Annotated in this window: 111 protein-coding genes, 1 tRNA gene and 2 riboswitches (1 of these 114 cut by a window edge); of the genes, 49 read left to right on the forward strand and 63 right to left on the reverse strand. The window is 64.7% G+C overall.

What is annotated here, in order from left to right; genetic code table 11:
* Positions 1-120 precede the first annotated feature (120 nt).
* The 3 genes from ACIQT2_RS07290 to xylA form a co-directional block, all read right to left on the reverse strand.
* The gene (locus tag ACIQT2_RS07290; RefSeq protein WP_400337090.1) at positions 121-1104 is read right to left on the reverse strand and encodes a LacI family DNA-binding transcriptional regulator; all 984 of its coding nucleotides are present in this window, start codon (positions 1102-1104) and stop codon (positions 121-123) included.
* 69 nt (positions 1105-1173) lie between these two features.
* Positions 1174-2604 carry a xylulokinase gene (locus ACIQT2_RS07295; RefSeq protein ID WP_402944994.1) on the reverse strand — a complete coding sequence of 477 codons (1431 nt, stop codon included), beginning with the start codon at positions 2602-2604 and terminating at the stop codon, positions 1174-1176.
* Positions 2605-2682: 78 nt separating this feature from the next.
* Complete coding sequence (gene xylA, locus ACIQT2_RS07300) at positions 2683-3870, reverse strand: xylose isomerase (RefSeq protein WP_400337082.1); 1188 nt, start codon at positions 3868-3870, stop codon at positions 2683-2685.
* Positions 3871-4009: 139 nt separating this feature from the next.
* On the opposite strand from xylA, the gene ACIQT2_RS07305 reads away from it, so the two are divergent.
* The 4 genes from ACIQT2_RS07305 (at position 4010) to ACIQT2_RS07320 (ending at position 6884) form a co-directional block, all read left to right on the forward strand.
* The gene (locus ACIQT2_RS07305; RefSeq protein WP_402944997.1) at positions 4010-5227 is read left to right on the forward strand and encodes an ROK family protein; all 1218 of its coding nucleotides are present in this window, start codon (positions 4010-4012) and stop codon (positions 5225-5227) included.
* A gap of 80 nt (positions 5228-5307) precedes the next feature.
* Positions 5308-6387 carry a YihY/virulence factor BrkB family protein gene (locus tag ACIQT2_RS07310; RefSeq protein WP_402944999.1) on the forward strand — a complete coding sequence of 360 codons (1080 nt, stop codon included), beginning with the start codon at positions 5308-5310 and terminating at the stop codon, positions 6385-6387.
* A gap of 47 nt (positions 6388-6434) precedes the next feature.
* Positions 6435-6629, forward strand: coding sequence for a hypothetical protein (locus tag ACIQT2_RS07315; protein WP_402945002.1), 195 nt, complete (start codon positions 6435-6437; stop codon positions 6627-6629).
* Between the two features lie 24 nt (positions 6630-6653).
* Positions 6654-6884, forward strand: coding sequence for a hypothetical protein (locus tag ACIQT2_RS07320; RefSeq protein ID WP_402945005.1), 231 nt, complete (start codon positions 6654-6656; stop codon positions 6882-6884).
* A gap of 224 nt (positions 6885-7108) precedes the next feature.
* Here ACIQT2_RS07320 and ACIQT2_RS07325 read toward each other — a convergent pair whose 3' ends face one another.
* From ACIQT2_RS07325 to ACIQT2_RS07335, 3 genes are read right to left on the reverse strand one after another with little or no spacing between them, the layout of a single operon-like run.
* Positions 7109-7969: a sugar phosphate isomerase/epimerase family protein gene (locus tag ACIQT2_RS07325; RefSeq protein WP_402945008.1), complete on the reverse strand. Its 861-nt coding sequence runs from the start codon at positions 7967-7969 to the stop codon at positions 7109-7111.
* Complete coding sequence (locus ACIQT2_RS07330) at positions 7966-9180, reverse strand: dihydrodipicolinate synthase family protein (protein ID WP_402945011.1); 1215 nt, start codon at positions 9178-9180, stop codon at positions 7966-7968. The genes ACIQT2_RS07325 and ACIQT2_RS07330 overlap by 4 nt, the downstream gene beginning before the upstream one ends.
* Positions 9180-10349, reverse strand: a complete 1170-nt coding sequence (locus ACIQT2_RS07335) for a Gfo/Idh/MocA family protein (protein WP_397325734.1) — start codon at positions 10347-10349, stop codon at positions 9180-9182. Before ACIQT2_RS07335 ends, ACIQT2_RS07330 begins: the two co-directional genes overlap by 1 nt.
* A 197-nt stretch (positions 10350-10546) precedes the next feature.
* Between ACIQT2_RS07335 and ACIQT2_RS07340 the strand changes: the two genes are divergently transcribed.
* The 3 genes from ACIQT2_RS07340 to ACIQT2_RS07350 all read left to right on the forward strand — a co-directional run bounded on the left by ACIQT2_RS07340 (position 10547) and on the right by ACIQT2_RS07350 (position 13276).
* On the forward strand, positions 10547-11584 hold the full coding sequence (locus tag ACIQT2_RS07340; protein ID WP_402945015.1) for a LacI family DNA-binding transcriptional regulator: 1038 nt from the start codon (positions 10547-10549) through the stop codon (positions 11582-11584).
* A gap of 81 nt (positions 11585-11665) precedes the next feature.
* On the forward strand, positions 11666-12394 hold the full coding sequence (locus ACIQT2_RS07345; protein ID WP_402945626.1) for an alpha/beta hydrolase: 729 nt from the start codon (positions 11666-11668) through the stop codon (positions 12392-12394).
* A gap of 219 nt (positions 12395-12613) precedes the next feature.
* Positions 12614-13276, forward strand: a complete 663-nt coding sequence (locus ACIQT2_RS07350) for a hypothetical protein (protein ID WP_402945019.1) — start codon at positions 12614-12616, stop codon at positions 13274-13276.
* A 37-nt stretch (positions 13277-13313) separates the two neighbouring features.
* On the opposite strand, the gene ACIQT2_RS07355 is transcribed toward ACIQT2_RS07350, so the two are convergent.
* Both ACIQT2_RS07355 and ACIQT2_RS07360 read right to left on the reverse strand, forming a co-directional pair.
* Positions 13314-14087, reverse strand: coding sequence for a sugar phosphate isomerase/epimerase family protein (locus tag ACIQT2_RS07355; protein ID WP_402945022.1), 774 nt, complete (start codon positions 14085-14087; stop codon positions 13314-13316).
* A 66-nt stretch (positions 14088-14153) separates the two neighbouring features.
* On the reverse strand, positions 14154-15008 hold the full coding sequence (locus ACIQT2_RS07360; RefSeq protein WP_387438184.1) for a LysR substrate-binding domain-containing protein: 855 nt from the start codon (positions 15006-15008) through the stop codon (positions 14154-14156).
* Positions 15009-15165: 157 nt separating this feature from the next.
* Here ACIQT2_RS07360 and ACIQT2_RS07365 point away from each other — a divergent pair, with 157 nt between their 5' ends.
* Entirely contained in the window at positions 15166-16566 is a 1401-nt protein-coding gene (locus ACIQT2_RS07365; protein WP_402945025.1) for an MFS transporter, read from the forward strand.
* Between the two features lie 31 nt (positions 16567-16597).
* On the opposite strand, the gene ACIQT2_RS07370 is transcribed toward ACIQT2_RS07365, so the two are convergent.
* The 4 genes from ACIQT2_RS07370 to ACIQT2_RS07385 all read right to left on the reverse strand — a co-directional run bounded on the left by ACIQT2_RS07370 (position 16598) and on the right by ACIQT2_RS07385 (position 18838).
* Positions 16598-17071: a nuclear transport factor 2 family protein gene (locus ACIQT2_RS07370; protein WP_400337064.1), complete on the reverse strand. Its 474-nt coding sequence runs from the start codon at positions 17069-17071 to the stop codon at positions 16598-16600.
* A 104-nt stretch (positions 17072-17175) separates the two neighbouring features.
* Positions 17176-17249: transfer RNA gene (locus ACIQT2_RS07375), tRNA-Gly, on the reverse strand.
* Between the two features lie 72 nt (positions 17250-17321).
* The gene (locus ACIQT2_RS07380) at positions 17322-18632 is read right to left on the reverse strand and encodes a D-alanyl-D-alanine carboxypeptidase family protein (RefSeq protein ID WP_402945027.1); all 1311 of its coding nucleotides are present in this window, start codon (positions 18630-18632) and stop codon (positions 17322-17324) included.
* Positions 18572-18838: a pentapeptide repeat-containing protein gene (locus ACIQT2_RS07385; RefSeq protein ID WP_402945628.1), complete on the reverse strand. Its 267-nt coding sequence runs from the start codon at positions 18836-18838 to the stop codon at positions 18572-18574. The genes ACIQT2_RS07380 and ACIQT2_RS07385 overlap by 61 nt, the downstream gene beginning before the upstream one ends.
* A 285-nt stretch (positions 18839-19123) precedes the next feature.
* On the opposite strand from ACIQT2_RS07385, the gene ACIQT2_RS07390 reads away from it, so the two are divergent.
* On the forward strand, positions 19124-19567 hold the full coding sequence (locus tag ACIQT2_RS07390; protein WP_400337060.1) for an SRPBCC family protein: 444 nt from the start codon (positions 19124-19126) through the stop codon (positions 19565-19567).
* A gap of 77 nt (positions 19568-19644) precedes the next feature.
* Here the strand turns inward: ACIQT2_RS07390 and ACIQT2_RS07395 are convergent, their stop codons facing one another.
* The gene (locus ACIQT2_RS07395) at positions 19645-21648 is read right to left on the reverse strand and encodes a CAP domain-containing protein (protein WP_402945030.1); all 2004 of its coding nucleotides are present in this window, start codon (positions 21646-21648) and stop codon (positions 19645-19647) included.
* Positions 21649-21767: 119 nt separating this feature from the next.
* Here ACIQT2_RS07395 and dcd point away from each other — a divergent pair, with 119 nt between their 5' ends.
* The gene (gene dcd / locus ACIQT2_RS07400) at positions 21768-22343 is read left to right on the forward strand and encodes a dCTP deaminase (protein ID WP_402945033.1); all 576 of its coding nucleotides are present in this window, start codon (positions 21768-21770) and stop codon (positions 22341-22343) included.
* Between the two features lie 59 nt (positions 22344-22402).
* Here the strand turns inward: dcd and ACIQT2_RS07405 are convergent, their stop codons facing one another.
* From ACIQT2_RS07405 to ACIQT2_RS07415, 3 genes are all read right to left on the reverse strand, one after another.
* Positions 22403-23602, reverse strand: coding sequence for a cation:proton antiporter (locus ACIQT2_RS07405; RefSeq protein ID WP_402945036.1), 1200 nt, complete (start codon positions 23600-23602; stop codon positions 22403-22405).
* A 3-nt stretch (positions 23603-23605) separates the two neighbouring features.
* On the reverse strand, positions 23606-24088 hold the full coding sequence (locus ACIQT2_RS07410; RefSeq protein WP_397325723.1) for a cation:proton antiporter regulatory subunit: 483 nt from the start codon (positions 24086-24088) through the stop codon (positions 23606-23608).
* 65 nt (positions 24089-24153) lie between these two features.
* A complete protein-coding gene (locus tag ACIQT2_RS07415) occupies positions 24154-25557 on the reverse strand; it encodes an MFS transporter (RefSeq protein ID WP_402945038.1) in 1404 nt (467 codons plus the stop codon).
* Between the two features lie 197 nt (positions 25558-25754).
* On the opposite strand from ACIQT2_RS07415, the gene ACIQT2_RS07420 reads away from it, so the two are divergent.
* Genes ACIQT2_RS07420 through mnhG form a run of 6 tightly spaced genes read left to right on the forward strand, consistent with a single transcriptional unit; the run spans position 25755 to position 32012 of the window.
* Positions 25755-28742, forward strand: coding sequence for a Na+/H+ antiporter subunit A (locus tag ACIQT2_RS07420; RefSeq protein ID WP_402945041.1), 2988 nt, complete (start codon positions 25755-25757; stop codon positions 28740-28742).
* Positions 28739-29239 carry a Na(+)/H(+) antiporter subunit C gene (locus tag ACIQT2_RS07425; RefSeq protein ID WP_402945043.1) on the forward strand — a complete coding sequence of 167 codons (501 nt, stop codon included), beginning with the start codon at positions 28739-28741 and terminating at the stop codon, positions 29237-29239. Before ACIQT2_RS07420 ends, ACIQT2_RS07425 begins: the two co-directional genes overlap by 4 nt.
* Positions 29236-30804, forward strand: a complete 1569-nt coding sequence (locus ACIQT2_RS07430) for a Na+/H+ antiporter subunit D (RefSeq protein ID WP_400337051.1) — start codon at positions 29236-29238, stop codon at positions 30802-30804. The genes ACIQT2_RS07425 and ACIQT2_RS07430 overlap by 4 nt, the downstream gene beginning before the upstream one ends.
* Positions 30801-31364: a Na+/H+ antiporter subunit E gene (locus ACIQT2_RS07435; protein ID WP_402945046.1), complete on the forward strand. Its 564-nt coding sequence runs from the start codon at positions 30801-30803 to the stop codon at positions 31362-31364. The genes ACIQT2_RS07430 and ACIQT2_RS07435 overlap by 4 nt, the downstream gene beginning before the upstream one ends.
* Positions 31361-31639 (forward strand): monovalent cation/H+ antiporter complex subunit F, encoded by a 279-nt coding sequence (locus tag ACIQT2_RS07440; RefSeq protein WP_400337047.1) that lies wholly within the window; start codon positions 31361-31363, stop codon positions 31637-31639. Before ACIQT2_RS07435 ends, ACIQT2_RS07440 begins: the two co-directional genes overlap by 4 nt.
* Entirely contained in the window at positions 31629-32012 is a 384-nt protein-coding gene (mnhG, locus tag ACIQT2_RS07445) for a monovalent cation/H(+) antiporter subunit G (protein ID WP_400337046.1), read from the forward strand. Before ACIQT2_RS07440 ends, mnhG begins: the two co-directional genes overlap by 11 nt.
* A gap of 68 nt (positions 32013-32080) precedes the next feature.
* Here the strand turns inward: mnhG and ACIQT2_RS07450 are convergent, their stop codons facing one another.
* Complete coding sequence (locus ACIQT2_RS07450; RefSeq protein WP_402945050.1) at positions 32081-32341, reverse strand: DUF4235 domain-containing protein; 261 nt, start codon at positions 32339-32341, stop codon at positions 32081-32083.
* 37 nt (positions 32342-32378) lie between these two features.
* A complete protein-coding gene (locus tag ACIQT2_RS07455) occupies positions 32379-33092 on the reverse strand; it encodes an NUDIX hydrolase (protein WP_402945052.1) in 714 nt (237 codons plus the stop codon).
* A 153-nt stretch (positions 33093-33245) separates the two neighbouring features.
* Positions 33246-33381, forward strand: a riboswitch (TPP riboswitch).
* A 77-nt stretch (positions 33382-33458) separates the two neighbouring features.
* Between ACIQT2_RS07455 and ACIQT2_RS07460 the strand changes: the two genes are divergently transcribed.
* From ACIQT2_RS07460 to ACIQT2_RS07470, 3 genes are read left to right on the forward strand one after another with little or no spacing between them, the layout of a single operon-like run.
* Entirely contained in the window at positions 33459-34079 is a 621-nt protein-coding gene (locus ACIQT2_RS07460; protein WP_400337042.1) for an ECF transporter S component, read from the forward strand.
* On the forward strand, positions 34079-35614 hold the full coding sequence (locus ACIQT2_RS07465) for an ABC transporter ATP-binding protein (RefSeq protein WP_402945055.1): 1536 nt from the start codon (positions 34079-34081) through the stop codon (positions 35612-35614). The genes ACIQT2_RS07460 and ACIQT2_RS07465 overlap by 1 nt, the downstream gene beginning before the upstream one ends.
* A complete protein-coding gene (locus ACIQT2_RS07470; RefSeq protein WP_402945058.1) occupies positions 35611-36405 on the forward strand; it encodes an energy-coupling factor transporter transmembrane component T family protein in 795 nt (264 codons plus the stop codon). The genes ACIQT2_RS07465 and ACIQT2_RS07470 overlap by 4 nt, the downstream gene beginning before the upstream one ends.
* A 139-nt stretch (positions 36406-36544) precedes the next feature.
* Here ACIQT2_RS07470 and ACIQT2_RS07475 read toward each other — a convergent pair whose 3' ends face one another.
* Both ACIQT2_RS07475 and ACIQT2_RS07480 read right to left on the reverse strand, forming a co-directional pair.
* Positions 36545-37147: a GNAT family N-acetyltransferase gene (locus ACIQT2_RS07475; RefSeq protein ID WP_400337037.1), complete on the reverse strand. Its 603-nt coding sequence runs from the start codon at positions 37145-37147 to the stop codon at positions 36545-36547.
* 98 nt (positions 37148-37245) lie between these two features.
* Positions 37246-39369 carry a penicillin acylase family protein gene (locus ACIQT2_RS07480; RefSeq protein WP_402945061.1) on the reverse strand — a complete coding sequence of 708 codons (2124 nt, stop codon included), beginning with the start codon at positions 39367-39369 and terminating at the stop codon, positions 37246-37248.
* Between the two features lie 101 nt (positions 39370-39470).
* On the opposite strand from ACIQT2_RS07480, the gene ACIQT2_RS07485 reads away from it, so the two are divergent.
* The 3 genes from ACIQT2_RS07485 (at position 39471) to ACIQT2_RS07495 (ending at position 43169) form a co-directional block, all read left to right on the forward strand.
* Entirely contained in the window at positions 39471-40199 is a 729-nt protein-coding gene (locus tag ACIQT2_RS07485) for a siderophore-interacting protein (protein WP_402945063.1), read from the forward strand.
* A 119-nt stretch (positions 40200-40318) separates the two neighbouring features.
* Complete coding sequence (locus ACIQT2_RS07490) at positions 40319-41842, forward strand: UDP-N-acetylglucosamine 1-carboxyvinyltransferase (protein WP_397325706.1); 1524 nt, start codon at positions 40319-40321, stop codon at positions 41840-41842.
* A 139-nt stretch (positions 41843-41981) separates the two neighbouring features.
* Positions 41982-43169 (forward strand): glutamate--cysteine ligase, encoded by a 1188-nt coding sequence (locus tag ACIQT2_RS07495; RefSeq protein ID WP_402945067.1) that lies wholly within the window; start codon positions 41982-41984, stop codon positions 43167-43169.
* Here ACIQT2_RS07495 and ACIQT2_RS07500 read toward each other — a convergent pair.
* Genes ACIQT2_RS07500 through ACIQT2_RS07515 form a run of 4 tightly spaced genes read right to left on the reverse strand, consistent with a single transcriptional unit; the run spans position 43113 to position 45637 of the window.
* Positions 43113-43748 carry a hypothetical protein gene (locus tag ACIQT2_RS07500; protein WP_402945070.1) on the reverse strand — a complete coding sequence of 212 codons (636 nt, stop codon included), beginning with the start codon at positions 43746-43748 and terminating at the stop codon, positions 43113-43115. The two genes, ACIQT2_RS07495 and ACIQT2_RS07500, sit on opposite strands and share 57 nt — an antisense overlap.
* A 10-nt stretch (positions 43749-43758) precedes the next feature.
* Complete coding sequence (locus ACIQT2_RS07505) at positions 43759-44967, reverse strand: O-succinylhomoserine sulfhydrylase (protein ID WP_400337029.1); 1209 nt, start codon at positions 44965-44967, stop codon at positions 43759-43761.
* A gap of 2 nt (positions 44968-44969) precedes the next feature.
* Positions 44970-45380 carry a rhodanese-like domain-containing protein gene (locus tag ACIQT2_RS07510; RefSeq protein ID WP_397325702.1) on the reverse strand — a complete coding sequence of 137 codons (411 nt, stop codon included), beginning with the start codon at positions 45378-45380 and terminating at the stop codon, positions 44970-44972.
* A complete protein-coding gene (locus tag ACIQT2_RS07515) occupies positions 45377-45637 on the reverse strand; it encodes a DUF1737 domain-containing protein (RefSeq protein ID WP_400337027.1) in 261 nt (86 codons plus the stop codon). The genes ACIQT2_RS07510 and ACIQT2_RS07515 overlap by 4 nt, the downstream gene beginning before the upstream one ends.
* A gap of 13 nt (positions 45638-45650) precedes the next feature.
* Positions 45651-45763, reverse strand: a riboswitch (SAM riboswitch).
* Positions 45764-45938: 175 nt separating this feature from the next.
* Here ACIQT2_RS07515 and ACIQT2_RS07520 point away from each other — a divergent pair.
* The 4 genes from ACIQT2_RS07520 to ACIQT2_RS07535 all read left to right on the forward strand — a co-directional run bounded on the left by ACIQT2_RS07520 (position 45939) and on the right by ACIQT2_RS07535 (position 50556).
* Positions 45939-47267 carry an NtaA/DmoA family FMN-dependent monooxygenase gene (locus ACIQT2_RS07520; protein ID WP_402945074.1) on the forward strand — a complete coding sequence of 443 codons (1329 nt, stop codon included), beginning with the start codon at positions 45939-45941 and terminating at the stop codon, positions 47265-47267.
* A gap of 1 nt (position 47268) precedes the next feature.
* Positions 47269-48882: an aromatic amino acid ammonia-lyase gene (locus ACIQT2_RS07525; RefSeq protein WP_402945077.1), complete on the forward strand. Its 1614-nt coding sequence runs from the start codon at positions 47269-47271 to the stop codon at positions 48880-48882.
* The gene (locus ACIQT2_RS07530) at positions 48876-49940 is read left to right on the forward strand and encodes a PLP-dependent cysteine synthase family protein (RefSeq protein ID WP_402945080.1); all 1065 of its coding nucleotides are present in this window, start codon (positions 48876-48878) and stop codon (positions 49938-49940) included. The genes ACIQT2_RS07525 and ACIQT2_RS07530 overlap by 7 nt, the downstream gene beginning before the upstream one ends.
* Positions 49941-50073: 133 nt before the next feature.
* On the forward strand, positions 50074-50556 hold the full coding sequence (locus tag ACIQT2_RS07535) for a carboxymuconolactone decarboxylase family protein (RefSeq protein WP_402945082.1): 483 nt from the start codon (positions 50074-50076) through the stop codon (positions 50554-50556).
* A gap of 221 nt (positions 50557-50777) precedes the next feature.
* Here the strand turns inward: ACIQT2_RS07535 and ACIQT2_RS07540 are convergent, their stop codons facing one another.
* A complete protein-coding gene (locus ACIQT2_RS07540) occupies positions 50778-52259 on the reverse strand; it encodes an amino acid permease (protein ID WP_402945085.1) in 1482 nt (493 codons plus the stop codon).
* Positions 52260-52497: 238 nt separating this feature from the next.
* On the reverse strand, positions 52498-53439 hold the full coding sequence (locus tag ACIQT2_RS07545) for an aminodeoxychorismate lyase (protein WP_402945087.1): 942 nt from the start codon (positions 53437-53439) through the stop codon (positions 52498-52500).
* An 85-nt stretch (positions 53440-53524) separates the two neighbouring features.
* Here ACIQT2_RS07545 and cls point away from each other — a divergent pair, with 85 nt between their 5' ends.
* A complete protein-coding gene (gene cls / locus ACIQT2_RS07550; RefSeq protein WP_400337013.1) occupies positions 53525-54997 on the forward strand; it encodes a cardiolipin synthase in 1473 nt (490 codons plus the stop codon).
* Between the two features lie 12 nt (positions 54998-55009).
* Here cls and pabB read toward each other — a convergent pair whose 3' ends face one another.
* The 3 genes from pabB to ACIQT2_RS07565 are packed head-to-tail and all read right to left on the reverse strand — an operon-like array spanning position 55010 to position 58370.
* The gene (gene pabB / locus ACIQT2_RS07555) at positions 55010-57109 is read right to left on the reverse strand and encodes an aminodeoxychorismate synthase component I (RefSeq protein WP_402945090.1); all 2100 of its coding nucleotides are present in this window, start codon (positions 57107-57109) and stop codon (positions 55010-55012) included.
* Positions 57106-57654, reverse strand: coding sequence for a low molecular weight protein-tyrosine-phosphatase (locus ACIQT2_RS07560; RefSeq protein WP_397325691.1), 549 nt, complete (start codon positions 57652-57654; stop codon positions 57106-57108). The genes pabB and ACIQT2_RS07560 overlap by 4 nt, the downstream gene beginning before the upstream one ends.
* A gap of 41 nt (positions 57655-57695) precedes the next feature.
* Entirely contained in the window at positions 57696-58370 is a 675-nt protein-coding gene (locus tag ACIQT2_RS07565) for a TetR/AcrR family transcriptional regulator (RefSeq protein WP_402945092.1), read from the reverse strand.
* A gap of 99 nt (positions 58371-58469) precedes the next feature.
* On the opposite strand from ACIQT2_RS07565, the gene ACIQT2_RS07570 reads away from it, so the two are divergent.
* Positions 58470-58769 carry a hypothetical protein gene (locus ACIQT2_RS07570; protein ID WP_402945095.1) on the forward strand — a complete coding sequence of 100 codons (300 nt, stop codon included), beginning with the start codon at positions 58470-58472 and terminating at the stop codon, positions 58767-58769.
* Between the two features lie 95 nt (positions 58770-58864).
* Here ACIQT2_RS07570 and ACIQT2_RS07575 read toward each other — a convergent pair whose 3' ends face one another.
* Genes ACIQT2_RS07575 through ACIQT2_RS07585 form a run of 3 tightly spaced genes read right to left on the reverse strand, consistent with a single transcriptional unit; the run spans position 58865 to position 62258 of the window.
* The gene (locus ACIQT2_RS07575; RefSeq protein ID WP_402945098.1) at positions 58865-59806 is read right to left on the reverse strand and encodes a ribokinase; all 942 of its coding nucleotides are present in this window, start codon (positions 59804-59806) and stop codon (positions 58865-58867) included.
* On the reverse strand, positions 59803-61236 hold the full coding sequence (locus ACIQT2_RS07580; protein WP_402945100.1) for an MFS transporter: 1434 nt from the start codon (positions 61234-61236) through the stop codon (positions 59803-59805). Before ACIQT2_RS07580 ends, ACIQT2_RS07575 begins: the two co-directional genes overlap by 4 nt.
* Positions 61236-62258: a nucleoside hydrolase gene (locus ACIQT2_RS07585; protein ID WP_402945103.1), complete on the reverse strand. Its 1023-nt coding sequence runs from the start codon at positions 62256-62258 to the stop codon at positions 61236-61238. Before ACIQT2_RS07585 ends, ACIQT2_RS07580 begins: the two co-directional genes overlap by 1 nt.
* Positions 62259-62495: 237 nt before the next feature.
* Here ACIQT2_RS07585 and ACIQT2_RS07590 point away from each other — a divergent pair, with 237 nt between their 5' ends.
* Complete coding sequence (locus ACIQT2_RS07590) at positions 62496-63479, forward strand: LacI family DNA-binding transcriptional regulator (RefSeq protein WP_402945631.1); 984 nt, start codon at positions 62496-62498, stop codon at positions 63477-63479.
* 4 nt (positions 63480-63483) lie between these two features.
* On the opposite strand, the gene ACIQT2_RS07595 is transcribed toward ACIQT2_RS07590, so the two are convergent.
* Positions 63484-64110, reverse strand: a complete 627-nt coding sequence (locus ACIQT2_RS07595) for a LysE family transporter (protein WP_400337000.1) — start codon at positions 64108-64110, stop codon at positions 63484-63486.
* A 171-nt stretch (positions 64111-64281) separates the two neighbouring features.
* On the opposite strand from ACIQT2_RS07595, the gene ACIQT2_RS07600 reads away from it, so the two are divergent.
* Together ACIQT2_RS07600 and ACIQT2_RS07605 are read left to right on the forward strand one after the other, a co-directional pair.
* Positions 64282-65373, forward strand: a complete 1092-nt coding sequence (locus ACIQT2_RS07600; protein WP_402945105.1) for a DNA polymerase IV — start codon at positions 64282-64284, stop codon at positions 65371-65373.
* A 79-nt stretch (positions 65374-65452) separates the two neighbouring features.
* Positions 65453-65917 carry a hypothetical protein gene (locus ACIQT2_RS07605; protein ID WP_402945107.1) on the forward strand — a complete coding sequence of 155 codons (465 nt, stop codon included), beginning with the start codon at positions 65453-65455 and terminating at the stop codon, positions 65915-65917.
* Here ACIQT2_RS07605 and ACIQT2_RS07610 read toward each other — a convergent pair.
* The 5 genes from ACIQT2_RS07610 to ACIQT2_RS07630 form a co-directional block, all read right to left on the reverse strand.
* Positions 65884-66867, reverse strand: coding sequence for an aldo/keto reductase (locus ACIQT2_RS07610; protein WP_402945109.1), 984 nt, complete (start codon positions 66865-66867; stop codon positions 65884-65886). The genes ACIQT2_RS07605 and ACIQT2_RS07610 overlap by 34 nt on opposite strands.
* Before the next feature lie 8 nt (positions 66868-66875).
* A complete protein-coding gene (locus ACIQT2_RS07615) occupies positions 66876-68117 on the reverse strand; it encodes an RNA polymerase sigma factor (protein WP_402945111.1) in 1242 nt (413 codons plus the stop codon).
* Positions 68118-68120: 3 nt separating this feature from the next.
* Entirely contained in the window at positions 68121-68480 is a 360-nt protein-coding gene (locus ACIQT2_RS07620; RefSeq protein WP_400336991.1) for a YciI family protein, read from the reverse strand.
* A gap of 92 nt (positions 68481-68572) precedes the next feature.
* Complete coding sequence (locus ACIQT2_RS07625; protein WP_402945114.1) at positions 68573-69388, reverse strand: class I SAM-dependent methyltransferase; 816 nt, start codon at positions 69386-69388, stop codon at positions 68573-68575.
* 81 nt (positions 69389-69469) lie between these two features.
* Positions 69470-69946 carry a MarR family winged helix-turn-helix transcriptional regulator gene (locus ACIQT2_RS07630; protein ID WP_402945634.1) on the reverse strand — a complete coding sequence of 159 codons (477 nt, stop codon included), beginning with the start codon at positions 69944-69946 and terminating at the stop codon, positions 69470-69472.
* 240 nt (positions 69947-70186) lie between these two features.
* Here ACIQT2_RS07630 and ACIQT2_RS07635 point away from each other — a divergent pair, with 240 nt between their 5' ends.
* Together ACIQT2_RS07635 and trxB are read left to right on the forward strand one after the other, a co-directional pair.
* Positions 70187-72352 carry an MMPL family transporter gene (locus tag ACIQT2_RS07635; protein ID WP_402945116.1) on the forward strand — a complete coding sequence of 722 codons (2166 nt, stop codon included), beginning with the start codon at positions 70187-70189 and terminating at the stop codon, positions 72350-72352.
* Between the two features lie 93 nt (positions 72353-72445).
* Positions 72446-73423, forward strand: coding sequence for a thioredoxin-disulfide reductase (gene trxB, locus ACIQT2_RS07640; protein ID WP_402945119.1), 978 nt, complete (start codon positions 72446-72448; stop codon positions 73421-73423).
* 13 nt (positions 73424-73436) lie between these two features.
* Here trxB and ACIQT2_RS07645 read toward each other — a convergent pair whose 3' ends face one another.
* From ACIQT2_RS07645 to ACIQT2_RS07660, 4 genes are all read right to left on the reverse strand, one after another.
* Positions 73437-73778 (reverse strand): hypothetical protein, encoded by a 342-nt coding sequence (locus tag ACIQT2_RS07645; RefSeq protein WP_402945122.1) that lies wholly within the window; start codon positions 73776-73778, stop codon positions 73437-73439.
* Positions 73779-73781: 3 nt separating this feature from the next.
* Positions 73782-74237: a prevent-host-death protein gene (locus ACIQT2_RS07650; RefSeq protein WP_400336983.1), complete on the reverse strand. Its 456-nt coding sequence runs from the start codon at positions 74235-74237 to the stop codon at positions 73782-73784.
* A 50-nt stretch (positions 74238-74287) separates the two neighbouring features.
* Positions 74288-75145, reverse strand: a complete 858-nt coding sequence (locus ACIQT2_RS07655; RefSeq protein WP_397325748.1) for a prephenate dehydratase — start codon at positions 75143-75145, stop codon at positions 74288-74290.
* 146 nt (positions 75146-75291) lie between these two features.
* Entirely contained in the window at positions 75292-76704 is a 1413-nt protein-coding gene (locus ACIQT2_RS07660) for an aldehyde dehydrogenase family protein (protein ID WP_402945124.1), read from the reverse strand.
* 176 nt (positions 76705-76880) lie between these two features.
* On the opposite strand from ACIQT2_RS07660, the gene ACIQT2_RS07665 reads away from it, so the two are divergent.
* On the forward strand, positions 76881-77519 hold the full coding sequence (locus ACIQT2_RS07665; protein ID WP_402945127.1) for a LysE family translocator: 639 nt from the start codon (positions 76881-76883) through the stop codon (positions 77517-77519).
* A gap of 5 nt (positions 77520-77524) precedes the next feature.
* Here ACIQT2_RS07665 and ACIQT2_RS07670 read toward each other — a convergent pair whose 3' ends face one another.
* From ACIQT2_RS07670 to ACIQT2_RS07680, 3 genes are all read right to left on the reverse strand, one after another.
* Positions 77525-78247 (reverse strand): hypothetical protein, encoded by a 723-nt coding sequence (locus ACIQT2_RS07670; RefSeq protein ID WP_402945130.1) that lies wholly within the window; start codon positions 78245-78247, stop codon positions 77525-77527.
* Entirely contained in the window at positions 78237-78923 is a 687-nt protein-coding gene (locus ACIQT2_RS07675) for a helix-turn-helix domain-containing protein (RefSeq protein WP_402945132.1), read from the reverse strand. The genes ACIQT2_RS07670 and ACIQT2_RS07675 overlap by 11 nt, the downstream gene beginning before the upstream one ends.
* A 118-nt stretch (positions 78924-79041) precedes the next feature.
* Positions 79042-79632, reverse strand: coding sequence for a TetR/AcrR family transcriptional regulator (locus ACIQT2_RS07680; protein WP_402945135.1), 591 nt, complete (start codon positions 79630-79632; stop codon positions 79042-79044).
* Between the two features lie 122 nt (positions 79633-79754).
* Between ACIQT2_RS07680 and ACIQT2_RS07685 the strand changes: the two genes are divergently transcribed.
* The 5 genes from ACIQT2_RS07685 (at position 79755) to ACIQT2_RS07705 (ending at position 84390) form a co-directional block, all read left to right on the forward strand.
* Positions 79755-81716, forward strand: a complete 1962-nt coding sequence (locus tag ACIQT2_RS07685) for a primary-amine oxidase (RefSeq protein WP_402945138.1) — start codon at positions 79755-79757, stop codon at positions 81714-81716.
* A gap of 2 nt (positions 81717-81718) precedes the next feature.
* Positions 81719-82156 carry a hypothetical protein gene (locus ACIQT2_RS07690; protein WP_402945141.1) on the forward strand — a complete coding sequence of 146 codons (438 nt, stop codon included), beginning with the start codon at positions 81719-81721 and terminating at the stop codon, positions 82154-82156.
* A gap of 99 nt (positions 82157-82255) precedes the next feature.
* Complete coding sequence (locus tag ACIQT2_RS07695) at positions 82256-82696, forward strand: hypothetical protein (RefSeq protein ID WP_402945144.1); 441 nt, start codon at positions 82256-82258, stop codon at positions 82694-82696.
* Positions 82653-83495: a zeta toxin family protein gene (locus tag ACIQT2_RS07700; RefSeq protein WP_402945147.1), complete on the forward strand. Its 843-nt coding sequence runs from the start codon at positions 82653-82655 to the stop codon at positions 83493-83495. The genes ACIQT2_RS07695 and ACIQT2_RS07700 overlap by 44 nt, the downstream gene beginning before the upstream one ends.
* An 82-nt stretch (positions 83496-83577) precedes the next feature.
* Positions 83578-84390 (forward strand): hypothetical protein, encoded by an 813-nt coding sequence (locus tag ACIQT2_RS07705; protein WP_402945150.1) that lies wholly within the window; start codon positions 83578-83580, stop codon positions 84388-84390.
* 95 nt (positions 84391-84485) lie between these two features.
* On the opposite strand, the gene ACIQT2_RS07710 is transcribed toward ACIQT2_RS07705, so the two are convergent.
* On the reverse strand, positions 84486-85361 hold the full coding sequence (locus tag ACIQT2_RS07710; protein ID WP_402945153.1) for a sigma factor-like helix-turn-helix DNA-binding protein: 876 nt from the start codon (positions 85359-85361) through the stop codon (positions 84486-84488).
* Positions 85362-85377: 16 nt separating this feature from the next.
* The gene (locus ACIQT2_RS07715) at positions 85378-85836 is read right to left on the reverse strand and encodes a carboxymuconolactone decarboxylase family protein (RefSeq protein WP_402945155.1); all 459 of its coding nucleotides are present in this window, start codon (positions 85834-85836) and stop codon (positions 85378-85380) included.
* Positions 85837-85912: 76 nt separating this feature from the next.
* Here ACIQT2_RS07715 and ACIQT2_RS07720 point away from each other — a divergent pair, with 76 nt between their 5' ends.
* Positions 85913-86950 carry a zinc-dependent alcohol dehydrogenase family protein gene (locus tag ACIQT2_RS07720; RefSeq protein ID WP_402945158.1) on the forward strand — a complete coding sequence of 346 codons (1038 nt, stop codon included), beginning with the start codon at positions 85913-85915 and terminating at the stop codon, positions 86948-86950.
* An 82-nt stretch (positions 86951-87032) separates the two neighbouring features.
* Here the strand turns inward: ACIQT2_RS07720 and ACIQT2_RS07725 are convergent, their stop codons facing one another.
* The 14 genes from ACIQT2_RS07725 to ACIQT2_RS07790 form a co-directional block, all read right to left on the reverse strand.
* Positions 87033-88259, reverse strand: a complete 1227-nt coding sequence (locus tag ACIQT2_RS07725) for a pyridoxal phosphate-dependent aminotransferase (protein WP_402945161.1) — start codon at positions 88257-88259, stop codon at positions 87033-87035.
* A 43-nt stretch (positions 88260-88302) separates the two neighbouring features.
* Positions 88303-89238 (reverse strand): PASTA domain-containing protein, encoded by a 936-nt coding sequence (locus ACIQT2_RS07730; RefSeq protein ID WP_402945164.1) that lies wholly within the window; start codon positions 89236-89238, stop codon positions 88303-88305.
* Between the two features lie 105 nt (positions 89239-89343).
* Positions 89344-89817 carry a hypothetical protein gene (locus tag ACIQT2_RS07735; RefSeq protein WP_402945166.1) on the reverse strand — a complete coding sequence of 158 codons (474 nt, stop codon included), beginning with the start codon at positions 89815-89817 and terminating at the stop codon, positions 89344-89346.
* Positions 89810-90337 carry a phage tail protein gene (locus ACIQT2_RS07740; RefSeq protein ID WP_402945169.1) on the reverse strand — a complete coding sequence of 176 codons (528 nt, stop codon included), beginning with the start codon at positions 90335-90337 and terminating at the stop codon, positions 89810-89812. The genes ACIQT2_RS07735 and ACIQT2_RS07740 overlap by 8 nt, the downstream gene beginning before the upstream one ends.
* A complete protein-coding gene (locus tag ACIQT2_RS07745) occupies positions 90330-92951 on the reverse strand; it encodes a baseplate J/gp47 family protein (RefSeq protein WP_402945172.1) in 2622 nt (873 codons plus the stop codon). Before ACIQT2_RS07745 ends, ACIQT2_RS07740 begins: the two co-directional genes overlap by 8 nt.
* The gene (locus ACIQT2_RS07750) at positions 92948-93382 is read right to left on the reverse strand and encodes a GPW/gp25 family protein (RefSeq protein WP_402945175.1); all 435 of its coding nucleotides are present in this window, start codon (positions 93380-93382) and stop codon (positions 92948-92950) included. Before ACIQT2_RS07750 ends, ACIQT2_RS07745 begins: the two co-directional genes overlap by 4 nt.
* A gap of 13 nt (positions 93383-93395) precedes the next feature.
* Positions 93396-93734, reverse strand: coding sequence for a hypothetical protein (locus ACIQT2_RS07755; protein ID WP_402945177.1), 339 nt, complete (start codon positions 93732-93734; stop codon positions 93396-93398).
* A gap of 7 nt (positions 93735-93741) precedes the next feature.
* On the reverse strand, positions 93742-95262 hold the full coding sequence (locus ACIQT2_RS07760; RefSeq protein ID WP_402945179.1) for a phage baseplate assembly protein V: 1521 nt from the start codon (positions 95260-95262) through the stop codon (positions 93742-93744).
* Entirely contained in the window at positions 95259-96017 is a 759-nt protein-coding gene (locus ACIQT2_RS07765; protein WP_402945182.1) for a hypothetical protein, read from the reverse strand. Before ACIQT2_RS07765 ends, ACIQT2_RS07760 begins: the two co-directional genes overlap by 4 nt.
* 1 nt (position 96018) lies before the next feature.
* Complete coding sequence (locus ACIQT2_RS07770; protein WP_402945185.1) at positions 96019-96156, reverse strand: hypothetical protein; 138 nt, start codon at positions 96154-96156, stop codon at positions 96019-96021.
* 1090 nt (positions 96157-97246) lie between these two features.
* On the reverse strand, positions 97247-97726 hold the full coding sequence (locus ACIQT2_RS07775; protein ID WP_397323589.1) for a phage tail protein: 480 nt from the start codon (positions 97724-97726) through the stop codon (positions 97247-97249).
* 1 nt (position 97727) lies between these two features.
* Entirely contained in the window at positions 97728-98969 is a 1242-nt protein-coding gene (locus tag ACIQT2_RS07780) for a phage tail sheath family protein (RefSeq protein WP_402945188.1), read from the reverse strand.
* 32 nt (positions 98970-99001) lie between these two features.
* Positions 99002-99664, reverse strand: a complete 663-nt coding sequence (locus ACIQT2_RS07785; RefSeq protein ID WP_397323587.1) for a hypothetical protein — start codon at positions 99662-99664, stop codon at positions 99002-99004.
* 206 nt (positions 99665-99870) lie between these two features.
* Positions 99871-101451: an alkaline phosphatase D family protein gene (locus ACIQT2_RS07790; protein WP_402945191.1), complete on the reverse strand. Its 1581-nt coding sequence runs from the start codon at positions 101449-101451 to the stop codon at positions 99871-99873.
* A 164-nt stretch (positions 101452-101615) separates the two neighbouring features.
* Here ACIQT2_RS07790 and ACIQT2_RS07795 point away from each other — a divergent pair, with 164 nt between their 5' ends.
* Together ACIQT2_RS07795 and ACIQT2_RS07800 are read left to right on the forward strand one after the other, a co-directional pair.
* Positions 101616-102311: a DUF1016 N-terminal domain-containing protein gene (locus ACIQT2_RS07795; protein ID WP_402945194.1), complete on the forward strand. Its 696-nt coding sequence runs from the start codon at positions 101616-101618 to the stop codon at positions 102309-102311.
* A 45-nt stretch (positions 102312-102356) separates the two neighbouring features.
* Positions 102357-103286: an Abi family protein gene (locus tag ACIQT2_RS07800; RefSeq protein WP_402945636.1), complete on the forward strand. Its 930-nt coding sequence runs from the start codon at positions 102357-102359 to the stop codon at positions 103284-103286.
* 13 nt (positions 103287-103299) lie between these two features.
* Here the strand turns inward: ACIQT2_RS07800 and ACIQT2_RS07805 are convergent, their stop codons facing one another.
* Positions 103300-104232, reverse strand: a complete 933-nt coding sequence (locus ACIQT2_RS07805; RefSeq protein WP_402945197.1) for an NAD-dependent epimerase/dehydratase family protein — start codon at positions 104230-104232, stop codon at positions 103300-103302.
* Positions 104233-104366: 134 nt separating this feature from the next.
* On the opposite strand from ACIQT2_RS07805, the gene ACIQT2_RS07810 reads away from it, so the two are divergent.
* The 7 genes from ACIQT2_RS07810 (at position 104367) to ACIQT2_RS07840 (ending at position 111157) form a co-directional block, all read left to right on the forward strand.
* Positions 104367-105086, forward strand: a complete 720-nt coding sequence (locus ACIQT2_RS07810; protein WP_402945199.1) for a TetR/AcrR family transcriptional regulator — start codon at positions 104367-104369, stop codon at positions 105084-105086.
* Positions 105087-105108: 22 nt separating this feature from the next.
* On the forward strand, positions 105109-105909 hold the full coding sequence (locus ACIQT2_RS07815; protein WP_402945202.1) for an oxygenase MpaB family protein: 801 nt from the start codon (positions 105109-105111) through the stop codon (positions 105907-105909).
* Positions 105902-106798: a DUF817 domain-containing protein gene (locus ACIQT2_RS07820; protein WP_402945205.1), complete on the forward strand. Its 897-nt coding sequence runs from the start codon at positions 105902-105904 to the stop codon at positions 106796-106798. The genes ACIQT2_RS07815 and ACIQT2_RS07820 overlap by 8 nt, the downstream gene beginning before the upstream one ends.
* A 190-nt stretch (positions 106799-106988) precedes the next feature.
* Positions 106989-108857, forward strand: a complete 1869-nt coding sequence (dnaK, locus tag ACIQT2_RS07825; RefSeq protein ID WP_400271150.1) for a molecular chaperone DnaK — start codon at positions 106989-106991, stop codon at positions 108855-108857.
* 2 nt (positions 108858-108859) lie between these two features.
* A complete protein-coding gene (locus ACIQT2_RS07830) occupies positions 108860-109510 on the forward strand; it encodes a nucleotide exchange factor GrpE (RefSeq protein ID WP_402945208.1) in 651 nt (216 codons plus the stop codon).
* Positions 109511-109740: 230 nt separating this feature from the next.
* Positions 109741-110715 (forward strand): DnaJ C-terminal domain-containing protein, encoded by a 975-nt coding sequence (locus ACIQT2_RS07835; RefSeq protein ID WP_397323576.1) that lies wholly within the window; start codon positions 109741-109743, stop codon positions 110713-110715.
* 10 nt (positions 110716-110725) lie between these two features.
* On the forward strand, positions 110726-111157 hold the full coding sequence (locus tag ACIQT2_RS07840) for a heat shock protein transcriptional repressor HspR (RefSeq protein ID WP_402945211.1): 432 nt from the start codon (positions 110726-110728) through the stop codon (positions 111155-111157).
* Positions 111158-111166: 9 nt separating this feature from the next.
* Here the strand turns inward: ACIQT2_RS07840 and ACIQT2_RS07845 are convergent, their stop codons facing one another.
* Positions 111167-111373, reverse strand: partial view of a hypothetical protein gene (locus tag ACIQT2_RS07845; protein ID WP_402945213.1) — the 3' portion only. Its footprint extends 189 nt past the window's final position; 207 of the gene's 396 nt are visible here — the last part of the coding sequence; its start codon lies beyond the right edge, outside the window — the gene reads right to left on this strand; its stop codon occupies positions 111167-111169.

A 111373-nucleotide genomic window follows, 5' to 3' on the forward strand; every position in this document is an offset into this window, starting at 1 on the left:
CTGAACAACCTCAGAAACCAAACGATTCGAGAACTTCACCACGGCAATCGACACCCTTCAATAATCAGGTGTTGCGATCACCGCATGATTCGAAGAGCTCAAAACGGCATCTACTGCGACTTACATGGGTGGGGCGGCCGTGGTGTCGCGGATGACCATGCGGGGCTTGACCGTGACCGGCGCGCCGGGTTCGCCCGTTTCGAGGCGGTCCAGGAGCAGTCCAATGCAGCGCTGCCCCAATTCCTCGAAGTCCTGGGCCACGGTGGTCAGTGGCGGGATGAAGTACGCCGACTCCGGTTGATCGTCAAAGCCCACAATGCTGATGTCCCCGGGAACCTGAACCCCCGCCTCATGGAAGGCCCTAAGAACGCCCAGGGCCATTTGGTCGTTGGCCACAAACAACGCCGTCACGGATCGCTCGGCTGCGATCTTCAACCCTTCGCGATAGCCGCATTCGGCGCTCCAATCGCCCTCGATCAACACCGAAGGGTCCAAACCGGCGTCGGCAACAGCGTCCCGCCAACCGTCGATGCGTGCCGCGGCGTCGATCCAACCCGACGGCCCGGACAAATGCCCTATGCGTTCATGGCCAAGTTTGGTGAGGTGCTCCACCACCAGCCGGGATCCTTCGCGCTGGTCCACCGTCGCGCCGCTCAGTTGTTTGTCTCCGATGGCCCCGACGGCCACCAGCGGTATGTGGGTGGTGATGTCTTTAAGGACCTCGAAGGTTCCGGGGTGCGGTACCGTCACCACGATGCCGTCGACACCTTGGTCCATGAAGTGCGCAATGGCGTCCCTGATGCTCTCCGGCGTAACGTCCCGCAGCCCGGCGACGCTGACAAAGTAGCCAGCATCACGGGCAGCCTGCTGGAGGCCCAGGAGCGTGTGCGATGGACCGTACTGGGCAAGCTCACTGCCGAGCACGCCGATCGTCTGGGACCTGCGGGTCACTAGGCTTCGTGCCGCGGTGTTGCGGCGATACCCGAGCTCGGTGATTGCCTGCTCCACGCGTTCCCGGGTCTTCGCGCTGACGTTCGGATGGTTGTTGAGCACGCGGGACACGGTCTGGTGGGACACGCCGGCCACGCGCGCAACGTCTTCCATGACGGGAGGACGGTTGGGGGCGGAATGTTCGGTGCTCACCCTGACACGATAGAGCACCGGTGCCGGAGATCAGCCGATGGCTGCTTTCGCGGCGTAGCGGCGATACCTGGCCAGGAACCCAGGGACCGCTCCTGGGGTGGGGGCGGCCAGGTTGATTCCCTCAAGGCGCCACTCGGGCAGGGAGCCGGTGAGTACACCTGCTGCCTGCCGTGCGGCGCCGTCCGCTACGTACTCTCCGGGTTCGGGGACGAACACCGGCATGCCAAAGGCGGCTGCGGCCACCTGTTGGACTGCTTCCGATTGGGCGCCTCCGCCCACCAGGATGATCCGCCGCGCCTCCACGCCTTGCGCCTGCAGAGCCGCCAAGCCGTCGGCGAGGGAACAAACCACGCCCTCGACGGCGGCTCGTGCCACGTTAGCGGGGGTGTAGTTGGAGACTGTGATTCCGTGGAGGGATCCGGTGGCGTCGGGAAGGTTGGGTGTCCGTTCGCCTTCGAAGTAGGGGACGAGGGTCAGGCCCTCGGCTCCCTCGGGTGCGCTGAGTGCCAGGGAACCTAGCTCGGAAAGGCTGACCCCAAGCAACGCGGCGGTGGCGTCGAAAATCCGGGTCGCGTTAAGCGTGCACGCCAGCGGCAGGTAGTGTCCGGTGGCATCGGCGAAGCCGGCCACCAGCCCGCTGTCATCCTTTGCTGGCGTCGCTGAGACAGCGAAGACCGTTCCCGACGTTCCGATTGAAACAACAACATCCCCGACGGCGGCGCTGACGCCCAGTCCTGCTGCGGCGTTGTCTCCTGCGCCGGGTCCTATCAAGGCCCCCGCCGGCGTCTTCCCGGCCGCCTCCAAGGGGCCCGCCACAACGGGCAGCACAGGTACGTGGCCGAGGGTGCCCTTGAGTACCTCTGGCAGGTACGTGCCCTGTTCCGCCGCGTAGTACCCGGTACCCGAGGCATCGGAGCGATCAGTGCGCAGCTGGTCCAAAGACGCTGGGCCAGTCCCGGGTCCGTGGCCTGCCAGCCGCCAGGACAACCAGTCATGTGGCAGGCAGACAGCCGCAACGCGTCGGGCGTTTGCGGGCTCGTTCCGGGCGAGCCAGCGAAGCTTGGTGGCCGTGAGCGAAGCTACTGGCACCGTTCCCGTGAGCGAGGCCCAGTGTGCTGCGCCCGTCGGGGTATCTCCGTTGCCGGCCTCTGTGATCAGTTCCTCGGCATCACGCGCCGAACGTGTGTCGTTCCACAGCAGGGCCGGTCGCACCACGTCCCCGGACTCGTCGAGGCACACCATGCCGTGCTGTTGTCCGCCAACAGCCAAGGCCTCGACGTCTTCCAGTCCGCCGGCCTGCGCAATCGCTTCCTGCAGTGCTGTCCACCAGTGGTCCGGATGCACCTCCGTACCAAGGGGGTGGGAGGCGCGTCCCTGGCGTACCAAGGTGCCCGTTTCCGAGTCACGGATGACTACCTTGCAGGACTGGGTGGAGCTGTCGATCCCGGCGACAAGGGGCATGGAACTTTCCTTTGGGGTGCAGCCGCCGGGTCCGGCACATAATGTCCGGACCCGGCGGCGGGCTGCTGTGGGGTTGGTTTAGCGGGCGCCGAGGAGGTGCTCGATGGCCAGTTGGTTGAGCCGGACGAATGCGAACGAGCGCTCGGCGGCCTTATCGGCGTCGAAGCTCTCGAATGCACTGGAGTCGGCAAGCAGGTCTGCGGTGGTTTCACCCGCTGCCAGGGTGGTCTCGCCGAGCTCGAACACGCCCGAGGTGGCCAGCGCTTCCTGGACTTCGGGATCGGCGCGGAAAGCGAGGGCGCGTTCCTTGAGGAGCAGGTACATGGCCATGTTCGCCTTGGCCGATTCCCAGACGCCGTCGTAGCCATCAGTGCGCGAGGGCTTGTAGTCGAAGTGGCGGGGACCGTCGTACGTGGGCCCACCGTTCGGGAATCCGTTCTCCAAGAGGTCCACGGTGAAGAAAGCGCTGGTGAGGTCGCCATGGCCGAACACCAGGTCTTGGTCGTATTTGATGCCGCGCTGGCCGTTGAGGTCGATGTGGAAAAGCTTGCCCGCCCACAGTGCCTGGGCGATGCCATGGGTGAAGTTCAAACCGGCCATCTGCTCGTGGCCCGTCTCCGGGTTCAGGCCCACGATGTCGCCATGCTCCAGTTGCGCAATGAATGCGAGGCCGTGGCCCACGGTGGGAAGGAAGATGTCACCACGGGGTTCGTTCGGTTTGGGTTCCAGCGCGATGCGCAGGCCATAGCCCTTCTCCTTGATGTAGCCGGCGGCGGTGTCAACGCCCTCCTTCATGCGGTCCAGCGCCGCGGAGAGGTCCTTGGAACCGTCGTACTCGCTGCCTTCCCGCCCGCCCCACATGACGAACGTGTCGGCGCCAAGCTCGGCCGCCAGGTCGATGTTCCGGAGCACCTTGCTCAGGGCGAAGCGGCGGATGGAGCGATCGTTGGAGGTGAAGCCGCCGTCCTTGAAAACGGGGTGGCTGAACAGATTGGTGGTGACCATGGGGACCTTGAGTCCCGTTTCGGCAAGTGCTGCCTTGAAGTTCTTCAGGATCAGGTCCCGCTCTGACGCGGAGGCGTCGAAGGGAACCAGGTCATTGTCATGGAACGTCATGCCGTAGGCGCCGAGGTCACTCAACTTGTGCACGGCTTCCACCGGGTCAAGGGCGGCGCGGGTCGCAACACCGAAGGGGTCCGCGCCGGTCCATCCGACGGTCCAGAGGCCGAAGGTGAAACGGTCCTGAGGGGTGGGCTGCGGGGTCATTCCTGCTCCTTTGCAAAGTGCGTCCTGAGGCGCGGAAGGGAAACACCTCAATTAGTTTTCAATCTGAACTATATGGGCCATAATGGATCATGGTCAATGGAAAGCAGCAAGAAAATCTTCCAAGCCGCGAGGATGGTCCATGTCAGTGAATGAGCAAGCCGCGCCGGGCCGCGTTGGCGATGTCCGCCGTCGTAATCTATCCCTGGTCCTCGACTCGATCGCGAAGACCGGAGATGCCAAGCCCAGCAGGGCGCAATTGGCTGCCGGTACGGGACTCACCAAGGCTGCCGTTTCCAGCCTCGTTGCGGACCTTGTGTATTCGGGCCTGGTTTCCGAGGTGGGCCTGTACCGCGATGGAGAACGTGGCCGTCCCGGCCAGGGCCTGGAACTGAACACCCGCCGCGGCGTGGTCGGCATGGAAATCAACGTGGACTATCTGGCTGTTGGCTTGGTGGACCTCGGCGGAGCGCTTCGATTTACCTCAATGGTCGAATCGCATAACAGGGGACTCGCGCCGGATGCTGTCATGGCCAGGCTGGGTGCGCTCGCGGCGGAAGCTGCGGCAGCAGCCACCAAAGAGGGTGTCGAGATCCTGGGCGGAGGACTTGCGGTCCCCGGGTTGGTTGACGAGCGCAACAACCTGGTCATATCTGCCCCCAATCTCCATTGGGAGCAGGAATACCTGGACCCGGGCGCCCTGCTGGAGGGTGCGCCGCTGGGAGTCCGGCTCTCCAATGAGGCCAACAGTGCCGCGCTGGGGGAGCTTTGGTACGGCGGCGGTGGGCAGGCCGACTTCCTGTACGTCTCGGGTGAAGTTGGTGTGGGTGGTGGCGTGATCATCGGCTCGGAACTGTTCACGGGGCCGGGTGGTTCTGCCGGAGAGCTGGGTCACGTCGTGGTGCATCCCGATGGCCCGCCGTGCTCTTGCGGTGGCGCGGGGTGCCTGGAAACCTTCGCCGGGCAGGAAGCCATCTTTCAGGCGGCGCGGATCCCGGAGGGATCCCTGTCGGAGCGGATGGCGGGACTGGTGGCAGCGTTGGTGTCCAAGGAGCCCAAGGCCAGCAGGGCGGTTCACGACGCCGGGCGTTACTTGGGCGTCGCGCTCGCCTCGTCGGCCAGGCTGATGGACCTTGAAGCCGTTGTCCTGGGCGGTCACTTCGCGGAGTTGGGTGACTGGCTCAAGCCGGCGGTGCTGGAGGGGCTGAACCGACATGCTCCGGGTTTGCTGCAGTCGGCGGACCTTCGCGTCTCGGGTTTGAAACACTCCGGAACCCTGCTGGGTGCGGCGGGCCAAGTGATCCGTTATGTCATCGAATCGCCCCTTGAATTGATCCTTGCGCGAAAGCTGGCCACGTGAGGCTTCCCGAATAATCATCAGTATGCTTAGTATTGATGGGTCAGGTGTTCGCGTTTTCGATCCCCACGAACAGGTGCCTCATGAGTACAGACAAATCAGCACACACCAGCACCGCCAAGGCCGCAACGGCTCCTGCCCCTGATGATTCCCGCAAGCCCGATAGTCCCGATGACCTGGTCAAACCCACGTGGATGTACATCCTCAAACGCACTTTGCGCGAGTTCAACAAAGACCAGTGTCCGGATGCCGCCGCCGGGCTGACCTACTACGCCGTCCTTTCCCTCTTCCCGGCACTGCTCGCGTTGGTATCGCTTCTGGGCATCTTCGGAGACGCGGGCAAGACGACTTCCGCCCTCCTGGATATCGTCCAGAAGTTTGCCCCCGGGCCTGGTGTGGACGCGATGCGGCAGCCAATCGAAGACTTGACCAGGTCCAACTCCGCAGGGTTGGTCCTGGTCTTCGGCATCGTTGTGGGCTTGTGGTCCGCTTCGGGATACACCACGGCCTTCGGAAGAGCAATGAACCGGGTTTACGAAGTGGATGAAGGACGAGGTTTCATCAAGCTGCGGGGAACCATGCTCGCAGTCACGGTCGTGGCAGTGCTGGGCGCCGGCCTGGCCGCTGCGATGTTGGTCCTGAGCGGTCCGGTAGCAGAAGCTGTGGGCGGCGCCATCGGCATGTCCGGAGCGTTCCTCACAGTATGGAACATCGCAAAGTGGCCTGTGCTTATCGCGCTGGTAGTGGTCATCATCGCCGTGCTCTACTACTTCACCCCCAACGTGAAGCAGCCCAAATTCCGCTGGATGAGCCTGGGTTCCTTGATCGCCTTGGTGATCTTTGCCCTCGCATCCCTTGGCTTCGGCTTCTATGTGGCCAACTTCAGCAACTACAACAAGACCTATGGGGCGCTGGCCGGCGTGATCATCATGCTGCTCTGGCTCTGGATCCTCAACATGTCCCTGCTGTTCGGCGCCGAGTTCGACGCCGAGATGGAAAGGGGCCGCCAACTGCAGGCCGGCATCGAAGCCGAAAAGAGCCTGCAACTGCCGCCCCGCGACACAAAACGGAGCGATAAGGCCCAGAAGCAGGAGGAAGAAGATATCCAGCGCGGCATCGAACTCCGCGAGAGCCACAGTGATGAGAATGAGCGGAAAGCATAAGGAGCGGCTTCTTCCGGGACGGCGACGCTCGTGCCATGGTTGGCAGCATGCAGACGGTATTTGAAGCGGCCGGCGGGGAGGATTTCTTCATCTCCTTGGCCAATGCGTGGCACGAGAGAGTGCAATCCGATGAGGTGGTGGGGCATGCGTTCCGCCACGGCGTCCACCCCGAGCACACTAAGCGACTCGCCGCCTACTGGGCCGAGGCACTGGGCGGACCGCCTTCCTACTCGGAGCACTAGGGCGACGAGTCGTTGGTGGTCAGGATGCACAGCGGGAACGGCGAGCACCAGGACATGGACGCCAAGGCGATCGCTTGCTTCGATAGGGCCCTGGACGACGTAGGAGTCAGTACCGGCGAGCTGCGCACTGTGCTCCATGACTACTTCGCCTGGGCCACCGCACATTCCATGGCTGCCTACCCGGACTCGGCACGCGACGTCCCTGCCGGACTGCGCATCCCCACATGGGGTTGGGGCGGTCTGCTTTCCCGCTGAGGCTCCTGCGTCGCCGGGGAGCGGTGTGCCGTCGCCACCTCCTTTGCCAACCAAAGACCCACAGTCGCCCGCTGGATGCGGCGTGTCGCCGAATGCTGAAGCCAATATGGGTCGTAGCCGCACACCCCACGAATGGAAAAGCGGGCCCCTGCCGTGACCTTGGCAGGGACCCGCTGGTTTGGATGTGATCCGTCCGGGATTCCCAGCCGAACGGATCACACGTTTCAGGCGTACGGGAGGACGAGCTCCGCGTAGCGCTGCTTCATGGTTTCCAGGACCGAGTCCCCGTCCGCGTCCCAGATCTCCTGGTTGAAGATTTCAACCTCGATGACGCCCGTGTATCCGGCGTCCCTCACCCAGGTTCCGATGGTCGCGAAGTCGATGACGCCGTCGCCCATCATGCCGCGGGAGAGCAGCGCGTCCGCCGCGATCGGCAGGTTGAAGTCGCACACTTGGTAAGAGGCGATGCGGCCCTCCCGGCCGGCGCGTTCGATCTGGGCCTTCAGCTCCGGATCCCACCACACGTGGAAGGTGTCGACGGCGACGCCGACGGCCTTCGCGTCATAGGGCGCGGCGAGATCCAAGGCCTGGCCGAGCGTGGAGATCAGAGCGCGGTCTGCCGCATACATCGGGTGCAGCGGCTCGAGGACCAAGCGGACACCGTTCTCCGAAGCGAACGGGACCAGTTCCTCGAGGCGGTCAGCTACGCGTTGTCGTGCAGCCACCACGTCCTTTTCGCCCGGAGCAAGCCCGCCCACCACCAGGAACAGCTCCTGGGTGTCCAAGGCGACAGCTTCACGGACGGCCTCGAAGTTGTCCGCCAACGCCGCAGCTTGTCCCTCGGCGTCAGCTGCCGTCAGGAACCCGCCCCGGCACAAGGAGGAGACGCGGAGTCCGGCGTCCTTGATCAGCTTGGCGGCCTTGTCCAGTCCGGCTTCGGCCACGCGGTCGCGCCACGGGCCGATGGCAGGGATGCCGGCGCGGGCGCAACCATCCACGGCTTCGGCCAGCGTCCACTTCTTGGTGGTTGCGCTGTTCAATGACAGCCTGGAAAAGTCCGACAGCCGGGAGAAGTCCGCGCTCATGCGCCCACCCCGTTGATCCGCAGGTAGTCGGACATCCGGAAGGCCGCCAGCGACGGATCCTTCAGCAGGCCTGCCTGGTCTGCCAGCTCGAAGGTCTTGGCCAGGTGCAGGACGGAACGGCCGGAGTGCAGCCCGCCCACCATTTGGAAGCCGGGCTGTTTGCCGTTGAGCCAGGACAGGAACGCGATACCGGTCTTGTAGTAGAACGTCGGTGCGCTGAAGATGTGCTTGCCCAGCTCGCGGGTGGAGTCCAGGATGGCACGCGCCTCGGTGCCGTTGCCGGCGTCGTACTTCTGCAAGGCGACCGAAGCGGCAGGGTAGATGGCCGCGAAGATGCCCAGCAGGGCGTCCGAGTGGTGGGTCGCGTCGCCGTCGATCAGTTCCGGGTAGTTGAAATCGTCGCCGGTGTAGAGGCGGACGCCTTCCGGGAGGTTGGCGCGCAAGGCGACCTCGTGCGAGGCGTCCAGCAGCGAAACCTTGACGCCATCCACCTTGTCCGCGTGTTCGCGGATCAGGCTGAGGAAGGTCTCGGTGGCCACCGACACATCGTCCGAGCCCCAGTACCCGGCCAGCGCGGGATCGAACATGGTGCCCAGCCAGTGCAGGATGACTGGCTGGTCCACTTCCTGCAGGAGGGTGGAGTAGACGTGCAGGTAGTCGTCAGCCCCGGAAGCCACCTTGGCGAGGGCGCGTGAGGCCATAAGGATCATCTTGGGGCCGGCTTCGCTCACGACGGCGATCTGCTCCCGGTAGGCGTCGATCACGGCCTGGATGCCGGCTGCGCCGTCAGGGAGGGCTGCGATGTCCAACTGGTCAGTTCCGGCGCCGCATGAAACGAGGTCCTGGACGGACTTACCGGCGATGGCGGCGTTGCCTGCAGCTACGACGGAAGCAGCCTCGGCGCCCGTGCGCTTGATGAGCTGCTGGGTCGCTGCCCAGTCCAGGCCCATGCCGCGCTGGGCGGTGTCCATGGCGTCGGCAACGCCCAGGCCGTAGGACCAGAGCTCGTGGCGGTAGGCCAGGGTGGCGTCCCAATCCAGCTGTGCCGGTGCGCCGGGAGTGTTGTCCGCAGCGACTTCCGGGATGACGTGGGCCGCGGCGTACGCGCGGCGGGCCGTCAGCGGAGCACTCGGCTTGGCCCACGAGGTGGCGGGTTTGAGGCGGTACTCACGGGTTCCGCCGTCGTCGGTGGGAAGGATGAGTGACGTCATTAGAGGGTGATCTCCGGGATGTCGATGGTGCGGCGCTCGGCCGAGGACTGGAGGCCGAGCTCGGCCAGCTGGACGCCGCGGGCTGCGGAGAGCAGGCCGAAGCGGTGCTCGCGGCCGGCGACGACGTCGCGCAGGAATTCTTCCCACTGCAGCTTGAAGCCGTTGTCCAGCTCCGCGTTGGCCGGGACTTCCTGCCACTGGCTGCGGAAGGACTCGGTGACGGGCAGGTCCGGGTTCCAAACCGGCTTGGGGGTGTGGGCGCGCTGCTGCGCAACGCACTTGTTCAAACCGGCGACAGCGGAACCGTGCGTGCCGTCGATCTGGAACTCAACCAATTCGTCGCGGTAGACACGGACGGCCCAGGAGGAGTTGATCTGGCCGATGACGTCATCGCCGCCCGGGGTTTCGAGTTCGAAGATGCCGTAGGAGGCGTCGTCTGCGGTGGCCTTGTATTCCTTGCCGGCCTCGTCCCAGCGTGCGGGGATGTGCGTGGCGGTCTTGGCGTTGACGCTCTTAACCTTGCCGATGATGCCCTCGAGCACGTAGTTCCAGTGGCAGAACATGTCCGTGGTCATTCCGCCGCCGTCTTCCTTGCGGTAGTTCCAGGACGGACGCTGGGCAGCCTGGACGTCGCCTTCGAAGACCCAGTAGCCAAATTCGCCGCGGATGGACAGGATGCGGCCGAAGAAGCCTTCGTCCACGAGGCGGCGGAGCTTGACCAGGCCGGGGAGGTACAGCTTGTCATGCACGACGCCTGCCGTGACGCCGGCTTCCTTGCCGATCTGGGCCAGTTCGATGGCTTCTTCGAGGGTTTCAGCCGTGGGCTTCTCGGTGAAGATGTGCTTGCCGGCGCGCATGGCCTTCTTGAGGGTGGCTGCGCGGAGGCTGGTCATGGAGGCGTCGAAGACGATATCGACAGTGGGGTCGTTGATCACGGCGTCCAGGTCAGTGGTCCATTCGGAGACCTTGTGGAGCTCGGCGAGTTCACGGATCTTGGCTTCGTTGCGGCCCACCAGGATCGGTTCAACCTGGACCTTGGTGCCGTCTTCAAGGGTGAAGCCGCCGGCGTCGCGGATGGGCAGGATGGACCGCAGCAGGTGCTGGCGGTAGCCCATGCGGCCGGTGATGCCGTTCATGGCGATGCGGATCGTCTTTGTTTCGAAGCCCATGTTCTCTCCAGTGCTTTGGTGTGTTGCCCGCGGCGGAGCGGGAAACCAGTGCGAATACTGTGCGGGAAAGCGCATTCCCATTGCTTCGATGATGCACTATGCCTGCTTAGATTGGCAAGCGCTTTCCCAAAATTGGATGAATCCTGACATAATTTCGTTAGCGCCAGCCCCGACGCTTGCAGACAAGGAGGGTCCCCGTGGCCGCCAGCACACTCAGTGAAGTTGCCCGTTTGGCAGGGGTTTCCCTTGCCACCGCCTCGCGGGTCCTCAACGGCTCATCCCGGAAGCCGGCCGAAGGCATCGCCGAGCGCGTCCGTGAAGCCGCGGACAAGCTCGGCTACGTTCCCAACGCCCAGGCGCAGGCTCTCGCTAAATCCAGCTCCGGCCTGATTGGCTTGATTGTGCACGACATCGCCGATCCCTACTTTTCGGCCATTGCCCGCGGAGTCCAGGAAGCCGCGCGTGAGCAGCACCGCATGGTGCTGCTGGCCAGCACATCAGGATCGCCATCTGACGAGAGGGAGGCCGTTGCCGCCTTCGCTGCACGCCGTGCCGACTCCATCGTCATCGCCGGTTCGCGCTCGGCCCGCCCGGAAGACCAGCAGGGCAACGTTGAACTGGCAGCGGAACTCGACCGCTATTGCCGCAACGGCGGTCACGTGGGAGTAGTGGGTCATTCGATCGTCGGTGCCACCACTGCGGAGGGTTACCACGTGGTTGCGGTCCCCAACGAGGAACTGGCCTCAGGCCTTGCGCGCGAATTGGCGGCTTCCCATGAGGGGGAGTTCCTGATCGTGGCGGGCCCCGACGGTCTGTTTACTTCCGACGATCGCGTTCGCGGCTTCCAGCGCGGTCTCGCTGATTCCGGTCGGACCGCTGCCGAAGTCATCCGCACCGGCTTCAACCGTTCCGGAGGCTATGACGCCGGCTTGGCCCTCGCCGAGCGCATCCAAGGGTCCAAGGACCGACTCTGCATCTTCGCAGTGAACGACGTCATGGCCATCGGCGTCACGGCGGCGCTGCGTTCGGAGGGCGTCTGGATCCCGCGCGATGCGACGATAGCCGGCTTCGATGACATTGAAACCCTGCGCGATTTCCGGCCCGCGCTGTCCACGGTCTACTTGCCGCTGGAGGATATTGGGCGGCTCGCTGCGGGCGGGGGGGAAGGCGGCTCGGTCAATGGTTCCGTCAAGCTTCGCCGGAGCACCGAACTGCCGGCTGACAACCCCGCGTAGCCGTCCATGGACCAAGCAATTCACGACGGCGGCACGGCGGCTTCAGCGGCCGGCGCATCGGCGCCCGCCGAACCGGCGCTTGTGGTGCCTTCCGGGCTGACGGTGGTTCCCGCCGTCGGACCTTCACGGGAGCCAGCACCCGCGATGCTGGTGTTGCCCGGCGGAGGCTATGCGCGGCAGGCCGATCACGAAGCTGAGCCCGTGGCTGAGTGGCTTGCTTCCTTGGGGATCCACGCATTCGTGTTGCGTTACAAGGTGGCGCCGCATCGCCATCCGGAGCCCCTGGCCCATGCCAAGGAGGCCATGCTCTGGATCCGGAACGGGACCCATGGACTGGCGGTGGATCCTTCCAGGGTGGGTGTGCTGGGTTTCTCTGCCGGTGGGCATCTGGCGGGGTCCTTGTCCGTGGGGCTGCGCACCGGCGATCCGTGGCTGGACCAACCTGGCGCCAGGCCGGATTTGAGCGTCCTCTGCTATCCCGTGGTCTCGTTCGTGGATTCGGTGCACCAGGGCTCGGTGGACAACCTGGCCGGGGAGGGCGCGGCGCCGGAACTCCTGGGTGGGTTGTCGCTGGAGCGGCAGGTGGACGGTTGCACACCGCCCGCTTTCCTGTGGCACACCGCGGACGACGAAGCGGTCCCGCTCAGCCACAGCCTTGCCTACACAGGCGCGCTCGCGGGCGCTGGGATTCCGGTTGAGCTGCACGTCTTCCCACGCGGTGTGCACGGCATCGGGCTGGCGCAAGGGACGCCCGGAGCAGAGCAGTGGCCGGGCCTGTGCGCCGCGTGGCTGTCCGGGATGTGGGCTTAGTCCTCGCAGCTGCAACGAGGTCGGCGTGCCCTGAATCTGGGGGTTTCCACAAGCGAAGACGCTGTGATTGCTGCAACGCGAGAACGGCGGCTAGCATGAAAAATGCCACTCCGACGGAGTGGCATTTTCCCAATCTCATTTATCTCCGAGCGTAGGCTTGCGCCCTCAAAACCCGAAGCATGTATCCCCGACAGTACCGAGATGGAGCGGGCCGGTCAAATGCAGTACACCGAGATTCGCAGGGCCATCACGCCGGCGCGGCTGACAGCATTTGACCGGGCGGCCCAGCGAAGGGGCGCCAACCACGACGACGCCATCAAGGTGTACGAATGGAATGCCGAGCTGGCTTCGGCCCTGCTGTTGCCAATGCACTTGTTTGAGGTCGTCCTTCGCAACGCGATCCATGAGGCCCTGACCCTGACGTACCGTGAACGGTGGCCTTGGGACAGCCGTTTTCTGTACAGCGTCCCCCTGAAGCACGGGCGATATGAACCTCGTAAGGATGTCCAGCAAAAGGCCTCTTGGTACCCAACAACCGGCAAAGTTATTCCAGAACTCAAGTTCGTTTTCTGGGAGCAGATGCTTTCCCGCCGCTATGACGTGGCGATTTGGAACCCATTACTAACAACGGTCTTCCCCAATGTGCCCACAGGGGCAGGAACGTCGGCTGCTGCACGAGGGCTTGCAAGGGACGTGGGTGTTGTCAGGGGCATACGGAATCGCGTTGCACACCATGAGCCCATCTTTTCGCAGAACATTACAGAGGTCATCGATGCTATTCACAGGGTCTCAACGTACCGATCCCTGGATGTCGGTGATTGGGTGAAGGCTGCTCACCGCGTGATCCTCGTGCAAGGCCAGTGTCCATCGTGGTACGTCTAGGCCCTCGTCCAAGCCTCGTTCAGACTCACGGTGGGGGCTAGTCCTCGCCCAGCGTGATGCCGTGCAGGAACTCGGCGTCGCTGAGGACATTCCCGGGGAGGTCGTCCGTGACGAACTCCATCATGATGTCCAGGTCCTTGCCGTTGCCGCGGAGCACATCGGACACCGTCTGCCACAGCAGCTTCCGCGCGCGCAACGGATGGCGTTCGGCTTGCGGGCCCCACGAGAAGCAGTGGACGCCAACCACATGCGACAGGACCTGGTGCAGTGACTCCAGCGCCTGCTGGTCGGAAAGCCCGACGGCGGGCTGCCAGTAGGTGCCGACGTTGCCATGGCCGACGCGCTCCAGGAGGCGCAGCGTTGTGGCGGGGGAGTCGGTGAGGGTGTTGCCGTGGTACTCGAAGGCAATGGCAATACCTCGCTCCTCGGCGAGGTCCGCGATGCGGCGCGTGTCGCGGGCCACCGCGTCCCAGTGCTCTTCATTCGCTTCCGCTGAGCCGAGTTCGCCGGCCCAGATGCGGATGCGCGGGGCGCCCAACGCGGAAGCGAGGTCCAGATCCCGTGCAAAGTCTCCGAAGGATCCCGCCCGGTAGTACGAACCCAAGGACAAGACCACGAGGCCCGCTTCTTCGGTGACCGCCTTGGCATGGGCGGCAGAGGCAGCATCGCTGACATGCACATCCGTGCCCCATTCGATCCCGGCGAGTCCGGCCTCCGAGGCGATACTGACCACCTCATCGATGCCCTTGGCCCGGAGGGTGACAGAACAAATACCGGGCGTGAGGTCCGCCAGCAAGGTGAGGTCGATCATTGGTTCAGGATACCGGGAATGCGCTTACCCAAACAGTCTTGGAGTCCATCCGCACACATTCGAACGCTACGTGGACTTGTTCAGCGTCCTGCCCATGATCGCCTGCGTAAGGGCATCGATGACTTCGGCGTTCGCCAGCGGGTTTCGGATCAGTGTGAAGTCAACGTCTCCAACCGGCGGCAGGTCGAAACGCTGCGTGATCACCTTGAGGTCCTCCGGCACCAAGGACGCGGGCATCACGGCCACGCCGATGCCCGCACGAACCGCTGCCAGGACTCCGCTGATCTGCTTGGTGCTGCAGGTGATCCGCCAGGTGCGGCCGGCGGCTTCCAGGGCATCGATAGCCAGTTTGCGGCTGAGGCTGGGTGCGGGGTAGGCAATGAGCGGCACGGGTGCGCCCGGCTCGAGGACGGTCTGTTCCAGGCCAACCCAAGCGAAGTTGTCGTGGCGGACCACGGTGCCGTCCTTGGCTCCGGCCACCCACTTCACGAAGACCAGGTCCAGTTGCCCGGCGTTGAGCCGCTTGTACAGCTGGTCGCTCTGGCTGACGGTCAGTTCGAGGTTGATCTGCGGGTAGAGCTGCCTGAATTCACGAAGGATCCGGGGCAGGCCCGTGATGGCGAGGTCGTCCGCGGTGCCGAAGCGAAGCCGGCCGCGCATGGCAGATCCGGAGAAGTAGCGCGCCGCGGAATCGTGGGCTGCGAGGATGCTGCGGGCAAAGCCGGCCATGGCATCTCCGTTGTCAGTGAGCCGGACTTCGCGGGTGTCGCGGGCCACCAGGATGCGCTTCGCAGCGGTCTCAAGCTTGCGGACGTGCTGGCTCACGGTGGGTTGGGCAAGGCCCAGGCGCTCGGCGGCCTTGGTGAAGCTCAGCGTCTCTGCCACGGCCAAAAAGGAGCGGAGCTGGACTGGTTCAAACAACGGAACTCCTCTGGCATTGGGCGGAATTTCGGCGTCGCGTAGAAGGCATCATTGCATTTCGCAATCCTAGTTATCATCCCGATACGCTTCCACAATTGCTGCTGGCAACCATAGCGTTAAGTCCATCCCACCGAAACTCTCGATCCGAGGACTACTTTTGGCACCCCCACCGCCTTCAGCGGCAAACGTCAGCCAGCCCGTCATCGATTCCCTGTCCGCAGGTCCTTCACCGGAGATCAACCAGCCGGACACCGTCACCCAGCAACTCGCCGTCGTCAGCGAAAAGCTGCCCTGGCGGCACACCTTCATCTCGTTGAAGGTCCCGAACTTCAGGATCTTCGCCATCGGCCACTTCATTGCCGTGATCGCCATCTGGATGCAGCGCATCGCGCAGGACTGGATGGTGCTCCAACTGTCCGGTTCGGTCACCGCCGTCGGAATCACGGTGGCCCTGCAGTTCATGCCTTCGCTGTTCCTTGGCCCCTGGGGCGGCATGATGGCCGACCGCTTCGCCAAGCGGAAAATCCTCATCATCTGCCAGTCGGCCGCAGCGGTCCTGGCCGCAGCCCTGGCGGCGCTTTCCCTCACCCACACGGTCCAGGTGTGGCACGTGTACGTGATCGCACTGGTCCTGGGCTTCGTCACGGTGCTTGACCAGCCTGCACGCCAGGTCTTCGTCAACGAACTCGTCGGCCCCACGTACCTGCGCAACGCCATCAGCGTGAACTCCACTACCTTCCAGTTGGGCGGCCTGATCGGTCCGGCGTTGGCCGGCTGGCTGCTCACTGCCGTGGGTGCGGGCTGGGCCTTCGCCGCGAACGCAGTGGCCTGCTGCTCAACGGTGACCATGCTGATGATCCTCCGCAAGGACCAACTCCACCTCAGCCAGCCGACGCCCCGCAAGAAGGGAATGCTGCGTGAGGGCCTGCAGTACGCCCTCAGCAAGCGCACTATTTACTGGCCATGGCTGATGGCAGGCTTCGTGGCGGTTTTCGCCATGAGCCTGCCGGTGCTTTTGGCGGCTTTCGCGGACCACGTGTACGACGCCGGTGCCGGAGGCTACGGCCTGCTGAACGCCATGGTTGCGCTCGGTGCGCTGACGGGCGCCGTGGCGTCCACCCGGCGCAGGCAGTTGCAGTTGCGGTCGGTGGTCCTTTCGGCAGGACTGTACGGACTGATGCTGGTGCTCTCTTCGATGATGCCCTCCATGGTCTGGTTCAGCGTGGCAATGGTCCTGGCAGGGTTCTGGTGCCTCATGTTCCTGACAGCGGCGAACCAGATGGTCCAGACGAGTTCCAACATGAGTATCCGGGGCCGTGTCATGAGTCTGTACTTGGTGGTCCTCATCGGTGGGCAGGCGATCGGCGGCCCGGTGATGGGCTGGCTTGCCGAACACCTCGGACCCCAGATCGGCATCTTGATCGCCGGCGGTGTTCCGGCGACGGCGGCTGCCGTTGTCGCCGTCGTACTGGCCCGCAAATCATCGCTGCAACTCAAGGTAGACCTGCGCGATCGACGCCGGGTGGTGCGCATCGTGGCGAGGACCCAGCCGGCCTGACGCCCCGCCGCGGCGCCCCGTCCAAGCGGTGTTACTGCGAAGCCGCCTGGACGGGAGCCTCCTGGGGACGTCCGTGGGTGACCCGGTGGCTGACGCGGTCTGCTGTGTCATCGATGCGGACCAAATGTTCCACGGGCTCCATGTAGAAGCGGGCGTTGTTGATGGCGCCCTCTTCCACACCGAAGATGACCACTCCGGTCAGCTCGTGCGGTGTGCCGTCCCGCCACGACCCCTGCATGTGCAGTTCGGTCCACACCTGGCCTGTGGTCACGCTGTGGGACACCATCCGTACCTTGATGTCCGGGACACCGGTGAAGAGCTGTTCCCAATTGGTGCGGATGGTCTCCCGGCCCGTGAACCCCCGGGTGGGGTGGGCCGGAGTTTCATTGACGTAACCCGGCGAGAAGCACTCCGCCAAGGTTTCAAGATCGTGCTTGTTCGTGGCTTCCAGCAGGCGGTGGATGACGGCGAGCGGACCCGCCCCAGCATCGTCGGTGAGAGTCATTGGAGGACCTCCCGGATAGGTGATGTACCTACGATTTTAGGCTCGGGGCTCCACAAGAAAAGACCCTTGGCCGTGCGAAGTGTTCGCATGGCCAAGGGTCTTGCTGGAGCGGGCGACGGGAATCGAACCCGCGTATCGAGCTTGGGAAGCTAGCGCTCTACCATTGAGCTACGCCCGCGTTGCTTCCGCATGAGCCGAAGCGAATCCCAGCTTAGCGCAGTTCCTGGATTGTTCAGGACAAGGCACGCTGCTACTTGAAGAGCTTCAGGCTGTTCCACCCCGAGCCCACCTGGGAGTACGTGGTCCACTGGCCGCGGCCCAGCCCGTAGTTATAGAGGTTGCCCTCCATGGTCTGGGCGGTAACTCCCCGAGTGCCCGCGCCGGTCAGGCCGAAGCTGGGGAGCAGGTTGCGCATGTACTGCCAGCCCGTTCCCACCGTCATGGCCGGCCCGTAGAAGCCCGCCCAGCCATCGCCGCGGTAGTTGATGAGCTTGCCGGAACCGGTGCGGGCCAGGATGTCGTTGGCGCCGTCGCCTTCCCAATCCGCCATGGTCAGCTCCATGCCGTTCCAGCCCTTGCCGATGATCTGCGGACCGCTGAGGGCCCCGCCGAAGGTATTGGGGTAGTAGCGAAGCACGCCGTCCGGGAAGTACCCCACCACGCTGGGCCGCGGGTGCGCGTGGGACCATTTGCCTACCGTGATGGTCATCTGGTCCCAACCACCGTTGCCCACCACGACCTGCCCGGCGAAGCCTCCACCAGGAAGTCCGCGGTAAACGCCGAGGACGCCGTTGTTCCACTGGGCAAGGATGTCGTAGACGCCATCGATGTCCCAGTCCACCACGAAGCCCTGTTTCAGGCCGGTCCAGCCCGAACCGATCTGTACGGGCGCCGCGTAGTTGCCCACCGCCGTCGCCGGGTAGCGCAGGAGCCTTCCGGCGGAGTCGGCGGCGACCAGGTCCGCACCGGACTTGATGCTCGCGCCGGCCGCCGTGTTGCCGGCGAAGTACTGCTCCATGGTGGGGTAGCCGCGCCGGTTCATATCCGTGGCCAACGCGACGCCGACATACCGGAGGTGCCACGGCTCGTAGCTGTAGCCCGTAGTGCCCGTGTAGCCGTTGGGGTACCTGACAATGAAGCCGTACTTGTGGGCGTTCGCGGCCACCCACTTGCCGGCCGCCGTGTCACCGAAGCACGTGCTCAGCCCGCAGGAACCGTTCTGGTTGCCCACGTCCACGGCCAGGCCGGTCTGGTGCTCGCTGTAGCCGGGCCGGGCGGAGATGGTATCTGCGTACGCTTGCCCGTAAATGCTGACGTAGTAGGCGTACACCTGCTGCTGCTGGGCGTAGGATCGGTAGCCGCTCACGATCGAAAGGCCGCCCGTACCGGCATCCGCGGCGCCCTGGAACAGGCCGTTGAGCCACGCAGCGGCCTCAGCACGCAGGAACTGTCCCGAGCCGCGGGCGTTGATGAGGTCTCCGGGCGCATAACTGGCAGGATTCAGGGGCCTGGATTTGTTGACCAGCACCGAGAAGCTGGCGGGATCGCCCACCGGGTCCACGCTGGGGAGCGGGTTGACCGTGGCGGGGACGGCGGTTGGGGCGGATAACGACGCCGGTGCGGACTGCGGCGCGACGGCCGCCTTAAATGCGCCTGCTTGAACTGCGCCTGTTTGAACTGTGCCCGCTTGAACCGTGCCCGCCTGAACCGTGCGCTGCGGTGTCGCGCCGGGAAGCGCTGCTCCCGCCGGCGCGGCGATGGCAACACTGCCGGCCACGGCGATGGCGAGGAAAGCCGCTCCGGCTGCCAGCCGGCGTCGTAGTTTTCCTGCGAAAGTCTGTTGGTCAAAAGCCTGCATTACGCCCCCAAAGTGATTAATAGCAGCCGCAGGAACTCTACCGGGCTTTGCGTGCGGCTGTCAGGTAACCATTCGGTGAAGGCTCGTGTGGCCGTGTGTCGCGGGCCAACGCGGCTGACTATTCTGAAGGTGTTAGCTGCAGTGTATGGGGAACCGGGCTACGACCATTCGACCGTACGCCGAAAGAGGTTTCCGTGGCATTTGCAGCGCATGAAGTGGTGATCAGCAGGGACGCCATGACCGTGTTCGAGTTCCTCATGGACGGCATGAACAACTCGCTGTGGCGCACCGGAATCCGCAGTATCGAACTCCGTTCCGGTGTGCGCGGTGAGAAGGGCGCTGTGTACCAGCAGACCCTCACCGGTCCCGGTGGGCGTCCCATCGCCGCCGATTTCGAGATCACCGAAGCCCGCCCGGGCGCGGAAGTGCGTTTCGAAGTGGTGGCGGGACCAGCCAGGCCCAGCGGCGGCTACTACCTCAGCACCGAGGGAAAGACCACGCGGCTCAGGTTCGCACTGGAGTACCACCCCAAAGGCTTGCAGAAGCTGATGAACGGAATGATCCAGAAGACCATGGAAGCTGAGGTTGCCCAGTTGGAGCAGCTCAAGACGGTGATCGAGTCCGAATCCGCCGCATGATGGATGCCGCCGCCTGGTGGGTGGCCAGGCCGGGTGGCGACCGGTCCGGCCTGACAGCAACCAGGCCGGATTGAGCCCTACTGGGCCAGCTTGAAACCACTCCAGCCGCCGCCCACGGTGACCGGTGTGGTGAGCCGTCCTGAGGTGAGGTCCCAGTACTCAAGCACGCCGTTGGTGCCCAAACCGGCGACACCCGTGGTCCCCGGTCCACCGACGCCCTGCAGCGCGCGAATGCCGCTGTAGTCCGTCCACGCCGCGCCGACGATCGGACGCGCTTCCTGCCTTGGAGTGGCGAGCCCGCTGCCACGGTACAGGCGGAGATTGCCGTTCGCCTCCACCGTGAGCAGGTCCTGGAAGCCGTCCGCGTTGTAATCCACCATGCTCAGGCGCACAGCCGGGTTGCCCGTGCCAATGGCTGACTGGCTCCTGATGTGGGAGAGCCCCGAGTTTTTATAGAGCCACAAACCGCCCGAACCATCCATGGCAACAATCTGGGGGAGCCTGTTGTTGGCGCACCACTGGCCCACGGAAATGGTGAGCGACTGCCACCCCTGGCCCAGTACCCCCGGCGAACCGAAGCCACCGGAGGCCTTGCCTGGGTACACCAGCAACTGCCCGTCGGTTCGCTGCGCGATCAAGTCGAAGACGCCGTCACGGTCCCAATCCGAGACGAACAACTCCTTGAGCCCCGTGAAGCCTGCCGCGATCTTCCGGGCTGCGCCGTATTTCGCGTTGCCCAGGGACTGGTACGAGTACACCGAACCGTCCCCGCCCACCGATACGAGGTCGGCGGCGCTGCGGATGGAAGCGGATTTCAGATCCACCGTGGGCGGTTGGTGCTTGTCGCCCGGCTCGCAGGCACCCACCGGGTCCGTGGGCGGGGTAACCGTTCCACCAGGGCGGGTAGTGGTTCCGGCCGGCAGCGTGGTGTAGCCGAAGAAGTTGACCACGCCCCACAAGGTGTAGCGGTTGGGGGTGGTCTGCCAATTACCGTCCGTGTACGTGATACCGATGCCCATCACGTTGAACCGCGGATCCCTGAGCAGCGCATCGTGGCCCGGCGAACCCTTCCACCACTCCACGAGTTGCGCGGCATCCCTGTCCCAGCGGACTGCGATGACCTCGCCCGCCCCGTTGTTGGGGTTCATGGCGCGAGGGTCCGTCCAGAAGTTGGCCCTGTGCTGGATCACTTCACGGCTGGCGATGTTGTTGGACCACTCCTGCGCCAGGTTGGCCACGGTTGCGTGGTACTTCACCGGGGCCAGGCCAAGGGAGGCCCGGTAGCTGTTGATGGCGTTGAAGACGGTAAGGATGGCGGCTGAGTTGTTGTCCGGCAGCAAAGCCAGGGCACCATCGTCCGTGGCGGGATCGCTGCTGGGGGCCTTGCCGGGGAAGGGGGTTTCGCTTGGACTCTGGCTGGCGCTTGGACCTTGGCTGGTGCTTGGGTTCGGCGCCGGAACCGGGCCGGTGGGCGTCGGTGTCGGGGTGGCCGTGGGCGCTGTTGCCGGCGCTGTTGGCGTCGGCGTCGGGGTGGGGGTTGCCGTTGGAGCAGGCGAAGCGATGGTGCCAGGGCCGGGCGTCGCCGTTGGAGCGGTTGCAGTGGCCGACGGCGTCACCTCCGGCGAGGGCCCAGCGGCCGGGGCGGAGGGCGTCGGGACAGGTGACGGCTCGGGATCGGTGGGTACCGGGCCTGCATCTTCGGCGCCGGGTACCTCGGGGTCGGCGGTCTCCGAAGACGGGCCGTCTGGACCCCAGGACGGGCCGATGTTCGGAACGGGCGGAGGAGACTCGATAGTCGGTTCGACGGCGACCGGCCGGGTGGGCACGGAGCCGGGCACCGTAGCGGGACCCGGGTCCGTCACAGTGGGGCCGTTTGGCTCTCCGCCGGGGGCGGCGGGTTCAGCCGAAGGGGAGCCGACCGCCGTCGTGCTTGGTTCAGGAGCTTTCAGGCCGGAAGGTACGCTGCTGGACGGAGTGGTGCCGCCGCCCGGAACCGCCTCTGTTGCCGGCAGGAGTTGGCTGGAACCGGCTACTGCCAGTGCCAGTACTCCGGCCACCACAATTGCCGCAGGCGCTGCCAATTTCCCCACAATTACCCCGCGAATGCTCGATGCCCCCAAAGTCCGGGCGCGGCTTAACCTGTCCGGGAACTATAGTCGCACGGGACGGCGAGGACAATGCATGCGGTATTTTTGATGCTGTGCTGATCTCTGACCGCGATATTCGTGCCGAAATTGACTCCCAACGGATTGTCCTTGAACCGTACGACCCCGCGATGGTTCAGCCGTCTTCCGTGGACGTGCGGATCGACCGGTTCTTCCGGCTCTTCGACAACCACAAGTACGCCCACATCGACCCCTCCGAGGAGCAGCCTGAGCTGACGCGCCTGGTGGAGGTGGAGGGTGACGAGCCGTTCATCCTGCACCCGGGCGAATTCGTGCTCGGCTCTACGTACGAGACCGTGAGCCTGCCCGACGACATCGCTGCACGCCTCGAGGGCAAGTCGTCGCTGGGCCGCCTCGGTCTGCTGACGCACTCCACCGCGGGTTTCATCGACCCCGGTTTCTCCGGTCACGTGACCCTGGAGTTGTCCAACGTGGCCACGTTGCCCATCAAGCTGTGGCCGGGCATGAAGATCGGCCAGTTGTGCTTCTTCCGGCTGACCTCCTCCGCGGAACACCCGTACGGCTCCGGAGAGTACGGCAACCGCTACCAGGGCCAGCGTGGTCCGACAGCCAGCCGGAGCCACCAGAACTTCCACCGGACAACTATCTAGGCCTGCGCCGAGGGGTTGGCTTCCGGCGCTTTGGGGCCGGCCAACGGGCGGGGCATGGGTCAGGCCGGGGTGCGCTCGGGGGTGCGGGGCGGGGCTTTGGGAGTCTTGCGGAAGGCCTTGACCACGGGCTCCACGAACCGGGCGGCCAGCGGACCCATGACGGCCATGATGAGGACGTAGGCCGTGGCGAGGGCCGCGAGTTCGTGCGGTACAGCCCCGGAAGCGACGGCCAGGCCGGCGATGACGATCGAGAACTCGCCGCGTGCGATCAAGGCTGCGCCGGCGCGGAAACGTCCCGGCACGGCGATGCCTGCCCGTTTGGCTGCCCAGAAACCCGTCAGGATCTTGGTGGCTGCGGTGAGGACGGCCAGCAGCAGTGCCACGCCGAGGACCGGAGGAATGGACCGTGGATCCGTATTGAGGCCGAAGACCACGAAAAAAATCGCCGCGAACAAGTCTCGCAGCGGTTCGAGGATCCTGGTGGCATTGTGGGCTGTGGCACCGGAAATGGCGATGCCCAACATGAAGGCACCGACGGCGGCGGAAACCTGCAGTGCCGAGGCAATGCCGGCCACCAAGAGCGCCAGGCCCAGGACGTTGAGCAGGAACACTTCGGAATTCTCGCTGTGGATGGCTTGGGATACACGGTGGCCGTGCTTCAAAGCGATCACCAGGATGACCGTCACGACGGCGAGTGCGATCCCCACGGTTTGCAGTCCGCCGAGGAAACCAACGCCGGCCAGGATCGCGGTGAGGATCGGCAGGTAGATGGCCATGGCGAGGTCCTCGAAGACCAGGATGGAGAGGATGACTGGAGTTTCGCGGTTACCGATCCGGCCGAGGTCCGTGATCACCTTGGCCGCGATGCCGGACGAAGAAATGTACGTCACGCCGCCCATGACGATCGCTCCCACCAGGCCCCAACCGAGGAGCACGGCGATGCCCGCACCCGGGATGAAGTTCATGATGAAGTCCAGGACGCCGGCTTGCCAGGAACGCCTCAGCCCGGTGACAAGTTCGGATGCCGTGTACTCCAAGCCAAGCATCAACAGCAGCAGGATCACGCCGATTTCGCCGGAAAGGTGCGCGAATTCGTGCATGCCGTCCAGTTTCACCAGCCCGCCGGCGCCGAACGCCAGGCCGCCCAGCAGGTAAAGCGGAATGGGTGACATGCCGATCCGGCCAGCCAAACGGGCCAGCAGGCCCAGGCAGAAGACGACGGCGCCCAGTTCCACCAGGGCTAGCGCGAGCGGATCCACGGGTCAGCCGTTGCGGAGGATGCCGGCGGCCGAGTCAAGACCTTCCTGCGTGCCGACTGCTACCAGCAGATCGCCAAGGTGAAGGACGACGTCGGGTGCCGGCGACGGGACTACCTCGCCTTCGCGCATGATCGCCACGATGGAAACCCCACTGCGGGTGCGGATCTGCGCTTTGCCCATGGGTTGGTTGACGAACGGGGAGTCGGCTGTGATGGAGAACTGCCGGGTGACGATGCCGGGGATTTCCCGGTGTGCCTCGGCCAAGCGCATGGCGACGTGCTGCCCGCTCAGGAGGTTGCCCAGGCAGGACGCTTCATCCGCGGTCAGCGGAATGGAGGCCTGGCACGTATCGGGATCGTCCCACGTCGAGACGAAAAGCTCGGTTTCGCCCTCGCGGTGCTCAACCACGCCAATACGACGGCCAGAAGCCGTGACGAAATCCTTGCGGACACCAAGGCCCGGGAGTTCGGTCTCTTCCACGTTCATATGTACACCTTAACTCTCTTGCAACCGCCGTGAAGCGGCGTTCGCGCTCAGCTGTAGCCGGGCGTTCAGTTGTCCGGGACCACGGCGATCCTGGCCTTGCCGGGCGGCTTGACCGGCAGGATCACCAGGAGCCCCGCCAACAAGACCACCATGATCCCGAGGATGCCCCATCGTTGGGCTCCACCTTCTTCAACAATCGGAGCAGCAATTGTGATGCACAGCGTGAAGAGACTGGGCGCCAGGAAGCTTACGGCGCGTCCGGTGGTGGCGTAAAGGCCAAACAGTTCCCCGGATTCACCGCTGGGAGCGAGCCTGACCAGGTAGGCGCGCGAGGAGGACTGGGCCGGGCCCACGAACAGGCAGAGCAGGAGCCCGAACACCCAGAAAGTGTTGGTTCCGGGCCACTCGTTGCCGAAGAAGACGTAGGTGCCGTTGCCCAGCACCAGGATGACGGTTCCTGCAACGAGCAGGCCCACCAGCGATATGACGATCACTGCCTTGGGACCGATCCTGTCATCGAGGAAGCCGCCGATGATGGCACCTACGGCTGCGACCACGTTTCCGAAGATCGCAAAAAAGATGACGTCCTTGAGCTCGAAGCCGAACGTGCCTGCCGCGATCACCCCGCCAAAGGTGAACACCGCGGCCAAACCATCGCGGAAGATGGCGCTGGAAAGAAGGAAGAAGATGGTGTGCGGGCTTGTCCGGTAGATCGCCCCGATGCGCTTGAACAGCAGGCGGTAGGAGGCGAAGAAGCCCAGCGACGCGGCGTCCTTCCTGCCCGGGAGCTCGGGTACGGCGAACAGCACAGGCAACGCGAAGACGAAGAACCACAACGCGGAGAAGACGGCCACGAGCCTGATGTTCAGGGAGTCCTGCGTGGATGAGCCAAACCATTCAAAGGATGGTTGGACAAACAACTGAAGGACCAGGAGCAGCGCCACGATGCCGCCGAGATACCCCATGCCCCACCCGAAGCCGCTGACCTTGCCGATGTTCCGGGGCGTGGAGATCTGGGCCAGCATGGCGTTGTAGTTCACGCCCGCGAACTCGAAGAACACGTTGCCCAAAGCGATCAGGCAGACCCCCAGCAGCAGGAACCCCGGCTGGGGGAAAACGAAGAAGCACAAGGCCGTGAGCACGGCCGTGGCAGCGGTGTTCACCCCGAGCCACAGTTTCCGGCGTCCGCCGGCGTCCGAACGCTGGCCGGTCACGGGTGCCAACAAGGCGATGGCGAGCCCGGCCACCGCCAGGGCTGCGCCGAGGGCTGCCGACGCCGTGTCCTCTCCGCCGAACGCGTTGGAGGTCAAGTAGACGGTGAACACGAATGTGGTCATGACGGCGTTGAAGGCTGCCGAGCCCCAGTCCCAGGCCGCCCAGGCGAGGATCTGCCCTTTTTTGGAGGCGGCCGGGCCGGAGGCAAGCTCGGACGGGGGAGGGGAAGCTTCGGGTACTGCAGCCGCGTTCATGCCTGAATGCTATCGGGACACAGCGGCGGGCCGTGGTGCGACAGACCGCGGGCTTCATAAGGCCGGAGGTTGTCCACATAGCGCACTTTCCGGCGAAAACGCCCTTAACCCCTTGATAAACTGGAACAACCGAACCCAACGTATGCACCGCTTGCTCCAACTTTTGACAATTCCTTCCTGACTTTGCGGAGACAACATTGATCACAGTTCTCGCCATCACCTTTGTCGCGGCAACTGTGGCGCCTTTGATCTTCAGCAAACTCGGCAGGAACGCGTTCTACGCACTCGCGGCGGTACCGGCAGGCGCTTTCATCTGGTTGGTCCTCCACTACGCACCTGTCTATTCAGGCAGCGGCCTCGAGGAAGTCCTGCCCTGGATCCCCGACCTGAAGCTTGAGTTCGCTTTCAGGATGGACGCCCTGGCTTGGGTGATGTCCCTGCTGATCCTGGGCGTAGGCACCTTGGTGCTGGTGTACTGTGCGCGCTACTTCAAGGACAAGGACCCTGGCCTTGGCGGCTTCGGTGCCCAGTTGCTTGCGTTCGCCGGGGCAATGTTCGGTTTGGTGACCTCCGATGACCTCCTGATGTTGTTCATCTTCTGGGAACTCACCACCATCCTGTCCTACCTGCTGATCGGCTACGCCCGCACCCGCCTGGCCGCCCGCCGGTCTGCCTTGCAGGCGCTCATGGTCACCACGGCCGGCGGCCTTGCGATGCTCGTGGGCCTCATCATCCTCGGCCAAGCTGCGGGGACGTACCGTATCTCGGCCATCCTCGACCAAGCCGGGACGCTCATGGCCGGGCCCATGCAGGACGCGGTGACTGCCGCCGTCGTGCTTGTCCTGGTGGGTGCCATCACCAAATCCGCGCTTGTTCCATTCCACTTCTGGCTCCCCGGAGCCATGGCCGCGCCCACTCCTGTCAGTGCCTACCTGCACGCAGCGGCGATGGTGAAGGCGGGTATCTACATTGTTGCCCGCCTGGCGCCGGGCTTCTCCGAATCGGACTTCTGGCTTCCGCTGGTCCTGGGGCTGGGCCTGGCCACCATGCTGATCGGCGGCTACCGGGCACTGCGGCAGACGGACATCAAGCTCATCCTGGCCTACGGCACGGTCAGCCAGCTCGGCTTCCTCACCATGGTGGTGGGGCTCGGCCAACCGGATGCCGCCCTTGCGGGGCTCGCACTGCTCCTGGCGCACGGGCTGTTCAAGGCCACGTTGTTCCTGGTGGTGGGCATCATCGACCACCAATCCGGCACCCGCGATATCCGCAAGCTCTCCGGCGTTTTCCGTTCCTCGCGCGCACTGGGCGTGGTCGCTGCCATTGCGGCGGCGTCCATGGCCGGTGTTCCTCCCTTGGCCGGGTTCGTGGCGAAGGAATCCGTCTTCGAGACGTTCGTCCACTACGCCACGGGGCATGATGCGCCGGCGTGGGGCATCTGGATCCTGGTGGGCCTGGTGATCGGATCGATCCTCACCTTCGCCTACAGCGCGCGATTCATGTGGGGTGCCTTTGCCACCAAAGCAGGCGTGGAGCCCACTCCTTTCAAGCCGATCAAGCCGGCCTTCCTTGCCGCTCCCGCGATCCTGAGCTTCCTGACCATCGCCTACGGCTTCTGGCCGGTTCCCGTGGACACGTGGATCCAGCCGTACGCGGCGCTGTTTGCGGACCGCGAAGGAGCGCCCGACGCCGGTCACCTCGCTTTGTGGCATGGCCTCACTCCCGCTTTGGGCCTGACAGCGCTGACATTCGTCGTGGGCGCGGGCATGTTCTACGGCCGCAACGCGGTGTCCCGTGTCCAGGGCCTGGTTCCCGACTGGATCGATGGCGACCGGTCGTACCAGCACACCATCGGCGCACTGGATGACGTCGCCGTATGGGTCACGGGCCGCACCCAGCGTGGTTCGCTGTACTTCTACCTGACCGTCATCCTTACGGTTGCGTTCGCTGTTCCGCTCGCGGCCTTGATAGCGGCCAACAAGCCCCTCCCTGAAGGCGTGTACTTCGTCGATCCCAACTCTCCGCTGCAGATCATTGTGGGGATCGGGATCATTGTTGGCGCACTCGCCGCAGTGCGGGCCAACAAGCGCTTCCTCGCCGTCCTCATGGTGTCCGTGACGGGCTACGGCATCGCCCTGGTGTTCGCGCTGCAGGGCGCACCGGACCTCGCACTGACCCAGATGCTGGTGGAAACCATCGTGCTGGTGGCCTTCGTGCTCGCGATGCGCAGCCTGCCCGCCGAGCTCCGGGACCGCACCGGCGGACGGCTGCGGGTGATTCGCGTGATCATTGGTGCAGCATTCGGCATCACCATGATCTTCGTGGCGATCTACGCCATGGGTGCCCGCGTGGCTACGCCGATCTCCCTGGACTTCCCACGGCTGGCGTACGAAGGCGGCGGTGGTTTGAACGTGGTCAATGTGACCCTGGTGGATATCCGCGCGTGGGACACCTTCGGCGAGATCTCGGTGCTGGCCGTCGCCGCGACCGGCGTGGCCAGCCTGATCTTCGTGCGCAGCCGCGGTGACCGCATCAGGACCTCAGCGGCGGTGCCGGAAGGCAGCGTGGGGCGCCGCACCGACGTCGAACGTGACTCCCGCGACAGCGCCACGCTGGCTGTGGCGCGGAAGTTCAGCGACGTTACCCGCGACGCCTGGCTTGTAGCCGGCCGGACCCTGGCTCCCGAGCGCCGCTCGATCATTTTCGAGGTGGTCACCAGGCTCATCTTCCACTCGATGATCGTGTTCTCCATCTATCTCCTCCTGGCCGGCCACAACCTGCCCGGCGGTGGTTTTGCAGGCGGCCTCACGGCCGGCCTGGCACTGACCATCCGGTACCTCGCGGGTGGCCGCTTCGAGCTGAGCGAAGCCGCGACGGTGAGTGCCGGAACCCTGCTGGGAACGGGACTCGCGACGGCGGCTGCCTCCGGTTTGGTGCCGCTCTTCCTGGGCGGACAGGTGTTCCAGAGCGCCATCATCGAGTTCTGGCTGCCCGTGTTCGGAGACATTAAGTTCGTGACCTCGACCATCTTCGACATCGGTGTGTACATCGTGGTGGTGGGGCTGGCGCTTGACGTCCTCCGCAGCCTTGGCGCGGAAATCGACGAGCACTTCGAAGGCAAGGGCGCGCCCATCGCAGAGGATGACGCCGCAGAGACCGCCGCGGCCGGGAAGGGTAAAGCATGAGTATCAACCTGACCTTGCTGATCGTCATGGGCGTCCTGTACGCCTGCGGCATCTACCTCATCCTGGAACGCAGCCTGACCCGCGTGCTGTTGGGGCTGATGCTCCTGGCCAACGCCACCAACATCCTGATCCTCACCACCGGTGGTTACGCAGGGCTGGCGCCGTTGTTCACCAAAGAGACGGACCCCGGAACGTACAACGATCCGTTGCCACAGGCCCTGATCCTGACCTCGATCGTGATTTCCTTCGCGGTGACCGCGTTCATGCTCGGCATCATCTACCGCACGTGGGCCCTGGCCCGGCAGGACGAAATCCAGGACGACATCGAAGACCGTCGCGTCGCCCAGACGCCGAGCTTCGACGCCGAAGACGACGCCATTGTGCCGCTGGAAACCTCGGAGTTCGCCATCACCCCGTCCACTCCGGAAGAACGGCTGCACCCGGAAGAAACGGAAACCCCCAAAACGGCCCAGAGCCGGGAAGGAGGCGGCGCGTGAATCTCGCAAACCTGTCACCGCTCGCTGTCCTTCTCCCCATCCTCGGTGCCGCATTGGCCTTCGTGCTGATCCGGCACACTGCCGCCCAACGCGCCGTCAGCATCGGCATCCTGAGCCTGACGTTGCTCCTGGAATCCTTCCTGCTGATTTCTGTGTGGGACGGTGGCACCACCTCAGTGACCCTCGGTGGCTGGTTGCCGCCGTGGGGCGTGGTGTTGGTGGTGGACCAGTTCTCCTCGCTCATGCTCGTGGTGTCCACGGTGGTGAGCCTCGCGGTCCTGATCTACGCCACCGGCCAGGGCATGGCCGATGGCGACCAGGAAGCGCCGGTCTCCATCTTCCACCCCACCTACCTGATCCTGGTGGCGGGTGTTTCCAACGCCTTCCTCACCGGCGACCTCTTCAACCTCTACGTGGGCTTCGAGATCCTGTTGACCGCGAGTTACGTCCTCATGACGCTCGGCGGAACGGGGCCCCGCATCCGGGCCGGCGTGACGTACGTGGTGGTTTCCGTGGTGTCCTCGGTGCTGTTCCTGATCGCGATCGCCATGATTTACGGTGCCACCGGAACCATCACCATGGCGGACCTGGCCATCAAGCTTGCTGAGCTGGACCAGGGCACGCAGAACCTCCTGCATGTGATGTTGCTGGTGGCCTTCGGCATCAAGGCCGCCGTGTTCCCGCTGTCCTTCTGGTTGCCCGACTCCTACCCCACCGCACCCGCGCCGGTCACCGCGGTGTTCGCCGGCTTGCTCACCAAGGTGGGCGTGTACGCGATGGTCCGCACTGAAACGCTCCTGTTCCCAGGGGATACGCTGAACACGCCCTTGATGATCGTGGCGTTGCTGACCATGGTGGTAGGCATCCTCGGTGCCTTGGCCCAGAGCGACATCAAGCGTCTGCTTTCCTTCACCTTGGTCAGCCACATTGGCTACATGGTGTTCGGCCTCGCGATGTCCTCCATAACGGGGCTTGGGGCCGCGGTGTTCTACGTGGCGCACCACATCACCGTCCAGACCAGTTTGTTCCTGGTCACGGGTTTGATTGAGCGGCGCGGAGGCTCGTCCTCGATCGACCGTCTGGGCGGGTTGGCCAAGCTCTCCCCGCTGCTTGCCGTGTTGTTCTTTGTCCCGGCCATGAACCTGGCAGGCATCCCGCCGTTCTCCGGGTTCCTCGGGAAGCTTGGCCTCCTGCAAGCAGGTGTCGAGCTAGGCACGCCCTTGGCCATCATCCTGGTGGTGGGCGGCGTGGTCACGAGTCTCCTGACCTTGCTCGCCATCGCCCGCGTGTGGAACAGGGCCTTCTGGCGCAAGCCCGAGGACGCTGAATACCCGGATCCGGTGCTCCTGACGCCCGGCCGTGCCGGTGTCCTTCCCCGGACCATGGTGGGTTCGACGGCCGGACTGGTGGTCTTCGGTGTGGCGCTCACTGTCTTCGCCGGACCGCTTTTCCAACTGTCCGGAGGCTCAGCCGAGATCATGCTCGACCGTTCGGCCTACATCCACTCCGTCCTGGGTGATAACGCTCCGGTGCCCGCCGCGGTGCAGACAGGCGGTGCCAAATGAGCCGCAAACCGATCTCCTTCCGCACCGAACTCCCACTGCTGATCTGGCTGGTGATTGTGTGGGGTGCCCTGTGGCGGGATTTCAGCCCCGGCAACCTGTTGTTCGGCGCGCTCATCGCCATTGTGGTGGCCAAGCTGTTCTACTTGCCCCCCGTTGAACTGAGTGGCCGCTTCAACATCCTCCGCGCCATTCCTTTCGCCCTCATGTTCCTCGGCAAAGTGGTGGCAGCGAGCTTCCTGGTCCTCTACCTGGCCGTGGTCAAAGGACCCAAGGTGCGCAGCGCCGTCGTCGCTGTTCCGCTGCGGAGCCATGCCGACCTCATGGTGACGGCCACCGGCCACGTCATCTCCCTGATCCCGGGCTCGCTGGTGGTGGAAGTGGACCGCTCCACCTCCACGCTCTACCTGCACGCGCTCAACATCTACGGAGAGGAAGATGTGCAGAAAATCCGGCACGAAGTACAGGACATCGAAGCCGGACTGATCAGGATCATGGGCACCCGCGAGGAAGTGGCAGCCCTTCGGGCTGAAGCCCCGGGCATGGAAGGAGCCTCACTGTGAAAGAACTGGTTCTCATTGTCACGGCTGTGATCCTCAGCCTCGCCGCGGCCGGTGCGATCATCCGGATCGCCGTTGGGCCGTCGTTGCTGGACCGCGTGCTCGCTTCCGACGTACTCCTGGCCATCCTTGGCGCTGCGCTGGCGGTGGATATGGCGGTCAACCGGCACCTGAACAACCTCATGCTCCTGGTTGCCTTGGCCGTGATCGGATTTATCGGATCGGTGACCGTTGCCCGGTTCGTGGCTGAGCGAAGGGGACAGGCCAATGACTCCTGATGCAACCGGCGTGGACCTCGTGATCGACGCCGTTACGGCAGTGTTCCTGGTGGTGGGCGCCCTGATGTCACTGGGTGCGGCCATCGGGTTGTTGCGTTTCCCGGACCTCATGAGCCGCATGCACGCGGCCACCAAACCGCAGGTGTTGGGCTTGTTCCTCATGCTTGCCGCGATCGGCCTGCAGATGCGCACCTGGTGGGTGTGGCCCGTGCTGCTGGTGGCTTGGATCTTCCAGTTGCTGACGGCACCCGTTGCGGCCCACATGGTGGGGCGTTCGGCCTACCGTACCAAGCATGGGCACCGTGAATTGCTCACCAAGGACGAGCTGGAAGCCGTGGTGCAGCGTGCGGCCGAGGGGCGTTCGGAGGACTAGGGCAACGCGGGGTCACTTCCGGCCCATCCGGATGTCCGCCATGGGCCGTGAGTGACCCCGCGTTGGTTTTAGACGATGTCCTGGGACTTGCCGAAGCGGGCGATGGCGCGCTGCGTACCCCGGCTGGCCAGGACCTGGATGAGGGTGCTGACAAACGCCGAGATGAGGGCAAACGTCAGCGCTGAGCGGAGGCTCGTCTCCATGTCATCGTTGCCTTTGGGCGGCTTGTTGCCCGTGGCTTTTTCCCATCCCTTGTTGACCAGCTTGGTGCCAAGGAAACCCGCGCCGAGGCTCACGCCTGCGCCCAGAAGCTTGAGGAAGAAGTTCATGCCTTCAGCCTAACCTCAACAACCCGGCGGATCCTGCTTAGCCCCGGCTCGCCCTCTCCTTGAGGAAGGCGGCAAGGGAGCCCGGTGGTGCCAGCACGGGAACCACCTCATGAGCCGCGGTCCACATGGCATCAACGGAGTCGAATCCGGAGATTTCCCTGAGCAGGTAGTACGTGGGCGGCATGAGTTGCAGCTTGCCCTCGGCCTCCGCGGACAGGATTCCGTCAACGGGCATCCACAGTGACTGCCAGGCCTCAGTGGTCTGGTGTTGCGGTGCGGCGTCCGGGGCAGGCTTGGCAACGTAAAAGTACGTGTCGAAGCGCTTGGGCATGTCCACGGGCGTGATCCAGTTGGCCCACGGCCGAAGGGCGGCCGGATCCAACGTGAGGCCGGCTTCCTCCTGGACCTCGCGGACGGCGGCGGCGAGAACGGTGCCGGAGCCCTTGCATGCTTGGCTGCTGGCCGCGGAGGAATCCGGTTCTGCTGCGGCGATTGAGCTCAGCCGCCACTCCTTGGCATGTCGTTCCAGAAGCTCTGGTGCGTAGTCCCAGCCCTCGGAATCCCCAGTGTCCACGCGGCCGCCGGGAAACACCACCATGCCCGCCGCAAAGTCCATGGTGGAGACCCTGTGCTGGACAAAGGCCTCCAGCCCTGCAGACGTATCGCGGAGCAGGATCACGCTGGCTGCAAGGCGGGCTTCGGCAACTGGCTTGGCTGCGTCAGGATGGCTTGGACCAGGAGTTTCCGTCATGCTGCCATTGTCTCAGCTACGTTGTGCGGCCCGGTCTGCGACCCCAAGGGCGGGGAATGGGGCGGAGAGCGGCCCCGCAACGGATTTATGACCCGCTCCATGACCCCGCAAACCCCTTCAGGTGTAAACTGAACCTCGCCCATAAGGGCAGATTGATAACGACAGGGGAGCGCCGCCGTCGAACCTGCAGCGATGCAGGAGACGCGAGGGCGCTGAGAGTGCGGACAGCCGCAGACCCTCGAACCTGATCCGGTTAGTACCGGCGCAAGGGAGTCGAGCTTCTCAGAGTGTCCGGACCAGGGCGGCGTGAGCCGGCCGGGGTACCGGGGAGCACTTTCCCCTCCTGTAACCTCAGGAGGCAAAGAAATGACCACGGCAAGCGTGAAGAAGACCAGTAACAACTGGCGCGTTGTAGACATTGTGGTGGCAGCGTTGATCGCCATCGCCGGCGGCGTGATTTTCTGGGCATGGTCCCAGGGCGCCGCAATCGTATCCATCCCCATGAACGCGGCCTACCCGCCGCTCACCGGCCTGATCGCCGGCGGTTGGATGATCCCGGCGGTGCTGGGCATGCTCATCATCCGCAAGCCCGGTGCGGCGCTGTTCTGCGAGGCCGTGGCCGCCACCGGCGAGCTCATCATGGGCTCCCAGTACGGCACCACGGTGCTCATCTCCGGCATCCTGCAGGGCCTCGGCGCCGAGCTGGTGTTCGCAGCGTTCCGTTACAAGAAGTTCAACCTGCCCACCTCGCTTCTCGCGGGTGCGGGCGCTGGCCTCTTCTGCGGCCTGAATGATTCCTTCCTCCCGTGGGGCTGGAACATCGCCTACGAAGCCGTCGACAAACTGGCCTACATCGCATTCTGCACAATCTCCGGTGCGATCATCGCCGGTGCCCTCTCCTGGGTTGCCACGCGCGGCCTGGCGAAGACCGGCGTGCTGAGCGCTTTCGCATCCCGCAAGGCTGCGTCGGAGCCTGTCTTCAACTGATGGCCGCCACAAACAGCGGCCGGCCCGCCGCCATCTCGGCCGAGGGCTGGGGATGGCGGCACGCCGGACGGTCCACCCCTGCCATCCACGGACTGGACCTGCGGATCGAACCCGGGGAGCGCGTGCTCCTGCTGGGTCCCTCCGGAGCCGGCAAGTCGACGCTCCTGCACGCCTTGGCCGGGGTGTTGGGCGACGAGGAAGACGACTCGGACGAGACCGGCTCCCTGCTGATCGACGGCGGACTGCCGCGCGAACAGCGGGGCCGCGCCGGTTTGATGCAGCAGGACCCGGAAACGCAGGTGGTCCTGTCCCGCGTGGGCGACGACGCAGCGTTTGGTGCCGAGAACCTCGCCGTTCCGAGGGCAGAGATTTGGGCGCGCGTCCATGAGGCGCTCGACGACGTCGGGTTGCGTACCGCTGCAGATGGCGGCTTGGCGCTGGATCACCCGACGGCGGCACTCTCCGGCGGGCAGAAGCAGCGCCTTGCGCTTGCCGGCATTCTGGCGATGCGGCCAGGGCTGCTCCTCCTGGACGAGCCGACAGCCAACCTGGACCCGGCCGGCGTGCTGGAAGTCCGCGACGCCGTTGGCCGCTGCCTGGACAAGACCGGTGCAACCCTGGTGGTGGTGGAGCACCGGGTATCGGTATGGAAGGACCTCGTTGACCGGATCGTGGTCCTGCAACCCGGCGGAGGGGTTCTCCTGGATGGGCAGCCGGACCACGTGCTTTCCGAGGCCCGCACCATGCTCATTGATGCGGGCGTGTGGGTTCCCGGCTATGTTCCACGGACCCGTGCACGGACCCTCGTCCCCGAGATGGCACCGTTGCTCCTGGCAGCGCAAGACCTGGCTGTGTCCCGGGAAAAGCCCCGGCGCCGCGGCTTCAAAAGCATCCCGCCCGTGCCGGTCCAAGCCGGCGTTACCGCGCAGGTCAGGGCCGGACAAGCACTGACCATCACGGGTCCGAACGGCGCGGGCAAGTCCACGTTCGCGCTCACGATGGCGGGCCTTCTGGCGCCGGTGCACGGCAAGGTGTCTGCCGCCGTCGAACTTTCCCAAGGCGCCGGGATCGATCCGTTCGCGTGGAAAGCAGACCAGCTGATCTCCCGAATCGGCACCGTTTTCCAGGAACCGGAGCACCAGTTCGTCACGGGCAAGGTCCTGGACGAGCTCATGTTCGGCCCCAGGCATCTGGGCCACGGCGAGGAACGCGTGGACGAACTGCTTGAGCGGCTCCGGCTGACGCACTTGGTGGACGCGAATCCCTACACCCTGTCCGGCGGTGAAAAGCGCAGGCTGTCCGTGGCGACGGTCCTCGCCGCACATCCCCAAGTGCTGGTGCTCGATGAACCAACCTTCGGCCAGGACGCCAATACCTGGGCCGAACTGGCCTCGTTCCTGTCGGAGCTGTTGGACCAAGGAACGGCCGTAGTCTCGGTGACCCACGACGAGGAATTCAGCGCTGTCCTTGGCGGTGCGGAACTGCACCTCACGCCGGCGAACCAGGCTGAGAAACAGGAAGCTGGTGCGTCATGAGGGAGACCTTGAGCCTGAGCGGCAACCATGCTTTGTTGACCCGGGCCAACCCTTTGGCAAAGTTCGTGGCCGTTTTCCTGATTTCCATGGTGCTGGCCCTGTCCATTGACTGGGTCTCGGCGTCGATCGCGCTGGTGGCAGAGCTCGCGCTGTTCCCGCTGGCCGGGCTGACGGTGCGGCTTCTGTGGGTCCGGGCCTGGCCGCTCATCATCGCGGCAGCGATCGGCGGCTGGAGTACCGCGATAGTGGCGCCGGACAGCGGCGCTGTACTGCTCGACGTCGGACTCTGGTCCATCAGCGAAGGTTCCCTCCAGCTGGGGCTCGGTTTCATGCTGCGCGGTTTGGCGATCGCCTTGCCGGCAATCCTGCTGATGACGTGCACCGACCCGACGGACTTGGCCGACGCGCTGGCGCAGAAGGCCAGGCTGCCGCACCGCTTTGTGCTGGGCTCCCTCGCGGCGATGCGGCTTGTGGGCCTCATGGCGGAGGAGTGGCAGACCATCGGCATGGCCCGGCGTGCCCGTGGTGTCGGTTCCCAGGGCAGCCCGGTGCAACGCTTGAAGGCCACGCTCGGGCAGAGCTTTGGGCTCCTTGTCCAGGCTGTCCGGAGGGCCTCCAGGTTGGCCGTGACCATGGAAGCCCGTGGCTTCGGCGGTGGCAAGCGGACCTGGGCGCGCGAATCCACCTACTCGCTGCTGGATGTGTGGGTGTTGCTCGGCGGGGTGGTGATCGCCGCGGCCGCCGTCTCGACGGCCGTGGGGGCAGGAACGTGGAGTTTCGTCTGGCGGTAGGCCGAGCGAGGTCGCGGAACTGGCCTCCAATCGCGCGAAGAGCACGTCGTGAGGCTGGGCTTCAACCGCGAGGCGCGCAGCGTGAGACAACAAGGGAGCCGCGGGCCCAAACCCGCGGCTCCCTTGGTTGGCCGGGCTCCTAGCTGTCCGCCTTGTCCGCTTGGATCTCGTCGAAACCGGCGCGGGTCAGGAACCCAAGCTGGGCTTCCTTTTCTTCCAGTTGGACGATCGGTCCCAGTTCGAAGCACGTTGCTTCGAGCCGGCGAAGGGCCTTGGCGTTGCGGGCATCCGGTTCCACGATGATCCGGTCCTTGCCTGGCACGGAGAACATGTACTTGATGAGCGAGGTCGCCAGTCGCGGCGTGAAGTGCGGGATGGGACGCGTGGCCGGCGCCAACAGGAGGTGCATCCCGATGTCCCCTTCACGCGCAGGGTAGACCTCGCCCACGGGATCGTGCAGGGGTTCGTAGGTCTGGAACAGGGCCAACGGCTCGCCGTCGAGGACCACCAGGAACGCATGGTGGGTGTCCAGGGAGTCCAGGAACTCGTAGATGCCCAGGACCTCCTCGCGCGGCTTTTCCATCATGCCCCAGAACTTGGCGCGGGGCTGCGAAACCCACTCGTGGATGAAGTCGATGTCCTCGGCAGGAACCACGGGAACAATCCGGAGCGAACCCCAGCCCTCAAGCTCTTCTGCGTAGATGGTGGTGCGGACGGCGAAGTCCTGGGTGGTGGTATTCATGTGCTTCCTTTTGTGCGATGCGATGCGATGCGATGCGGTGTGTGCAGGTGCGAACTGAGGTGATGCGGTAGTGCAAAAAACCGTGGCGAAGCCAAGCGTCAGGCGTCTTTGGCGAGCCGCTCCCAATCCGTGACCACGGGTACCAGTTCCCCGGTGGACCACAGAGGCAACTGGTCGGAGAAGTGTGGATGGTCCGGCTTGCCCGCGGCTCCGAACGGGACAATCCACCGGCTGTTGCTGCGCTGGGACAAGTCCCAGACATAACGGGCAACGGGCCCACGGAAGCTTCGATCCTCCACGCCGGGGAGGCTTTCCGTGCAGAGGACGCACCCTGTGTCTCCACTGAGCCGGGCTTCAGGGGCGGAGCCGGTCCAACGTCCCGGAAGCACGTGGACGGGGAGCAGCTGATGCCTGTCGCCCCACAGTGCGCCGTCCATGAACGACTCTTCCAGGGCCACGTCCTCAAGGGCCGCGGCTGCTTCAACCGGGATGGCAATTCCCAGCTCCGAGCCGCGGGCAACAAGCGTTTCAAGCGCGAAACCCACCCGGGAAGCAGCCGACAACCACGGTCCAAACAGGGAAGAGTGCCCGGTTGGTTCAGACAGCTTGGCCAACGCCTGATGCCTGGCAATGCGCTGCACCAAGGCACCGCGCCAAGCGGCGAACACCGCGGCCGGATGGCTTTCTGCATCCATGTGCCCGTCCCAGACAAGCAAGAGGGTGCGCAAGGTATGGGCCACAGGGGACAGGTCATCAGGGTCCAGGCCGTCCAGGAGATCCCAGAAAAGTGGCCACGGGCCCAGGAGCGTGTCCGAATGGATCGCCTGCATCCGGTCGACGGAGAGCGGGCCCCTGGAAGATTCCAGAAGCTCCCGGATCCGCCGGGCCCTGTGTTCCGGGGCGAACTCGAGGGCCACAGCGTCCCCACCCCCGGACGCACGATCGTTGGCACTGACCGCGAACCTGGTGACCTCCGTGCGGGGGAGGGCAACGTACTGGCCATCCCACGCGTGCCGGGCGGACAGCCCTGGCACGGGAAGCCGACGGTTTGCAGGGTTGCGCTGTGGCACCAGACCGGCGACGAAATGCCGGACGGACCCGGCGGAGTCTGCTGTGATCACGCTGTTCACGGGCTCCACCCACGAGTCGAACGCGGCTTCCACCTCGGCCACCTGACGGCTCCGCAGCAGCGGAAGGAGGGCCTCGAAACCCAAGCGCCCCTCAACGTAGGCGGGGAAGCGCAGACTCAGCGCGCCGCCGTCGGGCATTTCCGAGATGACCGGACCGCGGGCGGTCTCCAGGATCTCGACGTAGACCGGACCGGAACCACGGACCGTGATGGTCTCGGAACTGACGGTCACCGGTTCCCAGCCCTCCGCGCCGCGGGCCAGGACCCGTTCACCGTCCGTCCCGCGGAGCGGCACCCGGCGGAGGTGCTCCTCGAAAAGATCCTGGTAATCGGCCATGGCGTTGGTAATGGCCCATGCGGTGTGGCCGGTGTGTCCGAAGTGCGGAAGCCCGGGAACGCCGGGGAAAGCGAAGCCCACGGCATCGAAGTCCGGGCACGCAAGCCTGATCTGCTGGTAGACGCCCGGCAGTTCCATGAGCCGGTGCGGGTCGCCCGCAACAAGCGGCAGCCCACTGTCCGTCAGGGAACCGTGTGCCGCCCACGCGTTGCTGCCGGACCACACGGGGGCCTCGATGCTGAACAGGCCCACGGCGTGGTCGCCGAGAGTGCGGGCGATGTGGGCGCGGAAGAGTTTGTTGGGAAACGTGGAGAACAGGATGTGGTGGACCAGGAAAACGCCCAGGGGAGTCCATGGATTCCAGCGCTCTGGGGAGGCCTTGGCTTCTTCGAATTCCGGGCCGCTGCGTAATCCGTCGGCCAAGGCCTGGTTCACTCCGGCCACGTACTGCCCGCACCAACGCTGCGTGGCTTCATCGAGTCCTTCGAAGCAGCGGCGGGCTGTGTCATCCAGGCGGGCCTGCCGGGCGAAGCGGTCCCACGCCACGGCGTCCTGACCGAGCAGTTCGGCCGTACGGCCCTCGGAGCGCCACCGTTCCAGCTCGATCTGCCAGGAGCGGTCCGAGGCCGCGTTGTATCCCTGCAGGAAGGCGAGTTCGTCGGCGGAGTCGGCCCACAAGTGCGGGATTCCCCACTCATCGCGGTAGGTTCCGGTGCCGCCTGCCGGGGCGGGGTGGTGCGTCGGGGCAGACGTCATAATCGGGGACTGCTTTCGAGCTTAGGTTAGGCTTACTTAAGTTCAAGATAGGTGCTTGTGCCGGGTTCGCAAAATCGGCGGCGTTCGTGAAGGAGTGTTGCGTGAAGCGCAGTTGGGAAGGCGTAGTCCTCAAAGTCATGGGCGCCAAGGACTTCACGCTTGAAGTCACGGGCAGGGAGGAAATCTCACCGGATTTCCTGCGCATCCACGTCATGGACGGCGGGTTGCTGATCGACAGCGAACCCCACCCCACCATGTGGATCCGCCTCTGGTTCGACGATGCCGGCAAGGGCCACCAGCGTGCCTACACCTTGGTCAACCCGGACGCCCGCGCCGGGACCTTCAGCATGGACTTCGCCATGCATGATGGCATTGCCGCCGATTGGGCCCGTACTGTCCAGCCGGGAGCCACCATCGACGCTACCGTCCAGGGCAGTGCCTTTGATTTCCCGCCGGCCCCTCGGCACCTCTGGGTCGTGGGTGATCCTGCGTCCATTCCGGCGATCAATTCGCTGCTCGACGCGCGCCCTGCATCCGGCGTCACCGCGCCCGCGACGCTGTGGCTTGAGTACCAGCACGACGCCGACCCCTCGCTTGAGGTGCGAACGTCCGGGCCCGACGTCGTCAGTTGGGTTCCGCGCAAGGGCGACGGCGCGTCCCTGGTTACCGAAGTTTGCTCGGCGCTCACGCCCGGGACTGTCTCGGTGGAGGATGACTTCTTCTGGATTGCGTGCGAAGCCTCCAGTACGCGGGCAATCGTGAAACACCTGCGCAAGGTCCTGGGCGTGGACAAGCGCCGGATCGACGCGTTGGGATATTGGCGGGCCTGATGCTTTGGTGAGTTCCGCCGTCGTGCTTTTATATCGCACAGTTCGGGTACGGTGTGATTTTTGTCCTTGAATCGGCGTTTTGATCGGCACTCATAGATCATTTGTGATATTTCTTGGGTATGACGCAAGCTACGCCAGAACACGTAGGCCTCCTGCTCCGCAACGCCCGCAGTGAAAAGGGCTGGACGCAAGGACAACTCGCTTCTGAGCTGGGAACCAGCCAGAGCGCCATTGCCCGGATGGAACAAGGCAGGCAAAACCTGAGCCTCCGGATGATCGAAAGACTGGAAGCAATCTTTGGCCGGTCCATTGTCAAAGTGGGCCGGCCCCAAATGACGCACCTCCGGGTTGAGGGCGGCCGCACCCTCTCCGGGGAAGTGGACGTCAACAGCAGCAAGAACGCCGGGGTCGCCCTGCTCTGTGCCAGCCTCATAAACCGTGGTACCACCACGCTGCGGCGCCTGGCCCGGATCGAAGAGGTCAACCGCATCGTGGAGGTGCTGACGTCCATCGGCGTCGAATGCACGTGGCTCAACGGCAGCGACCTTCGCATCCGCCGGCCCGAGGTCCTGGATCTTGGCTCGATGGACGTGGACGCTGCCCGTCGCACCCGCAGCGTGATCATGCTCCTCGGCCCGCTCCTGGACGAAACCAGCGAATACCAACTGCCCTACGCCGGCGGTTGCGACCTTGGCACCCGTACCGTGGAACCCCACATGCAGGCACTGCGCGAGTTCGGCCTGACGGTGGAGGCAAAGTCCGGCTTCTACTCCGTGGCCGCTCCTCCCGCTGACGGGCACCACCGCTCCTTCGTGCTGACCGAACGTGGCGATACCGTGACGGAAAACGCGATCATGGCCGCCGCGCACCGCGAGGGCACCACCGTGATCCGCAACGCCAGCCCCAACTACATGGTCCAGGACCTGTGCTTCTACCTGCAGGGATTGGGCGTCGGCATCGAGGGCATCGGCACCACCACGCTGCGGATCACGGGCCGTCCCAGCATTGACGTGGACATCGAGTACTTCCCGTCCGAAGACCCCATCGAGGCCATGTCCCTCATCACCGCCGGCATCGTCACCAACTCCGAGGTGACCATCCGCCGCGTGCCGATCGAGTTCATGGAAATCGAACTCGCCACGCTGGAGCAGATGGGCCAGAAGCTGGAGATCTCCGGCGAGTACAAGGCGCGCAATGGCCGCACCCGCTTGGTGGATGTGACCACCAAGCCTTCGGAACTCCGGGCTCCGCAGGACAAGATCCACCCCATGCCGTTCCCCGGCCTGAACATCGACAACCTCCCGTTCTTCGCCGTGATCGCGGGCAACGCCGAGGGCCAGACCATGATCCACGATTGGGTCTACGAAAACCGGGCCATCTACCTCACAGAGCTCAACAAACTGGGCGCCCAGGTGCAGCTCCTGGATCCGCACCGTATCTACGTCAATGGACCCACCAAGTGGCGCGCAGCGGAAATCGGCTGCCCGCCTGCCCTTCGTCCGGCGGCTTGCCTGCTCCTGGCCATGCTCGCGGCCCGCGGAACCTCCGAGCTCCGGAATATCTACGTGATCGAGCGCGGCTACGAGGATCTGGCCGAGCGTTTGAACACCATTGGAGCGAAAGTGGAGTACTTCCAGGACTAGCTTTGCTGGCGCACCCGTTCGCGCCATTCGCTCCCTTGGCTCGACCCGGCCGCGCCGGTTTCCGCCCGGCGCTCCAGGTCTACCTGGTGCGAACGGCGGGAAGGGGTGCGCGGCCGGAGCGCGGAGCGCAAAATGAAGCATGCGGACATTCGGGGTTGAGGAAGAACTGCTCATCGTCGATCCCGTGACGGGCGAACCGTTGGCCCTCGCGGATGCACTGCTCAATGGTAGCCACCCGCAACAAACAGGTACCGGGCTCAGCTACGAACTCAAGCTCGAGCAGATCGAAACCCAAACACGGCCGTGCCACAGCTACGCAGACCTCCTGCACCAGATCCGGCGCGGCCGGGCCATGGCCAGCGAGGCTGCCCGTAAACACGGTGCCCGCATAGCAGCCCTGGCTACGTCGCCCCTCGCATCCACCACCCACACCACGCCCGATCCCCGCTACGCCGAGATGCTGGAGCGGTTCGGGTTGACGGCCCATGAGCAATTGACATGCGGCTTCCATGTGCACACCTCGGTTGAGTCGCCGGAGGAGGGCGTGGTGGTGCTGGACCATATCCGGGACAAGCTCGCGGTCCTCACGGCCTTGAGCGCAAACTCTCCCTACTGGCGCGGCCTTCCCACGGGCTTTGACAGCTATCGCATCCAGGCCTGGAACAGATGGCCCACCTCCGGCCCGTCGGCTGTGTTCGGTTCGTTGACGGCCTATCGCCGGATGGTGAGCCGGTTGCTGGACACAGGGGTGCTCCTGGATGAAGGCATGATCTACTTCGATGCACGCATCTCGCGGACCCACCCCACGGTGGAGGTCCGTGTGGCCGATGTCTGCCTTCGGTCAGAGGACGCGGCCCTGATTGCAGTGCTGGTGCGGGCCTTGGTTGAGACGGCTTCCTTGGAAATGCTCGACGGCGTTGAGCCCTCCTCGGTGCCCACGGCGCTGCTGCGCATGGCCAGTTGGCAGGCCAGCAATGTAGGCCTCCGTGGTGACCTGCTGGACTTCGGGGAGTTCCGTCCCGAACCGGCTGCCGAAGTGGTGTGGGCCTTGGTGGACTACCTGAGCCCGGTCCTTGACGATCAAGGAGAGCTGGGCCTGGTCAAAGCCGGGATCGCGGATATCCTGGAGCGCGGCAACGGTGCCCACGAGCAAAGAGAGGCTGTGACGCGGTTCAACCGCAAACACCAGAGCCACCCGGAGAGCCCGCCAACCCCGGAAGCCCTCGCGGCCGCCGTCGGGCATGCCGCCAGGTTGACCGTGCGCGGGGCGTCAGCCGACGCCCATCGCGATCCCGCGCCCATCCTCGGCCGGGTCCGGCGGGCCTGACCCGGCCTCGTCATCCCAGGCGATCAAGAAGGCTCCCACCAGTCCCTCCGTGAGGTAGAAGACGAACGGCGGAATGTCCTTGGCGGTCAGGAGGATGATGCCGAAGACCGAGGCAGCGCCCGAAGCCGTGAGACCTACCCAGCGCTTGGCCGGCGAACGCAGCAAGCCCGCGCCCAATGCGCCCAGCCCGGCAATGTGTAGCCAGGAATACCCAAGGAACGGTGCGTTGGACCCTCGACGGTAGGCGAAACGCTCAAGGTCCGATGCCCTGCGCGACAGGCTGTAGACAAAGAGCGGTGCGCCCGCCAGCAATGCTGCAGCGGACGCACGCGCGAAGGTCTTGGCCGTTCCGCCAGGCAGCGCCCGGGCGAAGGCTGCGAACCCCATCGGCACGGCAGCAGTTCCCGCGGCAGCCAGGTGGTGCCCCATGATCCAGCCTCGCTCGCCACGCATCAGCAGCCGCAATCGTTCGGCTGGATCCTGTGTGGTGTAGACCTGCGGAACGGGTGAAATCCCCACCAACCAGACCACGGAACCCGCGACGATGACAGCCCCCGCCCGGCGGTATGGATGCCTCATGGCATGAAGATTAGACCTGTTTGAGGGCCTTCTCCAGATCCAGGATGAGATCGTCCACGTCCTCAAGACCGACGGACAACCGGACCACGCCATCGCTCAACCCGATCGCTGCGCGACCCTCCGGTCCCATGGCGCGGTGCGTGGTGGTGGCCGGGTGGGTGATGAGGGACTTGGAGTCGCCCAGGTTGTTGGAGATGTCGATGACGCTCAGCCCGTCCAGGAGCGCGAAAGCTGCTTCCTTGGCCGTCCGGCCACCGGACGGCGAGAGCTCGAACGTGAGCACGGTTCCGCCGGCCTTCATCTGCTTGGTGGCGAGCTCGTACTGCGGGTGCGACTTCAGGAGCGGGTACTTGACCCAGCTGATGGCCGGCTGCTGCTCGAGCCACTCGGCGATCTTCAGCGCGGAAGCCGAGCTGTGGTTCACGCGCAGCCCGATGGTTTCGAGGCCCTTGGTGAGCACCCACGCGTTGAACGAGGAAAGGGAGGGTCCGGTGTGGCGCATGAGCTGCTTGACCGGGCCATCGATGAATTCCTTGGTGCCCAGGATCGCCCCGCCCATGACGCGCCCCTGGCCGTCAATGTGCTTGGTGCCGGAGTAGACAATCACGTCCGCGCCCAGGTCGCCACAGCGCTGCAGCAGGGGAGTGGCAAAGACATTGTCGACGACGACTGTTGCCCCGGCGGCGTGGGCCAGTTCGCTGACGGCCTGGATGTCCACGATTTCCTGCATCGGGTTGGACGGGGACTCGAAGAAGACGGCCGTGGTCGGCTCGGACAGGGCAGCACGCCACTGGTCCAGGTCCGGTCCGTCAACGAAAACGGTCTCCACGCCCCAGCGCGGCAGGATCTCATTGAGGATCACAAAACAGGAGCCGAACAGTGAGCGGGCGGCAACCACACGGTCACCGGCACCCAGCAAGGCACCCAAGGCAGTGAAGACCGCGGACATGCCGGACGCCGTCGCGAAGCATGCCTCGGTTCCTTCCAGCAGTCTCAGGCGTTCCTGGAAGGTGGCCACAGTCGGGTTGCCGTAGCGGGAGTAGACGAAGCGCTCGTCTTCGCCCGTGAAGGCGCGTTCCGCGGCGGCAGCGGATTCGTAGACGAACCCGGAGTTCAGGAAAACCGGTTCTGCGGTTTCCTGGAAGTTGGTACGGTCAAGGCCACCGCGGACGGCCTGGGTGTCAGGGCTCCAGCCGGCGGCGTCAGGATTAAAAGTCACTTTTAGTCGTTCCCAAGGTTGGTCGGCAGGCCACGGTTCTTCCAGCCGTTGACGGTGCGTTCGCCATAACGGTCGGGTTCGCCCTCAAAGCCTTCAAGGACGTTGTAGGCCGTAAAGCCGGCCTGAGTAGCGGCGATGGCAGCAGCGATGGAGCGCTGGCCGGAACGGCAGATGAAAACGAGTTCCACGCCGTCGCCCTCGGGGGCCTGCTGTTGCAGGTCCTCCAGGAAGCGGGAGTTCGGGATGCCGCCGGCGAGGTTCCACTGGATGAACAGGGGATCGTTCTCCGTGGCCTTCGTGTCCGGAATACCGATGTGGGCCCATTCGCCCTCGGTGCGCACGTCCACCAGGATGGCGCCGTCTTCAAGTTTTGCCCACGCGTCCTGCGGGGTCAGGTCACCTGCGTAGCTCATGCGTGGCCCTCGAATGCTTCCTCGTAGTTGTCCAACTCGTCCACGGCGCTCGCAACAGCTGCGTCCGAACTGGCTACCGCAGCGGGCAGGATCACGGCCTGCGCCACGATGACAGTTTCGCCGTTGAACGTGGCCGCCGGGCTGCCGTGCAGCACGTAGCCCTCGGCCAAAGCAGCGGAGATCCGTTCGCAGAAGTCACGGGTATCAGGACCCGTGATCAGGCGGTAGGAGAGTTTTTCTTCAGTGGGTTCAGGCATTCGTGGTGCTCCTCAGTCACGCTTGCAGTTCGAAGTTCGAAGACGCCGAGTAGTCACCTGAGGCACCCCGCCGCGGGAGAGGGTTGCCGACCAGCAAGTCAGGGCTTAACGCTGGTGCTCATTACTCAAGAAAAACGTAACATCCGCGGCCGGGAAGCCGCATTTGGCGACTGCACCGCCGTCGTCATGTTGCGTAACCGGCGCCTCCCCGGGGCGGGCCGAACGGGGTCCAAATGTGACGCAGCGGGAGCATAATTGACGCAGTACGACCCCCTGTAACTTCGCATGAAATCAGGTCGCGGTGAACGGACACAGCAGTTCTACACTCAAGCCCATGCTTCATTTTGGATGGTTCGTGGGCCACGGATTCGGAGTCCAAGGCTGGGGGACGCCCGGCTACGGCCTGGGTTACGACTGGAAGAAACCCGCGCTGTACCAGGAGGCCGTCAGGGCCTTCGAGCGATCCGGGCTGGACCTGTTCATCATCGAGGATTCCCTCACCGTTCCGGATACTTACGGCGGCACCGCCGAGGTGTCCTTGGCCCACGCATCCTTCGCGCCCAAACACGACCCCCTGGCCCTGGTTCCGTACCTGCTCTCGGCCACGCAGCACCTGGGGATTGTTCCGACCGTCAGCGCCTCCTTCTACCCGCCCTTCACCGCGGCGCGGCTCCTCGCCACGCTCCAGCACTTCTCCGAGGGGCAGCTCGGGTGGAATGTCGTCACTTCGGGCAGCGACCTTGCCGCCCAGAACTATGGCCTTGACCAACAGATCGAGCACGACCTGCGGTATGAGAAGGCTGAGGAGTTCGTCGACGTCGTCAGGCGGCTGTGGCGCAGTTGGGAACCTGGCGCTGTGCTTGAGGACGTGGAGGCCGGCAGGTTCGCGGACCACACCAAGGTTCACCCGATCAACCACCAGGGCGACTTCTTCAAGGTCCGTGGGCCGCTGAACACCGCGCCGCTGCCGGAGGAACCCGTCCTGGTCCAGGCCGGTGCTTCGCCCCGTGGCAAGGCGTTCGCCGGCGGACACGCCGATGTGGCGATTGCCTTGGCCCGCGGGGTGGACGGGATGAAGGCCTACCGGGATTCGATCCGCGCCGAGGCTGCGAAGGCGGGCAGGAACCCCGACGACGTCAAGGTCCTTTTCGTCCTCAAGCCCACCGTGGTGGGGTCCACTGCAGAGGCGGAGGTACTGAGGGCGCAGCGCCGGGAGCTCACACAACGGGATATCGACAGCCAACTCAACTCGATCTCCTACCTCTCGGTGATCGACTTCAAGAAGTTCGACCTCGACGAGCCCCTCCCCACCCTGAGCACCAACAGCAACCAGGGAACACTGGAACACTTCTCCAAGGCAGCCCCTCCAGGGTCCACGTTGCGCCAGATCCTGCAGGCCCGCAGCGGGGGAGCCGGAGACTCGATCATCGGCACTGCCGGGCAGATCGCCGATTACCTCGAAGAGACCGGGGAAGCGGTTGGCGGTGACGGCTTCCTCTTCTCCGGGTTTGTGGATCCGGTGACGGTCCACTCCGTGCTGGACAAACTCACCCCGGAGCTTCGGCGCCGCGGGCTGTTGAGGAGCAGTTACGGCAGCGGTGGTTTCCGCCAGAACCTTCTGGACTTCTGACATGGCCCCCCTGCCCAATGAACTGGTGATCGGGACCGCCGCTGTGCCTCCTGAGCGCTTGGCCCTTGTTGCCTCTGATCCGGCGTTTCACGTGAAACTCAACCATGATGCGTTGACATTGATGGGCAGGTCGCGGGAGATCGTCGAAGAGACGGCCGCGTCTGGGCAGCGGGTCTACGGACTCAACACGTTGCTCGGCTCAGGCCGTGACACGGCTGTGGAGGAGAAGTCAGTACTCGCCTACCAAGTACAAGTCGTCAGGTATCACAACAGCGGCGTTGGCACTTTCCTGGACCGGGCCGCCGCCCGCGCAGTGATCCTCGCCCGGCTCATCGGCTTCAGCCGCGGCGGTTCCGGCGTCCGTCCCGAAACAGCAGGCTTTTACGCCGAACTCCTGAACCGTGGGGTGCACCCCGCGATCCCGTCCGAGGGCTCGGTGGGTTCTTCCGATCTGACCCAGCTTGCCGCCGTCGCCGCCGTCGCCATCGGTGAAGGTGAAGCTTTCGACGCCGAAGGCACCCTGGTGCCCGGCGCCAAAGCGCTCGCCGACGCCGGCCTGCAGCCCCTCACTCTCGCGGCCGGCGAGGCCCTCCCGCTGGTCAGTGCCAACAGCTACTCGGTGGGAGCCGGGGCGCTCGCCTTGGTTCGGCTGCAGCAGCTGGCCCGGCTCGCCGACGTCGGGCTGGCGTTGTCCCTGGAAACCACTGCAAGGTACGACGGCGGCGGGAACCTTAGTCCCTTTTCGCCGGCAATCCAGGCGGCCAAGGCGGTGGACGGGCAGCGCGAATCGGCTGCCGCTGTCCGTCGGCTTTTGAGTGGCGGGTGGCTGGAAGACGTCCGTCCCGAGGTTTCCGTGCAGGACGCCCTGTCCTTCAGGGCCGCGCCGCAAACACACGGAGCGTTCCGGGCCTTGGTTGCGCAGCTTCGCTCGGCGCTCGAGGTGGAGTTGAACGGCCGCGGCGACAATCCCTTGGTGGACCTTGAGTCCGGACAGATGGTCTCCGGTGGGAACTTCCAGCCGATGCAGCTTGCCTTGTCCTTCGAAGGCCTTCGCCTGGCCTTGGCACATGTGGGGATCTCCAGCGAACGCCGGATCGCCAAGCTGTATCCGCCGCAGCGTGCCATCCGGGCCAAGCACCTGGCTGCCGCGGCCGCCGGATCCGGCCTGGCACAGGAGGAGCTTCCCGGTTTGCTGTGGTACTCCGCGGCCGGTCTGCTGGCCGAACTCAAGTTCCTCGCGGCTCCGGCCACGCTTGGAGCGCCAACCTTGTCCGCCGACGTCGAAGACCATTCGACCCTGGCGCCACTTGCCCTGCAGCAACTCGAAAAGTCCTTGGCCGCCTTGGAGAAACTGCTGGCCATTGAAGCCCTGACGGCGTCATACCTGCTGCTCGAAGCGGGAGCCGCACAACCGCTCGGTAAGGGGACTGCCGCCGTCGTCGGCCGCTTGGCCGATGTGCTGGCAGAACGGCCGTCGGCGCCCGAACTCGTTGAACGGGCGAGGCGGGTGCTGCGCGAGGCAGTGGCGGAGGTATGGGAGGGGCAGAGGCCTGACCAGGTGCGCAGTGACCTGGACACTGGCGTTGTCCCAGCGGAAGGAGGAGGAACATGGTGACCACGGCAGCCCGCAGGCACGGGGTGCATGCTGCAATGGGGGTGCCCGACGGGCTCGATACCTCCGTACTGGACAAGGTGGGAAATACCCCATTGGTGAAGTTGGAGAACCTTGGCAGGGGCCTGGGCAGCAGCATTCACGTCAAGCTTGAGTCGGAGAACCCGGGCGGGTCCATCAAGGACCGCACCGCGCTGAGCATGGTCAGGGCGGCCGAGAGATCCGGTGAACTGCGGCCCGGAGCCACCATTGTGGAAAGCACGTCCGGCAACACGGGGATTGGCCTTGCGTTGATCGGACACCTGACCGGGCATCCGGTGGTGGTGGTTACCGGGGACACCATTTCCGAGGAGAAACTCGCCGCGCTGCACAACTATGGCGCCCGCGTGATCCTGACTGATTGGAACGCGCCCTCGGAATCGCCGGAAAATGCCCGGGCAGTGGCCGCCCGGATCACGGCCGAGACCCCCGGTGCGTGGCGGCCCATGCAGTTCGACAATCCGGCCAACCCTTTGGCGCATTACCAAACCACCGGGCCGGAGATCTGGGAACAAACCGGTGGGCTGATCACACACTTCGTTGCGGGCATCGGGACCGGCGGGACCATCAGCGGCAACGGGCGTTACCTGAAGGAACAAGCAGCGGCCCTACGCTCGGGCGGTCACGTCGAAGTGGTCGGCGCCGATCCCTATGGATCCGCCTACAGTGGCGGGCACCCCGGAGAGATCCTGGTTGACGGCGTGGGCAACTCCTGGCCGCAATCGGAGTGGCCCAAAGCCTTCGACCGCTCCATCGTGGACCGCTTCCTCCGCATCCCCAACGACGAGGTCTACACCGTGGTCCACCGGCTCCTCGACGAGGAAGGACTGTCCCTGGGGCCGTCGTCCGGGCTCACCGTGGCTGCCGCTTTGCGGGTGGCCCGCGCGGCGCCGCACGGCTCCGTGGTGGTGGCCATAGCCCCCGACGCCGGCACGAACTACCTGAGCAAGGCCTTCAACCCGTCGTGGCTGGCCGAGAACCACATCCGCCTCGCCGCCGACACCCCCGACCCCCGCAACTAGGACCCTCTCTCACCGAATCCCCCCTTCTCGCCGACGCTCTCTCACCTAACCGCCCGTTCCTGCGGACGCTCTCTCACCTCCCGCCCGGTTTTCGCCGACGCTCTCTCGCTGGCCTGTGCATTAAGCTCCAAATATGCCCGAACAGGAAACAACGCCGCGCCTTGCCGGTTATCTGGACAAGCACCAACCCGAGCTCTATGCGACGCTCACCCACTACTCCCAGCAGTTGGTTGACGAAGCCGACCGCATCGGCATCCCGCGCCGAACCTTGGAGCTCATCAATTACCTGTGTTCGCAGATCAACGGCTGTGCGTTCTGCCTGGACCTGCATCATCGTCGGGCTTTGAAGTACGGCGAAACAGAACAGCGGCTGTCCTTGGTGGCCGTGTACAGGGAAGTCCCACTGTTCGAGCCCTCCGAGGTTGTGGCCATGAAGATGGCCGAGCAGATTACCCGGATGAGCTCATCCCGGCCCAGCGCTGAGCTGTTCGCAGAGGCGCGGGGGCACTATTCGGAAGAGCAGATCAGCGTCATCTGCATGGCGGCGATCGGTATCAACGCTTTCAACCGTCTCTCTATCCTGAGCGAGCACCCCGTCAGGGCGGCCAAGAAGTAAGGGCGGTACACCCCCCGAGGCGTCGTGAGCTTACTTCACACAGGATCAGCCCCTGGGCAACCTGGAACGGTTGCACAGGGGCTGCTTCGCAGCGATGGAAGCCCAGGCTCGCAGAGCTTGGTTTAGGCCGGGAAGGTTGGGAGCCTGCTGTGTCCTTGTCCGTGGCCGGGAAGGTTGGGAGCCTGCTGGGTCCTTTCCGCAGCCTGGAAGGTCAGGGCCAGTTAGTCCTTCGCCGCAGCCTCGAGGTCCTTTTCCGTACCCACCAGGGCGAGCTGCCGCCGTCGTCCGTACTTGAAGTAGAAGAAGCCGTAGCAGGCGCCAACAAAGGGGACGCCGAACAGCAGGGCGGCCACCTGGTTGGGGTCGAACGCGATGCCCACCAACGAGACAACGCAGAGGGCGAAGGCCACGATCGGCACCAGCGGGAACAACGGTGCCCGGTACGCGAGTGTGGAAGGGTCGCCCCCGTTTCGGACAAACGTGCGCCGGTACATGAAATGCGAGGCCACGATGGACATCCATACACCTACAGTGGCGAAGCCGGCGATGGATACCAGCACCAAATACACCGTTGCGGGAGCCACGATGCTGCTGATCAGGGATGCCAGGCCACCGAGCATGCTCACACAGAGTGCCACGAGCGGGATGCCACGCTTGGTCAGTTTCCGGAACGCCTTGGGTGCGTGGCCTTCGTCGGCCAGGGAAAACAGCATCCGGGCGCAGGAGAAGAGTCCACAGTTGCCCGCCGACAACAACGCCGTGATGATCACGAAGTTCATGATGTCGGCGGCGAACGGAATGCCCAGCATGGAGAAGACCGTGACGAACGGGCTCTCGTCTACGCTGACCTTCTCGTAGGGGATGGTAGCGGCGATGACGGTGATGGCGCCGACGAAGAAGATCAGGAGCCGGATGACGGTGGTGCGCATGGCTTTGGGAATGTTCTTGGCGGGGTCGGCCGTTTCACCGGCCGCGACGCCGATCAGTTCCGAGCCAGAGAACGCGTAGAACACGGCGAGGCACGTGACGAAAACGCCGGTGAAACCGTTGGGGAACAACCCTAGGTCCGTGGAGAAGTTCTCGGTCAGGGACGGATAGCCGCCGGCAGCCATCGGGTGGAAGCCAAACAGGGCCGCGCCGCCCAGGATGATCAGGCCGACGACGGCGGCAACCTTGATCAGCGCGAACCAGAACTCAGATTCGCCAAAGACACGCGATGAAATGGCATTCAGTGTGAAGAGCACGGTAGCGAAGACGAAGCACCAGATCCAGACGTCGACGCCGGGGAACCAGCGTTGCATCAGAAGTCCGGCGGCAGTGAATTCGGAACCGAGGGCGACGGCCCAGCAGAGCCAGTAGAGCCAAGCCGTCGCAAAACCGGTGGCAGGCCCGATGGTCCGGGCAGCGTAGATGTGGAAGGCACCGGAGACGGGGAACGCAACGGCGAGTTCCCCGAGGCAGGCCATCACCAGGTAGACCACCAAGGCGCCAACGAGGAACGCGATCACGGCTCCCAGCGGTCCGGCGGTGGCGATGGTGTAGCCGGAACTGACGAACAGGCCTGAACCGATGACGCCTCCCATGGCAATCATCACCAGGTGCCGGGCCTCCATGGACCGGCGGAGGCCTGCGGTGGAGGCGCCTTGTTCCGAGGACACCTCGGTTGCCGATGTTTCGGCTTGCGTGGGGGAGCTGAGTCCCATATTCCCTCCGGGAAGTTGGACGGCAAAGTCTGAAGGCAGCGCCAGCTGGGAGTGACCCAACTAACACGAGAACAAGGTTCATCACAGGAAGGCGACCCAGTTCAAGGAGGATAAGGAACCCGAATGAACGCACGCGGCAGCCATCGCCGAGCATAAGAGTTCCTCATCAAAAGGTAATGCGAGCGATTACTTTACTTGCTGCCTGCTAGGTTCCAAACGGGTAGTCTTCACCCACGGTCTACTCGATGCCGGCGAACAATTCGTTGAGTTCGGCCGTCAGTTGCTTGCGAATGGCCGGCGAGCCGATCTCCTTGCCATTGATGTGGTTTACGGGCGCGATGAGCCGGATGCTGGAAATCAGCCACACAGCGTCGGCGTCGAACAGGTCCCGCGGCTCCAGCGGACCGTAGCCGAGCTCCCAGCCTGCAGCCTTCGCCGCCGCGAACAAGGCACCTTGCGAGGTGCCCGGGAGGATGCCGCTGTCCAGTTGCGGCGTGATCAGGCGACGGACCGTGCGGGCTGAACCGTCGCCGTCGTCGATCGTCTCCACATGGGCCAGCAGAACAGTTGACGTCGGCCCCTCAAGGACACGGCCGTCCGTGGAGGTGAAGATGGCGTCGTCCGCACCCTGTTTGTGGGCGTAACGGAGGGCGGCCATATTCACGGCATACGAGAGCGTCTTGGCGCCAAGCAGCAGCCAGGGCGCGCGCTCGCCGGCTTCGGTGTCGAAGCCACGATCAAGAAGAACGACGTCGATACCCGTCTCGCGCTGCCGGCGGCTGCCCGCAGGTGAGGGCGAAGCCTGGACCCAGCAGGTGGGACTCGTGGCGCCTTCCACACCCCGGGTGACCAGCAGCTTCACGACTACCTCGTCGTCTTCCGGCGTCGGAGCGGGATGCGTGGAGCGGAACTCGGTGATCGCGGTCCCGATGGCCTTGCGCCACGATTCCTGGTCCGGAAGGGCCAAGTCCAGTGCAGCTGCCGAACTGCCCAAACGGTTCAGATGCGCCTGGACTTTGCGCGGGTGGCCCTGGACTGCAAGGAGCGATTCAAAGACTCCGTCGCCGCGGGTCGCTCCCAGGTCCGTAGCCATGAGTTGGGGTTGGCTGGAATCGGCAATCCGGCCGTTTTCGAAGGCAGGATCGAGGAAAACGAGGACCGTCGGCGCTGGAGAAGTCATGTTCCCAGCTTAGTGGCGCCGTCCCGCGCGGGCGGGCGGATAGGCTGTGATCAACGTTGGTTGTTGGACCGTGGGGGTTTCTCGAGTGCTTTTTCCGTTTCCGCTTGGCCCTGAGTGGACGTGGCTTCTGGGCGTGTGGGCCATCGCGGAAGTCATCATGCGCATCGTCCTGCTGGGCATCATCCCGGGCAACCGGCGCCCAACAACGGCCATGGCCTGGCTCCTTGCGGTCTTTTTGGTTCCATCCGTGGGCTTTGTCCTGTTCCTGCTGTTCGGTAACTTCAAGTTGTCCAAGCGCAGGCGGGAACAACAGGAAGCCGTCAACCACCGGGTACGTTCGGTCACCTCTGAGCTGGCGGACCCGGCCAGCATGTATTCCGGCCCGGAATGGGTGAAGTCTGCCAGCGAACTGAATCATCGGCTCGGCTCATTGCCCATGGTGGACGGCAACAAAGTGGAGCTCATTCCCGGCTACCAGGAATCCATCAAGGCGATGACCGAGGCCATCAAAGGTGCCACGAGCTACGTCAACGCCGAGTTCTACATCATGAGCAGCGACTTCGTGACGGACGGCCTCCTCACGGAACTGGAAAAAGCCGCAGAACGGGGCGTCACTGTCAGGCTGCTCTTCGACCACATCGGCACGCTCCGCATCAAGGGGTACCGCCGCCTGGTACGAAGGCTCAAGGCCAGCAAGATCCAGTGGAAGCCCATGCTGCCGCTGCTGCCCATCCACGGCCAGTGGCGCCGGCCGGACCTGCGTAACCACCGCAAGATCCTGGTGATCGATGGTGTCCTCGCGTTCAGCGGATCCCAGAACCTGATTGAGCCGTCCTACAACAACCCCAAGCACCGCAAGGCCGGACGGAAATGGGTGGAGCTCATGGCCCGCCTGGAAGGACCGATCGTCCCAACGCTCAATGTCGTTTTCGCAACGGACTGGCTCAGCGAAACCGACGAGTCGTTGGAGGACCAGCTGCGGTTGCCCACAGAGCCCAACCCCGGGCATGTCACGGCACAGGTGATCCCGAGTGGGCCCGGGTTCTCAACGGAGAACAACCTGCGCCTGTTCAACACCCTGATCTACTCGGCACAGCACCGGATTTCCATCTGCAGCCCCTACTTCGTGCCGGACGATTCCCTGCTCTACGCGATCACGACGGCTGCGCAGCGCGGAGTGGACGTGGAGCTGTTCGTGTCCGAGAAGGGCGATCAGTTCCTGGTCCACCATGCCCAGCGCTCCTACTACGAGGCGCTCCTGGACGCCGGGGTCCGGATCTACCTGTACCGTGCCCCGTATGTCCTCCATGCCAAGCACTTCACCATCGACGACGAGGTGTCCGTCCTGGGTTCCAGCAACATGGACATGCGCTCCTTCTCCTTGAACATGGAGGTTTCAGTGATGCTCCTGGGCTCCGAAACCGTGGACCTCATGCGGGCCGTGGAATCCACGTATCGTGAGGTGTCCCGTGAGCTTACCCTCGAGGATTGGGTGCACAGGCCCCCGCTGGCCAAGTATGTGGATAACGTGGCGAGGCTGACCGCGACCCTGCAGTAGCCCGGTATCCCGCTAGGAGGGGAAGTCGGCACCCAAGGTAGACAGCACGCCAAACGCCTTGGTCCGGATTTCCTCGTACTCGTCGTCCGGGGTGGAATCGGCCGTGATGGCACCGCCAACCCCCAGGCTCAGCGTGCGTCCGCCACCGCCGTCGGGGTTGACCACCAAGGTGCGGATCACCACCGCGAGGTCCGTTGCGGCGTTCATCGAGAAATAGCCCACGGCGCCCGAGTAGACCCCGCGTGGGCCGGCCTCCAAGCGGTCGAGGATATCCATGGTGCTGATCTTCGGCGCACCCGTCATGGAACCGGCGGGGAACGCGGCGGCCACGGCTTCGGCGCGGGGAGCTCCGGGCCTCAGCTGGGCGTCGATGGTGCTGACCATCTGGTGCACCGTGGCGTAGCTTTCGATCGCGCAGAGCCGGCTCACCGTCACGGAACCTGGGACTGCGTAGTGGCTGAGGTCGTTGCGCAGGAGGTCCACGATCATGATGTTCTCGGCCCGGTCCTTCAGCGAGGCTTCCAACTCGTGCCGCAAACGGATGTCTTCGCCGTCATCGGTGGACCGGCGGCGGGTGCCCTTGATCGGTTCGGCGCGCATGCCGCCGTCGGACAGGATCCGCAGGAAGCGTTCTGGAGAGGTGCTGGCAATCGCCAGGCCGCCGAACCGCAGGAAGCTGGCGAACGGTGCCGGGTTCCGGCGCCGCAATGCCAGGTAGGCCTGCCACGGATCCAGCTCTCCCGCCGACGCCTCAAGCGTGGTGGTGAGGCAGATTTCGTACGAGTTGCCCTCGCCTATTTCATGCTGGGCTTCGACGATCTTGCGCTTGTAGTCGGTGGCGGAGTCGCGGCACTCGACCGCAGAAACCACGACGGCGGCCTGGCCGCCTGGCTCTATCGGGACGCCGGCCGCACGCCGTCCGTGGCCTGGATGGACCGTGGCTGGATGCACACCCCCGCCGTGTCCTGATGAAGCAGCCGCGACGGCGGTGCGGGCCGCGCTGAACCAGGCATCGGCGTCGGGCGCTTCCAGGGCGAGCAGCCATGCGGTGTGCTCCCGGTGATCCAGGACCACGGCGCGTCCGGCGAAGAGCAGAGCAGCGTCAGGAGTGTCTGAGCGGACATCGTTTCCGCCCGATTCCCGTTTAAGTTCGTAGCCGAGGTAGCCGAGCCAGCCGAGTGTGAACTGGCAGTCGTAGCCCTCGGGGGACCGCACAGCGCGGCGGCCCCAGACCGTATCCAGCCAGCGGAAGAACGGGCCGGAGGTGCGGACTGTCGCCGAACCGGCCGTCACCAAAGTAGTCCCGGATTGGTGCTGTACCGACTGGCCGAAGGTCCCGCCGTCGTCCGCGAGGATGCTGAAGCGGCTGCGTGTGGCGGCCTGCGTTCCACCGGTGATGGCCGTCGCCGCGTTGGAGGAGTCCAGCCAGACGGCGTTGTCCGAGGAACCGTACAACTCGTGGAACAGCGCCTCGGCATCAGGGGAGGCCGGGATCATCTCTGATCGGAGCTGGAGGCCGCGCCGGGCGCTCAGCTCCGGTGAAAGGAGGCGGGCCAGCGGTGAAAGGTATGTCATGGCCTGCAGGACGTCGGTGGGTGCGCTGCCGTCGGCAGAGTTCTGCACGCGGATGTCTGCGGCCTCGGCCACGGGATCGGCGGTGAGCCAGGCGTCTTCCTGCGCGGCCCACGTGTCCCAGAATGGCTCGTAGGTGCCGCCGTCCCGGTCCAACGCCCGACGACGGCGGTCCTCACCCGGCGATTCCACCCACACGACGGCGTCCAGCATGGGGCGGGCGGCTTCGGCGGAAGCCCCGACGCCCTCCACAATGACGATTTCCGCGGGCAGGGTGACCTGCGCCCGACCGTCTGCGTGGTTTTCCCAGTCCCAGCTGACCCATTCGGCGGCCTGCCCGTCACGGAGCGGCACAAGGACGGTGTCCACATAACGTTCGATGCCCGTTGCCAGCCCGTTCCATCCCGGGTAGATGTCTTCGAGGTGGAACAGGGATACCTTGTGGTGCTCCCGAAGGCGTGCGGCCAACTCGACGGCGAGCGTTGTTTTGCCTGCGCCGGACCGCCCGTCGACAGCAATGATCACGGGTGCAGGGGTCATGACATAGAGGTTACCTGCTGGTGCTCGCTTCCTTGGTTGGCCAGCGCCGCCTTGACATGGCGCACGATTCCGGGCAGCGCGCCCTTGATGAGCGTCCATGTGTTGTCGAAGTCGGTATGGCCGCCGTACCAGGGGTCCTCAATGCCCAAATCGAGGGAACTCCGGCCTGCCATGAGGGGGTCGAAGCTGCGCAACATCCGCACCCTTTCCAGCGACTCGTGGTCCGGTGCGCCTTCCTGGAGCCAGCCGAAATGGTCAACGTCCAGCGCAAGGATGAGGTCGCGTTCGGAGAACCATTCGCGCCGCCATTCCCTGGCAACATGGTCCTCGGAGGCTATGTGTTGGGCTGCCAGAACGCGGGCTGCGCGGGGGTCGATGGGGTGTCCCACCTCGTACCCTGTGGTGCCTGCGGAGTCCACTTCAACCAGGTCGCCGAGCCCTTCCGCTTCGAAGGCTTCGGCCAGCATGAGTGCTGCCATGGGTGAGCGGCAGATGTTTCCGGTGCAGACCGTAATGATGCGGTATGGGCTCGTCGTTGAGTACATGGTGCAAGCATGATTCATGGAACCCCTGCTTGGCTAGTGGGTTAGTCCACACGACAGTCATTTTCAGTGACTGATCTGTCATACGGGGTGACAAGTGGTAGTGGACCCTGGGAAACCGGGGTACTCTCCGCTGCTTCGGCGGCAAGCGCGGAGGCAGCCAGGTAGACGGTCCGTACGACGGCGGAACGCCGCTTCTGCGCCCTGCCCGGCTCATCGCCAGCCATCAGGCCGTCCAGCGCGGGCAATACGGGGGCGGAGTCGCAGAGGCTCACGATGGTGATGAGGAGGTCTCCGGCATCCTCCCTGGAGACTCCCGGGAGGGCGGCGATGGTGCTGTTCACTTTGGAAGCGCAATTGGCCATCCGCTTGGGCAGTCCCACCACCTCGGTTCCCCGTTCGAGGCCCTCCCAGAACAGGAGCCGTGGAGCGGTGGCGTCCTTTTGGTGATGGTCGAAGAGTCGCCCGGCGTAGTCGGCCATCGCCTCGGGACCCGTGCCTTCGATGGGGACCTCGTCCATCAGCGTGCTCAGGGCGTTGACGATGACGGCGTCGAAGAGGGCGTTCTTGTTGCCGAAGTACTGGTAGATCCGCTCCTTGTTGACCCCGGCCTCGGAGGCAATCCGGTCAATGCGCGCACCCGCCAAACCGCGGGCGCAGAACTCTGACGTTGCCGCCTCCAGCAATAGTCCCTTGGTCCGCTCTGTGTCCCACGCCATAGGGTCATATTACCAGTTTCCAACCAAGTGGTTGTAATTGCTTGGAGGCCCGGTTATGGTAGTCCCAAGCCAATTGCAACTATCTGGTTGGAGAATCCGATGACCGCCCCTGCCTCACCCGAAACCACTGCCGTACCCGCCGCCGCGCCGGCCCGTCCACCGATGCCCTCGATCCACACTCGCGCCCTCATCACCTGGCTCGCGATCTTCCCGCTGGTTTCGATCGGCATGCTCGCCCTCGGCCCGATCATGGAACCGTGGCACCCGGTGTTCCGCGCCCTGCTGTTGACGGCGCTCGTGGTCCCGCTGGCCGTGTATGTGGTGGTCCCGCGACTCATGGCAGGCCACGGCCACCTTTCCCGCAAAGCCGTGGAACGCGCAGCCCGCAAGTCCGCTTAACCCTGCGCCAACTTAACCCAACTGGGTCGCATTTGTGCGCGTTTTGAGGGCTCAAAACGCGCTTAAATGCGACCCAGTTGGGTGCCGGTCTGGGACTAAGATCCCCGCAGCTGCTCGACTTCCTCGAGTCTTGCGTACGCCGCCTGGGTACCCTTCTTCGTCGCGGCGAGGGCTGCGGCCACTGAAGCGAAGGACGCAGCATCGGCCAGCGAATCACCCGCGGCCAAGCGCGCAGCCACAGCGCCCGTGAAGGCGTCGCCGGCTCCGGTTGTGTCGACGGCGGAAACCCGCGTGGGAGCGATCCGTGTCAACTGATCCCCGTCAGCCAAAGAATCCAGCACCACCGAACCCTGGGAGCCGAGCGTCACGAGCACCCGCTGCAGGCCACGATCTGCGAACTGGCTGCGGACAGGCTCCCAATCCTCGGCCTCAGCGTCAGCGTCGGGGATGAATGCCTCGGACCCAAGGAACAGGGCGGCCTCGTGGGCATTGACCAACAACACATCGCTCAAGTCAGCCAACAACTCCGGCACCTCGGCGTAAGGCGAGAGGTTCAGCAGGACTGTTGCTCCGGCGTCGTGCCCTGCCTGTGCGGCGGCCACCACCGTATCGATGCCCACCTCCAGACACAGGCAGACGACGGCGGCGCTGCGGAAGGCGGCCAAGTCGACGTCGGCCGGGCAGAGCGTGCCGTTGGCTCCGGCGGAGATGATGATGCTGTTCTCGCCGTGGGCGTCCACCGAAATGACAGCCACTCCGGTGGCAGCGTCCGAGCGGCGGACTCGGGAAACGTCCACCCCGGCGCTGGCCGTGGACTCAAGGAGCATGGTCCCGTTGGGGTCATCGCCCACGGCGCCGATCAGGGCCACGTCGCCGCCGAGCTTGCTCGCAGCCACGGCCTGGTTGGCGCTCTTGCCGCCGGGATTCACCGCGAAGCCGTTGCCGTGGACGGTCTCGCCGGGCTGCGGGAGCCGTTCGGTATAGATCGTCAGGTCCGCGTTGAGCGAACCAACGACGACGATTCCGGACTTGCTCACGCGGCCACCTCTTGGTCTTCGGTCACCTCGGCGTCGACGGGCTTCGGGATCAGCAGCGACGCTGCAAAGGCAGCGAACGTAATGGCGAAGCCAACGACGACGACGGTCAGGTAGGAGGCTTTCGCGTCACCCAGCGCTGAGGTAGCCACCAGGACGGCGGGCAGGACCAAGAAGCTCAGGCCGGCTCCGAGGTTGAAGGCGCCCGCATTCATGCCGGGCAGGAAGCCGGGGTTGCCCTTGGGCGAGAGGACCACGCCAAGTCCGTTCAGCATGATGTTGACGGTACCGGCGTACATGATGCCCAGCAAGGCCGTCCCAACGATCATCATCGGGAGGTTGTTGAGCCCGAACAGCGCGATGATTGCGAGGGCGACGAGGCTGCCGATGAGGCCAATACGGAGCACCTTGGTGTAGCCGAGGACGGGGGCGAGGCGGCCGCTGATCGGGCCGAAGATCCAGCCGAGCAGGGCGTACGGCGTCAGGATCATGAGGGACATCTCGGTGGGGCCCACGCCGAAGCCAGGATCCGCGGCCTGCACGAATGCCGGGACGATGCCGTTGATCACCGCGAAGATGCCGGTCATGGTCAGGGTGGTGGTCAGCAGGGGAGCCCACGTGGAGCGCTGGCGCAGGTGGACGGTTTCCACCATGGGCTGCTTGGCGCGCTTCTCGATGGCCCAGAACGCGGCGAACGCGGCCACGGCAACAACGGTGAGGCCGACGGCGAGGGCCAAGGTGCCGCCGTCGAACGCCGTGGCGAGCTTGGAGCCCTCGTTCAGGGCGGTGAGCAGGGCTCCCACGGCGATGACGATGAAGAACACGCCGAGCCAGTCCATGGTGGTGCCTGCGGCGGGCTTGCTCTCGCTGGCCAGGAAAGCGATCAATGCAGTGGCCACGACCGCCAGGGCAACCATGAGCCAGAAGATGCTGCGGAAACCGAAGTTCTCGGCGAAGTAGCCGCCCACAAAGGAGTCGACGCCGGCCACGCCACCATTGACCGCAGTAATGAGGCCCATGAGGGCGCCGTACTTGCGCGGGTTGCTCACGGCGGAGCGGAGCATGATCAGGCACAGCGGGACCGTTGGCCCGCTGACTCCCTGGATGATGCGGCCGACGAACAGCCAGGTCACGTCCGGAGCCAAGGCCGCGATGACCGAACCGACGGCCATCAGGATCATCATGCCGAGGAGGATCTTCTTGCGGCCAACAATGTCGCTGAGGCGCGGGAGGAACAAAGAGAACAGGGCTGCGGCCGTGAAGAACCAGGTCTGGGAGAGGCCGATGGTTGCCTGGTCTGTCTGGAGCTCGTTGCCCATGGTCACGAGTGCCGGGCTGAGCATGGAGGCGTTGAGCTGGAAGGCCACGCAGGCTGCCAGCAGGGCGACCATGAGGGCGGTGACGTTGCCCTTGGCTGTTGTCGGAGTGCTCATTACTTTGCCCCTTCCGCGACGAGGGCGCCAGCGGTGACCTGCGCACTTGCGGAGGTGCCGCCGTCGAGCGTTGGCTCGCCGATGCGTTCAATCGCATCGGTGACCAAATCCCAGAACTTCTTGTGGTCCAGGTCCACGGCGACGGAGGTGTTGCAGTCCTCGGGCGCGGGAGCGCGGAAGTCGGCCACGGTCATGCCAAGGGTGAGCTTGCCCTGCAGCTCGATGTCCACGGGGACCTTGCGGGTGGTCATGACGGAGGGGTCGATGACGTAGGCGACAGCGCAGGGATCGTGCACCGGCGGGAAATCGAAGCCTTGGGCGTCCTTATAGGTCTTCTTGAAGAACTCCATGAGCTCCAGGACGAACTTGGCCGGCTTGGTGCCGATCTTCGCGATGTTCGCGACCACTTCATCGGTGGCCAGTGCCTGGTGTGTGAGGTCGAGGCCCACCATCACCACGGGCCACTTCTCGTTGAACACGATGTGGGCGGCTTCGGGGTCGATGATGATGTTGAACTCTGCCACCGCGCTCCAGTTGCCCACGTGGTAGCCGCCGCCCATGAGGACAACTTCCTTGACACGCTCCACGATGCGCGGCTCCTTGCGGGCGGCCATCGCGATGTTGGTCAGGCCCGCGGTGGGAACCAGGGTGACCGTGCCCGGCTCGTGCGACATGACGGTTTCGATGATGAGGTCGACGGCGTGGCGCGGGTCCAGCTCGATGGCGGACTCGGGCTGCTCAGGGCCGTCCATGCCGGAGTCGCCGTGGATGCTGGGCGCGGTTTCGATGGTCCGGACCAGGGGGCGGTCGCAACCGGCAGCGAAGGGAACGCCCGTGATGCCCGCGATCGTGGCGACGGAAAGCGCGTTGCGGGTGACCTTTTCGAGGGTCTGGTTGCCCACCACGGTGGTCACGGCGAGCAGTTCGATGTCCGGGTTGCCGTGAGCCAGCAGCAACGCCACTGCGTCGTCATGGCCGGGGTCGCAATCAAGAATGATCTTTTTGCGGGTGTTCGTTTCCACGTTCTCTCCACGTCATTGGGGCCTGTCCGGTTTGGGTTGTTGGGACCGGCGCCGGACAGGGCGCTAAGCATTCAGGGGAATCATGGCACCTCTTCCGGCGTTACGTCAAACGCTTAACGTGAAGAACGTCAAGCGCTTGATGCCATGTTCTGCGCGAGATGGGTGCAACAACGTTAAGATCGATGCATGGATATCCCGGATCACCTCGGCAAACGCGCGCCACGAGTCACGGCAGCCATGGTTGCCGCGCGGGCAGGGGTTTCGACGGCGACCGTCTCCCTGGTTGCCAACGGCAAGACTCAGGGGCGCGTGTCCGAGGACAACATTTCGAGGGTCCGGACCGCCATCACCGAACTTGGCTACGTTGTGGACAGCATCGGCAGTTCCTTGGCCCGCGGCGTTAGCTCGATCGTTATCCTCGTCACGCCCGACGTCTCCAACCCCTTCTTCGCCAACGTGATCGCAGGCGTCCGGGAATCCCTTGGCTCCGAGTACCAACTGCTGCTCTCCGTCACGGACGCCGGCGAGTCACCGCAGGCCGATGACGTGCGGAAACTCCTCGCGCTGCGGCCGGCCGGGCTTCTTGTGGGTGCCCCCACCGCAGAATTTCTCCGTGACCTCTCTGCAGCCGGACCGTTGGTTCTGCTCGATGCGCCGGGCCTGGAATCCTACGCACCCTCGGTCAACCTCGACGTCGCCCAAGGTGCCCGTCAGCTCGCGCGGCACCTGGCTTCCGCGGGCCACACCCGTGCCGCCTACGTGGACGGCATCACCGGAACGGCCACCTTCCAACTTCGGCGCGAGGCATTCCTTGACGAAGCGTCTGCTTGCGGGCTTGCTGTTTCTGAAGAGCACATCATCAGCACATCGATCGACGTCGGTGCTGCCGCCGCCGCATTCGCTGACGCCTGGCCTGCGTGGCAGCGCGAGGGGGTGACCGCCGTCGTATGCGGTACCGACACGCACGCCTATGGTGTGCTGCAGGAAGCACGGGTGGAAGGCGTCCGCATCCCAGGGGAGCTGGCCGTGGCCGGGTTCGACGACCTGCCATACTCAGCTACCAGCAACCCGGGCCTTACCACCGTGCACTTGCCGGCGACGCCGCTGGGCCGCAAGGCAGGGGAGCAGCTGAGGGGACTCATTGAAGGTGTGCCGTTGGTTGAGCCCCACGTAACGCTGGAGAGCTCGTTGGTTGTTCGCGGATCGACGGTTCAGGGCTGAGTTCCTAGTGGATGACCGCCAGCAGGATGCCCACCAGGACGAAAAGGCAGCCGAAGATGCGGTTCAGGACCTTCTGGCCGTGCTCGTTGTGGGTGAAGCGCTGGAATGACCGGGCGGCGAGGGCGAAGAAGAACCACATCACCATGATGTCGATCGCCAGGACAGTTGCCGTCAGCACCACATACTGCTGGACGAGGGGCTCGTTCGGCCTGATGAACTGCGGCATGAACGCCAGGAAGAACACGATTGCCTTGGGGTTCAGCAGGTTTACCCAGATGCCCCGCTGGAACATGGACAGTGCGGGCTCGTTCTTCTTGTCCTGGACTTCTTCCTTGTCCAGGTCAGGTTTGTGCAGGAACTGCCGGATGCCCAGGTACACGAGGTAGGCGGCACCGGCGTAGCGGATGATGTTGAAGATCAGCGGCGAATTGGAAACCAAGACTCCCACGCCGAGGGCAACGATCACGATGTGGATGACCAAAGCCACCTGCTGGCCAAGGATGCCCCAAATGGAGCGTCGGAACCCCGAGTTGAGCGAGTTGCTCATGGTGAAGATTGCCCCGGCGCCGGGAGTGAAACTGATCAGGGTGCCGGCACCAACCAAGGCCAGCCAAAGGGAAAATTGCACCATCTCAGCTTATGTCGGTGAGGTGGGTGGTCCGGACGGGGGTTTGCGGCCATGCTCGCGTACCACCACGACCCACTTTGCCGCCGCGAGCCAGGGAAGGCACCCCAAACAGGTTGATAGCCGCCGCCCAGCAGCCCAAAGAAGGTCGTGGAGGTACAGCCAAGGCCGCCAGCAATGGGGCAGACTAATCCCGTGAGCGGTATCCCGTGGGTCCTGCACGTCGATCTCGACCAGTTCATAGCTGCCGTCGAGATCCTGCGGCGGCCTGAGCTCGCGGGAAAACCCCTCATTGTGGGTGGTCGGGGAGATCCGACGGAACGGGCAGTAGTGTCCACGGCGTCCTACGAGGCCCGGGCTTTCGGCGTTGGTTCGGGTATGCCGCTGCGTATCGCGGCCCGCAAGGTGCCCGACGCCATCATCCTCCCCGTCGACCACGAGGCGTATCTCGCGGCGTCGGAGGTCGTGATGCAAACCCTCCGCGAGCAGCCTGGCGCCACTGTGCAGGTGCTTGGCTGGGACGAAGCCTTCGTGGGTGTCACCACGGACGATCCCGAGGCCTACGCCAAACAAATCCAGAGCGCCGTGTTGGAGAACACCCAATTGCACTGCAGCGTCGGCATCGGTGACAACCTGGTCCGCGCCAAGAATGCCACCGACTTCGGCAAACCCGCTGGTACCTTCCGCCTGACCAAGGAGAACTGGCTCGACGTCATGGGGGACAAACCGACCATCGGACTCTGGGGCATCGGACCGAAGATTTCCAAGCGGCTCGCTGCCCACGGCATCACCACGGTCAACGAACTCGCCGCCGTGGACCCGGCCAGCCTGGTAGAGGAGTTCGGTCCAAAGATGGGCCCCTGGTACGCACAACTCGGGCGGGGAGACGGCGCCACGGAAGTGGACGACACCCCGTGGGTTGCCCGCGCCCACGGCCGTGAGACTACCTTCCAGCAGGACCTGACGGAGCCGGCCCAAGTCGAGGATGCCATCAAGGAACTCACCGCCCGGGTCCTCGAAGATGTCGCCGCCGAGGGCCGCCCGGTGGTTGGCCTGACACTCAAAGTCCGCTACAAGCCGTTCTTCACCAAGACCTACGCGAAGAAGATTCCGGAGACCTTCGACCGCGACGAAGTCCTCACCCAAGCCCTGAACCTCACCGGCAAAATGGAACCGGACCGCCCGATCCGCCTCCTGGGACTCCGCGCCGAAATGGCCATGCCGGACGACGCCCGCCAAGGCCACACCCCCACGCGCAGCGGCTGGTGACGCGGGCGCCATCCTTGAATGATGCGCGCGGCCGCACTAGTCTCGGCATGGGGTTCCCCGCCATGCGAATGGAGGGAAAATGAAGATCTTCGGGCCGATTGGGGCTTTTTTGGTGGTGCTGTTGCTCGGCTATCTCGCCCTGCAATCGGAAGGAATCTCCAAGGGATTCCTGTTCGACGTCGGCGGCATCCCGTCCATCAATGTCGCCCAGCGGTATCCGTGGGAACTGCAGCTGGCCATCCTGCTGGTCGCCTTCATGGCTGTCGTGGTCTACCGCAAGATCGCCAACGACCACGCGTCAAAGATCGCGGTGTCAGGCGTCCTGATCCTCGCGGCGGTTCTGTCCCTGCTGTTCTACGAGACCGTTCACACCACCAGGACAAACCTGTTTGCTATGGCATTCGTCAATGGAGGTGCTTCGCCACTCATCCTGGGCTTTATCGCTGCAGCTCTGGCTGACGTGATGAGCAGCCGAGCCGGCGCCGGGAAAGAACGACGCCGGCCTGCCGCCTACCAGCGCGGGTGGATCGCTTTGCGGAAGTAGCGGTCATAGATGTCGCGGACACCCGCAGATAAACCGGCTCCGACGGAAGACAACGAACCAGCTTCGGCATTGGCAGCAGCCTGCACAGCCGAACGCGCCCCGGGAATGACGGAAGTGACGCCATCCTGTGCGATGACCCAGGCGAGGGCCGCTTGGGAGGTGGTGACGCCGTCGGGAACCAATGCGCTGAACTCCTGCGCGGCCGTGACACCCGTGGCGTAATCGACGCCGGAGAAAGTCTCCCCGACATCGAAGGAAGCACCGTCACGGTTGTAGTTCCGGTGATCGTCCTCGGCAAACGTCGTCTCCGTGGTGTATTTTCCGGACAGTAACCCCGAGGCCAGCGGCACACGGGCGATGATGCCCACGCCCGCTTCGCGCGCGGCCGGCAGCACCTCGTCCAGCGGCTTGAGGCGGAAGGCATTGAGGATGATCTGCACGGTGGCGGTGTTGCCGCGCTTGATCGCTTCGAGGGCCTCGTCGGTGCGCTCGACGCTCACGCCGTAGTTGCGGATGGCCCCTTCGCTGACCAGGGTGTCCAGGGCGTCGTACACCTCGGCACGGCTGTATACGGCGGTGGGTGGGCAGTGCAGTTGGACCAGGTCCAGGGTGTCCTGTTGCAGGTTGCGCCGGGAACGGTCCGTCCAGGTGCGGAAATTGGCCAGCGTGTAGTTTTCGGGAACCTGGTCCACGCGGCGGCCCATCTTGGTGGCCACGGTGATGTTGAGGTCCGGGTTGATGCCGAGGAAACGACCAATGATCTGTTCGCTCCGGCCATCCCCGTAGACATCTGCGGTGTCGAAGAAGTTGACGCCGGCCTCCACGGAGGCCTCGAGCACGCTGACTGCGTCCTCTTCCGTGACGGAGCCCCAGTCGGCCCCGAGCTGCCAGGTGCCCAGTCCAACGGTGGAAACGGACCGGCCGGTTTTGCCAAGAATGCGCTGTTCCATGGCTTCGACTATATGTTGCCGTCGCTGTTGTTTTGAGCGGCGTCCAAATCCGCGACCTTCCCCATCAGATACCGACGCTCCTGCAGGCTTCCGGTCTTCTTCGCGGCGGCCAAGTAGGCGGCGCGGGACTGGCCAAGCAGTCCGGCCGCCTCCAGCAAGTGACCGCGCACGGCGTCCAGGCGGTGCCCGCGACCCAGCGCGGAATCCAGCCCTTCCAGCAGCTTCAAAGCCACCACCGGCCCCTCGACGCGGGCCACGGCCACGGCCCGGTTCAGCGTCACTACGGGGCTGGGGGCCACAGCTTCCAAGACCGTGTACAGCGCCACGATCTGCGGCCAGTCCGTCTCCGCATCGGAAGCCGCCTCGGCATGGACAGCGGCGATCGCGGCCTGCAGTTGATAGGGACCGGGACGCCCACGGCCCAGCACGGAGGACAGCAAGGCAACGCCCTCCGTGATCTGCCCGCCATTCCAGAGGCTCCGGTCCTGCTCGGCCAGCGGAACCGGCGTCCCGTCCTGAAGCGTCCTCGCCGCGTGGCGGGACTCCGTGAGCAGCATCAGGGCCAGCAGTGCGCCCGCTTCCGGCTCGCCCGGAGCAGCGGCCACCAAGAGCCTGGCCAGCCGGATCGCTTCCGTCGTGAGGTCTTCCCGTTGCAGCGACTCACCTGAGCTTGCCGCGTAGCCTTCGTTGAAGATCAGGTACAGGACGTGAAGTACGACGCCGAGCCTCGCCTGCCGCTCGGACGGTGCCGGTTGCTCGAAGCGGCCACCGGCCTTCTGGATCGTTTGTTTCGCGCGGCTGATCCTTTGTCCCATGGTCGCTCCGGGGACCAGGAAAGCGGAGGCGATTTCCGCCGTCGTGAGTCCTCCTACAGCGCGGAGCGTCAAGGCGAGCTGCGACGGTGCCGAGAGGGCCGGGTGGCAGCAGAGGAACATGAGGGCGAGGGTGTCGTCGGCAGCGGAAACGGTCACGTCGACCTCCATGGCCGCCACGCGGTCTTCCCGGGCACGGCGGGCGGAGTCGCTGCGCCAGACGTCGATCAACCGTCGGGACGCAACGGACAACAGCCAGCCCTTGGGGTTATCCGGCATTCCGGACGGCCACTGCAGCGCGGCCTCGAGGAGGGCTTCCTGAACGGCGTCCTCGCAGGCATCGAATTGGCCGTGCTTACGGACCAGCACGCTGAGGACCTGCGGCGCGAGCGTGCGCAGCAGGTCCTCGATTCGCGTGTCCCGCGGGGGCTGAGTCAAAAGCTAGACCTCGGGCGGGCCGTCCGGGATGGCGCGGAGCTCCACGACTTGTGAGTACTTCACGATGCTGGAGCAAATCTCCACGGCCCGTTCCTCGCTGGCGACGTCCACTACCCAGTACCCCACCAGGGATTCCTTGGCTTCCGCGTACGGACCATCGGTGGTGATGACGCCGTCCGGGGTTTGCTTGACGAGCTTCGCGGTGCTGCCGTCAGCCAAACCCGCATTGAACACGAGCTCTCCGGACTCGGTGAGGTCCTTGTCGATCTGGATCATGAAACCGATCATTTCCTTGACCCACTCCGGATCGGCGGTTTCCATCATGCCCTCGGCCGAACCGAACATCATGATCATGTATTTCATCTCGAACTCCTTGTTGAGGGGCTCCCTGTCTGGGCGCCTTCACTCATAGGTCGGAACCGGGTGGGACATTTCTACATGGTGCCTAAAAGTTCTTAAGCCCTCGCAATGACTTCCCCGTTCGGGATGAGGAAGAAGCCATCCTCCGTGGCGCCCCAACGATGCCAGCCGGCGGCAATCCGGGCGAGGTCGGCCTCATTGGCGAAGCCATACTCCAGAGCCTGCTCGGCGAAGGCGGAGTGCAGCACCCGTTCGCTCCAGACCCGTGACTGCCAGGCACGCTGCTGTGCTGTGGCGTAGAGCCAGTTGCTGCTGCTCGGGGAAACCTGGGCAAACCCGGCTTGCTGCGCCCACGAAACCAGGCGGCGACCGGCGTCGGGCTCTGCTCCGTTGCGGCGCGCGATCCTCTGGTAGAGCTCCATCCAGTCGTCGAGTTCCGGGACCTCCGGGTACCAGCTCATGCCGTGGAAGTCGGCGTCCCGTACGGCAACGATGGCTCCCGGTTTGGCCACGCGGCGCATCTCCCGCAGGGCCGCCACTGGATCGGTGAGGTGCTGGAGCACCTGGTGCGCGTGGACCAGATCGAACGTTTCGTCCTCGAAGTCGAGATCGTAGATGTTCCCCGTTTGGAAGTCGACGTTCTCCACGCCGCGGTCCCTGGCCAGTTCGGTGGCTTGGGCAATGATGTCCGCCGAGCGGTCCAGTCCGGTCACGTGCCCGGGCGAAACCAGCCCCGCGAAATCGCACGTGATGCTTCCAGGGCCGCAGCCGACGTCGAGCACTGACGTCCCGGGGGTGAGATGGGGGATGACAAACGCGGCCGAATTCTCGGCTGTCCGTGAGGCGTGGGCCCGGACAACCGACTCGTGGTGCCCGTGGGTATAGACATCTTCAGGCTGCTGCTCGTTCATAGGGAAACGCTACAGCTTGGCCCGCCCAACTAGGTCGCATTTGTGCGCGTTTTGAGCCGTCAGAACGCGCACTACTGCGACCTAGTTGGGTTCGGAGCTGGTTGCTTCGTGGCGGGCGTCGATGGTGGCCTCAACCATGTCCGACATGAAGCGCCGGACCAGTTCCAGTTCCTCCGGGCTGTAAGCGTCCATGGCCTTCCCCATCCGCATGGCCAAGGGAAGGAACATGGCGCTGCCGTCACGATATGCCTTGGGCGTCATGTGAAGTTGGACCTGGCGTCGGTCCGTGCCGAGGCGCTCGCGGGTGAGGTGTCCTGAGGCGTGAAGGCGATCCACCAATGCGGTGGTCGCGGGGGAGCTGAGGCGCAGTTCGCTGCGCAGCACGCCCGGCGTCACCACGCGGCCCGCAGCCGAGTGGCGCATGACCACGGCCAACGCGTTCAGGTCGGTCCTGTGCATGTCATTGCGCCCGCCAGCAGCGTCTACATAGTGGTTGGCTTCGAGGGTGAAGTCCTGCAGGAGCCGGACAAGGTCCTGAGGAAGGCCCGACGGCGGCATGGCACCTTCCGGCGCGCCACTCACCGAAGCGCGGCCGCCCGCGTCCGCTGCGGGATCCCTTGGGCGCTCGTCCCACGTATCCGACATCAGCGCCCTCCTTACGTCTTTGCTGCCTTCCGGATATTACTCCCCGTCCCCGCCCAGCAAGGCATCGGCGACGAAGTCCGCTTGATTAGTTCCATGATAGAGATACTCTATAGTCTAATAAATACCCACTCGTGCCTCGGAAAGTAAGGACCCATGAAAACGCAGAAAGTGCCGTTCTGGTTGCGGTGGCTGATCCCGGTGGTGCTGGTCGTCACCTGGCTGGGAATCGCTGGAGTTGGCGGCCCGACGTTTGGCCGCTTGGAGGAAGTTTCCTCCAACAACCAGGCCTCGTTCCTTCCGGCCGGGGCGGAAGCCACCGAAGCCGGTGACTGGCAGGCCAAGTTCCGCGACTCCGACGAAATCCCCGCAGTGGTCATCGTCGAGAGCGACACCGCATTCACCCCGGCCCAACTGGGCGAAGCAGCCCAGCTGAAAGCCGACATCGAGGCACTCAAGCTGGGGAGCGCCGTCGTCGGGCCCATCCCTTCGCAGGACGCCAAAGCGGTGCAGTACATTGTGCCCATCGCCGAGACTGACGAGATCCGTGACGTGGTCAAGGAACTGCGCGACGTAGTGCAGCCCGGCGCTCCCGACGGCATGCGGGCCTACGTCACCGGCCCGGCTGGCCTGACAGCGGACCTGGTCAACGCCTTTGGCGGCATCGACGGCATCCTGCTGCTCGTGGCGCTCGGTGCCGTGTTCGTGATCCTCCTGTTGGTGTACCGCTCGCTCGTGCTGCCGATAGCCGTCCTCCTGACCTCCGTCTTCGCCCTCTGCGCCGCGATTCTGCTGGTCTTCGGCATGGCCAAGCTCGGCTGGATCCAGCTCAACGGCCAAAGCCAAGGCATCCTGTCCATCCTGGTGATCGGTGCCGCCACGGACTACGCCCTGCTGTTCGTTGCCCGGTTCCGCGAAGCGCTCACCCACACCACCAACCGGACCCAGGCAGTGCTGACGGCGTGGAAGGCGTCCTTCGAGCCGATCCTCGCTTCCGGCGCCACCGTGATCATCGCGCTGCTGTGCTTGCTGTTCTCGGACCTCAACTCCAACAAGGCCCTCGGTCCCGTGGCTGCGGCGGGCATCGTCTGCTCGCTGTTCGCCGCGCTCACCCTGCTGCCTGCGTTCATGGCGCTGCTGGGCCGCGCAGCTTTCTGGCCCTTCCGTCCCAAGCTGCTGCCCGACGACGAACGCGAACCCGAGCTGGTCACCGGCCTTGAGGGGCAAAAGGGTCTGTGGCGGCGCGTGGGTTCCTTGGTTTCACGCCGACCGCGCGTGGTGTGGATCGTCTCCGTGCTGCTCCTGGCCGTGGCCTCTGCGGGTGTCCTCCAGTTGAAGGCCAACGGTGTTCCGCAGACCGACGTCATCCTGGCCAAGTCCGATGCCGTCGACGGCCAGGACGCGCTGGCGAGGCATTTCGACGCCGGCAGCGGCAGCCCCGTCGTCGTGGTTGCCGCCCAAGGCGCCGCGCAGCAGGTGCTGGACAAGGTCAAGGCTGCCAACGGCGTAGGCGACGCCTACCTGCTGGGCGAGGGCAGCGTGCCGATTACCGGCGCACCGGGTACGCCGGCTGATCCCGCCGTCCGCGACGGCCGTGTGCTGATCAACGCGACGCTCAACAGCGCAGCCGACTCGATCGAAGCCGAAGACACGGTGAAGTCGCTGCGTGTCTCGGTCAAGGAAGTGGACCGCGACGCCCTGGTTGGCGGGGTCACCGCCACCGCCCTGGACACCAACACCACGGCCCAGCGCGACCTGACAGTGATTATTCCGATCGTGCTGGTGGTCATCCTGTTCATCCTGATGCTCCTGCTCCGGTCGGTGGTGGCGCCGGTGCTTCTGGTGCTGTCCGTGGTCCTGTCCTACGGCGCGGCCATGGGCGTCTCGGCCTGGGTGTTCAACGGGATCTTCCAGTTCTCCGGTGCCGACGCTACGGTTCCGCTGTTCGGTTTCGTGTTCCTGGTGGCCCTGGGTGTGGACTACAACATCTTCCTGATGAGCCGCGTCCGCGAGGAATCGCTCAAGCATGGAACGAGGCCGGGCATCCTCCGGGGACTCGGCGTGACGGGCGGCGTGATCACCTCCGCCGGAGTGGTCCTCGCGGCTACCTTCGCCGCGCTGGGCGTCATTCCCATCATGTTCCTGGTGCAGTTGGCCTTCATTGTGGCGTTCGGTGTGCTGCTGGATACCGTGCTGGTGCGCTCGCTCCTGGTTCCCGCGTTGGCCTACGACATCGGGGACAAGATCTGGTGGCCGAGCAAGCTGGGGCGCGGTAAGCCGTCCGCTTCCGTGAAGGAACGCGAGGCGTCTGGCGTCCGCTAGGCCTTGATTGCCGGGCGGGTACTTGCTGCACTTGAACAAGTACCCGCCCGGCTACCCGCCCGGCGTCATGCCTGCCCAGCCAAGGAGATTCTCATGAGCAAGGAACAGCTGATCATCATCGGGTCCGGTCCTGCCGGTTACACGGCCGCGATCTACGCCGCGCGGGCCGGGCTTGAGCCGCTGGTCCTGGCCGGATCGGTGACCGCCGGCGGGGCGCTCATGAATACCACCGAGGTGGAGAACTTCCCGGGCTTCCCCGAGGGGATCCAAGGTCCGGAGCTGATGGACGGACTACAGTCCCAGGCGGAGAAGTTCGGCGCAAAGATAGTGTTCGACGACGTCACGTCCGTTTCGCTGCGAGGCCACCTCAAGTCGGTGGTCACCGGGGCAGGGGAGACCCACGAGGCTCCGGCGGTCATCCTGGCTACCGGATCGGCCTACAAGGAACTCGGCCTGCCGGAAGAGAAGAAGCTCAGCGGACACGGTGTTTCCTGGTGTGCTACGTGCGATGGCTTCTTCTTCCGCGAGCAGGACATCATCGTGGTGGGCGGCGGCGACTCCGCCATGGAGGAAGCGACTTTCTTGACGCGGTTCGGAAAGTCGGTGACCGTCGTCGTGCGAAAGGGTGAGTTGCGCGCCTCCCGGATCATGGCGCAGCGGGCCAAGGACAACCCGAAGATCAGCTTTGCGTGGAACTCTGCTGTCACGGCCATCCATGGTGATGCCAAGGTTACGGGCGTAACGCTGACGGACACCCGTACCGGGGAAACCCGGGAGCAGGCGGCCACGGGCATCTTCGTGGCGATTGGGCACCTGCCCCGCACGGAACTGCTGGGTGGCCAGGTGGACCTCGATGCCGAGGGGTACATCAAGGTGGATTCACCCACCACGTGCACCAACCTGTCGGGCGTCTTCGCCTGCGGCGATGCCGTGGACCACCGCTACCGCCAGGCCATCACTGCAGCCGGTACGGGTTGTTCAGCGGCCTTGGATGCCGAGCGTTACCTGGCTGCGTTGGAGGATGCGGACAGCATCGCGACGGCGCTGGTGGAGGAGCCGACGCACTTCTAGCATTCGGCAGCGGCTACTTGGTCTCGTTGAGGTGGTGCGTATGCACTTGCTCCAGATAGACAACGTGCTCGACGACGAAGAACCAAATTCGGGCATCACCCTTGAGCGTTGGCTTGTGCTGCCAGCGCTCGTGCGTTGAACCCTGATGAGAGACCAAACCTAATTCGCCACGCAACGGGTAGTTGGTGGGCGTCATGACTTGGGGCGTCCGGGTAAGGAAGTCCCAGGAGTCCGTCAACGCATTGCGGATGGTTGCGCGCAGATCAATCCACCCGCGCTTTGCCTGAACAGATGCGAAGCGAAGATCGTACTCGCTCTTCTTGGTAGGGCGCTCAACCTTGGAGTCCTTCGCCATGCCTTAGGGACGCTCTACGGGTTCAGATTCTTCAAGCCATTCAATGGGCTCCTTGCCCAGGCCGGCTGCTAGTGCCGTTGCCGATTCACGCCAAGCGGTTAGCTCGGCAATCGCCAGGTGAGGCTGATTTGTTGCGAAGGAGGCTCGGGCAGCGGCCAAGACCTCGCTCGCGCACGTTTCCTGGTCAGCCTTGCTCAGCGCCAGCATCCATGGGAAGCGGTCGCTCATGCGGCACGCCAAGGTCCCCTCGGTGCTCGTGGAGACCGCTACGAGTTGTGCGGCTAGTTCCAGCAGGGAAGCCCGCGCGCGATCTGCGCTCTCGGACATCAGCACAAGCGCTTCACCGTCACGACGGGTGACCCGGACCGGATGGTCAGCTGCGGCCGCGAAGACCTCAGCGGAAGACCTGCTGAGCTCAGACGATTGGAACGTAGTCCTTGACGTGGTGGTAGTGCTCATACCTACAGTGTATTCAGAACATATTCTGAATGGAAGGCGGTCTGAGTCGCTCAGACGTTAACCAGGCTCCGCTCGCGGTAGCCGTCCGCGGCATAGACGCCAAGGACGCGGACCTCCGTAGTGAAGAACTCCAGCTCCTCCAGCGCGCGCCGGAGGCGGGCGTCTTCGGGGTGGCCTTCGACGTCGGAGATGAACATGGTGGCCGCAAACTCGTTGCCCACCATGTAGCTCTCCAGGCGGGTCATGTTGAGCCCGTTGGTGGCGAACCCGCCCAGCGCCTTATAGAGGGCCGAGGGGACGTTCCGGACGCGGAACACAAACGTGGTGATCGCGGGACCCGGCAGTTCTTCCTTGGTGGGAAGCGCGCGCTCGCGGGCCAGGACCACGAACCGGGTGGTGTTGGTGGGATCATCCTCGACGCCGGAGGCCAGGACGTCGAGTCCGTACAGCCCGGCGGCCAGCGGTGGAGCGAGTGAGAGCTTGCGGGGATCGTTCCAGTCCCTGACTTCGCGGGCAGACCCTGCGGTATCCCCGGCGATCACGGGCTTCAGGCCTGCTTCGCGGATGATGCGCCGGCACTGGCCCAACGCGTGGATGTGGCTGTGGACCTCGGTAGCGCCCTCGATGGTGCTGCCCGGAATGCCCAGCAGGTCGAAGCGGATGGGAAGGAAGTATTCGCCAACAATCTGCAGGTTCGACTGTGGAAGCAGGACGTGGATGTCCGCCACGCGGCCCGCGATGGAGTTCTCGATCGGGATCATGGCAAGGTCCACTTCCCCGGTGGAGACGAGTTCAAAGGCGTCCTCGAAGCTGGCGCAGGGCACGCTTTCGAGTTCGGGGAACATTTCCTTGCACGCGAGGTCCGAGTTGGCTCCGGGCTCGCCTTGGTACGCGATCTTCTGGGACATGGTGCTCATGGTTTCATGCGGGGTATGGGGCTGCGCAAAAGCGTCCACCGTATGGCCTTCGGCACCCAACTGGGTCGCATTTGTGCGCGTTTTGAGCCGTGAAAACGCGCTTAACTGCGACCCAGTTGGGTGACGCGGGAGGGGAGTTAGCCGTTGATGATCTGCGGAACGCCCAGGTGCTTGAGGCCTTCGGCGCCGAATTCGAGGCCGTAGCCGGACTGCTTCGCCCCGCCGAAGGGGACGCGGGGGTCCACGGCGCCGTGCTTGTTGATCCATACGGTTCCGGCCTGGATGCGGGCGGCGACTTCGCGGGCGGCGGCCGGGTCGGAGGACCAGACCGAGGCGCCGAGTCCGACGTCGAGCGCGTTCGCCTTGGCGACGGCCTCATCAACAGTGCTGTATTTGATGATCGGCAGGGCCGGACCGAACTGTTCCTCTGCTACGAGCGGGTTGTCGTTGTCGATGTCCGCCACGAGCGTGGTCGGGTAGAAGTTGCCAGGCTGGTCGGCGTCAGGGTTGCCGCCCACGAGAATCCGGGCGCCGGAGTCCTTCGCGGCGTCTACCAGGCGGGCGACGATGTCGTATTGCTGGCGGTTCTGCAGCGGGCCGAGGACGTTGTTCTCGTCGAGCCCGTTACCCATGGGCATCGCGGAGGCCACCGCTGCGAGTTCGGTGCAGACGGCCTCGTACTGGGACTCGTGGACGTAGAGGCGCTTCAGCGCCGCGCAGGTTTGGCCGGTGTTGATGAACGCGCCCCAGAACAGGCCTTCGGCGATTGCCTTGGGGTCCGAATCGGGCAGGACGATGCCGGCGTCGTTGCCGCCGAGTTCCAGGGTGAGGCGCTTGACCGTGTCCGCGGAGGATCGGATGATCGCCTTGCCCGTGGCGGTGGAGCCGGTGAACATGACCTTGCCGATGGCCTTGTGGGAAGCAAGCGCTTCGCCGACGTCGCGGCCGCCGGACACTACGGAGACCAGGCCTTCGGGCAGTTCCTGGTTGATGATCGAGATCAGCGCGAGCACGGACAGTGGCGTGTATTCGGAGGGCTTGACCACCACGGAGTTGCCCATCCGCAGGGCCGGGGCGATCTGCCACACGGTGATCATCATGGGCCAGTTCCAGGGTCCGATGGCACCCACGACGCCGATGGGCCGGTAGTGCAGTTCGGCGCGGGTTTCGCCGTCGTCCACTACTACTTCCGGTTCCAGCGGGGTGCCGGCCGTGGCGCGCAGCCAGGCGGCGCAGGCGCCCACTTCGAAGCGGGCGTTCGGGCCGTTCAGCGGTTTGCCCTGCTCGCGGGAGAGCAGTTGGGCGAGTTCTTCGGCGGAGCGTTCGACGGCGTCGGCTGCTTTAAGGAGCGCAGCGGACCGGGCGTCGTGGCCCAAGGCAGCCCACGCGGGTTGGGCGGCAGCGGCAGTAGCGATGGCGGCTTCGAGGTCGTTGACCGTGTGGACCGGGGCCTCGCCGACGGCTTCGCCCGTGGCGGGATCGAAAATGGTGCGGCTGTTCTGGCCGGGGGCTGCGGTGATCGAGGCCAGCAGGGCGTCGTAAGTCTCCATTGGTACTCCGCTCGGTAGTAAGTCTTGGCGGCCGGTGAGGCGCGCGGCGATGCTTCCAGTGTGGTTGGCGTCACGTGGAGTGGTCTTGTCATTGGACGAACAGGCCTTGACGGCAAGCGAACGCTTTAGGTTCACTTGGCTTTCGCTACCTGCCGGTATGCTCCACAATCGATCTTGTGACTCTCGCTTCCCTCGCTGCATTTGCCGGTCTTTGCCTGATTCTGTCCGTGACTCCCGGTCCGGACACCTTCCTGGTGCTTCGCATCGCGTTGAACAGACCGTCGGCGGGGATCGCCGCGGCAGCCGGTTCTGCGATCGGTGCCATCGTGTGGGCCGCACTGGTGGGGGTTGGCCTCGCCGCGATCCTGGAGCAGTCTGCGGAGTTGTTCCGCTGGATCAAGATCGCCGGCGGCCTGTACCTGCTGTACCTGGGTGTTTCGTCGTTCATCAAGTCGCGCCGCGCAGCCAAGGCCGGTGCTGCCGGGTCCGCCGAAGAGCCGCTGCCCTACAACCGCCTTTCGGCCCTCGGCGCGGGTGCGCTCTCGACGCTCCTCAACCCCAAGGTGGGCCTGTTCTACCTCGCCGTGGTTCCGCAGTTCATCCCGCACGGCGGCGACACCATGGGCACGTCCCTCATCCTGGGCGTCGTCGTGGCCGTGATTGCCTTCGCGTACCTCTCGATGATCGCCGTGGTGGCGTTCAAGGCGATGCGGTGGCTGAAGAAGCCGAAGGTGAGCACCGTCGTCGAGCGTACGTCCAGCGGAATCATTGCGGGACTGGGCGTTGGAGTGGTGGCGTCGGGGGCTACGAGCTAGGCCTCTCAGCTCAGCGACGAACGCAGGCGTTCAACGCCGTCGGCACCCTCTGGTACTTGTTCCATAAGCCCTGGTTCATTGGCAAGGCGACCAAGCATGTTTGCCAGGTGGTCCCGTTCAGCGCGCTTGTAGGTGACGCCGCGAAGGTCTGAGACGCGGACAACGGATGCCAAGGCAAGAAAGTCGTCGATGTGTCGCTGCCGCAGGGGATCGTTGATGATTGAAAGCGCCCCCGCCTTGCCGATAAGGCTGCCGAGGAGCGTGGGTCGGTTTACATATCCGGACGCTGATCCTGCTTGAACGTCGACGGTCTCGGAACGGTCGAGGGCCTGCTGGCTGGCCGGAGCGGCAATTGTGGTCCCGCCCGTGACTCCGCGTCGCTTCTCGGCGCGTTCACCCAGATAGCGCGGGATGAGAACATCAATCAGAGCCTTGTCGCGCTTCCATCGATGTTGGTACCCCTCCGGGGATTCCCCCACAGATTCGAAGCCAAGGTTCACGAGGAGCTCGGTGAAGTCGTGAAGCATCGTCGGGTATGCCCGGATGTCCAGTGCCAAATCGGCGTCCTTCGTAGCCCGCACATACGGTGCGCCCCGCTCCACAGCGTGCAGGTAGACCGCCTGGCCTCCAACCAGAACCCACCCCTTTGGCATCGCTTTGTGGATTTCGAAGACAGCCTGCCATGCTTCCTGCTGTTCGGCGAACATTGCGGGAAGTTCAATGGGCATGAATACTCCTGAGGATTTCGCGTGCTGCCTGCTGTTCGCGGACACCGGGCCGCTCGGCCAAGTCTGCCGCCACCACAAGCGGCGGAAGTTCGTCTGGGATTCGTTCAGCGGCCCTAAGGACGACATTGGGCCTGTTGCCCGGAAGTGCCGGAACCAGGAACCAATCCTTGGCGACGTCCTTGAGATCGTCGCGTTCCACGTAGGCTTCCACCTCTGAGTTGGCCAGCAACCCGGACCGTGGATGCGAGACTCCGGAGAGGTGGATTCGGTTGTCCTCGCGAAGCTCGGGAATGTCCGCCGGGCTGGAGGAGAACTCGAACTTTTCGGCGCGGTTGGCCAGCCACGCCGCAACAAGCTCCAGCGAATCGGGGGAGTCCTGCAATCGGCTGACGCGTTGCTTGAGACGATGCTTCTCGACGGGCGAGGGTTTCAAGTCATCGAGGAGGGAGTGCCTGAGGCTGTCGTCCCAGAAGCACGACATGAGTTGCCAAGCACTGCGTTCGGACAGCGGCCGGCCAGCCGGCTTTCCGGGCCGGTACTGGGCGGCGTCAGCTTCTTCAACGATCCAGCGTCCACCTACCCGCTGTCCGCGAATGCGGCCGGATTGGACGAGTTGCCGTGCTCGGCTCTGGTTGACGTTGAGGCGCTTCGCCAGTTCGGGGATGCTGAGTGCCATTTCATAATGGTATCGGTATCGCTATGAATATGTAATGACTTCGAGAGCCTAGAATTACATATTCGTAGCGCTTCCGCCAGGAACGTGTAATCGAGGGTTGGCGTAGGCGGAACCTGACTCAGGCGGCCAGCAGCGCCAAATAGTTGTCCAACTGCCCCTCGAGGTTGATGGAGAAGTGCTCCGCCGGGGACAGCGCTGCCACGATCTGGGCCCCAAGCATCATGTTGAGCAGGTGATCGGCGACGGCGGCGTCCCCGATGGGCATGGCAATCTCGCCGGCCGCGCGGGCTGCTGCGGTGTGGGCCGTGATGGTGGTGTGCCACTGGCTCATGGATTCGCTGTGGAGGGCGGCCATGTCCGGTTCGTTCAAGGCCTTTTGCCAGAACGGGATGACGATCCGGGCTTCATTGACGCGTTCCTCGTCCAGGGGGAGGACTTCGGTGCAGAAGGCCCGCAGGGCGGCCAGGCCGGAAAGTCCTTCCGTTACCAGGGCGATGCGCTGGTTGGTCCGGTTGAAGACGTGTCCGAACGCCGACGTGAGCAGCAGGTCCTTGGTGGGAAAGTAGGGCTTCAGGGCGCCGTTGGCAAACCCTGCTTCGATGGCGATTTCCCTCATGGTGGCACCTTCAATGCCCAGTCTGGCGATGATCCGCCACGTGGCGTCCACCAGTTCGAGGCGTCGTTGATCGTGGTCAACAATCTTTGGCACGAAGGGGACTCCCGGAAAAATAATCGGCGGACAGGTCTTGTGACCCATCTTACGTTTTGGTTATTCTCTACAGCAATAGAAAATAAATCCTGACCCGTCGAGGTCCCGGACAAGAGGCAGCCATGACGCCCACAGCAACTGACATTTCCACCCAATACGGCCTGGCCACAGCTGAAGAGATCACCACGGTGCAAGGCGTCCTGCAGGCCTCCGGACACCTCGGGGACGCCAAGCGGATCGCTTACCTCGGCCTGGTGGATCCGTCCCGCGGCACCGCGGAACCTGACCGCAGGTTCCGCGTTTTCATCCACGACATCTCCGGAGGAGCACCCACCGACGTCCTCGTCTCCGCCGCCCGCGGAGAGGTGCTGTCCGCCGTCGAGCTTGATACCAAGGTGTCCGGCGAGCTGCCGGTCCTTGAGGAAGAGTTCGAGGTTGTGGAGACGCTCCTGGCGACGGATGAGCGGTGGCTGGCTGCCCTGGCTGCCCGCGACCTCGACGTGGCAAAGGTACGCGTTGCCCCGCTGTCCGCAGGCGTTTTCGAGTACGAGGAAGAACGCGGACGGCGCATCCTCCGCGGTCTGGCCTTCGTGCAGGACTTCCCGGAAGACAGCGCCTGGGCCCATCCCGTTGACGGCCTGGTGGCCTACGTGGACGTAGTGAATAAGGAAGTCACCCAGGTGATCGACCTCGGCGTGATGCCCATTCCCGCCGAGCACGGCAACTACACGAACCCTGAGCTGACGGGACCCCTTCGCGACACGCAGAAGCCCATCAGCATCACCCAGCCGGAAGGCCCCAGCTTCACCGTTACGGGCGGCAACCATGTGGAGTGGGAAAAGTGGAGCGTGGACGTCGGCTTCGATGTCCGTGAAGGGGTTGTCCTGCACAACCTGGCCTTCAAGGACGGCGACAAGAAACGCCCCATCATCAACCGCGCGTCGATCGCGGAAATGGTGGTTCCCTACGGTGATCCTTCGCCCATCCGGTCGTGGCAGAACTACTTCGATACCGGCGAATACCTCGTGGGCCAGTACGCCAACTCCCTGGAACTGGGCTGCGACTGCCTGGGCGACATCACCTACCTCAGCCCGGTGATCAGTGACGCCTTCGGTAACCCCCGCGAAATCCGCAACGGCATCTGCATGCACGAGGAAGACTGGGGCATCCTCTCCAAGCACTCGGACCTGTGGACGGGCATCAACTACACCCGCCGCAACCGCCGCCTGGTGATCTCCTTCTTCACCACCATCGGCAACTACGACTACGGCTTCTACTGGTACCTCTACCTGGACGGCACCATCGAATTCGAAGCCAAGGCCACCGGCATCGTGTTCACCTCGGCGTTCCCGGAGGGCGGCTCGGACAACATCTCCCAGCTCGCCCCGGGCCTGGGCGCACCCTTCCACCAGCACCTTTTCAGCGCCCGACTGGACATGGCCATCGACGGTTTCACCAACCGCGTCGAAGAAGAGGATGTGGTCCGCCAGGCCATGGGTCCGGGCAACGAACGTGGCAACGCCTTTTCCCGCAAGCGCACCGTCCTCACCAAAGAATCCGAAGCAGTCCGCGAATCCGACGCCAAGGTTGGCCGCACGTGGATCATCTCCAACCCGGAATCGAAGAACCGCCTGGGCGAACCCGTTGGCTACAAACTCCACGCCGAAAACCAGCCCACGCTCCTGGCCGACCCCGGCTCCTCGATCGCCCGCCGCGCGGCCTTCGCCACCAAGGATGTCTGGGTCACCCGCTACGCCGACGAGGAACGCTACCCCACCGGCGACTTCGTCAACCAGCACTCCGGCGGGGCAGGACTCCCGGCCTACGTGGCCCAGGACCGCGACATCGACGGCCAGGACATCGTTGTGTGGCACACCTTTGGCCTGACCCACTTCCCGCGCATCGAGGACTGGCCGATCATGCCCGTGGACACGGTCGGCTTCAAGCTCCGCCCCGAGGGCTTCTTCGACCGCAGCCCCGTGCTGGACGTGCCCGCGAACAGCTCAGGTTCGAGCTGCCACACCGCTCCCGGTGAGACTGCTGCTGAGACAGGGCACGGCGAAGCCTCCGGGCACTGCCACTAGCCATGGCGATCACTGCAGGACGGGTCCGCACCAACGGACCCGTCCTTCACCCCCGGCTCTGCGCCGCCATCACGGCCGTCTCCTGCCTGACCCACCTCTGGCTCGCCGCTTCCGGACACCACGACGCCTGGATCGGCTTGGTCATGGTGGCCCTGGCCGCGGTCTGCGTCCCGTGCACTGTCCACATCTGGCGCCACAGCCGGGTAGGTGCACTCCACCAAGTCACCGGCTCAGCCCTCGCCATGGTTGCCCTGCACGCCGTGCTGCTGCTCGGAGCCGGCGGTTCCGGACACGCGCACGGCGGCAGGCCGGCGTCGGGCGCTGTTGATACCGCCGGGGCCGCCCAACTGTTGTTGGTGATCGGCCTGGAAATCACGACGGCGTTACTCGCCGCGACGCTCGTGGCCCGGCTGCGGCGCCGGGCGACCGTGGGGACCTAGAGATCAGCCGTGTGTAGAGCTGCGACCACATCCGCCGTGCGATTGATTGATTCACGATGAATCACTCGCGTAGACTGAGCGTGAGGAAAGAAGGTCGCCATGATCGTGATGAACAACGATATTGCTGCTTTGCACCGTGGCGCGTTGCAGCGTCAGGCCCGGCAGCGCGTGGATCTGCTTGATGAACTGCGTGCGGTTCACAATGCCTCCTCGCGGGGGATGAACCAGCGTGAGATCGCTGATGTTCTGGTGACCAGTCAGGCAAAAGTGCATCGAATGCTGAAGGCCATCGAACGTCGACCAGAGGTACTGTCGGCCGAAGAGCCGGAGGAGATCATCCTTCGCGCATTTGCTTACGACACCCCCAGGGCGGAACTTCTCCAAAAGTTGAAGTCCCTGACCTACACGGATGGTGAGGATGCCCCGTACCCGCATGAGGGCCGGCTTCCCGGAACATGGGACCAGGTTGTAGGAGCGTTCGCTCAGGATCTCCTGAATGAGTCCGAATTCAATGAGGTCAGGGCGGCTGTTGGCCGCTGAAAGGGAGGCTGTTCATGCAGCGCTGACCGACTTATATGGTCCTGGTAATGATCTGGAGCAAGCTCCGGATCTTCTCTTGGCCTACTTTGACGACGCAACAGTGGTCCGCTTGGCAAAGGCATTCATGGCCCGGCAGCAGGATGTTATGACGGCGGGCCATGCAGTTGTTATCGCCGCAGGTCCCCCTGGAGCAGGCAAGACCGAGGCGCTGAAGACGTTGGACCTTAAGGGATACCGCCTTATTGACCCTGACGATGCCAAAGACCTGATCCTGGACGACGCTGAACGGCACGGCTTGTTGAGTTACCCCCACAAATACACACTGCCCGACGGCAAGCCCGTAGGAGTACGGGAGTTGGCCTCCCACGTTCACACTATTTCCACAAGAACAACCAACCTGGTCAGGCAGATGGCGCTCGCTACAGGCGAGAACGTCGTCATCGACGGCACCTTGTCATGGGAAAAATTGCCCGCGCAGTACATCGACGAGCTCTTCATGTCCCGCTACGAGGAAGTGGACATTGTTGATGTCGAAACAATCAGGGAAACCGCGATCGAACGAGCGCGACAACGGTGGTGGTCAGGCAGGTTGCAAGATCCTGTGATGGGCGGAAGATTCGTGCCGGATGCTGTCATCGAGCACTGCTACACCAGCGGCCCCGAGTCGATCTGCGCAGTCAATGCACTGAAACTGGCGAAGATGGCCGCAGATACCGTCGGCCGCGGTACGCTGCGCCGTTTTGATGTCGACCAAGCCACCGGCAAGGTCAGGCCCAGCAACGTAATCACCTTCGAATAGCACCGTCAACCCGGGCAACACATCAGGGCGCGGAAGGCCTGTCACCCCTTGCCATGGCCAGCCACGGTGCCACAATTGAGCCATGGCCGCAGCGTGGTCAATTCGTGAGGGTTTCCGTGCCGGGCCGGATCCGGATGCGTTGCGCCGGCCGTTCTTCATTGCCGCCGTCGTTGTCTTCGCCCTGGTAGTCCTGACCGAGGTGGGCATGGCCCTGGTCCTGGGCCAGACCGCCGTCGATCCTGTCTCCCCGGGTGACGCCGACAAGCTGGGCGTTCCGCTGGAGGTTTTCCTCAAGACACAGAAAGCCGATGCCGATCCTCCGGGGGCGGGCATCGGCTTTCTGGCGTTCCTGGATGGGCTGTTGCTGTTCACGGTGGTGATGCTGGGGCTCAGCCTCATGATGAACCTGCGCACCTATGGGCGGGTCCAAGGAATTGCCACGTTGATCGTGACCCTGCTGTGGGTGATCGCGGCGTTCCTGACGGCCTTGCTCGCGTTGGCCAAACTGTTTCTGATGATCGGGCTGTTCGTCGCGACGCCCTTCGGAACCATTGCCTACCTGGCGCTGTGGGGGAGCTTTCCCAAGGGGCAGGCCGCGGCCATTCTCGGCTTGTTGTTGCTGCTGAAGATCGTGTTCGCGGTGCTGCTGATCCTGAGCCAGCCGAAGTTCCTCAAGGTCACCGGCTTGGTGATCCTGCTGGTGATCTCCGTGTTGCTGCAGGTGGTCCTCGGGCTGATCCACGGGTTCCTGCCGGGGCCGTTGGTGTCCATCGGGGACCAGTTTTGGGCGCTGGTGACCGTGGTGGTGGCGCTGGTGTGGGCCTTGATCATGCTCATCGGGTCCATTCCGGCGATCATCAACGCGCTGCGGGTGAGTGGTTCGGCGGGGGATTAGCTCGGCTACCTGTGCGCCGGGTTCGCGGGAAGCCTGCCTGCTCGTGCGGAAGCTTCCCCACGAACGGGCAGCTTTCCCGCGGTTTCGCGGCAGAGTTACAGCGCAACCCGCGTCAGCTTGTCCGGATTCGAGATCTGCCGCAACCCGCGGATGCCGCCGTCAGGGCCGCCGTCAAGCACTAAGACGTCGGCGCGGCCCGAATGCCGGAGCACCAGCGCCGGCCCGCCGTTCACGTCGATGAGATCGGCAGTGACTGGCTGCAGCGCGGCAGCCTTCTCCAGGATGCCCAGGAAGAACCGTGCGATCCTGGCGGCCCCGAACAGCGGGTTTATGGCACTCTTGACCTTGCCTCCGCCGTCGGCCCACAGCACGGCGTCCGGGTCCAGCATCGCAACCACAGTGTCTATCTCGCCGTTCTCGATGGCGAGCACCAGCTTCTCCAAGGCGGCGCGGTCCTTGGCCCGAGGGGCGGGTGCGTCGGGGTCGATGTCCAAGCGGCGTTCCGAACGCGAAATCATCTGCCTTATGGCAGCGGGTGTCTTGTCCAGGATTTCCCCGATGTCCGGGGCGGACATCCCGAAGGCGCGGTGCAGCACAAGGGCCGCCCGCGCCTCGGGTGCCAATTGCTCGGCAAGGTGCAGCAAGGTCAGCGACAACAGCTCGCGGTTGGCCAGTGTTTCCTCCGGTAGCCGGGCCGTGTCCACTGGCTCGGGCAGCCAAGGGCCGGTGTAGTCCTCCCGTATGGCAGCGAGTTGGCGGACCCGGTCCACGGAGCGCCGAACGCACACGGTGGTGAGCCAGGCCGGCCAGGAGTCCACGCTGGAACGCCGTTCCTGACGGACGGCGTCCATCGCGACTTCCGACACCACGTCTTCGGCATGGCCAAAATCGCCGAGCATCCGGTACGCGATGCCCAGAAGGCGGTTCCGTTCGCTTTGCCACGCCGCCGTGGCCGAGACTGCAAGCGTCATGCTGCCACGTTACCGCTCAGACCAGCAGGTTCTTCTCGTCCAGCGGTGGCTCCATCTGTGTGCTCACGGCGATCCGGTTCCACACGTTGATAGTGGAGATCGCCAGGATCAGGGCACCCATTTGGCCGTCGTCAAAGTGCGTCGCTGCGGCGTTCCAGATTTCGTCGGTGACGGTGTCCGGCCCGAGTTGGGTGACGGCATCGGTCAGGGCGAGCACGGCCTGTTCGCGGGCATCGAAGAAGACTTTTGAATGCTGCCAGGCTGCGACGGCGTGAAGTTTGCGGGACGGGATGCCGCGCTTGGCGCCCTCGGTTGCGTGCATGTCCACACAGAATCCGCAGCCGTTCAGGATGGAGGCACGGAGCTTGATGAGTTCATACAGGTCCGGGTCCACGGACTTGCGGGCGTAGCCTTCCAACCCGATGACGGCGGCGTAGCCGAGCTTGTTGCTCCGGCCCATGTTGATGCGTGGCATGGTGTTCGTCCTTTCGAAGTGTTCCTTACATCAGGGATGTCGGATGGGAGCCCGGAAGTGTGACAGAGTCGAATCCGTGCGAGCAGTGATCTTTGACGAAGTCCGTAGCCAGCCCGAGGTCCGGGACGTCCCGGTGCCGGAAGCCCTGCCCGGCGGCGTGGTGGTGAAGGTTGTTGCCACGGGTATGTGCCGCAGTGACTGGCACGCCTGGGCCGGGCACGACGATATTGCCATGCCACATGTCCCGGGCCACGAACTCGCAGGGGTGATTGCCGCCGTCGGGCCTGGCGTGCAGCGCTGGAACGTCGGCGACCGCGTGACCGCACCCTTCGTCTGCGGCTGCGGAAAATGCGATTGGTGCCTGGCCGGCGAAGCGCAGGTTTGCCCCGACCAGGAGCAGCCGGGCTTCACTCACTGGGGTTCCTTCGCCGAATATGTGGCCCTCCACGCGGCCGACAGCAACTTGGTTGCCATCCCGGACAGCGTTGAATTTACGACGGCGGCCAGCCTCGGCTGCCGCTTCGCCACCGCCTACCGGGCGCTCGCGGCCCGGGCGCAGGTGAAGCCAGATGAATGGGTGACCGTGGTGGGAGCAGGGGGTGTTGGGCTGAGCGCGGTGATGATTGCCAAGGCCATGGGGGCCAGGGTCATCGCGGTGGATCGGAACCCCGAGGCGTTGGCTGTGGCCGCACGTCTTGGTGCGGACCACACTGTGCCTGCGGACGGCACCGACATTCCGGCAGCAGTCAGCGTCCTCTCCGGCGGAGGCAGCCACGTGGCCGTTGACGCCGTCGGAAGTGAACAGACGTGCGCCGACGCGATCCTCAGCCTTCGCAGGCGGGGTCGGCACGTCCAAATCGGTCTGTTGCCGTCCATCAACGGCAACCCGCAAGTGCCCATGGCCCGCGTCATCGGCTGGGAACTCGATCTGCTGGGCAGCCACGGCATGGCCGCGGTGGATTACCCGGGCATGATGGCCCTGATCGAGGAGGGTCGGCTCCAGCCGCAACTGCTGATCGAACGGACCATTGGCCTGGCCGAAGCAGCGGCGCTGTTGCCCGGCTTCGACAAGGCAACGGTCGCCGGCATGACCATGATCGACCCGACCCGGTAGGACGCGTGCTCTCCCAAGTAGGGGACAGCACATGCACTACTGAGCGCTCAGTGGGACATGTGCTGTCCCCTAGTTGGGTGGGTTAGTCCGCGGGGCGGTTCCGGTACGCCGCGAGGAAGTGGGAGATGCGGCGCACGGCTTCCTCGATGTCCCTCACATTCGGCAGGATCACGAACCGGAAGTGGTCCGGTGTGGGCCAGTTGAACGCCGTGCCGTGGGAGACGAGGATCTTCTGTTCCTGGAGGAGTTGGAGGACAAACTTCTCGTCGGATTCGATGGGGTAGATCTCGGGGTCTAGCCGAACGAACAGGTACATGGCACCGGCCGCAGGAACACAGGAAACACCGGGGATGGCAGTGAGCAACTTCCACGCCAGGTCCCGCTGTTCGCGGAGGCGTCCGCCGGGCTTGATGAGTGCTTCGATGCTTTGGTATCCGCCCAGGCAGGTTTGGATGGCGTGTTGGGCGGGGACGTTGGAACACAAACGCAGGGACGCGAGCAGTTCCAAGGACTCCCGGTACGCTGCCGTGGCGGCCAAGGGTCCCGTGACGGCCACCCATCCGGCACGGTAGCCGGGCATGCGGTAGGCCTTGGAAAGCCCGCTGAAGGTGAGCACGCAGATGTCGTCCGCAATGGACGCTGTGTGGATGTGTGGGGCATCGACGTACCGGATCTTCTCGTAGATCTCGTCCGAGAACAGCACCAGATCGTGCTTTCGTGCCAAAGCAGCGAACTGGTCCAGGATGTGCCGCGGGTAGACCGCACCGGTGGGGTTGTTCGGGTTGATGATCACGATTCCGCGAGTACGCGGGGTGATCTTGGCCTCGACGTCGGCCATGTTCGGCCACCAGTTCTCGTCCTCATCGCAGAGGTAGTGCACGGCCTTGCCACCCGTGAGCGTGACGGTGGCCGTCCAGAGGGGGTAGTCAGGGGCGGGGATGAGGATTTCGTCGCCGTTTTCCATGAAGGCCTGCAGGGTCATGGAGATGAGTTCGCTGACGCCGTTGCCGATGAAGATGTCTTCAACGCCGATGTTCATCAGACCGCGGGTTTGGTAGTACTGCGAGATCGCGGTCCGGGCGGAGAAGATGCCCTTGGAATCGCTGTACCCCTGCGCGCCGCGGATGTGGTGGATCATGTCCACCACCACGGACTCCGGCGCTTCCAGCCCGAATGGTGCGGTGTCCCCGAGGTTCATCTTGAGGATGCGGTGACCCTCGGCTTCCATGGCCTTGGCCGCTTGGAGGATGGGCCCACGGAGTTCGTACCGGACGTTCTGGAGTTTGCTGGAGTGCTGCATCGGACGCATGGTTGATCTTTTCATGTCACAGGGCCCAGCGTGTAAACCCGTCTCAAGGTTGCAGCCTTTGGACGCAGAACTGCGGATTGATCATGCAGATGTTGGGCAGTGGGTCGACGACGATGATCGACCTCGGCTCGGTCCGCACCAGAACCAGCGCGTTGACGTTGACCTTGGTTCCGACGTCCGGGTTCACGCCCACCACAATGCACGGCCGGAACAGCGGCTCAAAAGCGGAGCCAAAGCACTGCGATCCCTGGGTGAAGTCCAATTGGATCTTCGCCGCTTGGAACGCCGCCTTGGCATCCTCGATCCTCTTGCCCAGGACGTCGGGCACGGTAGGACGGGCAGGAATGGCGACCTCGATATTGACGTTGCTGCCTCGTCCGGCTTTTTCTCCACCGGCAGGGTCCTGGCTGACCACCGTGCCTTCGGCTTCGGTGCTCTCGACCTGGCTGCTGCCCACCGAGAACCCCGCGTCCGTGAGGATCTTGACCGCTTCCGCTTCCGGCTTGGTTTTCACATCCGGCACGTTGGCGTCCTTGAAGACGAAGAACAGGATCGCCCCGATGATCGCCAGGAGCACCACCCCGCCGATGATCACCCACAGCCACGGGAACTTCGGGGCCGGTTTGGGTGCCTCGGCCGCCGGCACGTTGAGCGTGACCACGTGGGCTTGATCGGCGTAGTCTTCCGGGGCGTCGTCTGCGGAGTACGCGATCAGCTTGACGGGGTAGCTTCCCGCGGCAGCGCCGGCGGTATCGAAGTTCACCACGTACTGTTCGGTGGCCCCGGCTGCGATGGTCCGCAAGGGGTTGGGGATGGTGGTGTACGTTTTCGACGGCGGATTGGTCACCTGCCCGGGGAAGGCGCCCAGGACCACCCGTTCGGGGCCGGGTGAGCCGTTGGTTACGGAGGCCGTCAGCGAACCTTTGCCGTCCTTCAGGATCACATCGGGGGAGCTCAACGTCATGGTGATGGTGGTCATGGTCTAACTCCTCGGCTGGTGGTGGCGTAGCTCGTGGGGGAACCGCAATGCTGTTGGTGCCCAGCGATGAAACAGCGGGCTGCCGAGGTGTTGCGCGTGGTCATGTCAGCCCGCTTCCTGCAGTTGCAGCACGCAGGCCCCTAGCGACCGGCACATGAGGCCCAACTGGCCGCCCGAGGTTCCAAACGTCAGGTCCACGGTCTTGCCGGGGCCGGAGTCCTGCTCCGCGCGTGTTCCCTGGATGAAGAGCGACACCGTGACCGGCTGCTGTGGAACCAGCCGTGCCCGCTTGGTGGGTGGTCCGAAGTAGAACAGGCCGCCACCGAATTCCTTCACCTCGAGCACGCAGGCTCCGGTGACGGTGAGCTGGGCGTCGGAGACGGAACAGGATCCGCCGCTCACCAACAAGTCCGCCCCCGTGAGTCGTCCCCCTGCAGCAGCCCCGGAGAAGCCTGCCTGCCAGTCACCAGCCGCGTTGTTGTTCCCGCCGCCGCAGCTCACCCCGAAGACCAGCACCAGGATGGCGATCACCCCACAGGCAAGGACAACCAGGATGGGTGTCCGGTTCTCCTTATTCATCGGGACCACCTGCTGGCCGCACCATGAGCTCATCCGTCACGTGCGCAGGCTTCACGCCCTTGACGATCCTGCCGACCAGTTCCAGCTGATCCGCGGCGGCAGCGGGAACCAAGACCTTGATATGGAAGGTACCCGGCACGGATTCGACGTCGAACCCCGGGACTCCCGTGGCCAGATGAAGGAAACGGGTGAGCCCGTCCACGGTGCCACGGCGGGCAGACAACTGTGCTGCCGCAGCAATCAAGTCCCGCTGCCGGGCGACGGGGATGCTGCCGGAGCGCGAACTTTCGGGCCCCGGCAAGGTCAGCCAGTCCAGGTCCACCCAGCGGGACAGGAACGGTATCAACGACGCCGGTGCCCGCCTTGGATCCGGAACGGTATGGATGACGTCCAAGACTTGCCGGACGGGTGCGTGCATGTCCTCTGCCACCGCGAGCAGTGCCTGCATGGGTGGGCTGGTGTCTGCCGCCACCTGGAACACTTCGGGCAGCACTCTCAGGAGTTTTGACGTCTCAGCCATTGCCGTGGACCACCTCGATCCGGTGGTCGCCCGAGCAGAACAGCCACGTGTCCGGAAGGGTGACGACGTCCTCCACTACCCGGCGGGTGCAGCTCTCCCAGGACACCGCACTGTCGGTGCTCCGATAGACGCCTTTGGGACCGGCAGCGAGTACCAATGCGGCTCCGTCCGGACCTACAGCCCCTGACACTGACCGCACGGGTTCGAACCGGGTACGGTCTCGCAAGGGCAGGTTGCAGTTCACGTCCGGGACACTCCATTGGGCCGACGCCTGCCCCAGCTGCAATCGAAGCACTCCGCCGCTCTGGGTGGCCGCGTAGGCCGCATTGCCCATCACATGCACACCCCAGCAACTGCCGCCGGTCCATCCCGTGCTGAACTGCTCCCAGGAATCCATGAACTCCTGGTCGAAATCAGTGCGGCCCAGTTCGTCGATCTTCAACCGCAGGCATCCCGTCCCGGTGCCCTCCGGCACTGCGCGGCCGAGCCACACATAGCTCGCGCCGCCGTCGTACTGGACCGTCAGGCAGCGGATGTCCTCGCCGGCCGCTTTGACCTGCTTGAAACTCCCGGCGGTCCCGGCATCGGGGGAAAGCCACACGCCGGCCGATGCTTCGGCCGCCACCACCACGCCGGTCCGGCCACGGATGTCCACCAGGGCGTCCACCGCATAGAAGCCACGGTCCGGCTGGCTCACATCCACCACGTTCTGGACCGGAATGGCGCCCTCGGTGACGGGAAGTTCGTACAGGCCGCGCTCGCCGGCCAGCAGGAGCAGCGGCTCTCCTTGGCGGTCCACCCAGCACAGATCCGCGACGACAAACCCCAGCTCAGCGGTTTTGCGCCACGATTCGCCAAGGTCGTCGCTGATGTAGACGCGCGACCCGGTGTCAGTAACAGTGCTGACGGCCACCATTCCGGGATGCCGTTCAGGCCCGGCCCGGCCGGGGGCCGGCGTACGGAAGGGCGCGATGGCCCGGACGGTTTCCTCCGACCCGGCAGCCGCATCTGCGGTGGTGAACTCCGCGCAGGCCTCCCAGCCGTCGGCGGCGTTGGTGGTCCGGAAGAGCATGCCGTCCTGCGCCACGAACCACGTATTATCCTGGCCCTCCGCCTGCACCAGTCCCACAGCGTCCGTGTCCGGAACCTTGTCCACTTCCAGGCGGACCCGGTCCACGTATTGCACTCCCGGCTCGGCTTCCTCCATGGCCCGGTAAAGGTTCGAGACGCGGAGGGGCTTGCCGAAACCTGAACCATATGACGACGAATCCGGGCTCAGCGGGCTGATGCCTTCAGACAGACGGCCCACGATCCGGGACTTCACGGCCTCGGCGTCCTCATCGGGACGAACAACGATCCGGGCGTCAACCAGCACCTGCTTGTAGAGGCCCCAGCGCACTACAGGCTCGGCGCCAACCGTGGACCGCCTGCGCAGGTATTTTTCCACGTCAGAGCGCACTTCGTCCCGCGCATGCGCATCAAGTTCTGCTGCCCTGAGGGGATGCGGGCCGGCGTCTCGGCCACCGGGGACGAACGGAACCAACACGATTTCAACTTCGCCGGCCTTCGCGAAGGCCCACAGGTCCCGGCGCGTGAAGGCACGGGCGCGGCCAACACCGGCGTGCCGTCTGGCCAGGACCTCGTAATCGCGGACAGTCACCGCCCGGTCCCGGGCCTGGAAATCCTGGGGAGCCCGACGCAACGCGTTCTCCAGGGACTCACCGTCCCGGCCACCAGTGGCAGGCTCCGGGTTGGTGACTTTCGCGCCGGGCACGGGTGTCCTCAGCACGGTCAACTGCCCTGCGCCCACGTTTCCGGATGCACCCCCGCCGCTGCGGAACCACGCGCGGACCTCGGCCCCCGGCCCCGGTACCAGCGCTTGCTCGGTCCGTCCTGCGGACTCCTCGTCCCACCAGGCGAACATGGCGACGCCGGCACTCCGGTCGATCCGCACCGGCACCTCCCCGGGACCCGCGTCCGCGAACGCCTCCACCTCTTGGCAGTACCGGAACGCCTTGCCATCAACCAGCACCGCCTCGCCGCTGCTCAGCCGCGTCCCCGCAGGAACTTCGACGGCGATTGCCAAGCCGGCGCCCGAAACGATCGGCGCATTCGGAATCACGAAACTTTGGCCGGGCCGGCCCGTTCCCGTCCCGATCGGGATGGCGTCATACATGGTGACGTCGGCTGCGGGGACCAGGACGCTGGCCTGGCCGGAAGCCAGGGTGGCTGCCGCCGTCGTCGTAAAGACCGGCTGGGGTGTGCCCGGAACGCCGGGTGGGCAACTGACCTGTGTACCGCGGGGGATGCGGATCTCCTGGTCGGTGTTTGCGGCCGAAGCCCTGCTGAATTCGAGCATGGTTTCCGCGCAACTCGGCGGATAGAGGGACGTGCCCAGCAGGTTCAGGTAGACGGCGTACAGCTTGTCCGGCACGCGGTTCAGCCGGTACATGAGGGTGTCGGTCAGGTACGCGAAGGCTTCCACGATGGTGATTCCGGGATCGTGCACGGAGAGGTCGGTCCATTCGGGGGCGATCTGCTGGATCCGTTCGCGAGCGCCGGCAACCAAGTCCGCGAAGCTCCGGTCATCCAGGTTGGGGACGGGAAGGCTCATGCTGCACCTCCGGATTCCACGGGCAAGGCGATGACGATTTCGTCCTCAAGCTGGGACGTCCTGACCCGGTACTTCAGCCTGACCTCAAGGATCTCCGCGCTCTCGGGCGATCTCGACGCGTCCAGGGACAGGACCGTGATGCGGCGCTCCCACTGTTCCACGGCCTTGGCCACGTAGTGGATCGCGAGTCCGGCGGTGGTGTCATCGGCAGGAGCGAACGCGAGGCGGAACAAGTGGCAGCCGTACGTCGGGCGGTTCACGCGCTCGCCCGGGCGCGTGCTCAGCAGGAGCAGGAGGGCCTGCCGGACCGAGGCGGCGTCCGTGACAATGGCCAGCCTGCCCGCCGGGGTGATCCTGAGCCCGGGCAGCCCGGCGGTGGCGTCGAAGTCCGGGTGGATGAAGGCCAGGGACTTGTAGCGCGGGGCGCTCACGATGTTCTTCCTGTCATGAGCCGGCCTCCACGAACGTCTGCCTGGGCCGTCGGACGTTGTACTTCACCGCGCCCGGAGGCGTCCCGTCGGTGAAGCCCTCCACAGTGTCCAGGCACACGGCTTTGCCGCCGATTTTGATGAACGTTGAATACCCCTTGGTCACGGGCAAGGTCTTGTTGCAGGGCTTGATGTTGATGCCGATATTCGGGCACATGCTGATGTCCCGGCCCTGTGGATCCGTGGCTACCAGGATCGCGGACTCCTTGATACGAACCCATTCCTGTGAGGGGATGTTTTCCACCTTGCCGTCGTGCCCGCAACGCAGGATTGCTTCCTTGACCAGGATTTTCATGGTGTCTTCAGGCCTCCTCGAAGTCGACGGTCTTCGCGCGGATTTTCATAGCCTTGCCGGGCGCTTCCAGCACAAGGTCAGTGGCCGCGGTAATGCGGAGCTTGTCCGGCCCCAGTTCCACCGAGGAACCGTGGCCGTCCGTGAAGCTGACGGTGCGGGCACCGCCGTCGAGCATCACTTGCTGGCCACCAGCGGTCCGGAAGGTGTAGCGGCTGTGCCGGGGCGTCCCTACGTTATGGTCCGGAGGCTGTTCGCGGCCGTAGAGACCGCCGAGGACGATTGCCTGGGCGGGATCGCTCGCCGGGAGCAGCACCAGGACGGCGTCGCCCGGAGCGGGGGTGGCCACGAGCCCCTTGTCCGGACCCGCAGCGGGTGTGAGGACCGGCGCCCACGCGGTGTGGAGGTCAGGAAAGGCCGGTAGCCGGACCTGCGTCCGTGCCCGCGCTTCGGGATCCTCGGTGTCCACGACGATCCCGAGCGTGAACACATCAGGCCTCCGTTCCGGTGCAGAGGTGGGCGGCCGGGTGGTCACTGTAGTTTCGTACCCCGTTCCGTCCAGCCGGTGCGCGGCGCTCGCGATCAGGTACGTGCCCTCGATATTCGAAGCAACGCCCGCGATCCTGACCCTGCCGCCAGCCCGGAGCCTGGGATTGCCCTCTGCGACGAAAATACCGGTCACCTGCCCGGCCATCCGGAGGTCCAACTCCGCTTGGGCCAAACCGTCCGCGAGCGCAGCGTTGTCCAGGAGTTCGTTGTCCCTCCGGACTGGTCCGCCTGCACCCACGCTGGCCAGGCCCGGGTCGGCAGAGACGCTGGCCTTGGCGTTGGAGGTGCTGGTTGTTGCCTCATGGGTGGATGCGTCCTCCGCGCGCCAGCCGTTGCTTGCGGCACTGGCGAAGGCAGGTTCCTGGCTGAGTTCGATCTCGGCCGAGTGAAGCGTGGAGCCGAGCATGAGGTCCACGGGTTCGCCGTCGCCGTCGAGCCCGGTGAGGGTCAGCGTGCCGTCGTGGACCACGGGATAGGTGCCAACGCGGGCGCTTTGTTCCACGAGCAGGCTGAGGTCCGTTCGGGCGCATTGGTAGACGTTGCCCAGGCGCTCGCCGCCGCCCACCACGTTCAGTCCTGTCCCGTCGCAGAGGGTCTTGGCCAGGGTGGCAAGGTCCGTATCGGAGTGCAGCCGCGTGAATTGGCGTTTCCTCAGCCGGTGTAAAGCATCGTAGGCCCGGACGCGGATTTCCTGGCCAAGGTCCGCCCCGTAGCTGTACTCCACCACCGTGACCTCACCCGCGAAGAGCGCCGTACGTTGGCCGCCAAGTTCCACCCGGAGGGCGTCGCCGGGCGCGGGGTCCACTCCGCCCCGGGCTGCGGCTGTCCGGCCCGGCCCCGGACGCCAACTGATGAGGCATTGGGCAGGCCTCGCCAGGGAACTGAGCACGTTGACGGACACGATGGCTGCGGTCTCCGCGGTGCTGAGCCTGCGCCGGCCGAGCGTGACGATGAGCTCGGGAAGGCCCTGGAGTTGCCTCATGGCGCCTCACCGACCGGCGGGACAGCGAGGGGTCCATTGAAGTGGGCGGGGTCGTCGATGTTGTTGTACTCCAGGAGCAGCTTCCAGAGCAGGGGTGTGCCGAACGCTTCAATGGAAAGCCGCCCCAACTCAGCCGGCGGCACCTCGGGAAGGAGGTCACCGCCGTCGGGCATTGGCATGTCCCGGTCGGTGCTGCCGTCGCCGGTGACCTGAAGGGTGTCCACTGGCGGGGCCGTCAGGTCCACGGCGGGGAGGCGCTGGGCAAGCTCGTAGTTCTCGCCGCCTTCCTCATCCGAGGCCTGGCCAACCCGCACGAACACCATCCGCATCCATGAGCGCAGGGGTGAACCGTCGGGCGCGAAACGGTCGAAGCGCTCCGCCACTTCCGTGACGATACCCGGCACGTTCCACGCGCGTCCCCAGACAAAACGGACCGACGGCGGCCGACGTTGCCGCTCCACTTCGGCGCTGTTTTCCGCGAGCGCCCAAATGGGCCGGGTCATCTGCCGCACGTCCTGCACATGGAGCGACGCCGGCGCGAGGTCGACGTCGAACAGGAGATCCAGCCGCAATTCGGTGTGGCCGCCGCCGGTGAAGAGGAGGGGGTCGTCCGCCAACCCGGTGCCGCTGAGCTTGCCGCCCGCGCTCCTTCGCGGCTCCACGCCGGCCGTGCGTTGCATCACGACCGTCTCGGGGTTCAGCAAGCAGCCGAGGTGTTCCCCGGTGTCCTCGATCAGGAAGGCGACCCGTTCCATGTCAGACCGCCTGCTGTTCTTGGTCCAGGCGGGATTGGCGGGCGATGGTCTGGGTCAGGGCGCTGGCTGGGTGTGCTTGCTGGAGTGTGGGCCTGGGCGCGAGTTCGGGCCAGGTGCCTTGCAGCGCGGGAGCTGGCATGTGTGCGGTGGAGTGGGTGCGGTTTGGCTGGCGTTGACTGTGTTGCTGGGCCTGCTCTGCGCTCTTTGGTGGTTGGTTGGGGCGCAGGGCGGGCCTCGCAACGGGAGTGTTGGTGGGCGCTTGGGGTGTTTCGGGCTGGGATGGTGTGCGCAGCCTGATGGCCGGAGTTCGCTGTGGGGCCTGCTCTGCGTCTTCTGGGTGCTCCGAAGCACGTACAGCGGGGGCAGCAACCGGAGTCCCTGCGGGGGCTTGGGGTGTTTCGGGTTGGGATGGTGTGCGAAGCCGCAGGGCAGGTGTCCGTTGAGGGGCCTGCTCTGCGTCTTCTGGGTGCTCCGAAGCACGTACAGCGGGGGCAGCAACGGAAGTCCCTGCGGGGGCTTGGGGTGTTTCGGGTTGGGATGGTGTGCGAAGCCGCAGGGCAGGTGTCCGTTGAGGGGCCTGTTCTGCGTTCATTGGATGCTCGGAAGCACGCATAGCGGGCCCCGCAACGGGAGGCGCCTGGGTGCGAACGACGCGTGGGGCCTGCTGTGCGCTCTTTGTTGGCTGGTTGGGGCGCAGAGCGGGCCCAGCAAGGGGAGTGCTTGTGGGCGCTTGGGGTTCTTCGGGGTGGGATGGTGTGCGCAGCCGCAGGGCAGGAGTTTGTTGTGGGGCCCGCTCTGCGTGGAATGTTGGTTCGGGAGGGCGCATAGCGGGCCCAGCAACGGGAGTGGGTTCGTGTTGTGGGGTCCTCTTTGCGCGCCAAAGTCGGCGGAAAGCACGCAGAGCGGGCCCGACAACGGGAGCAGGCCTCGCAGCGGAGGCGGGGGAGGCGGGGGCAGCGGAGGTGGGGGCAGCGGGCGGGGCCAGTCCTGCATCCCGCAGCAACGCAACCCAATGCTCGGGCGCGCCGTCGAGGTCGAAGCCGCGGGCCGCCGTCGTGCCTTCCTCAAAGAACCCCGACGCGGGACCCCCGCCGGACACCTCGCTGGCACCCGTCGCCGGGCCCAGGCTGGCATCAGGCGCCCAGGCGGCGTCAGAACCGCGAACCGGCTCCACCCATGCGGCCACGCGGCGCAACCGTCCGGCCAGTGCCCGCCGCCAAGAAAAGGGGTCAGGCGACGGGAGCGCGGGCATCGTCGAGCTCCAGGCGGTCGTACGCGATGCTCAGGGTTTCGATCGCGAGGTCCTTCCCCAGCGCATCGAGGGGTGCTCCGAACCAGTCGCACGGCCAGGCGCCCAGGAGGTTCCAGCGCCGGACTTCCGCGGAACCGGCATCGTTGAGCATGGCGATGGACACGTTGCGCCGTTCCACCGTCCCGTTCACTGCTTTGAAAAGCCACTGCAGCATTTCCGTGGAATCGGTCAGGCCGTACTTCAACGTGACGGGCGTGTATTCGACTTGGCCGGGGATGACCCGGACGGTGCTGTTTTCGCCGCCGGAACGGTAGAGAATGCGGCCGATTTTCAGGCCCAGACCCTCGACGTTGGTGAAATGTCCTTGCACCACGCCCTGGATCACGAGCTTGAAGTTGTACGCGCGGTACGGGTCCACCACGTTTCCGGGTTGGGCTGCAGGGGTTGGGGTGCTCATGTCAGGCTCCTGCGTTCTCGGTCTGGCTGGTGTTTTCGGCCGACTGCATGAGCTTGAAGATCACGAACTCGGCCGGTTTCACAGGCGCGATGCCAATCAGCGTGACCACTTGCCCGGCGTCGCGGACTTCGGGTGGGTTGGTTTCCTCGTCGCACTTGACGAAGAAGGCCTGTTGAGGAGTAGTCCCGAGCAGGGCGCCATCCCGCCAGACGTTGGTGAGGAACGCGCCAATGTCCCGCCGGATCGACTTCCACAGGGTGTGGTCGTTGGGTTCGAAGACCACCCAGCGCGTCCCGTCCGCCACGGATTCCTTAATCATGTTGGTCAGCCGCCGGACGTTCACGTAGCGGTATTCGCTGGCTTCGGGGGCCTTGGTCCGTGCACCCCACACACGGATGCCTTCGCCGGGGAAGTAGCGGATGCAGTTCACGCCCGCGGGGTTGAGGACCTCCTGCTCGCCCCGGCTCACGCGCCGCACCAGATCGAGCGCGCCCTGGATCGGTTCGTTGGCTGGCGCCTTGTGGACTCCGCGGGTGGCGTCAACACGCGCCCACACACCGGCGATATGGCCCGACGGCGGTTGGGTTACCTTCTGGCCGGAAACGGGGTCGATCATCACGATCCACGGAAAGTACAGCGCCGTGTAGCCCCCGGGTGATTGTGGGGCTCCCAGGTCTTCCTGGCCGTCCGCCTCGGGTGTGCTGTCGCTTTTCTTCGGAGACGAAGCCGAACCAGTGTCCTCCGGAACCCCGGACGTCGCCGCCCGGGTGAGCGCACCGACGTCGTCTATTTTCTCCAGCGTGTCCATGATGGCCATGCGGTCCTGGCGCAGCGGGTGTTCAACGTGTGCCTGCAATGCCGCGTAGGCTTCGGCGGTGGCGTAGCCGGGGGCTGCCACCATGGAAATGTCGTCCACGGCTTCGAAGAGCGTCAGTCCGTTCGGCGCCGAGGCGGTCCCGGTCAGGCTGCCGTCCGCCCCGATGTTCACCACATAGCAACGGCTTCCTCCGTTTGAGAAGAAGCCGTAGACAGCGTTGGAGAGGGGCGTCCCCGCAGCCGCGTTGCCGACGTATTGGTCCACGAACTGGGTCCAGTTGTCCAGTACGCGAAGTTCACCCACCAAGGCATTCTTGTCCGGTGCCAGGCCCACAAAGCCGGCGATGCTCGTGTTCACTTGCCCGATGGCTCGTGCGCCGCTGGGCACTTCCTGTACGTAAACGCCTGGCGCCTGATAGTTCGCCATGGTGCACTCCCTTTCCTACCCGCCAAGCGGGCTCAGGTCCACCGGATGATGACCGGCAGGCTGCTGGTGCTGGCCGAGACTTCCCGTTCAGTGCCGCGTACCGCTACGGCAAAGTGCTGGAGTTCGTCCGCCGAGGCCAGGACCTCAAAGTGGCCGGTCGCATCGCTGACGACAGCCGTGGCGGAGGAATGGGCGTGGATGTAGGCGTCGGGGATGCCTTTGTTGTGGACGTCCACCAAGCGTCCGTGGATGCGCCGGGCAACGCCGGTCTTGGCGATGAGTGGCTCCAGGACGGGTGGTCCGGAGGGTTCTTCGAAGCGCAGCGCGACGGGGATGCGGACCAGGAACCCGAGCCCGTCTTCGATGCTTTCCTGATACTCGCCGGGCCGATACTCGTTGCTGGAAACGATGGAGTACTGGCTGTGGCGCTCCACGGAAAGCAGGAGCCGTTCCATGTTGTCGAGTTGTTCGGGGCCGTGGCATTCGATGGCCACGCGCAGTTCGAGATCGAGTACGGGTCCGTCGCGGCGGGAACGGCCCACCCGGTTGAGGGCCACGGCGTGGACTACTACTGGAGCGTCGGGTGCCGGGACGCCTGCGGTGGGGGAGCCGTCGTCGAACCTGACGCGTTGGGGAGCGACGGCGTCGGAAAGGACCCCGAGAAGGTCGGACAGCGACGAACGCACATAGCCCACGGCAGAACCCCAGCGGTTAGGTGACCCACAAACGTAACTGGGAATAGGTTACTCCCGCTGTTGCCCGTAGTCACTGGGGAAACAGGGGTATCTCCATTCGTTTGAAAACGCCCGGCCCGGTACCCAACCAGGGGACAGCAAACGTTCCACTGAGCCGTGAATGGAGCAGGTGCTGTCCCCCAGTTGGGTGGGGTTCCCCGGACGGGTTAGGCCAGGCCGGGAACCCGATCGTTGATGGTGAAGGACTTCTTGGTGCTGACCGGTGCGCCGGGCCTGGTGACGTAGTCCAGCACGCGGAAATCCGCCGTCATGGAGTCCTTGGTGATGCGGGTGTTCACGTAGCCGCGGTTGTCGTTGTAGAACTTCAGGTGCGGGTTCCAGGCCATGGTCGGGTCCGTGGTTGAGCCGCTGCCATCGCCCGTGGACGTGATGGAGGAGCACACCAGTTCCGAACCGACCACCGGGGAAGCCGGATCCTTGTAATCCACCTTCAGGTCCGTGGCCCAGTGGCGGTGCACGTCGCCGGTAAGCACGACGGCGTTGCGCACCTTTGCGTCCACCCAACCCTGGGTGATGCGGCGGCGGGAGGCGGCGTACCCGTCCCAGCCGTCCATGGACACGTCGTCGACGTCGGACGCCTTGTCGCGGTCCCGCTCGGCGAAGAAGACCTGCTGGCCCAGGATGTCCCAGCGCTGTGTGGAGTTCCGGAAGCCGTCGAGCAGCCACTTTTCCTGTTCGGCGCCGGTGATGGTGCGGTTCTCGTCCAGGCGCTCGGCCACGTTCTTCCGCCAGCCATCACCGGCGAGCTGGTCGTCGCGGTACTGCCGGGTGTCCATCATGTGGAAGTTGGCCAGTTGGCCCCACTGGATGGTGCGGTAGATCTTCATGTCGAAGCCCGCCGGCAACGAGGACCGGCGCAGGGGCATGTTCTCGTAGTATGCCTGGAATGCCGCCGCCCGACGCTGCCGGAAGTGCTCGGTGGTGTCGTTGAGCTGGGCAGGGTCGCTGTTCTCCGGGATGTCGTCAGCCCAGTTGTTGTCCACCTCGTGGTCGTCCCACACCACCAGCCACGGGGCAATGGCATGGGCGGCCTGAAGGTCGGTGTCGGCCTTGTACTGTGCGTGCCGCTGGCGGTAGCCGGCCAGGTTGACCGTCTCCGGACCTTCGTGGTCGCGCGGGTTGCCGCCGCCGATCACGTAACTGCCCTTCTTGTATTCATAGAGGTAGTCGCCCAGGTGGAGCACCAGGTCCGGGTGGTCCTCCGCGAGGCGGGAGTAGGCCGTGAAGTAACCGTGCTCGTACTGGGCGCAGCTGGCAAAGGCCATGGCGAGGGCAGCCGGTGTTTCACCGGGGGCGGGGCTGGTGAGGGTACGTCCCACAGCGCTGACGTGGCGGCCCGTCCGGAACCGGTAGAAGTACTCGCGGCCCGGCTGGAGGCCTTTTACTTCGACGTGCACTGAGTCGGCGCTTTCGATCCGGGCATGTTCGACGCCGCGGGCTACTGTCCGGCGCATCGCCTGGTCCTCGGCCACCTCCCAGGCAACGGCGACGTTGCGGGACGGCATGCCGCCCAAGCCGTCTTCGGCCACGGGGTTTACAGCCAAGCGGGTCCACAGCACGAAGCCGTCCGGCCACGGCTCGCCGGAGGCGATACCGAGCGTGAACGGGTCGGCGCGGAGCCCGGCGTCGTCCGCTGTTGAAACGGCCACCGCATTGTTGGGGAGGGCGGCAACCAGGCCGGCGCCCAGACCGGCGGAAATGAGGGATCTGCGGGTGATGTTGTCCATGGCCTCGACGCTAAGGAACCTTCGTTGACAGACGTCGAGGGTGGTGTGAATGGGTGGTTAATTGTGTGACAAGAGCGGTAAATCCCAGGCGCCTGCGCGACGCCATTTCGTCTGTAAACTCCTGGTCGGCCATGAATGTCAGTGCCAGATGAGAGGCTCGACCCATGGAAGTCAATCCCAAAGTCATGACCGGCTTGCGCGTTCCGTCCTTACCCCAGATCGAGCCCGAGCTGCCGCGTGACTATGCGGCTGCACTCACGTCCCTCAAGGACCTCGTGCGTCAGGCGCAGTTCCGGGCCCAACGAGTGGTGAACACCGCCATGATCGAGCTGTACTGGAACATCGGACGGACGATCCTGGATCGGCAGGCCAACGAGGCGTGGGGCAGCAAAACCTTGGACAGACTGGCGCGTGACCTGCGCTCGGAATTCCCACATATGAAGGGATTTTCCCGGACCAATGTCTACAACATGCGCGCGTTCGCGGCCGCGTGGACCGGTCCTGAACCAATCGTCCAGACACCGTCTGGACAATTGAGTTGGAGCCACAACGTCACGCTCCTGAACAAAGTCAGGAACCACGATCTGCGGCGTTGGTATGCGTCCAAAGCCGTCCAAAACGGTTGGTCCGTTGCGGCTCTTGAACACCAAATCCTCACCGGCCTCCACACTCGCACCGGCGCCGCGCCCAACAATCTCGAAGCCCTCCTGCCCGGTTCACAGGTAAATGTGTTACGTTCTACCCATCAGACATTGCCCCCCTCTGAGCTTCGGCTCAAGGGGGCAATTTTCGTTAACGGGACGAGTCGGCGAAGTGTGGAGTACACCAAGGAATTCAAAGAGCGCGAAGAGTTGCTTTAACATCTGGAGGACCGTGGTCTGGCAGTTCCTGACCGCGATACAGCGCTGACGTTCCTTAGCCGGGTAGGCTACTTCCGGTCGGGTGCGTACCGATACATCTTTCGACGACTTCTTCCGGCCCACGAAGTCGACATCAGACTCCACCAGTACCGTTCGGATGACTACATCCCCGGCGCAAGTATCGACCATGTCATGGCGTTGGAAGCGTTCGATTTCAAACTCGCCCGCGTCTGCCAAGAAGGCCTGATGGACTTCGAAGTTCGTCTGAGGGCTGCGATTGCCCATACCCTCGCGGCGAAGGATGTGGCCGCACATGCGTCCAAGAGGTTCCTTGATGAGCACAATTGTGATCGGCCCGCGGGAGGTCGCACGAAGTTTGAGGCATGGACCTCCACCTGGCGGGGCGCTGTCGGGGCAGCGGCAGAAGACGAAGATTTCCTCAAGCATCACTTGCTGAAGTATCCGCAGCAAGAGGTCCCTATCTGGGCCGTCACCGAGGTGCTGAGCTTCGGAAATTTGCCGTATCTCTTTGAATTGATGCAGACACCTGATGCTCGCGAGGTAGCGCGCATGTTTGGGTTCGCCCACCCGCGGCGCTTCGGTGCAGTGCTCCGGATGATGGTCGACTTCCGGAACGCGTCTGCGCACGGCTCCCGGCTTTTCAATCGGGCTTTCAAAAGGGCTATCTCGCTCAAGGAGCACGACACCATCGGCGCCTTTTTGGCACATCTGACTCGACCTGACTTTACGGCCACGCCCAAAGCACATCAGAGACTCTACATTTATGCTGCAACCCTGGCTTTCATGCTTCGGTCGCACTCCGGCGGAACCAATTGGCACCTGACCTTTGGAACCCACATTAAGAAGTTGGATATCAGGCTTCGCGCCCCAGGTGGGGCTGAACTCCTTTCTCCGTACGTAAGCATGGGATTTCCCGAGGACTGGCAGAACTTGGCATTATGGCAGTCGCAGTGACATCGAGCAGGTTTTAAGCCAGCGTCGCGCGCTTCGCCTGCCACCACGCCACTGTTGCCGCCGCTGCATCCGGGAGGGGAGTCGGGTCCAGGCCAAGGAGCTTTTGGCTCTCACTCGAGTCCATGACGAACGGCCGCTCGAACTGGTACAGCATCTCGGCCAGTTCCCGCATGTCCGTGGCGAAAACGCCGGCGACACGCAAGACCCAGCCGGGGATCGCGCTCACCTTCGGTGTCCCAACTTCCGCCGCAGCAGCGTAGGCGCCGGCAAGTGCGCGCTGGGTCGTCGCCGGACCAGTCGGCGCGTGAAGCACACGGTTCCACAGCTCGGGCCTTTGGGCCGCAGCAATCATGGCCGCGGCCAGGTCGGGGACGAAGGTAAAGGAGTGCGGCTGGTCCGCGCTGCCCAGCACCTGGACCGTCTTGCCCGCCAGGACCAGTGGCACCATGCGCTCGCCGGCGTGGGCCATCATGACCCGCGGCCCGAAGAAGTCGCCCGCCACCACACTGGCGGTGTTGGCCGAGTGCGCCTCCCGCGCCTTCAATAGCGAGGTACGGACGCCACGCTTACCGCCGGTCGCCTCGCGTGGGCCGGTTTCCGTCATGACGCTGTCGGGCTCGCTGTAGGAGTAGAGGCTTTCAGGAAAAACGACGACGGCGCCCGCGGCTGCCGCGGCATCCATCACCACCCGCTCGGCTTCAGGAAGTTCAGCTGCCCATTCCTTTGCGCGGTACTTGGAACCGTGAATGCAATGGAAGATCGCCTGCGCGCCGCGAACTGCTTCGCTGAACTGAGCGGCGTCAGAGGCGTCTCCGCGCACGCGTTGGATCAGGGGATGCTCCGGTCCGCTGCCTGATCTGGTGACCACCCGGACCTCGTTCCCTTGCATGGCGAGAGTTTCAGCCACGGTCCATCCAACGGGTCCTGCTCCGGTGACGACGTACATGGGGTTCCTTTCCTGGCTTCCTGTGAAATAGAGAGCAGTGCTCTCATGGATTCAGAATGAACCCGCGCCGCCCTAAAGTCAAGAGCACTGCTCTCTTTTGTTGACCCCGCTCTCAAATGTGGCAAGCTGTTCCCATGTCGCCAACAGCCAAAGTGAAGCCGACCACGCCCAGGCAGCGCGCCCGCGCCCAGACCATCGCCGACATCGTCCGACTCGGCAGGGAACATCTGGCCACACATGGAGCTGCCGCACTTTCCCTTCGCGCAGTTGCCCGCGACCTTGGAGTGGTCTCCTCGGCCGTTTACCGCTACGTGGAGAGCCGCGACGAATTGCTGACCCTCCTCCTCATCGATGCCTACAACGATCTCGGTGACGAGGTAGACGCGGCGGTGGACTCCGCCGGCGGACAGGACTTCGCGGGGCAGTTCCAAGCGTTGGGCATGGCCGTCAGGAGATGGGCGCTCCGGGAACCGTCAAGGTACGCACTCCTGTTCGGCAGCCCCGTCCCCGGATACCGAGCCCCTGGGGAGCGCACCACGGTGCCCGGCACCCGGGTCATTGTGCGCCTCGTCGGGATTTTCGACGCCGCGTACCGGGCCGGTGCGTTGACAGCGGCGGTGCCTCCCGCCGTCGTAATTCACCCCAAGCTCGCGGGGGACTTGGCGAGAATCCGTTCGGAGATGGGGCTGGCGGCACCGGATGCGTCGCTCGCGAGGGGTGTGCTCGTGTGGACATCGTTGTTTGGGGCGGTCAGTTTTGAGGTGTTTGGCCAGTACGGCGCGGACACCTTTGCCGCCCGCGATGAACTCTTCGAACACCAGCTGGCTGTCCTGCAGGGAGTCGCCGGGCTGTAGGCGGCGGAAGTAGAGTATTCGGATGGCTCGTGGACTGGCAGATATCGGGGCGGAGGGCGTCCTGCTCGCCGGTGCCGGGCGTGCCATTCTCCTGCAGATCGCCGACCCGCGGGTAGGTCACGGCGTGGCGAACCACAGCAATTTCGTCGACCGTCCGCAGGACCGGCTCAAGGCCACGCTGACTTACGTCTACGCCGTGGTGTACGGGACCGAGGAGCAGGTCGCCGCTGTCCGCCGCGCGGTCAATCGGGCCCATGCCCCGGTCCGGAGCGCGGCCGATGGCAAGTCCAAGGGCTATAACGCCTTCGATGCCTCATCACAGCTCTGGGTGGTGGCCACCCTCTACAACACGGCGCTCACTGTCTACGAGCAGGTCCATGGCACGCTCGACGACGAGACCGCGGACCTCATGTACCAGGACTACGCCCGGATCGGCACAGCCCTGCAGCTTCCGGCGGACATGTGGCCAGCGGACCGTGCGGCGTTTGCCGAGTACTGGAGCGCGCAGATGGCGGTGCTGCGGCCGGACGATAAGGCACGGAAGATCGCCCGCGACTTGCTCTATCCGGTGGGCGGTCCGGCCCTCATGCGCCTCGTGATGCCCGTTGCCCGGTTCCTGACGGTTGGTCTGTTGCCGGACCATCTGCGGCAGGGGTTCGGATTCGATTGGACGCCGGTGCATGCCCGGCGTTTCGACCGTGCCATGCGTGTTGTGGGGCACGTGTATCCCCGTTTGCCGCAGCGGATCCGTCACTGGCCTCGGGATTATTGCCTGAGTACCCTGAAGCCGGCCCCGGCCCAGCGCGCGGTGCGGCATGCGTAATTCGACGTCGGTTGAACAGTCCATCGACCGGCTCGCCCACCGCTACCTGGACCGATCAGCCGGGCGTCTTCGGGCGGGACTCACGGAGTTCGTCGTCTTCGGCCTGAAGCAGGCGTGGGCCTGCGTTTTCGGAGCTTCCCTGCTGGCTGTGATCATTGCGGTGCGGCTCTGGTATCCCTCCGAGGCCGGCCTGGCCAGCAACGACTTCCTGACCCTCGCGGCCGTGGCCATCCAGATGTTGATGGTGGTCTTCCGGCTGGAGACCTTGCGTGAGCTTCGCGTGATCGTCCTGTTCCATGTGGTGGGGACGGTCATGGAGTTGTTCAAGACGGACGTCGGCTCGTGGTCCTATGAAGCGGAGGGCATCCTTCGAATTGGTGCGGTTCCCTTGTTCAGCGGCTTCATGTACGCGGCCGTGGGCTCCTACATGGTGCGGGTATTCCGGCTGTTTGACCTCCGTTTCGACCGCTACCCCAAGCGCTGGATCACGGCCCTCGTAGCTGCCGGGATCTACGTCAATTTCTTCTCGCACCACTACATCTTCGACTTCCGCTGGGTGCTGCTGGCCGCCGTCGTACTTGTCTACGGGCGGTGCGTGATGAACTACCGGGTGTTCCGCAAGCGCTTCCGGATGCCCATCCTGGTGTCGTTCCTGCTGGTGGCGCTGTTCATCTGGTTCGCGGAGAACATCGGCACGTGGTCCCGCGCCTGGCTCTACCCGAACCAGTTGAACGGGTGGCAGGCTGTCTCGATCGACAAGCTGCTGGCGTGGTTCCTGTTGATGATCATTTCGGTGGTGCTCGTGGCGTGGGTGTACAAGCCGGAGCCACCTGAGCAGTTCACCGTAGGCGAAACGAGCCCGGCATTCCGCGTAAACACTGGGAAGTAGGGACGTTGAGCCGCAAAGTTGAGCGTACCTCACTCAACTTTGGATTGACATCTTTTCGAGGCTGAGTACAGTTGAGTGCAGAACGCTCAACTAGCCGATTGTTGAGTGGGCTCCCGACAGCAAAACCGCCTTGGCGGAGAGTGCTGTTCGAGTGCAATCATCAACATCGGTCATTGAAAGGAAACAAGATATGTCACGTGCAGTAGGTATCGACCTCGGAACCACCAACTCCGTGGTCTCTGTTCTTGAAGGTGGCGAGCCCACCGTCATCGCCAACGCAGAAGGCGGCCGCACCACGCCGTCCGTCGTCGCGTTCTCCAAGTCCGGCGAAGTCCTGGTTGGCGAGATCGCCAAGCGCCAGGCCGTCAACAACATCGACCGCACCATTGCCTCCGTCAAGCGCCACATGGGCACCGACTGGACCGTCGCCATCGATGACAAGAAGTACACGCCGCAGGAAATTTCCGCGCGTATCCTCATGAAGCTTAAGAACGACGCCGAGAGCTACTTGGGCGAAAAGGTCACCGACGCTGTGATCACCGTTCCGGCCTACTTCAACGACGCCGAGCGCCAGTCCACCAAGGAAGCCGGCGAAATCGCGGGCCTCAACGTCCTCCGCATCGTCAACGAGCCCACCGCGGCTGCCTTGGCTTACGGGCTGGACAAGGGCAAGGAAGACGAACTCATCCTGGTCTTCGACCTCGGTGGCGGTACGTTCGACGTCTCCCTCCTCGAAGTTGGCAAGGACGAAGACAACTTCTCCACCATCCAGGTCCGCGCAACGGCCGGTGACAACCGCCTCGGTGGCGACGACTGGGACAACCGCGTCGTCGAATGGCTCTTGAGCCAGCTCAAGGTCAAGGGCATCGACCTCTCCAAGGACAAGATCGCCCTTCAGCGTCTCCGCGAAGCCGCAGAGCAGGCCAAGAAGGAACTGTCTTCCTCCACCAGCACCAACATCTCCCTCCAGTACCTGTCCGTCACCCCCGACGGCCCGGTCCACCTGGACGAGCAGCTCACCCGCGCCAAGTTCCAGGACCTCACCAAGGACCTGCTGGACCGCACCAAGAAGCCGTTCCACGACGTCATCGCTGAAGCCGGCATCAAGGTTTCGGACATCGACCACATCGTGCTCGTCGGTGGCTCCACCCGTATGCCTGCTGTCTCCGAGCTCGTCAAGGAACTCGCCGGCGGCAAGGAGCCCAACAAGGGCGTCAACCCGGATGAGGTTGTGGCCGTTGGTGCCGCACTCCAGGCCGGTGTACTGAAGGGCGAGCGCAAGGACGTCCTGCTCATCGACGTCACGCCGCTGTCCCTCGGCATCGAAACCAAGGGTGGCGTCATGACGCACCTCATCGAGCGCAACACGGCTATCCCCACCAAGCGTTCGGAGACCTTCACCACCGCTGACGACAACCAGCCGTCCGTGGCCATCCAGGTCTTCCAGGGCGAGCGTGAATTCACCCGCGACAACAAGCCGCTGGGCACGTTCGAACTGACCGGCATCGCCCCGGCACCGCGTGGCGTTCCGCAGGTCGAGGTCACCTTCGACATCGACGCCAACGGCATTGTGCACGTGTCCGCCAAGGACAAGGGCACTGGCAAGGAACAGTCCATGACCATCACCGGTGGCACGGCACTCTCCAAGGACGACATTGACCGCATGGTCCGCGAAGCCGAGGAACACGCTGCCGAGGACAAGGCACGCCGTGAAGCTACGGACACCCGTAACTCCGCTGAGCAGCTGGCCTACTCGGTGGAGAAGCTCATCGCCGAAAACGAGGACAAGCTGCCTGAAGAGGTCAAGACCGAGGTCAAGGCCGACGTCGACTCCCTCAAGTCTGCGCTCGAAGGCACCGACGACGCAGCCGTGAAGACGGCGTTTGAGAAGCTGCAGGCTTCCCAGACCAAGCTCGGCGAAGCCATCTACTCGCAGGCCGCAGCAGCCGACGCCCCGGGTGCCGGTGCTGAAGGTGCCTCCGCAGGTGCCGCCGGCGACAAGGCCGACGAGGACATCGTCGACGCCGAGATCATCGACGAAGACGAAGCGAAGAAGTAACCATGCCTCATCACGGCAACGAAGCAGAACACTCCGAAGACGAGCGCGGCAACGAGCAGCGCAAGCCGGTCATCCGGGACAACCGCAAGGTTGATCCGGAAACCGGGGCCGCCCGCCACCCCGAGGGCGAAGCGGCTGCTGCGTCCACCGAGGGCGATGCCCTGTCCCAGGCTGAGGAAATCCTCAACGGGGTAGAGGTTCCGGCTGAAGAGTCGGTCGCTCCCGGTGCCGCGGCGGAAGCCCAGGCGGCCGAACTGCGCAACGACCTCCTCCGCCTGCAGGCTGAATATGTCAACTACCGCAAGCGCGTGGAACGCGACCGCGCCGTGGCAGGGGAGATGGCCGTCATAGGCGTCCTGAACTCCCTGCTCCCGGTGCTGGACGATGTTGACGCCGCACGCCAGCACGGTGACCTCGAGGACGGCCCCTTCGCCGCCATCGCCACCAAGCTGGAGAACGCGCTGAAGACGTACGGACTGGAGCGCATCGCGGACACCGGAGTCGAATTCGACCCCACCATCCACGAGGCACTCATCCAGCAGCCGGGCGAGGACATCGAAGTAGACACGGTCAGCCAGGTGCTGCGCTCGGGATACCGCTCAGGCGAGCGTGTCCTGCGGGCAGCCCAAGTGATCGTCGCAGTACCGGCGTAGCTCACCCCGCCTGCGCGGATGAGGGGGCCCCGCCCCTACGCCGGGTGGCCGAGGATCTGCGATCCTTGGCCACCCGGCTTCGGCAGCGGATATTGGCCTTCCCAACACTCGCAAGCTCGTGTAGGGGCCCTCGGCCAGATCCTTGGATGCCACTCCCGGGCCCCCTCATCCGCTACGGCTAGGCGGTAAGGTCGCCGTACGCTTTAGTTTTGATTTGAAAGGAAACGCTCTTGGCCAGCCAGGACTGGGTTGAAAAGGATTTTTACGCGATCCTTGGTGTTGCCAAGGACGCGTCCGACGCTGACATCAAGAAGGCTTACCGCAAGCTTGCGCGGCAGTACCATCCGGATACCAACGCCGGGGACGCTGTCGCGGAGAAGAAGTTCAAGGACATTTCCGAGGCCTACTCGGTGCTGTCGAGCCCTGAGGACCGGCAGCAGTATGATGCCATCCGCGCCATGGGTGGTGCCCGGTTCGCTCCGGGCGCTGGTGGTCGTGGCGGCGCAGGGGCCAACGGAGGGTTCGAGGACCTGTTCGGCGGCCTGTTCGGCGGCGGCGCAGGTGCACGCCAACCGCAGGGTGGCGGCATTCCGCCGGAGTTCGCTGACCTGTTCGGCGGCGGATTCGGGGGAGGCCAGACAGGTTTCCAGCGCGCCCCGCAAAAGGGCTCGGACCGCACGGCCACCACGTCGATCTCCTTTGCCGGCTCCATCAAGGGCACCACGGTGAGCTTGCGCGAGAGCAACGGCAACGTCATCGACGTGAAGATCCCGGCCGGTATCAAGGACGGCCAAAAGGTCCGCCAGCGCGGCAAGGGCAACGTTGGCCCGGCCGGCAATGGGGACCTCATCATCACGGTCAGCGTGAAACCCCACGACTTCTTCCAGCGCGACGGGGACAACATCCGCGTCCACGTGCCTGTCACGTTCGCGGAAGCGGCGCTGGGCGCCACCATCGAGGTTCCAACGCTCGACGGCGACACCGTCAAGTTGCGCGTCCCGGCGGGCACTCCCGCAGGCCGGACTCTGCGTGTGAAGGGCCGGGGCGTGAAGACGTCCAAGGCGACCGGCGACCTGCTGGTGACCATCGACGTCGCCGTTCCGCAGAACCTGAGCAAGGAAGCGGAGGAGGCCGTGAAGGCGTTCGCTGCGGCCACTTCCGACGCCAACCCGCGTCACGACCTGGCCGCGAAGGCCCGGTTGTAAGGAGAAGGTCATGGCTATCGACGTCAACCAGCCGATCTTCGTCATCTCCGTCGCTGCGGAGCTTGCCGACATGCATCCGCAGACGTTGCGCCAGTACGACCGTTTGGGCATCGTCTCGCCCAGCCGTGCGCCCGGAAAGTCCCGCCGCTACTCACAGAACGACGTGGACAGGCTGCGCGAGGTGCAACGCCTTTCGCAATCCGGCGTCTCCCTTGAAGGGATCAAGCGCATCCTGGACCTCGAGAACCAAGTGGCAGCGCTGCAGTACCGCGTGGCTGAACTGACGGAAGAACTGTCACGCCGCCGGACTCCCGTGGACGCGAGGATCTTCGCAGCGGGAGCTGCGGGCGACGTCGTAAGCCTCGCACGGGGCCAGCGTCCCCGCGCCCGCTCCCAGGCCGTCGTCGTATGGCGACCGCGGCCGGGGGAGGGACAGCGTTAGCAGCAGGGACTAGGCCGAACGGTCCCAGCGGACCACAACCTTGGCTGCGCCCCCTTCTGTGCGCTCCACCTCGGCGATGATCTGCGACTCGGACGCGCCCATGTCCCGGATCTGCTGCTTGTAGTCCTCGAGGTGTTCCTGCAGGGACTCCTCCGTCCATTCTCCGGGCCGCATGCGGGTGGAGATTTCCACGGGCTCGGTGGGGACTACCAGGTC

Source organism: Paenarthrobacter sp. NPDC090522 (genome assembly GCF_044769225.1).
Classification (GTDB): Bacteria; Actinomycetota; Actinomycetes; order Actinomycetales; family Micrococcaceae; genus Arthrobacter.

Coding starts and splice junctions, on each gene's coding strand:
- ACIQT2_RS07290 (WP_400337090.1), bottom strand. CDS start 1,104: ATGGAAGACGTTGCGCGCGTGGCCGGCGTGTCCCACCAGACCGTGTCC.
- ACIQT2_RS07295 (WP_402944994.1), bottom strand. CDS start 2,604: ATGCCCCTTGTCGCCGGGATCGACAGCTCCACCCAGTCCTGCAAGGTA.
- xylA (WP_400337082.1), bottom strand. CDS start 3,870: ATGACCCCGCAGCCCACCCCTCAGGACCGTTTCACCTTCGGCCTCTGG.
- ACIQT2_RS07305 (WP_402944997.1), top strand. CDS start 4,010: ATGTCAGTGAATGAGCAAGCCGCGCCGGGCCGCGTTGGCGATGTCCGC.
- ACIQT2_RS07310 (WP_402944999.1), top strand. CDS start 5,308: ATGAGTACAGACAAATCAGCACACACCAGCACCGCCAAGGCCGCAACG.
- ACIQT2_RS07315 (WP_402945002.1), top strand. CDS start 6,435: ATGCAGACGGTATTTGAAGCGGCCGGCGGGGAGGATTTCTTCATCTCC.
- ACIQT2_RS07320 (WP_402945005.1), top strand. CDS start 6,654: ATGCACAGCGGGAACGGCGAGCACCAGGACATGGACGCCAAGGCGATC.
- ACIQT2_RS07325 (WP_402945008.1), bottom strand. CDS start 7,969: ATGAGCGCGGACTTCTCCCGGCTGTCGGACTTTTCCAGGCTGTCATTG.
- ACIQT2_RS07330 (WP_402945011.1), bottom strand. CDS start 9,180: ATGACGTCACTCATCCTTCCCACCGACGACGGCGGAACCCGTGAGTAC.
- ACIQT2_RS07335 (WP_397325734.1), bottom strand. CDS start 10,349: ATGGGCTTCGAAACAAAGACGATCCGCATCGCCATGAACGGCATCACC.
- ACIQT2_RS07350 (WP_402945019.1), top strand. CDS start 12,614: ATGCAGTACACCGAGATTCGCAGGGCCATCACGCCGGCGCGGCTGACA.
- ACIQT2_RS07355 (WP_402945022.1), bottom strand. CDS start 14,087: ATGATCGACCTCACCTTGCTGGCGGACCTCACGCCCGGTATTTGTTCT.
- ACIQT2_RS07370 (WP_400337064.1), bottom strand. CDS start 17,071: ATGACTCTCACCGACGATGCTGGGGCGGGTCCGCTCGCCGTCATCCAC.
- ACIQT2_RS07410 (WP_397325723.1), bottom strand. CDS start 24,088: ATGAACGTGGAAGAGACCGAACTCCCGGGCCTTGGTGTCCGCAAGGAT.
- ACIQT2_RS07415 (WP_402945038.1), bottom strand. CDS start 25,557: ATGAACGCGGCTGCAGTACCCGAAGCTTCCCCTCCCCCGTCCGAGCTT.
- ACIQT2_RS07425 (WP_402945043.1), top strand. CDS start 28,739: ATGAGTATCAACCTGACCTTGCTGATCGTCATGGGCGTCCTGTACGCC.
- ACIQT2_RS07435 (WP_402945046.1), top strand. CDS start 30,801: ATGAGCCGCAAACCGATCTCCTTCCGCACCGAACTCCCACTGCTGATC.
- mnhG (WP_400337046.1), top strand. CDS start 31,629: ATGACTCCTGATGCAACCGGCGTGGACCTCGTGATCGACGCCGTTACG.
- ACIQT2_RS07450 (WP_402945050.1), bottom strand. CDS start 32,341: ATGAACTTCTTCCTCAAGCTTCTGGGCGCAGGCGTGAGCCTCGGCGCG.
- ACIQT2_RS07455 (WP_402945052.1), bottom strand. CDS start 33,092: ATGACGGAAACTCCTGGTCCAAGCCATCCTGACGCAGCCAAGCCAGTT.
- ACIQT2_RS07460 (WP_400337042.1), top strand. CDS start 33,459: ATGACCACGGCAAGCGTGAAGAAGACCAGTAACAACTGGCGCGTTGTA.
- ACIQT2_RS07465 (WP_402945055.1), top strand. CDS start 34,079: ATGGCCGCCACAAACAGCGGCCGGCCCGCCGCCATCTCGGCCGAGGGC.
- ACIQT2_RS07470 (WP_402945058.1), top strand. CDS start 35,611: ATGAGGGAGACCTTGAGCCTGAGCGGCAACCATGCTTTGTTGACCCGG.
- ACIQT2_RS07475 (WP_400337037.1), bottom strand. CDS start 37,147: ATGAATACCACCACCCAGGACTTCGCCGTCCGCACCACCATCTACGCA.
- ACIQT2_RS07480 (WP_402945061.1), bottom strand. CDS start 39,369: ATGACGTCTGCCCCGACGCACCACCCCGCCCCGGCAGGCGGCACCGGA.
- ACIQT2_RS07490 (WP_397325706.1), top strand. CDS start 40,319: ATGACGCAAGCTACGCCAGAACACGTAGGCCTCCTGCTCCGCAACGCC.
- ACIQT2_RS07495 (WP_402945067.1), top strand. CDS start 41,982: ATGCGGACATTCGGGGTTGAGGAAGAACTGCTCATCGTCGATCCCGTG.
- ACIQT2_RS07500 (WP_402945070.1), bottom strand. CDS start 43,748: ATGAGGCATCCATACCGCCGGGCGGGGGCTGTCATCGTCGCGGGTTCC.
- ACIQT2_RS07510 (WP_397325702.1), bottom strand. CDS start 45,380: ATGAGCTACGCAGGTGACCTGACCCCGCAGGACGCGTGGGCAAAACTT.
- ACIQT2_RS07515 (WP_400337027.1), bottom strand. CDS start 45,637: ATGCCTGAACCCACTGAAGAAAAACTCTCCTACCGCCTGATCACGGGT.
- ACIQT2_RS07525 (WP_402945077.1), top strand. CDS start 47,269: ATGGCCCCCCTGCCCAATGAACTGGTGATCGGGACCGCCGCTGTGCCT.
- ACIQT2_RS07530 (WP_402945080.1), top strand. CDS start 48,876: ATGGTGACCACGGCAGCCCGCAGGCACGGGGTGCATGCTGCAATGGGG.
- ACIQT2_RS07535 (WP_402945082.1), top strand. CDS start 50,074: ATGCCCGAACAGGAAACAACGCCGCGCCTTGCCGGTTATCTGGACAAG.
- ACIQT2_RS07540 (WP_402945085.1), bottom strand. CDS start 52,259: ATGGGACTCAGCTCCCCCACGCAAGCCGAAACATCGGCAACCGAGGTG.
- ACIQT2_RS07545 (WP_402945087.1), bottom strand. CDS start 53,439: ATGACTTCTCCAGCGCCGACGGTCCTCGTTTTCCTCGATCCTGCCTTC.
- pabB (WP_402945090.1), bottom strand. CDS start 57,109: ATGACCCCTGCACCCGTGATCATTGCTGTCGACGGGCGGTCCGGCGCA.
- ACIQT2_RS07560 (WP_397325691.1), bottom strand. CDS start 57,654: ATGTACTCAACGACGAGCCCATACCGCATCATTACGGTCTGCACCGGA.
- ACIQT2_RS07565 (WP_402945092.1), bottom strand. CDS start 58,370: ATGGCGTGGGACACAGAGCGGACCAAGGGACTATTGCTGGAGGCGGCA.
- ACIQT2_RS07570 (WP_402945095.1), top strand. CDS start 58,470: ATGACCGCCCCTGCCTCACCCGAAACCACTGCCGTACCCGCCGCCGCG.
- ACIQT2_RS07580 (WP_402945100.1), bottom strand. CDS start 61,236: ATGAGCACTCCGACAACAGCCAAGGGCAACGTCACCGCCCTCATGGTC.
- ACIQT2_RS07590 (WP_402945631.1), top strand. CDS start 62,496: ATGGTTGCCGCGCGGGCAGGGGTTTCGACGGCGACCGTCTCCCTGGTT.
- ACIQT2_RS07595 (WP_400337000.1), bottom strand. CDS start 64,110: ATGGTGCAATTTTCCCTTTGGCTGGCCTTGGTTGGTGCCGGCACCCTG.
- ACIQT2_RS07600 (WP_402945105.1), top strand. CDS start 64,282: ATGGGGCAGACTAATCCCGTGAGCGGTATCCCGTGGGTCCTGCACGTC.
- ACIQT2_RS07605 (WP_402945107.1), top strand. CDS start 65,453: ATGAAGATCTTCGGGCCGATTGGGGCTTTTTTGGTGGTGCTGTTGCTC.
- ACIQT2_RS07610 (WP_402945109.1), bottom strand. CDS start 66,867: ATGGAACAGCGCATTCTTGGCAAAACCGGCCGGTCCGTTTCCACCGTT.
- ACIQT2_RS07620 (WP_400336991.1), bottom strand. CDS start 68,480: ATGAAATACATGATCATGATGTTCGGTTCGGCCGAGGGCATGATGGAA.
- ACIQT2_RS07625 (WP_402945114.1), bottom strand. CDS start 69,388: ATGAACGAGCAGCAGCCTGAAGATGTCTATACCCACGGGCACCACGAG.
- ACIQT2_RS07630 (WP_402945634.1), bottom strand. CDS start 69,946: ATGCCGCCGTCGGGCCTTCCTCAGGACCTTGTCCGGCTCCTGCAGGAC.
- ACIQT2_RS07635 (WP_402945116.1), top strand. CDS start 70,187: ATGAAAACGCAGAAAGTGCCGTTCTGGTTGCGGTGGCTGATCCCGGTG.
- trxB (WP_402945119.1), top strand. CDS start 72,446: ATGAGCAAGGAACAGCTGATCATCATCGGGTCCGGTCCTGCCGGTTAC.
- ACIQT2_RS07645 (WP_402945122.1), bottom strand. CDS start 73,778: ATGGCGAAGGACTCCAAGGTTGAGCGCCCTACCAAGAAGAGCGAGTAC.
- ACIQT2_RS07650 (WP_400336983.1), bottom strand. CDS start 74,237: ATGAGCACTACCACCACGTCAAGGACTACGTTCCAATCGTCTGAGCTC.
- ACIQT2_RS07655 (WP_397325748.1), bottom strand. CDS start 75,145: ATGTCCCAGAAGATCGCGTACCAAGGCGAGCCCGGAGCCAACTCGGAC.
- ACIQT2_RS07660 (WP_402945124.1), bottom strand. CDS start 76,704: ATGGAGACTTACGACGCCCTGCTGGCCTCGATCACCGCAGCCCCCGGC.
- ACIQT2_RS07670 (WP_402945130.1), bottom strand. CDS start 78,247: ATGCCCATTGAACTTCCCGCAATGTTCGCCGAACAGCAGGAAGCATGG.
- ACIQT2_RS07675 (WP_402945132.1), bottom strand. CDS start 78,923: ATGGCACTCAGCATCCCCGAACTGGCGAAGCGCCTCAACGTCAACCAG.
- ACIQT2_RS07685 (WP_402945138.1), top strand. CDS start 79,755: ATGACGCCCACAGCAACTGACATTTCCACCCAATACGGCCTGGCCACA.
- ACIQT2_RS07690 (WP_402945141.1), top strand. CDS start 81,719: ATGGCGATCACTGCAGGACGGGTCCGCACCAACGGACCCGTCCTTCAC.
- ACIQT2_RS07695 (WP_402945144.1), top strand. CDS start 82,256: ATGATCGTGATGAACAACGATATTGCTGCTTTGCACCGTGGCGCGTTG.
- ACIQT2_RS07700 (WP_402945147.1), top strand. CDS start 82,653: ATGAGTCCGAATTCAATGAGGTCAGGGCGGCTGTTGGCCGCTGAAAGG.
- ACIQT2_RS07705 (WP_402945150.1), top strand. CDS start 83,578: ATGGCCGCAGCGTGGTCAATTCGTGAGGGTTTCCGTGCCGGGCCGGAT.
- ACIQT2_RS07710 (WP_402945153.1), bottom strand. CDS start 85,361: ATGACGCTTGCAGTCTCGGCCACGGCGGCGTGGCAAAGCGAACGGAAC.
- ACIQT2_RS07715 (WP_402945155.1), bottom strand. CDS start 85,836: ATGCCACGCATCAACATGGGCCGGAGCAACAAGCTCGGCTACGCCGCC.
- ACIQT2_RS07725 (WP_402945161.1), bottom strand. CDS start 88,259: ATGCGTCCGATGCAGCACTCCAGCAAACTCCAGAACGTCCGGTACGAA.
- ACIQT2_RS07730 (WP_402945164.1), bottom strand. CDS start 89,238: ATGACCACCATCACCATGACGTTGAGCTCCCCCGATGTGATCCTGAAG.
- ACIQT2_RS07735 (WP_402945166.1), bottom strand. CDS start 89,817: ATGAATAAGGAGAACCGGACACCCATCCTGGTTGTCCTTGCCTGTGGG.
- ACIQT2_RS07740 (WP_402945169.1), bottom strand. CDS start 90,337: ATGGCTGAGACGTCAAAACTCCTGAGAGTGCTGCCCGAAGTGTTCCAG.
- ACIQT2_RS07745 (WP_402945172.1), bottom strand. CDS start 92,951: ATGAGCCTTCCCGTCCCCAACCTGGATGACCGGAGCTTCGCGGACTTG.
- ACIQT2_RS07755 (WP_402945177.1), bottom strand. CDS start 93,734: ATGAAAATCCTGGTCAAGGAAGCAATCCTGCGTTGCGGGCACGACGGC.
- ACIQT2_RS07760 (WP_402945179.1), bottom strand. CDS start 95,262: ATGAGGCAACTCCAGGGCCTTCCCGAGCTCATCGTCACGCTCGGCCGG.
- ACIQT2_RS07765 (WP_402945182.1), bottom strand. CDS start 96,017: ATGGAACGGGTCGCCTTCCTGATCGAGGACACCGGGGAACACCTCGGC.
- ACIQT2_RS07770 (WP_402945185.1), bottom strand. CDS start 96,156: ATGCCAGCTCCCGCGCTGCAAGGCACCTGGCCCGAACTCGCGCCCAGG.
- ACIQT2_RS07775 (WP_397323589.1), bottom strand. CDS start 97,726: ATGAGCACCCCAACCCCTGCAGCCCAACCCGGAAACGTGGTGGACCCG.
- ACIQT2_RS07780 (WP_402945188.1), bottom strand. CDS start 98,969: ATGGCGAACTATCAGGCGCCAGGCGTTTACGTACAGGAAGTGCCCAGC.
- ACIQT2_RS07790 (WP_402945191.1), bottom strand. CDS start 101,451: ATGGACAACATCACCCGCAGATCCCTCATTTCCGCCGGTCTGGGCGCC.
- ACIQT2_RS07795 (WP_402945194.1), top strand. CDS start 101,616: ATGGAAGTCAATCCCAAAGTCATGACCGGCTTGCGCGTTCCGTCCTTA.
- ACIQT2_RS07805 (WP_402945197.1), bottom strand. CDS start 104,232: ATGTACGTCGTCACCGGAGCAGGACCCGTTGGATGGACCGTGGCTGAA.
- ACIQT2_RS07810 (WP_402945199.1), top strand. CDS start 104,367: ATGTCGCCAACAGCCAAAGTGAAGCCGACCACGCCCAGGCAGCGCGCC.
- ACIQT2_RS07815 (WP_402945202.1), top strand. CDS start 105,109: ATGGCTCGTGGACTGGCAGATATCGGGGCGGAGGGCGTCCTGCTCGCC.
- ACIQT2_RS07820 (WP_402945205.1), top strand. CDS start 105,902: ATGCGTAATTCGACGTCGGTTGAACAGTCCATCGACCGGCTCGCCCAC.
- dnaK (WP_400271150.1), top strand. CDS start 106,989: ATGTCACGTGCAGTAGGTATCGACCTCGGAACCACCAACTCCGTGGTC.
- ACIQT2_RS07830 (WP_402945208.1), top strand. CDS start 108,860: ATGCCTCATCACGGCAACGAAGCAGAACACTCCGAAGACGAGCGCGGC.
- ACIQT2_RS07840 (WP_402945211.1), top strand. CDS start 110,726: ATGGCTATCGACGTCAACCAGCCGATCTTCGTCATCTCCGTCGCTGCG.